The sequence below is a fragment of the Streptomyces sp. NPDC048636 genome, assembly GCF_040650655.1.
GTDB lineage: Bacteria > Actinomycetota > Actinomycetes > Streptomycetales > Streptomycetaceae > Streptomyces.
The window spans coordinates 1-110,985 of record NZ_JBEZHR010000005.1; the positions used below are offsets into that span (position 1 = coordinate 1).

118 protein-coding genes (1 of these 118 only partly in view) are annotated in these 110,985 nt (G+C 70.0%); 43 read left to right on the forward strand and 75 right to left on the reverse strand.

All coding sequences use genetic code 11. The features are described 5' to 3' along the window. The 7 genes from AB0C66_RS15180 to AB0C66_RS15210 all read right to left on the reverse strand — a co-directional run. Positions 1-675 (reverse strand): thiamine pyrophosphate-binding protein (locus AB0C66_RS15180; protein WP_362437406.1); only part of this gene is annotated, 675 nt, incomplete at its 3' end. A 240-nt stretch (positions 676-915) separates the two neighbouring features. Next, complete coding sequence (locus AB0C66_RS15185; protein ID WP_362437408.1) at positions 916-1,143, reverse strand: DUF6480 family protein; 228 nt, start codon at positions 1,141-1,143, stop codon at positions 916-918. A gap of 254 nt (positions 1,144-1,397) precedes the next feature. Further along, positions 1,398-2,183: an enoyl-CoA hydratase/isomerase family protein gene (locus AB0C66_RS15190; RefSeq protein WP_362437410.1), complete on the reverse strand. Its 786-nt coding sequence runs from the start codon at positions 2,181-2,183 to the stop codon at positions 1,398-1,400. Continuing rightward, positions 2,180-3,406 carry a CoA transferase gene (locus AB0C66_RS15195; RefSeq protein WP_362437412.1) on the reverse strand — a complete coding sequence of 409 codons (1,227 nt, stop codon included), beginning with the start codon at positions 3,404-3,406 and terminating at the stop codon, positions 2,180-2,182. Before AB0C66_RS15195 ends, AB0C66_RS15190 begins: the two co-directional genes overlap by 4 nt. A gap of 46 nt (positions 3,407-3,452) precedes the next feature. Then, entirely contained in the window at positions 3,453-4,823 is a 1,371-nt protein-coding gene (locus tag AB0C66_RS15200) for a M20/M25/M40 family metallo-hydrolase (RefSeq protein ID WP_362437414.1), read from the reverse strand. Between the two features lie 85 nt (positions 4,824-4,908). Further along, positions 4,909-6,141, reverse strand: a complete 1,233-nt coding sequence (locus tag AB0C66_RS15205; protein WP_362437416.1) for an MFS transporter — start codon at positions 6,139-6,141, stop codon at positions 4,909-4,911. Between the two features lie 263 nt (positions 6,142-6,404). After that, positions 6,405-6,860: an ATP-binding protein gene (locus AB0C66_RS15210; protein ID WP_362437418.1), complete on the reverse strand. Its 456-nt coding sequence runs from the start codon at positions 6,858-6,860 to the stop codon at positions 6,405-6,407. 242 nt (positions 6,861-7,102) lie between these two features. Between AB0C66_RS15210 and AB0C66_RS15215 the strand changes: the two genes are divergently transcribed. Then, positions 7,103-8,002: a LysR family transcriptional regulator gene (locus tag AB0C66_RS15215; protein WP_362437420.1), complete on the forward strand. Its 900-nt coding sequence runs from the start codon at positions 7,103-7,105 to the stop codon at positions 8,000-8,002. 55 nt (positions 8,003-8,057) lie between these two features. On the opposite strand, the gene AB0C66_RS15220 is transcribed toward AB0C66_RS15215, so the two are convergent. The 13 genes from AB0C66_RS15220 to gvpJ all read right to left on the reverse strand — a co-directional run bounded on the left by AB0C66_RS15220 (position 8,058) and on the right by gvpJ (position 14,916). Continuing rightward, the gene (locus tag AB0C66_RS15220; RefSeq protein WP_362437422.1) at positions 8,058-8,831 is read right to left on the reverse strand and encodes a VOC family protein; all 774 of its coding nucleotides are present in this window, start codon (positions 8,829-8,831) and stop codon (positions 8,058-8,060) included. Between the two features lie 115 nt (positions 8,832-8,946). Beyond that, positions 8,947-9,120 carry a CsbD family protein gene (locus AB0C66_RS15225; protein WP_362437424.1) on the reverse strand — a complete coding sequence of 58 codons (174 nt, stop codon included), beginning with the start codon at positions 9,118-9,120 and terminating at the stop codon, positions 8,947-8,949. Between the two features lie 201 nt (positions 9,121-9,321). Then, complete coding sequence (locus AB0C66_RS15230; RefSeq protein WP_362437426.1) at positions 9,322-10,365, reverse strand: iron-containing redox enzyme family protein; 1,044 nt, start codon at positions 10,363-10,365, stop codon at positions 9,322-9,324. Continuing rightward, the gene (locus AB0C66_RS15235; protein WP_362437428.1) at positions 10,362-10,631 is read right to left on the reverse strand and encodes a CDGSH iron-sulfur domain-containing protein; all 270 of its coding nucleotides are present in this window, start codon (positions 10,629-10,631) and stop codon (positions 10,362-10,364) included. Before AB0C66_RS15235 ends, AB0C66_RS15230 begins: the two co-directional genes overlap by 4 nt. Then, the gene (locus tag AB0C66_RS15240) at positions 10,615-11,298 is read right to left on the reverse strand and encodes a HemK2/MTQ2 family protein methyltransferase (RefSeq protein WP_362437430.1); all 684 of its coding nucleotides are present in this window, start codon (positions 11,296-11,298) and stop codon (positions 10,615-10,617) included. Before AB0C66_RS15240 ends, AB0C66_RS15235 begins: the two co-directional genes overlap by 17 nt. A gap of 16 nt (positions 11,299-11,314) precedes the next feature. Next, on the reverse strand, positions 11,315-11,635 hold the full coding sequence (locus AB0C66_RS15245; RefSeq protein ID WP_362437432.1) for a gas vesicle protein K: 321 nt from the start codon (positions 11,633-11,635) through the stop codon (positions 11,315-11,317). Continuing rightward, positions 11,625-11,813: a gas vesicle protein gene (locus tag AB0C66_RS15250; protein ID WP_362437434.1), complete on the reverse strand. Its 189-nt coding sequence runs from the start codon at positions 11,811-11,813 to the stop codon at positions 11,625-11,627. The genes AB0C66_RS15245 and AB0C66_RS15250 overlap by 11 nt, the downstream gene beginning before the upstream one ends. Beyond that, the gene (locus AB0C66_RS15255) at positions 11,810-12,601 is read right to left on the reverse strand and encodes a GvpL/GvpF family gas vesicle protein (protein WP_362437436.1); all 792 of its coding nucleotides are present in this window, start codon (positions 12,599-12,601) and stop codon (positions 11,810-11,812) included. Before AB0C66_RS15255 ends, AB0C66_RS15250 begins: the two co-directional genes overlap by 4 nt. After that, a complete protein-coding gene (locus tag AB0C66_RS15260) occupies positions 12,598-12,957 on the reverse strand; it encodes a gas vesicle protein (protein WP_362437438.1) in 360 nt (119 codons plus the stop codon). The genes AB0C66_RS15255 and AB0C66_RS15260 overlap by 4 nt, the downstream gene beginning before the upstream one ends. After that, complete coding sequence (gene gvpO / locus AB0C66_RS15265) at positions 12,954-13,391, reverse strand: gas vesicle protein GvpO (protein WP_362437440.1); 438 nt, start codon at positions 13,389-13,391, stop codon at positions 12,954-12,956. Before gvpO ends, AB0C66_RS15260 begins: the two co-directional genes overlap by 4 nt. A gap of 3 nt (positions 13,392-13,394) precedes the next feature. Further along, entirely contained in the window at positions 13,395-13,646 is a 252-nt protein-coding gene (gene ccmI, locus AB0C66_RS15270) for a c-type cytochrome biogenesis protein CcmI (protein ID WP_362437442.1), read from the reverse strand. 2 nt (positions 13,647-13,648) lie between these two features. After that, positions 13,649-14,452: a GvpL/GvpF family gas vesicle protein gene (locus AB0C66_RS15275; RefSeq protein WP_362437444.1), complete on the reverse strand. Its 804-nt coding sequence runs from the start codon at positions 14,450-14,452 to the stop codon at positions 13,649-13,651. After that, positions 14,452-14,916, reverse strand: a complete 465-nt coding sequence (gene gvpJ / locus AB0C66_RS15280) for a gas vesicle protein GvpJ (RefSeq protein WP_362437446.1) — start codon at positions 14,914-14,916, stop codon at positions 14,452-14,454. The genes AB0C66_RS15275 and gvpJ overlap by 1 nt, the downstream gene beginning before the upstream one ends. Positions 14,917-15,196: 280 nt before the next feature. Here gvpJ and AB0C66_RS15285 point away from each other — a divergent pair, with 280 nt between their 5' ends. Next, positions 15,197-16,447, forward strand: coding sequence for a PP2C family protein-serine/threonine phosphatase (locus AB0C66_RS15285; RefSeq protein ID WP_362437448.1), 1,251 nt, complete (start codon positions 15,197-15,199; stop codon positions 16,445-16,447). A gap of 36 nt (positions 16,448-16,483) precedes the next feature. Here the strand turns inward: AB0C66_RS15285 and AB0C66_RS15290 are convergent, their stop codons facing one another. Continuing rightward, positions 16,484-18,064 (reverse strand): FAD-dependent oxidoreductase, encoded by a 1,581-nt coding sequence (locus AB0C66_RS15290; RefSeq protein ID WP_362437450.1) that lies wholly within the window; start codon positions 18,062-18,064, stop codon positions 16,484-16,486. Between the two features lie 107 nt (positions 18,065-18,171). Beyond that, on the reverse strand, positions 18,172-18,885 hold the full coding sequence (locus tag AB0C66_RS15295; RefSeq protein ID WP_362437452.1) for a haloacid dehalogenase type II: 714 nt from the start codon (positions 18,883-18,885) through the stop codon (positions 18,172-18,174). Positions 18,886-18,963: 78 nt separating this feature from the next. Between AB0C66_RS15295 and AB0C66_RS15300 the strand changes: the two genes are divergently transcribed. After that, on the forward strand, positions 18,964-19,563 hold the full coding sequence (locus tag AB0C66_RS15300; RefSeq protein WP_362437454.1) for a CGNR zinc finger domain-containing protein: 600 nt from the start codon (positions 18,964-18,966) through the stop codon (positions 19,561-19,563). Positions 19,564-19,647: 84 nt separating this feature from the next. On the opposite strand, the gene AB0C66_RS15305 is transcribed toward AB0C66_RS15300, so the two are convergent. The 6 genes from AB0C66_RS15305 to AB0C66_RS15330 all read right to left on the reverse strand — a co-directional run bounded on the left by AB0C66_RS15305 (position 19,648) and on the right by AB0C66_RS15330 (position 23,449). Next, a complete protein-coding gene (locus AB0C66_RS15305; protein WP_362437456.1) occupies positions 19,648-20,304 on the reverse strand; it encodes a M15 family metallopeptidase in 657 nt (218 codons plus the stop codon). Continuing rightward, positions 20,301-20,546 (reverse strand): hypothetical protein, encoded by a 246-nt coding sequence (locus tag AB0C66_RS15310; RefSeq protein WP_362437458.1) that lies wholly within the window; start codon positions 20,544-20,546, stop codon positions 20,301-20,303. Before AB0C66_RS15310 ends, AB0C66_RS15305 begins: the two co-directional genes overlap by 4 nt. 27 nt (positions 20,547-20,573) lie before the next feature. Continuing rightward, entirely contained in the window at positions 20,574-20,804 is a 231-nt protein-coding gene (locus tag AB0C66_RS15315) for a hypothetical protein (RefSeq protein WP_362437460.1), read from the reverse strand. A gap of 187 nt (positions 20,805-20,991) precedes the next feature. After that, the gene (locus AB0C66_RS15320; protein WP_362437462.1) at positions 20,992-21,180 is read right to left on the reverse strand and encodes a maleylpyruvate isomerase N-terminal domain-containing protein; all 189 of its coding nucleotides are present in this window, start codon (positions 21,178-21,180) and stop codon (positions 20,992-20,994) included. Positions 21,181-21,336: 156 nt separating this feature from the next. Next, positions 21,337-21,861 carry a hypothetical protein gene (locus AB0C66_RS15325; RefSeq protein ID WP_362437464.1) on the reverse strand — a complete coding sequence of 175 codons (525 nt, stop codon included), beginning with the start codon at positions 21,859-21,861 and terminating at the stop codon, positions 21,337-21,339. A 115-nt stretch (positions 21,862-21,976) separates the two neighbouring features. After that, a complete protein-coding gene (locus tag AB0C66_RS15330; protein WP_362437466.1) occupies positions 21,977-23,449 on the reverse strand; it encodes an MFS transporter in 1,473 nt (490 codons plus the stop codon). Positions 23,450-23,763: 314 nt separating this feature from the next. Here AB0C66_RS15330 and AB0C66_RS15335 point away from each other — a divergent pair, with 314 nt between their 5' ends. Next, positions 23,764-24,624 carry a helix-turn-helix transcriptional regulator gene (locus AB0C66_RS15335; protein ID WP_362437468.1) on the forward strand — a complete coding sequence of 287 codons (861 nt, stop codon included), beginning with the start codon at positions 23,764-23,766 and terminating at the stop codon, positions 24,622-24,624. Positions 24,625-24,697: 73 nt separating this feature from the next. On the opposite strand, the gene AB0C66_RS15340 is transcribed toward AB0C66_RS15335, so the two are convergent. From AB0C66_RS15340 to AB0C66_RS15370, 7 genes are all read right to left on the reverse strand, one after another. After that, positions 24,698-26,128, reverse strand: a complete 1,431-nt coding sequence (locus AB0C66_RS15340; protein ID WP_362437470.1) for an aminobutyraldehyde dehydrogenase — start codon at positions 26,126-26,128, stop codon at positions 24,698-24,700. Next, the gene (locus AB0C66_RS15345) at positions 26,121-27,434 is read right to left on the reverse strand and encodes an NAD(P)/FAD-dependent oxidoreductase (RefSeq protein WP_362437472.1); all 1,314 of its coding nucleotides are present in this window, start codon (positions 27,432-27,434) and stop codon (positions 26,121-26,123) included. Before AB0C66_RS15345 ends, AB0C66_RS15340 begins: the two co-directional genes overlap by 8 nt. 46 nt (positions 27,435-27,480) lie before the next feature. After that, positions 27,481-28,551: an ABC transporter ATP-binding protein gene (locus AB0C66_RS15350; protein ID WP_362437474.1), complete on the reverse strand. Its 1,071-nt coding sequence runs from the start codon at positions 28,549-28,551 to the stop codon at positions 27,481-27,483. A gap of 3 nt (positions 28,552-28,554) precedes the next feature. Continuing rightward, on the reverse strand, positions 28,555-29,445 hold the full coding sequence (locus AB0C66_RS15355; RefSeq protein ID WP_362437476.1) for an ABC transporter permease: 891 nt from the start codon (positions 29,443-29,445) through the stop codon (positions 28,555-28,557). Continuing rightward, entirely contained in the window at positions 29,442-30,338 is an 897-nt protein-coding gene (locus AB0C66_RS15360) for an ABC transporter permease (protein WP_362437478.1), read from the reverse strand. The genes AB0C66_RS15355 and AB0C66_RS15360 overlap by 4 nt, the downstream gene beginning before the upstream one ends. A 1-nt stretch (position 30,339) precedes the next feature. Next, on the reverse strand, positions 30,340-31,437 hold the full coding sequence (locus tag AB0C66_RS15365; RefSeq protein ID WP_362437481.1) for a spermidine/putrescine ABC transporter substrate-binding protein: 1,098 nt from the start codon (positions 31,435-31,437) through the stop codon (positions 30,340-30,342). A gap of 221 nt (positions 31,438-31,658) precedes the next feature. Further along, entirely contained in the window at positions 31,659-32,870 is a 1,212-nt protein-coding gene (locus AB0C66_RS15370; RefSeq protein ID WP_362437483.1) for an aromatic ring-hydroxylating dioxygenase subunit alpha, read from the reverse strand. A gap of 451 nt (positions 32,871-33,321) precedes the next feature. Here AB0C66_RS15370 and AB0C66_RS15375 point away from each other — a divergent pair, with 451 nt between their 5' ends. The 14 genes from AB0C66_RS15375 to AB0C66_RS15440 all read left to right on the forward strand — a co-directional run bounded on the left by AB0C66_RS15375 (position 33,322) and on the right by AB0C66_RS15440 (position 47,006). Then, positions 33,322-33,786 (forward strand): hypothetical protein, encoded by a 465-nt coding sequence (locus AB0C66_RS15375; protein WP_362437485.1) that lies wholly within the window; start codon positions 33,322-33,324, stop codon positions 33,784-33,786. Then, on the forward strand, positions 33,783-35,018 hold the full coding sequence (locus tag AB0C66_RS15380) for an NADH-ubiquinone oxidoreductase-F iron-sulfur binding region domain-containing protein (protein WP_362437487.1): 1,236 nt from the start codon (positions 33,783-33,785) through the stop codon (positions 35,016-35,018). The genes AB0C66_RS15375 and AB0C66_RS15380 overlap by 4 nt, the downstream gene beginning before the upstream one ends. Before the next feature lie 89 nt (positions 35,019-35,107). Further along, positions 35,108-35,299: a ferredoxin gene (locus AB0C66_RS15385; protein ID WP_362437489.1), complete on the forward strand. Its 192-nt coding sequence runs from the start codon at positions 35,108-35,110 to the stop codon at positions 35,297-35,299. Further along, complete coding sequence (locus AB0C66_RS15390) at positions 35,299-37,359, forward strand: acetate--CoA ligase family protein (RefSeq protein WP_362437491.1); 2,061 nt, start codon at positions 35,299-35,301, stop codon at positions 37,357-37,359. Before AB0C66_RS15385 ends, AB0C66_RS15390 begins: the two co-directional genes overlap by 1 nt. 44 nt (positions 37,360-37,403) lie before the next feature. Beyond that, on the forward strand, positions 37,404-38,576 hold the full coding sequence (locus AB0C66_RS15395) for an acyl-CoA dehydrogenase family protein (RefSeq protein ID WP_362437493.1): 1,173 nt from the start codon (positions 37,404-37,406) through the stop codon (positions 38,574-38,576). 72 nt (positions 38,577-38,648) lie between these two features. Then, complete coding sequence (locus AB0C66_RS15400; protein ID WP_362437495.1) at positions 38,649-39,824, forward strand: acyl-CoA dehydrogenase family protein; 1,176 nt, start codon at positions 38,649-38,651, stop codon at positions 39,822-39,824. Positions 39,825-39,982: 158 nt separating this feature from the next. Beyond that, complete coding sequence (locus AB0C66_RS15405; protein WP_362437497.1) at positions 39,983-40,885, forward strand: 3-hydroxybutyryl-CoA dehydrogenase; 903 nt, start codon at positions 39,983-39,985, stop codon at positions 40,883-40,885. Between the two features lie 48 nt (positions 40,886-40,933). Next, a complete protein-coding gene (locus AB0C66_RS15410; protein ID WP_362437499.1) occupies positions 40,934-41,545 on the forward strand; it encodes a TetR/AcrR family transcriptional regulator in 612 nt (203 codons plus the stop codon). A gap of 187 nt (positions 41,546-41,732) precedes the next feature. Further along, positions 41,733-42,785 (forward strand): acyl-CoA desaturase, encoded by a 1,053-nt coding sequence (locus AB0C66_RS15415; RefSeq protein WP_362437501.1) that lies wholly within the window; start codon positions 41,733-41,735, stop codon positions 42,783-42,785. Positions 42,786-42,918: 133 nt separating this feature from the next. Continuing rightward, positions 42,919-43,623: a DUF2470 domain-containing protein gene (locus AB0C66_RS15420; protein ID WP_362437503.1), complete on the forward strand. Its 705-nt coding sequence runs from the start codon at positions 42,919-42,921 to the stop codon at positions 43,621-43,623. A gap of 94 nt (positions 43,624-43,717) precedes the next feature. Beyond that, a complete protein-coding gene (locus tag AB0C66_RS15425; RefSeq protein ID WP_362437505.1) occupies positions 43,718-44,269 on the forward strand; it encodes a helix-turn-helix domain-containing protein in 552 nt (183 codons plus the stop codon). Positions 44,270-44,289: 20 nt separating this feature from the next. Continuing rightward, entirely contained in the window at positions 44,290-45,957 is a 1,668-nt protein-coding gene (locus tag AB0C66_RS15430) for an MFS transporter (protein ID WP_362438772.1), read from the forward strand. 161 nt (positions 45,958-46,118) lie between these two features. Beyond that, positions 46,119-46,286: a hypothetical protein gene (locus AB0C66_RS15435; RefSeq protein WP_362437507.1), complete on the forward strand. Its 168-nt coding sequence runs from the start codon at positions 46,119-46,121 to the stop codon at positions 46,284-46,286. A 9-nt stretch (positions 46,287-46,295) separates the two neighbouring features. Further along, entirely contained in the window at positions 46,296-47,006 is a 711-nt protein-coding gene (locus tag AB0C66_RS15440) for an alpha/beta hydrolase (protein ID WP_362437509.1), read from the forward strand. A 210-nt stretch (positions 47,007-47,216) separates the two neighbouring features. On the opposite strand, the gene AB0C66_RS15445 is transcribed toward AB0C66_RS15440, so the two are convergent. Then, positions 47,217-48,344 (reverse strand): hypothetical protein, encoded by a 1,128-nt coding sequence (locus AB0C66_RS15445; protein WP_362437511.1) that lies wholly within the window; start codon positions 48,342-48,344, stop codon positions 47,217-47,219. 197 nt (positions 48,345-48,541) lie between these two features. After that, complete coding sequence (locus tag AB0C66_RS15450; protein ID WP_362437513.1) at positions 48,542-48,928, reverse strand: PPOX class F420-dependent oxidoreductase; 387 nt, start codon at positions 48,926-48,928, stop codon at positions 48,542-48,544. Positions 48,929-49,111: 183 nt separating this feature from the next. Here AB0C66_RS15450 and AB0C66_RS15455 point away from each other — a divergent pair, with 183 nt between their 5' ends. Then, on the forward strand, positions 49,112-49,594 hold the full coding sequence (locus AB0C66_RS15455; protein ID WP_362437515.1) for an SLATT domain-containing protein: 483 nt from the start codon (positions 49,112-49,114) through the stop codon (positions 49,592-49,594). A gap of 80 nt (positions 49,595-49,674) precedes the next feature. Here AB0C66_RS15455 and AB0C66_RS15460 read toward each other — a convergent pair whose 3' ends face one another. Further along, positions 49,675-50,058, reverse strand: a complete 384-nt coding sequence (locus AB0C66_RS15460; RefSeq protein WP_362437517.1) for a VOC family protein — start codon at positions 50,056-50,058, stop codon at positions 49,675-49,677. Positions 50,059-51,247: 1,189 nt separating this feature from the next. On the opposite strand from AB0C66_RS15460, the gene thiS reads away from it, so the two are divergent. Next, a complete protein-coding gene (thiS, locus tag AB0C66_RS15465) occupies positions 51,248-51,448 on the forward strand; it encodes a sulfur carrier protein ThiS (protein WP_362437519.1) in 201 nt (66 codons plus the stop codon). 1 nt (position 51,449) lies between these two features. Beyond that, positions 51,450-52,241: a thiazole synthase gene (locus AB0C66_RS15470; protein WP_362437521.1), complete on the forward strand. Its 792-nt coding sequence runs from the start codon at positions 51,450-51,452 to the stop codon at positions 52,239-52,241. A gap of 70 nt (positions 52,242-52,311) precedes the next feature. Here the strand turns inward: AB0C66_RS15470 and AB0C66_RS15475 are convergent, their stop codons facing one another. Then, positions 52,312-52,995, reverse strand: coding sequence for an SDR family oxidoreductase (locus AB0C66_RS15475; protein WP_362437523.1), 684 nt, complete (start codon positions 52,993-52,995; stop codon positions 52,312-52,314). Between the two features lie 373 nt (positions 52,996-53,368). Here AB0C66_RS15475 and AB0C66_RS15480 point away from each other — a divergent pair, with 373 nt between their 5' ends. Continuing rightward, positions 53,369-53,605: a helix-turn-helix domain-containing protein gene (locus AB0C66_RS15480; protein ID WP_362437525.1), complete on the forward strand. Its 237-nt coding sequence runs from the start codon at positions 53,369-53,371 to the stop codon at positions 53,603-53,605. A 257-nt stretch (positions 53,606-53,862) separates the two neighbouring features. Here the strand turns inward: AB0C66_RS15480 and AB0C66_RS15485 are convergent, their stop codons facing one another. Next, entirely contained in the window at positions 53,863-54,321 is a 459-nt protein-coding gene (locus AB0C66_RS15485; RefSeq protein WP_362437527.1) for an SRPBCC family protein, read from the reverse strand. A gap of 171 nt (positions 54,322-54,492) precedes the next feature. Here AB0C66_RS15485 and AB0C66_RS15490 point away from each other — a divergent pair, with 171 nt between their 5' ends. The 10 genes from AB0C66_RS15490 to AB0C66_RS15535 all read left to right on the forward strand — a co-directional run bounded on the left by AB0C66_RS15490 (position 54,493) and on the right by AB0C66_RS15535 (position 64,804). Continuing rightward, positions 54,493-55,161: an XRE family transcriptional regulator gene (locus AB0C66_RS15490; protein WP_362437529.1), complete on the forward strand. Its 669-nt coding sequence runs from the start codon at positions 54,493-54,495 to the stop codon at positions 55,159-55,161. A 108-nt stretch (positions 55,162-55,269) separates the two neighbouring features. Beyond that, entirely contained in the window at positions 55,270-56,565 is a 1,296-nt protein-coding gene (locus tag AB0C66_RS15495) for an MFS transporter (protein ID WP_362437531.1), read from the forward strand. A 31-nt stretch (positions 56,566-56,596) separates the two neighbouring features. Then, positions 56,597-57,970: an FAD-dependent oxidoreductase gene (locus AB0C66_RS15500; RefSeq protein ID WP_362437533.1), complete on the forward strand. Its 1,374-nt coding sequence runs from the start codon at positions 56,597-56,599 to the stop codon at positions 57,968-57,970. Continuing rightward, positions 57,967-59,154 carry a CoA transferase gene (locus tag AB0C66_RS15505; protein WP_362437535.1) on the forward strand — a complete coding sequence of 396 codons (1,188 nt, stop codon included), beginning with the start codon at positions 57,967-57,969 and terminating at the stop codon, positions 59,152-59,154. The genes AB0C66_RS15500 and AB0C66_RS15505 overlap by 4 nt, the downstream gene beginning before the upstream one ends. Then, positions 59,151-59,939 (forward strand): enoyl-CoA hydratase-related protein, encoded by a 789-nt coding sequence (locus tag AB0C66_RS15510; RefSeq protein ID WP_362437537.1) that lies wholly within the window; start codon positions 59,151-59,153, stop codon positions 59,937-59,939. The genes AB0C66_RS15505 and AB0C66_RS15510 overlap by 4 nt, the downstream gene beginning before the upstream one ends. A 95-nt stretch (positions 59,940-60,034) precedes the next feature. Further along, positions 60,035-60,940 (forward strand): dihydrodipicolinate synthase family protein, encoded by a 906-nt coding sequence (locus tag AB0C66_RS15515; protein ID WP_362437539.1) that lies wholly within the window; start codon positions 60,035-60,037, stop codon positions 60,938-60,940. Further along, entirely contained in the window at positions 60,940-61,713 is a 774-nt protein-coding gene (locus AB0C66_RS15520) for an SDR family oxidoreductase (protein WP_362437541.1), read from the forward strand. Before AB0C66_RS15515 ends, AB0C66_RS15520 begins: the two co-directional genes overlap by 1 nt. Continuing rightward, entirely contained in the window at positions 61,710-62,756 is a 1,047-nt protein-coding gene (add, locus tag AB0C66_RS15525) for an adenosine deaminase (RefSeq protein WP_362437543.1), read from the forward strand. Before AB0C66_RS15520 ends, add begins: the two co-directional genes overlap by 4 nt. After that, entirely contained in the window at positions 62,753-64,207 is a 1,455-nt protein-coding gene (locus tag AB0C66_RS15530) for an aldehyde dehydrogenase family protein (protein WP_362437545.1), read from the forward strand. Before add ends, AB0C66_RS15530 begins: the two co-directional genes overlap by 4 nt. Positions 64,208-64,255: 48 nt before the next feature. Beyond that, positions 64,256-64,804 carry a GNAT family N-acetyltransferase gene (locus AB0C66_RS15535; protein WP_362437547.1) on the forward strand — a complete coding sequence of 183 codons (549 nt, stop codon included), beginning with the start codon at positions 64,256-64,258 and terminating at the stop codon, positions 64,802-64,804. 67 nt (positions 64,805-64,871) lie between these two features. Here the strand turns inward: AB0C66_RS15535 and AB0C66_RS15540 are convergent, their stop codons facing one another. Then, positions 64,872-66,692, reverse strand: a complete 1,821-nt coding sequence (locus AB0C66_RS15540) for an RICIN domain-containing protein (RefSeq protein WP_362437549.1) — start codon at positions 66,690-66,692, stop codon at positions 64,872-64,874. Between the two features lie 815 nt (positions 66,693-67,507). Here AB0C66_RS15540 and AB0C66_RS15545 point away from each other — a divergent pair. After that, complete coding sequence (locus tag AB0C66_RS15545; RefSeq protein WP_362437551.1) at positions 67,508-68,086, forward strand: helix-turn-helix transcriptional regulator; 579 nt, start codon at positions 67,508-67,510, stop codon at positions 68,084-68,086. Here AB0C66_RS15545 and AB0C66_RS15550 read toward each other — a convergent pair. The 15 genes from AB0C66_RS15550 to AB0C66_RS15620 all read right to left on the reverse strand — a co-directional run bounded on the left by AB0C66_RS15550 (position 68,076) and on the right by AB0C66_RS15620 (position 84,124). Beyond that, complete coding sequence (locus AB0C66_RS15550; RefSeq protein ID WP_362437553.1) at positions 68,076-68,471, reverse strand: PAAR domain-containing protein; 396 nt, start codon at positions 68,469-68,471, stop codon at positions 68,076-68,078. The genes AB0C66_RS15545 and AB0C66_RS15550 overlap by 11 nt on opposite strands. Positions 68,472-68,544: 73 nt before the next feature. Next, complete coding sequence (locus AB0C66_RS15555; protein WP_362437555.1) at positions 68,545-69,930, reverse strand: hypothetical protein; 1,386 nt, start codon at positions 69,928-69,930, stop codon at positions 68,545-68,547. A gap of 129 nt (positions 69,931-70,059) precedes the next feature. Further along, positions 70,060-71,019: a hypothetical protein gene (locus AB0C66_RS15560; RefSeq protein ID WP_362437557.1), complete on the reverse strand. Its 960-nt coding sequence runs from the start codon at positions 71,017-71,019 to the stop codon at positions 70,060-70,062. Between the two features lie 1,079 nt (positions 71,020-72,098). Next, the gene (locus tag AB0C66_RS15565) at positions 72,099-72,638 is read right to left on the reverse strand and encodes a phage tail protein (protein ID WP_362437559.1); all 540 of its coding nucleotides are present in this window, start codon (positions 72,636-72,638) and stop codon (positions 72,099-72,101) included. After that, entirely contained in the window at positions 72,635-74,590 is a 1,956-nt protein-coding gene (locus tag AB0C66_RS15570; protein WP_362437561.1) for a putative baseplate assembly protein, read from the reverse strand. Before AB0C66_RS15570 ends, AB0C66_RS15565 begins: the two co-directional genes overlap by 4 nt. Before the next feature lie 2 nt (positions 74,591-74,592). Beyond that, positions 74,593-75,015 carry a GPW/gp25 family protein gene (locus AB0C66_RS15575; RefSeq protein WP_362437563.1) on the reverse strand — a complete coding sequence of 141 codons (423 nt, stop codon included), beginning with the start codon at positions 75,013-75,015 and terminating at the stop codon, positions 74,593-74,595. 20 nt (positions 75,016-75,035) lie between these two features. Further along, complete coding sequence (locus AB0C66_RS15580) at positions 75,036-76,907, reverse strand: VgrG-related protein (RefSeq protein ID WP_362437565.1); 1,872 nt, start codon at positions 76,905-76,907, stop codon at positions 75,036-75,038. Next, complete coding sequence (locus AB0C66_RS15585) at positions 76,904-77,686, reverse strand: hypothetical protein (RefSeq protein WP_362437567.1); 783 nt, start codon at positions 77,684-77,686, stop codon at positions 76,904-76,906. The genes AB0C66_RS15580 and AB0C66_RS15585 overlap by 4 nt, the downstream gene beginning before the upstream one ends. Further along, a complete protein-coding gene (locus AB0C66_RS15590) occupies positions 77,683-78,258 on the reverse strand; it encodes a phage tail protein (protein WP_362437569.1) in 576 nt (191 codons plus the stop codon). The genes AB0C66_RS15585 and AB0C66_RS15590 overlap by 4 nt, the downstream gene beginning before the upstream one ends. 29 nt (positions 78,259-78,287) lie before the next feature. Further along, entirely contained in the window at positions 78,288-78,836 is a 549-nt protein-coding gene (locus AB0C66_RS15595; RefSeq protein WP_362437571.1) for a phage tail protein, read from the reverse strand. A gap of 45 nt (positions 78,837-78,881) precedes the next feature. After that, positions 78,882-79,187, reverse strand: coding sequence for a hypothetical protein (locus AB0C66_RS15600; protein ID WP_362437573.1), 306 nt, complete (start codon positions 79,185-79,187; stop codon positions 78,882-78,884). A gap of 2,328 nt (positions 79,188-81,515) precedes the next feature. Next, positions 81,516-81,686, reverse strand: coding sequence for a DUF6760 family protein (locus AB0C66_RS15605; RefSeq protein ID WP_362438775.1), 171 nt, complete (start codon positions 81,684-81,686; stop codon positions 81,516-81,518). Continuing rightward, positions 81,683-82,051: a hypothetical protein gene (locus AB0C66_RS15610; protein ID WP_362437575.1), complete on the reverse strand. Its 369-nt coding sequence runs from the start codon at positions 82,049-82,051 to the stop codon at positions 81,683-81,685. The genes AB0C66_RS15605 and AB0C66_RS15610 overlap by 4 nt, the downstream gene beginning before the upstream one ends. 35 nt (positions 82,052-82,086) lie before the next feature. Beyond that, positions 82,087-82,548, reverse strand: a complete 462-nt coding sequence (locus AB0C66_RS15615) for a phage tail protein (RefSeq protein ID WP_362437577.1) — start codon at positions 82,546-82,548, stop codon at positions 82,087-82,089. Positions 82,549-82,564: 16 nt separating this feature from the next. Continuing rightward, positions 82,565-84,124: a phage tail sheath subtilisin-like domain-containing protein gene (locus AB0C66_RS15620; RefSeq protein WP_362437579.1), complete on the reverse strand. Its 1,560-nt coding sequence runs from the start codon at positions 84,122-84,124 to the stop codon at positions 82,565-82,567. Positions 84,125-84,307: 183 nt separating this feature from the next. Between AB0C66_RS15620 and AB0C66_RS15625 the strand changes: the two genes are divergently transcribed. Next, complete coding sequence (locus AB0C66_RS15625) at positions 84,308-84,916, forward strand: Pvc16 family protein (protein ID WP_362438778.1); 609 nt, start codon at positions 84,308-84,310, stop codon at positions 84,914-84,916. Positions 84,917-84,932: 16 nt separating this feature from the next. Here the strand turns inward: AB0C66_RS15625 and AB0C66_RS15630 are convergent, their stop codons facing one another. The 5 genes from AB0C66_RS15630 to AB0C66_RS15650 form a co-directional block, all read right to left on the reverse strand. Further along, positions 84,933-85,562, reverse strand: coding sequence for a response regulator transcription factor (locus AB0C66_RS15630; protein WP_362437581.1), 630 nt, complete (start codon positions 85,560-85,562; stop codon positions 84,933-84,935). A 296-nt stretch (positions 85,563-85,858) separates the two neighbouring features. Then, positions 85,859-86,809 carry a hypothetical protein gene (locus AB0C66_RS15635; protein WP_362437583.1) on the reverse strand — a complete coding sequence of 317 codons (951 nt, stop codon included), beginning with the start codon at positions 86,807-86,809 and terminating at the stop codon, positions 85,859-85,861. Positions 86,810-86,899: 90 nt separating this feature from the next. Further along, positions 86,900-87,913 carry a hypothetical protein gene (locus tag AB0C66_RS15640; RefSeq protein WP_362437585.1) on the reverse strand — a complete coding sequence of 338 codons (1,014 nt, stop codon included), beginning with the start codon at positions 87,911-87,913 and terminating at the stop codon, positions 86,900-86,902. A 42-nt stretch (positions 87,914-87,955) separates the two neighbouring features. Beyond that, positions 87,956-88,465 (reverse strand): hypothetical protein, encoded by a 510-nt coding sequence (locus tag AB0C66_RS15645; protein WP_362437586.1) that lies wholly within the window; start codon positions 88,463-88,465, stop codon positions 87,956-87,958. A gap of 284 nt (positions 88,466-88,749) precedes the next feature. Then, on the reverse strand, positions 88,750-89,046 hold the full coding sequence (locus AB0C66_RS15650) for a hypothetical protein (protein WP_362437588.1): 297 nt from the start codon (positions 89,044-89,046) through the stop codon (positions 88,750-88,752). A gap of 317 nt (positions 89,047-89,363) precedes the next feature. Here AB0C66_RS15650 and AB0C66_RS15655 point away from each other — a divergent pair, with 317 nt between their 5' ends. Continuing rightward, entirely contained in the window at positions 89,364-90,740 is a 1,377-nt protein-coding gene (locus AB0C66_RS15655; protein WP_362437590.1) for a globin domain-containing protein, read from the forward strand. Positions 90,741-90,783: 43 nt separating this feature from the next. Here AB0C66_RS15655 and AB0C66_RS15660 read toward each other — a convergent pair whose 3' ends face one another. Next, entirely contained in the window at positions 90,784-91,653 is an 870-nt protein-coding gene (locus AB0C66_RS15660; RefSeq protein ID WP_362437593.1) for a sterol desaturase family protein, read from the reverse strand. Positions 91,654-91,745: 92 nt separating this feature from the next. Here AB0C66_RS15660 and AB0C66_RS15665 point away from each other — a divergent pair, with 92 nt between their 5' ends. Further along, on the forward strand, positions 91,746-92,375 hold the full coding sequence (locus AB0C66_RS15665; protein WP_362437596.1) for a TetR family transcriptional regulator: 630 nt from the start codon (positions 91,746-91,748) through the stop codon (positions 92,373-92,375). 390 nt (positions 92,376-92,765) lie between these two features. Next, a complete protein-coding gene (locus tag AB0C66_RS15670) occupies positions 92,766-93,578 on the forward strand; it encodes a DeoR/GlpR family DNA-binding transcription regulator (protein WP_362437599.1) in 813 nt (270 codons plus the stop codon). A 16-nt stretch (positions 93,579-93,594) separates the two neighbouring features. Here the strand turns inward: AB0C66_RS15670 and AB0C66_RS15675 are convergent, their stop codons facing one another. Continuing rightward, positions 93,595-93,801 carry a hypothetical protein gene (locus AB0C66_RS15675; RefSeq protein ID WP_362437602.1) on the reverse strand — a complete coding sequence of 69 codons (207 nt, stop codon included), beginning with the start codon at positions 93,799-93,801 and terminating at the stop codon, positions 93,595-93,597. A gap of 169 nt (positions 93,802-93,970) precedes the next feature. Further along, positions 93,971-94,753, reverse strand: coding sequence for an SDR family oxidoreductase (locus AB0C66_RS15680; RefSeq protein WP_362437605.1), 783 nt, complete (start codon positions 94,751-94,753; stop codon positions 93,971-93,973). 106 nt (positions 94,754-94,859) lie between these two features. On the opposite strand from AB0C66_RS15680, the gene AB0C66_RS15685 reads away from it, so the two are divergent. The 3 genes from AB0C66_RS15685 to AB0C66_RS15695 all read left to right on the forward strand — a co-directional run bounded on the left by AB0C66_RS15685 (position 94,860) and on the right by AB0C66_RS15695 (position 97,626). Beyond that, positions 94,860-95,453: a TetR/AcrR family transcriptional regulator gene (locus tag AB0C66_RS15685; protein WP_362437608.1), complete on the forward strand. Its 594-nt coding sequence runs from the start codon at positions 94,860-94,862 to the stop codon at positions 95,451-95,453. 545 nt (positions 95,454-95,998) lie between these two features. After that, on the forward strand, positions 95,999-96,484 hold the full coding sequence (locus AB0C66_RS15690; protein ID WP_362437610.1) for a hypothetical protein: 486 nt from the start codon (positions 95,999-96,001) through the stop codon (positions 96,482-96,484). Positions 96,485-97,026: 542 nt separating this feature from the next. After that, positions 97,027-97,626 carry a hypothetical protein gene (locus AB0C66_RS15695; RefSeq protein ID WP_362437612.1) on the forward strand — a complete coding sequence of 200 codons (600 nt, stop codon included), beginning with the start codon at positions 97,027-97,029 and terminating at the stop codon, positions 97,624-97,626. A gap of 232 nt (positions 97,627-97,858) precedes the next feature. On the opposite strand, the gene AB0C66_RS15700 is transcribed toward AB0C66_RS15695, so the two are convergent. The 6 genes from AB0C66_RS15700 to AB0C66_RS15725 all read right to left on the reverse strand — a co-directional run bounded on the left by AB0C66_RS15700 (position 97,859) and on the right by AB0C66_RS15725 (position 105,088). After that, the gene (locus tag AB0C66_RS15700; RefSeq protein WP_362438781.1) at positions 97,859-99,103 is read right to left on the reverse strand and encodes a VWA-like domain-containing protein; all 1,245 of its coding nucleotides are present in this window, start codon (positions 99,101-99,103) and stop codon (positions 97,859-97,861) included. A 188-nt stretch (positions 99,104-99,291) separates the two neighbouring features. Beyond that, on the reverse strand, positions 99,292-100,593 hold the full coding sequence (locus AB0C66_RS15705; protein ID WP_362438784.1) for a MoxR family ATPase: 1,302 nt from the start codon (positions 100,591-100,593) through the stop codon (positions 99,292-99,294). A gap of 114 nt (positions 100,594-100,707) precedes the next feature. Beyond that, a complete protein-coding gene (locus AB0C66_RS15710) occupies positions 100,708-102,189 on the reverse strand; it encodes a hypothetical protein (protein WP_362437616.1) in 1,482 nt (493 codons plus the stop codon). A gap of 123 nt (positions 102,190-102,312) precedes the next feature. Beyond that, the gene (locus AB0C66_RS15715) at positions 102,313-103,743 is read right to left on the reverse strand and encodes a hypothetical protein (RefSeq protein ID WP_362437618.1); all 1,431 of its coding nucleotides are present in this window, start codon (positions 103,741-103,743) and stop codon (positions 102,313-102,315) included. A 228-nt stretch (positions 103,744-103,971) separates the two neighbouring features. Beyond that, positions 103,972-104,367 carry a nitroreductase/quinone reductase family protein gene (locus AB0C66_RS15720; protein ID WP_362437624.1) on the reverse strand — a complete coding sequence of 132 codons (396 nt, stop codon included), beginning with the start codon at positions 104,365-104,367 and terminating at the stop codon, positions 103,972-103,974. A gap of 271 nt (positions 104,368-104,638) precedes the next feature. After that, positions 104,639-105,088, reverse strand: a complete 450-nt coding sequence (locus AB0C66_RS15725; RefSeq protein WP_362438787.1) for a MarR family winged helix-turn-helix transcriptional regulator — start codon at positions 105,086-105,088, stop codon at positions 104,639-104,641. An 82-nt stretch (positions 105,089-105,170) separates the two neighbouring features. Here AB0C66_RS15725 and AB0C66_RS15730 point away from each other — a divergent pair, with 82 nt between their 5' ends. Further along, positions 105,171-105,911, forward strand: a complete 741-nt coding sequence (locus AB0C66_RS15730) for a hypothetical protein (RefSeq protein ID WP_362437626.1) — start codon at positions 105,171-105,173, stop codon at positions 105,909-105,911. On the opposite strand, the gene AB0C66_RS15735 is transcribed toward AB0C66_RS15730, so the two are convergent. The 4 genes from AB0C66_RS15735 to AB0C66_RS15750 all read right to left on the reverse strand — a co-directional run bounded on the left by AB0C66_RS15735 (position 105,863) and on the right by AB0C66_RS15750 (position 108,935). Beyond that, positions 105,863-106,690, reverse strand: a complete 828-nt coding sequence (locus tag AB0C66_RS15735; protein ID WP_362437629.1) for a hypothetical protein — start codon at positions 106,688-106,690, stop codon at positions 105,863-105,865. The two genes, AB0C66_RS15730 and AB0C66_RS15735, sit on opposite strands and share 49 nt — an antisense overlap. A gap of 1 nt (position 106,691) precedes the next feature. Further along, the gene (locus tag AB0C66_RS15740; protein WP_362437632.1) at positions 106,692-107,276 is read right to left on the reverse strand and encodes a sigma-70 family RNA polymerase sigma factor; all 585 of its coding nucleotides are present in this window, start codon (positions 107,274-107,276) and stop codon (positions 106,692-106,694) included. After that, entirely contained in the window at positions 107,273-107,467 is a 195-nt protein-coding gene (locus AB0C66_RS15745; RefSeq protein WP_362437635.1) for a hypothetical protein, read from the reverse strand. The genes AB0C66_RS15740 and AB0C66_RS15745 overlap by 4 nt, the downstream gene beginning before the upstream one ends. Positions 107,468-107,849: 382 nt before the next feature. Next, a complete protein-coding gene (locus AB0C66_RS15750; protein ID WP_362437637.1) occupies positions 107,850-108,935 on the reverse strand; it encodes a DUF2855 family protein in 1,086 nt (361 codons plus the stop codon). A 56-nt stretch (positions 108,936-108,991) separates the two neighbouring features. Here AB0C66_RS15750 and AB0C66_RS15755 point away from each other — a divergent pair, with 56 nt between their 5' ends. Continuing rightward, positions 108,992-109,669, forward strand: a complete 678-nt coding sequence (locus tag AB0C66_RS15755) for a TetR/AcrR family transcriptional regulator (RefSeq protein ID WP_362437640.1) — start codon at positions 108,992-108,994, stop codon at positions 109,667-109,669. A gap of 67 nt (positions 109,670-109,736) precedes the next feature. Continuing rightward, on the forward strand, positions 109,737-110,084 hold the full coding sequence (locus AB0C66_RS15760; protein ID WP_362437643.1) for a VOC family protein: 348 nt from the start codon (positions 109,737-109,739) through the stop codon (positions 110,082-110,084). 102 nt (positions 110,085-110,186) lie between these two features. On the opposite strand, the gene AB0C66_RS15765 is transcribed toward AB0C66_RS15760, so the two are convergent. Beyond that, positions 110,187-110,985, reverse strand: partial view of an FAD-binding oxidoreductase gene (locus tag AB0C66_RS15765; RefSeq protein ID WP_362437646.1) — the 3' portion only. Its footprint extends 704 nt past the window's final position; only the last 799 of its 1,503 coding nucleotides appear in the window; its start codon lies off the right edge, out of view; it ends in the stop codon at positions 110,187-110,189.

The following is a 110,985-nucleotide window of genomic DNA, read 5'->3' on the forward strand; positions in this document are numbered from 1 at the left end:
CTCGGCCCGTGCCCCGCGGGCGCCCTGGCCGATGAGGACGGCCACCTTCTGCCCGGCGTTGAGCACCTCGGCGGCGCGGTCGAGGTCCGTTGTGCCCGGGACGGACGCGTAGGAGGACATCCCGAGGCTGGAGGGCACCATCTTGAAGGCGTGGGTGGGCGGTGAGTAGTCGAGTTCCTGCACGTCCGCGGGGACGATGACGGCCGTCACGGTGCGCTTGGCGTAGGCCGTCCGGATCGCCCGGTCGATGACATTGGGGAGCTGCTCGGGGACGGTGACCATCTCGCAGAAATCCGCGGCGACGTCCTTGTAGAGGCTCAGCAGGTCGACCTCCTGCTGATAGGAGCCGCCCATGGCGCTGCGGTTGGTCTGGCCGACGATCGCCACCACGGGGACGTGGTCCAGCTTGGCGTCGTACAGGCCGTTGAGCAGGTGGATGGCGCCGGGGCCCGAGGTGGCGGCGCATACGCCGACGCGGCCGGAGAACTTGGCGTAGCCGACGGCCTGGAAGGCGGACATCTCCTCGTGCCGGGACTGGATGAACCGGGGCCGGTTGTCGGCCCGTCCCCAGGCGGCGAGCAGGCCGTTGATGCCGTCGCCCGCATAGCCGAAGACATGCTCCACATCCCACTCGCGCAGTCGCTGGAGGATGTAGTCGGACACTTTGAGTGACACAGGTTCTTCCTCTCGTCCATAGCGCGCGGACGCCAGGGCGCCGCGTACGCCCGTCCCCGCCGCCTGCCCCCCCATCCGGCCGATGGCGGACGGTGCGCCAGGGCACTCGACCGCCGTGCCTACAACGCACTCATCCCGGGGTTCCCGGCCCGGCCGGCCCCAGTCCTGCTCTTTCGGAGGACATGACGGCCGCCCGGGCCCGTCGTGACCGGGCCCGGGGTTGGTACCTGCTCCCGGTGGCTACACCACCACCGCATAGGCGATGCAGAACGCGAGGAAGAAGGCCACCAGGACCAGGATGATGAAGAGGGGACCCTTGCTCCAGCCCTTGGTCGGGTTGTAGGTCTCCCGCGGGCCCGCGTCGGCGGTACTTCCCTCAGCCGGGGGCGTCTCGCCCGGGGGCACGCCCGCACCCGCAGCGAGCCCGGAGTCGCGACGGGGGTCCGAATCGGGGTTTCTATCGCTCATATGCACCATTCTCCCTCTTTATCCGGTGTAAGCGCATGAGCGCGGGATCGCTCGGCCCCGGACTTGTCCCCGTCGCGCCGGACGACGACGCTCTCGGCCGCTGTCAGCGCCCTGGGAATTCCTTGGTCCGCGTAGATCGCCCAGCTGTGCGTGGTGCCGTCACGGTGACCTGGGGGGTCGCGGTGTAGCCGTCGATGCCGCCGTGCGAAGGGAAGGGGCCGGGCTACCGCACGGGCCGCGAGGGGCTCATGAGCTCACCCACGCGTACCGGGAGCTCGTCGCCCCTGCCCGAGGAATGCCGCGACCGCCCGGCTGAAGTGGGACGGCGCCACCGCCGCACGTGGATTGGCGGCAGTGGCCCGCCGCTGTGGCGTCAGCGCGGCGGTCACCGCCAGCTTGGCGGCATGGATCGCCGCGGCCGGCTGCTCGGCGATTCCCGCGACGAGGCGGTCGGTGCGGGCGGTGAGGTCGGCCTCGGGCACATGGTGGTCGGCCAGTCCGAGCGCCACCGCGGTGTGGGCGTCGACGAGCCGGCCGGTGTAGAGCAACTCCCGGGTCGTGGCGGGCCCGGCCACGGCGACCAGCCGTGCGGCGAAAGCGGGGCTGGCGAGGATACCGAGCCGGACGATCGGCATACCGATCCGCGCGGAATCCGCCATCAGCCTCAGGTCGCAGGCGAGGGCGAGTTGGCATCCCGCGCCGGCGGCGACTCCCCGGATTTCTGCGACCACCGGGACAGGACAGTCCTCGATCGCACAGAACGCCTCCTCCATGTGCGCGAAGGACTCTTCGACGTAGCCGGGATCCGCGTCCACCCAGTCGGTCATGTCGGAGCCGGCGCAGAACGTGTCGCCGTGCCCGCGGACGACCAGCACCCGGACCGACCGGCTGGCGCCGAGCTCCCTGACCCGGCGGGCCAGCCGCGCCCAATCCCGGCCGGGGAGGGCGTTGCGTCGGCTGCCGTCACCGATCCGGATCTCGGTGATCGCACCGGACCGGGACGTCGCGATGGTGAGGCCGGAAGCGGGTGCGGAGGTCACTTCGCGGCCTTTCGCGCGCGGAGGGCGGCCAGTTGCCCCGGGGTGACGCCCAGCGCGGTCAGGACGTGAGCGGTGTGCTCCCCGTGGCGGGGCGGCGGTGTGCGTATGCTCGACGGTTGGCCGGACAGCTTGATGGGTGAGGCGATCGTGCGCAGGGGGCCGGCGTCGGCGTGCTCGAGTTCGGCGACCATGCCGCGCGCGACGACCTGGGGATGTTCCAGGGCCTTGTCGACGGTGTTGATCGGCCCGGCCGGTACCTCCGCCTCGGCGAGCAGCCGGGCCCACTCCTCGGCGCCGCGGGCGCTCAGCGCGCGTTCGATGAGCGGGAGCAACTCCTCACGGTGGCGCACCCGGTCGGGGTTGGTCGTGAACCGCGGATCGTCGGCCAGCGCGGTGAGCCCGATCGCGGTGGCGAAGCGGCGCCACAGCCCGTCGTTTCCGGCGGCGACCATCAGATGTCCGTCGGCGGTGGGGAACGCCTGGTACGGGACGATCGTGGGGTGGGCCGAGCCATAGCGCCGCGGCACGTTCCCGGAGGCGAAGTACCCACTGGCGACATAGCTCAGCCAGGCCACCTGGCCGTCCAGCAGCGAGATGTCGATCCACTCGCCCGTACCGGTGTGCTCGCGGTTGCGGAGCGCGGCGAGGACACCGATCGCGGCCCACATACCCGCGGCGAGATCGGCGGGTGACACCCCGAAGCGCACCGGTGGCCCGGCGGCTTCGCCGGTCACGCTCATGACGCCGCTGACCGCCTGTGCGATCGCGTCATAGCCCGGTTCATTCCGGTACGGACCGGTCTGCCCGTACCCGCTGATCGAGGCGTACACGACGGCGGGATTGCCGTCCCGGACGTCCTCGTATCCCAGGCCGAGCCGGGCCGCGGTGCCGGGCCGGAAGTTCTCCACGACCACGTCGGCGGTGGTGGCCAGCTTCCGCACCAGGCGCAGACAGCCGGGGTCCTTGAGGTCGACCGCTATACCGCGCTTGTTGCGGTTGACGCTGTGGAAGTACGCCGCGTCCTCGCCCTGGAAGGGCGGGCCCCAGGCCCGTGTGTCATCGCCGGAGACGGTGTCCTCGACCTTGATCACATCGGCACCCAGGTCGGCGAGCATCATGGTGCAGAACGGCCCGGACAGGATGCGGGACAGATCGAGGACCTTCAGTCCGGTGAGTGCACCCTCGTGGACGAGCCAGGGCTGGGAGTGTGGTGTGGTGCTCATTGCGGTGTCACGCCTCTGTTCCAGTGGGTTTCGCCGGGCCGGACGGTCAGGTGCCCAGTTCGAGCAGGAGCTCCATGCAGATGGCGGTGGCGTCGAGGAAGTAGTCGACGCGGAGGTTCTCGTTGGGCGCGTGGTTGGCCTGGTCGGCGTTGGCCAGCGGCAGCCCGATGCTGGGCAGACCGAGGATCCCGGTGAAGATCCAGTCCGGAAGCGTGCCGCCGTACGCGGGGATCAGCAGCGGATCACGTCCGGTCACCCGGGAGATGGCCCGTGCCACCCTGGGCGTATGGGGATTGTCGATCGAGGTCCGTGACGCCGGTACGCCGCCGACCTTGGTGACCGTCACCTCAGGGGCATGGGTCCGCAGATGTGCGGCCACCCGCTCGAAGACGGCCTGCGGGTCCTGGCCCGGGGTCAGCCGGATGTCCACTCCCGCCTCCGCCGTGTCGGGGATGATGGTCCGGTTCACATCACCGGTGACGATCCCGTTGATCGTCAGCGTGGGCCGGTCGGCCAGCCGCTCGTAGAAGGACAGCCCGTCGAAGGCGGGGTCCATCGCGGTCAGCCCGATCTCGCCGAGCACCTCCCGCAGATCGAGCGGGAGTGCGGCGAAGGCGGCACGGTCGGCGTCGGACAGCGGTTGGCGGCCGTCGTCGAATCCCTCGACGAGGACCCTGCCGCCGGGGTCCTTGAGAGTGGCCAGCGCCTGGACCAGCTGCCACGCCGGATTGGGCGCGACATTCCCGTAGTTGCCGGAGTGCAGGGGACGACTGGCGCCGGTCGCGCCGAGGCGGAGGCGGAGCATGCCGCGCACTCCGTGCGAGACACACCATTCACCGGACTCATGGACCGAACGGTCGCTCCAGACGACGAGATCGCAGTCGAACCGCTCCCGGTGCGTGCTCAGGGTGTGCGCCAGTGTGGGGCTGCCGATCTCCTCCTCGCCGTCGAGCAGCACCGTGACCGAGCAGGGGAGCGCCCCGGCATGCTCGTCGAACAGGCGCAGCGCTTGAAGGTGCGCATAGTGCTGGCCCTTGTTGTCGCCGGTGCCACGCCCCCAGATCCGCCCGTCCCGCACGACCGGGGCGAAGGGTTCGGAATCCCACATCTCACGCGGACCGGTCGGCTGGACGTCGTAGTGGCCGTAGATCAGGATGTGGGGCGCTCCCTCAGGCCCTTCGCGATGGCCGACCACCAGCGGCCGGCCCCCGCCGGCCAGCACCGAGGGGGTCAGTCCGGCCCGCTTGACCTGCTCGACCGCGCAATCGGTCGCGGCGGGAAAGCCTTCGCCGGTCGCGCTCACACCGGGCTGGCTGACGTACTCCATCAGTCCGGCGATGAGTTCGTCCTGGCACTCCTGCACGAGTTCGCGCGGTGTGCCGGGGAGTTGAGCGCGGATCGTGGAAGCGTCGGTCATCGTGTGGCCTCGTTCTTTCGTGGGAGCCATCGGGCGGCGAGCCCGTCAGGTGGTTCATCGGGCGGTTCGGAGTGCGGCCGGCGGGTCAGCGCAGGGAGAGGAAGCGGCGGGCGGCCAGTAGGGAGACGATGCTCAGGGCGCCGATCACCACGATGTAGATGGCGGGCGCGAGGTGACTGCCAGTGGTGGCGATCATCCAGGTGATGATCACGGGGGCGAAGCCACCGAAGGACATCACCCCGATGTTGTAGCTCAGGGACAGGCCGGTACCACGCGTCGCGGTCGGGAACGCCTCGGACATCAGGGCGGGCAGTGCACCGAAGTAGCAGGCCTTCAGGACCCCGAGCGTGAACATCACCACGCCCATGACCAACAGCGAGGGGCGACCTGAGAGCAGCAGGAACAGCGGGTAGATGCTGAGGATCAGCGCGATCCCGGCAATGAGCATGACCTTGATGCGGCCGACCTTGTCCGAGAGATGGCCGATCAGCGGTGTGAGGGTCGTCAGCGCCACTCCGGATACCGCCGCGCCGATGAAACCGGCGGACGACGGCAGATCGAGAACCTCATGTGCGTAGGTCGGCATATAGACGATCACGTAGGTCACCGCGGTGGACATCGCCAGTGCGCCGACCATGAGGAGGATCGCCAGCTTCTGGTTCCGGAGCACCTGGCGGACCGGGGTCGTTGCCGTTTTCCCGTGTTCTGACGCGTCGATGAATTCGGTGGTCTCCGGGACATGGCGGCGGATCAGGTATCCCACCGGGCCGATCAGCAGGCCGATGATGAACGGAATGCGCCAGCCCCAGGAATCCAGCTGCGCACCGGACAGGGTCAGGCTGAGTACGGTGCCGAAAGCCGCGGCCAGCAGGGTGGCCAGACCCTGCGAGGCGAACTGCCAACTCGCCATGAAGCCGCGCCGGTCGGACGCCTGCTCGGCCAGGAACGCGGTCGCGCTGCCGAACTCGCCGCCGGCCGAGAAGCCCTGCATCAGCCGGGCCAGCAGAATCAGCAACGGTGCGGCTATTCCCATGGTTTCGTACGAGGGCATCACAGCGATCAGCAACGTGCCGATCATCATGAGCCGGATCGTGAGCAGCAGCGCTGCCTTCCGCCCGGTGCGATCCGCGTAAGTGCCCAGGACCAGCGCGCCCAAGGGCCGGACCAGATACGAGACCCCGAATGTGCCGAAAGCGAGCATCAGGGAGACCGTGGGGTCACTGGCCGGGAAGAATGCCTTGGAGATCGAGGCCGCAAAGAAGCCGTACGATGTCAGGTCGTACCACTCGAGCGTGTTCCCGGCCGTGGCCGCGAGCACGGCACGCCGGGTGCGGCTCTTGCTCATAGGCTTCTCGGCATGGGTCGGGCCCGTCTCTCTAGCGGTCGTCATGAGTGTTACTCCCTTGGGTCGAGCAGGCGAACTGTCGCGCAGGGTGGAACCGCCGATAAGTGAGTACGAAGCGGAAGAGACGCATTCGTGAACTCGTTGGGCGATGACGCTAGAGGTGCGGGCGCATGCGCACAATCGCAACTTTTAGAACACCTCGTTGCCCGAACGGCAATCCACGCCCGACTCCGGGTTCATCGCCCTCGCTCCGTCCGCAGATCCGCCCAGTGCGTGATCCCGCCGGGGTCGGCCCGAACACCGTGCCGGGCGGCCAGGGCGGCGACGATGCCGTGGCCGCGGCCGTGTTCCACCGGCTGCCGGCCGTCGGCCGGGCGGGGGACGGACGGGGCGGGACCCGCGTCGGTGACCTCGACGCGCAGGGCGCGGGGCCCTTCCGCCCCGTTCCGCGAGAGCTGGAGCACTGCCGGAGGGACGGCATGAGTGACCGCGTTGGTGACCAGTTCGGATATCACCAGGACCGCGTCCTCAATGACGGCATGGGGCAGATTCCAGCCCGTCAGTACGGTGCGCGCGCGTCGCCGCACCAGGGCGACGGACTCCGGAATGTGTGGCAGCGGACAGATGAATTCCGCGTCCCGCCGTGACGTCGCGAACGAGCCGGTGTATTCGCCGGATGCTGTCGCATTCATCGTTTTCCCCTGCCGTGACGTGCCTGCGGGGAAGTTGCACACCGAGCGGCTGAATAAGTCATGGGCCGGACCGCCGTATGAGGAGAGCGCCGTGGAGGGTCGCGCTGTGCGTCGTGCGATCCGCCCGGCCGGGTGAGCCCGCAGGGCATATGGCGAAGGTAGGCACGATTCGCCCGTTCGCGCAATCGCAATTTATAGAACAAGTCGTTGCCCAGAAGGCAATGCCGCCATATGCTGAAAGCATGCTGAACAGCCCGGCTCTTGAGTACTTCCTCGAAGTTGTTCGCACCGGCTCGGTGAACGAGGCGTCCCGGCGGTTGCTGGTCGCGGGTTCGGCCATCAGCCGGCAGATCGGCAAGCTCGAGCAGGAAATCGGCGTGGCGCTCTTCGAGCGCCGACCGCGCGGAATGGTGCCGAGTGAGGCCGGGGCCCTCCTCGCGTCCTATGCCCGCCGGGCCGCATTGGAATCAGATCAGGTGCTCGCGGATATCCGCGGCCGCGGAAGAATGGCGGCCGTCGTCCGTGTGGCCAGCTCGCAGGGCGCCGCCCTGGAATTCCTCCCGCATGCCATGGCTTCCTTCCGTAAGGAGCATTCCGGCGTCACTTTCCAACTGCCCGTGGTGCCCCCCGCACTGGCCACGCAGATGGTCAAGGACGGTTCGGCCGACCTGACGGTCACCTTCAGCCTCGCCCCCGCTCCCGACGTCCGCGTCGTCCACGCCCAGCGAGCGCCGATCCAGGCCCTGGTCCGATCGGATCACCCGCTCGCCGACCGTAGCGCCATCCATCTGCGCGACCTCATCCCCTATCCGGTCGCCCTCACCGAAGAAGGCACGACGAACAGACGCCTCTTCGACCTCTGTTGTTCGATCGAGGGCATCTCCTTCGACCCCTTGCTGGTGAGCTCCAGCTCCGTCGCCCTGTCGACCTTCGTCAGAGAGACGAACGCCGTATCGCTGATCGGCCACATCAGCGTGCATGGGCGCTTGCGCGTGGACGGGCTGAAGGCCATCACCATCCTCAATCCGGAGATGCATCTGCGCACCCTCCAGATCCAGGCCATGGTCGGCCGCCAACTCCCGGAACTGGTGGGGGAGTTCGCCGACCATCTGGTCCGTCAGCTCTCGGAAATCGAGGTGTGACGAAGGCGGTCGGCACGATCGGGGAAAACGCGGATACGGATGCCGTGGGCGCCGGTCACCCCGTGGTCACCCGGAAGGAGCCGCCGATGGGGTCACGCAGGGTCGCCTCGCGTTCCGCGCCGGGGGACGAGGCGGCCGGGGTGACGACGGCGCCGCCCGCCGCGGTGGCGGCGGCCACCGCGGCGTCCACGTCGGCCACCCGGAAGTGCACACGCCAGCGGGGCCGCACCTGAGGGTCGGGCGCCGATTCGACGGCGCCACCGCGGATCACCGCGGCCTTGACGCCCGCCTCGCGCACCACCACCTCCTCGTTCCCGTACTCCACCGTGCAGGTGCCATCCTCCGCGGTCCAGCCGAAGATCTGGCCGTAGAACAGCGCGGCGGCGAAGGTGTCGCGGGTGCGCAACTCCAGCCAGGCGGGTCTCCGGGCCCGGCCCGTCGGCCAGCCGGGGAACACCGCGCCCTCCCAGAAGCCGAAGACCGCTCCGTGCGCGTCGGAGGCGAGGGCGACCCGGCCCGTACCGAAGGGCAGCGGACCGACCCCGACGGTTCCACCGCGCTCATGGATCCGTGCCGCGATGCCATCCGCGCCCTCGGTGACGAAGAAGGGTGTCCAGCGGGCGGCGGCACGGAGTCCGGACGCCGCCTCGCTGACGCTGGCCACCGGGTCCCCGCCGCTCAGGGCGAGCCGGAACCGCTCGTCCGCCTCGCTGGCGCGCCAGGTCCAGCCGAGGACGGCGCTGTAGAAGTCCTGTGTGATCCGCAGGTCAGGGGTGGTGAGACCGACCCAGCGGGGCGAGCACGCCCGGTCATGCCCGCCAGACGTCATCGAACCGGCCTCCTTCCGCACGCGCACCTCGATCGCGCACCTCGACACCGCCCCTCGGGGAGTGCGCCGAGGAGCGCGCGAGATGACGCGCGCCCGCCGCGGGCGGAACGCTCGCTCAGCGCCGGAAAGCGTCCTTGATCTTCTCTCCGACCTGCTTCATACCGCCCTTGGCCTGGTGGCCGTGGCCCTCGGTCTCGAGCCGACGGTTTCCGGTGGTCCGCCCCATCGCCTTCTGGGCCCGACCCTTCAGTTCCTCGGCCTTGTGAGCCATCTTCTTGCCGACGTTCATCGGTGGCCGCCTCCTGTCGTGATCCGTGGCGGTAGCCGGCGCGCTCATGCGAGGCCGCCGTGCGGTACGGCTACGGCGCACACTGTCCATGGAAGTCCCGCCGTACAGGGGTGTCAACGCCGACTGCCCCGCACGGGTGGGCAGGGCCCCTGCGGCGGCATCCGAGAACCGCGCGCGGCGTGGCGGCCGGACGTGTGGAGGTCAGACGGGTGACGCCGTGGTGTGCGGGCCCAGCGGGACCCGCAGCGCGCTCCGGCCGGACCGCCACGCCCCCAGAAGACACGCGCCCAGACGGTCCTCCAGGAAACCGGTGGCCTCGATGCCGAACGCCACGTCCGGTGCCAGCCGCGGCTCCTCCCGCAGCAGGCCGCCGACCACCTCCCGCCGCACGATCTGCTCATGCACGGCGTCGGCCTCGACGTGTTCGTCGTAGTACCGCTCCGCGGCCGGGCCGGCCCGGTTGCGTCGCATCGCCCGGGCCAGCCGCCGGGAGGCGGGCGGGGAGGTGACCTCCACGGTGGCGAAGTGGCCGACCAGCGCGCCGCGCAGGGCCCGGTGCAGCCCCAGCAGCGACATCAGGTTGACCGTGGCGAACGCCTCGGCCGGAGCGCTGTCCACATAGCCGCCGTACGCGGGCTCCAGGCCCAGATCCTCCATGAGGTCCGCGAACAGCCGGGAATGGATGTCCTCCGCGCGCCCGGCCCCGAACTCGTCGAACTCCACGGCCACCATCCCCGCTTTCGCGCGGCCACGCAGCCGCGGGATGACCCAGGCGTGCGGATCGGCCTCCTTGAGGTGGTACAGGGACCGCAGGGCCGCGTACTCGCGCAACTGCCACAGGTGGCCTTCGCGTTGGAGGAAGTGGCTGACACTGGTCCGGCTGTCCGCGGCGGGTTCGGTGAGCAGCGACTCCATGGCCTCGTCCGGACCGCCGCTCACCCGGACATCGGCGCGCAGGGCGTGGAGGAAGGACTCCTCCAGGGCGCGGCGCAGCGACAGCAGCGCGGGATCCCACTCCAGATCGTCGTCCACCGTGCGGAAGCCCTGGTAGTGCAGCTCGTACAGCAGGTACAGGGCGAGCTGGGCGTCCTCGCCGTAGGGATGCGCACCGCGCGCTCGCGCGCAGGTGGGGAGGGCGCCCGTCCCCGTCCGGAGCCATGCCACGAGGTCCGCCGACACAGGGCCGCGCGGTGGTGGCAGTTCCGGGCCCTGGGCCGTCGCGTCCGGACCCTGGAGGGCCGTCATCCGCCCTCCTCCTCTCCGTCGGCGCACGTGTGCTCGTCGGCGCGTGAGCGGGGGTGGCAGCCGTCCCCGGCCCGGTGTGCGCGGGTGCGGTGGCTGGTGTCGCACCAGGGGTAGATACCGCTGCGGTGGCAGGTGCAGATCGCGGCGGCGAAGCGGCGGGAGACGACCGTACCGTTCTCGTCGACCACTTCCACGGGTCCCTCGATCACCAGCGGCCCGTCGGGGTCGATGGTGACGCGGCGGGGGCGTTCAGAGTCGCTGTCCACGGATGACCACCAGCTCTTCCCGGTCGGCACCGTCGTCGAGCTTGCCCTGCTGTCGCAGCCATGGCACGCGGGGGCGGAGCACCCGTCCGAAGGGCACCAGCGCCCGGTCGACGACCTCGGCCCGCAGCCCGACGGAGGCCAGATGCCGCAATGTGGTCCCGGTGCCGCACAGCCCGGAGTGGACCATCAGCAGCACACCGTGGGCGCGGAGCACCGACGGCGCGATATCACACACCCGGTCCACCACGGCCCGGCCGTCGCTCCCCGCGTCCCAGGCCCGGGCCTCGCCGCGCCCCGGCAGCCGCCCGTGCGGATCCGGCACATACGGGGGGTTGGTGACCAGGACGTCGAACGAACGGTCCCGCACCGGGTCGGCCAGATCGCCCCGCCGCACCCGGACCCGCTGCCGGTACAGCAGCGCGTTCACCCGGGTGGCGAGCACGGCCCGCCAGGCGATGTCCACCGCGGTGACCCGGGCCCCGCGCCGCGCCGCCGCCACCGCCAGGACACCGCTTCCACTGCCGACGTCCAGCACCTCCGTACCGCTGCCGACCACCTCCTGGCGCAGCGCCCGCAACAGCAGCCTGGTGTCGTGCTGGGGCACGTACACACCGGGGAGCGTCATCACCCGCTGCGCCGGTGCCGCCTGTGTACCGATCAACATCATCCATCGCCACCCGGTGCTAGTCGCGGGGCAGGAGGGGGCCCAGCGGGCCGAGGTCGAGGTTGAGGTCCTCCTCGGTCAGACCGAAGTGTTCACGCAGTTCGGTCATGTTCTCCTCCAACGCCATCAGGGTCACTCCGAGCTGCTCGATCTGCTCCTCGCTGAGACCGCCCTGGTCGATCCGGCGCAGTGCCTGCCGTTCCATCAGCTGGCGCAGCAGCTCCACGATGGTGAGCACCAGACCGGCCAGGCTCTGGCGCACCGACTCCTCGTCGACCTCGATCCGCCGCGGCACCTCTCCGGAAGCGCCGCGCCGGGCGGGGGCGCGGTCAGAGGTCATCGCCGTCCTCCTGGTTCTCCGCCCGCACCGAGGCAATCAGCGCGCGCAGGGAGATCCGCACCAGATCCACATCGGCGATGGTCAGGGTGATCTCACCGGCGATCACGACACCTCCGGCCAGGACCCGGTCCAGAAGGTCGACCAGCGCCACTTCCCGTCGTTCGACCGCGTGTGTCATGGCGTCACCTCCGGCGGAGCGGTGAACGAGTACGGCGGCCACGGGCCGCTGAGCTCCAGGGTGATATCCGGGTATCGCTCCCGGAGGGCGTCCACGGTGGCGGTGAAACCGTCCGTGGCGGTGTCGGGCACCAGATACGAGTGGTTGAGCACCATCCACCCCTCGTACGCGGCCAGCGCCGTGTCCTGCGGTGGATGCGCCGCCGTCGCCACCGCCCTCCCGGCCAGCGCGGTGTGGATCTCCCCGGCCCGTGCCGCGGCGCGGTCCTGGGCACTCTCCCGCTCCTGCCGCTGGGCCCGGCGGCGCATCAGATAGGCGGTTCCCGGCCGGTCACCGCCGTCGGTGTCCTCGGCCGCGGCGGGCACGAAGGCACGGGGATCGACATAGGCCTTGACGCCCCACTCGGTCCGGCCGGTGACCCGGGCGAGGGTGTCGGCGAGATCGTCCCGGCGCTCCTCGAGCATGGCCCGGACGCGCTCGTCGTCGTGGTAGAGCGTGGCGAACCGCAGCGGGACGACCTGCCCGTGGCGGGCCGACTCGTTGATCACACGGTGGTGTGCGCGCGCCGCCCGCTCCAGCCACCGCAGATCCTCCAGATGGTCGCGCAACGCGTCCTCGTCGAAGTCACCGCGCGGTACGGAGCCGACGACGGCGGCCAGTCCCGAACCCACGACCAGCCGGACCGGTTCACCCGCCACGCCGGTCACGCCGGTGAGCGCCGCCGGAGCACCGCCCTCCGACGGGGCGGTCATCACCGCGTAGAGCCAGGTGGAATCGGGGCCGTTCACCGCTCGTCCTCCCCGTCCGTGTCCTCGCCCGCCTCCAACTCGCCGACGCGCCGCCGGAGTCGCTCGTTCTCCTCGAGGACGTCCCGGGCGCCGGAGGAGAGGGTGGGGTCGTGCTCCCACCAGTCGATGCCCATCTCCTTGGCCCGGTCCACGGAGGCGACCAGCAGCCGGATCTTGATCGTCAGCAGTTCGATGTCCAGCAGATTGATCTGGATGTCTCCGGCGATGACGATGCCCTTGTCCAGCACCCGTTCCAGGATGTCGGCGAGGCTCGACGGCTCGGTGCCGCGCCGGGCCGGTTCGCGCGACGGCTCCGCGCGCCGGGACGGTACGTTCCAGTCCGAGCCCTGGCTCATGTCCGCTCCTCCGACCTGCCCCGGTAGTAGCGGTGGTCGCGGCGGTAGGAGAGCAGCTCACCCTCGTCGTCCACCTCGACGCGGAATTCGGCGAGGATGTCGGTGGAGTCCGGGACGCGGTGGGTCTCCACCACCTCGATGCCGACCACCCAGTGGTCCTCCCGGCGCTCCAGCGAGGTGACTCCCTCCGGGTCGCGTCCCGTGAGGTCCCGTACCTGGCGCGCCGCGCTCCGGGCGGCGTCACGGGCGCTGACGCCACGGCTCCGCTCCCGGCGGGGACGGGCAGGCTTACCCCCGCGATCGCGGTCCGGTTCACGTGCGCGGTCCGGCTTGCCTTCGCGTTTGCGTTCGCGTGCGCGGGTCGGCTCCCGCTCGCGGTCCGGCTCCCGCTCCCGGCCGTCCTCCTCGCGTGCGCGCCGCTGCTCCCGGGGCACGGTTCAGACCTCCATGCCCCCGGTGGGCGGACCGCCGGACATCAAGCGGCGGACCAGCTCGCTCTCCAGCTCCGCCGCCTCCTCCTCGCCGAGTTCACCGCTTTCCCGGGCCCGCGCGACCTCCTCGAGGCGCTGCTGGATGACGGCGGGGTCGTAGAGCTGCCGACGGGCCTCCTCGTGGATCTGTTCGGCGATCCAGGCGACGCCGCGCACGGGGGCGAGGGGCAGGGTGATCAGTCCGCTGAACAGTCCCATGGCTAACCGCCTTCGTCCGTCCCGGGTGCCGGTTCCTGGCCGTCCCCGAGCGCGTCGGCCACGAAGTCGTAGGGGGCGAGCGGCCCGAGCAGCCGCAGCTGCACCCGGTCACGCCAGTGGGCGGCCAGTTCCTCCGCCGCCCGTTCGAAGTCGGCGCGCCGTGCGTCCTCGACCAGGAAGGCGGCGTTGACCAGGCCCTCGGCGGACGACGGCTCCGAGGTGGCCGACGCCAGCGCCAACGGCCCCAGACGCCGGGTCACTTCCAGCGCGTCCACCTCCCGTTTGGCGGCGATGGCGTCCATCATCAGCTGTCCGAGCTGGATCCGTTCGTTGTATCCCGCCTCCTCCGGGAGCCCCTGGAGCTGCTCCCGGAGCCGTCTGGCCTCCGGCTGTTCGGTCAGCACCTCACGCAGCACCGCGTCCTCCACATAGCGGGCCCGAAGGCTGAACTGCGAACGGCCCCGCAGCCGTTCGAGCGCCCGGTCGAAGTCGTCGTGCCCCTCGGCCAGCAGCTCACCGGCGACCGCGTCGGTGTCGCGCACCACGGTGCCGAAGCGGAAGGGGAGCACGGGCGAGCCATCGGCCGCCAGGGCGTCCAGCACCCGGGCGTGCGCCCGCAGATCGTCCGGGGTGCCCAGGGGTTTGCCGGTGGGCACCTCGCTGACCACGGCGGCCTGGCCGCCCCGGCGCACCAGGGTCACCGTGGCCTCCCGGTCGCCGACCGCGGACAGATCCTTGACGACGTCGTCGTCGCGGTCGTCCGCCACGACACCGTAGACATAACAGGCACGTTCGTTACCCGCCATCACCGCTCGCGCTCCCTATGGGCCCTGGAACTCCGCTTGCGCCGGGGCCGTTCCCGCTCCTCGGCGCCTGCCTCGTCCTCGGCCTCGTCGTCTTCGTCGTCCTCCTCGTCGTCGCCCTGGAGCAGGTCGGAGACGGACTCCTTGACGCCTTCCAGGGCGCCCTTGGTCTTCTTCTGGCTGCCGCCTTCGCGCAGGTCGTCCATCAGACCGGGCAGACCGTGGGTCTCGGTGCCGCTGCGGGCGAGGTCGAGACGGTTCGTCGCCTCCGCGAAGCGCAGATAGGTGTCGACACTGGCGACCACGATGCGGGCGTCGATGGTCAACAGCTCGATCCCCACCAGGGACACACGCACATACACATCGATGACCAGGCCCTTGTCCAGGATGAGGTCGACCACGTCGACCAGGCTGCTGCCGGAGCCGGACCGGTCCAGATACTGGCCTTGCTGACTTGCTACGGTCACCACGCTCACCTGTTCCAGGGGCGGGTCCCGCCAGCGGCGTGGATGCCGCCGCGGCGCCTCGTCCTTCTGTCCTCTGGCCTTCTGTGGGTTCCTCTGGCGCTTTCCTCCACGCGAACCTATTTTCGAGTATGTCTCATTTGGGCGTTATGGGTGACTTCATCGACGCAGGGCGCCTCTGGTCTGCGCTCCTCACCCGGGGTCCCGTGTCGTGACGCTCAGTGTGGGATCACGCGGTATTGATAGTGCTGTGCTGAGTGATCGGGATGCCAGGGGGCGACGGATGCTGGCCGGTCTGCTGGCCGAGAGCCATCTGATGCCGCTGGAAATGCTGCCGGCCAGGGCCGGCGAGTACGCGGCGCTGGCCGGTTTCACCCAGGTGGTGATCTATCTGCGCGATCTCCAGGGCAACGTCCTGCGCAGGCTCTCCGGCGCCGGGCTCGCGGTGGCCCCGGCGGCCCCGGACGCCCCCGAGGAGTTGATGATCGACGAGACCGTGGCCGGGCGGGCGTACCAACTGGGAAAGATCATCACCGACGACGTTCCGGAGGATGCGAACCGGCGCTGGGTGCCGCTGGTGGACGGCACCGAGCGGGTCGGGGTCATGCGGCTGACCGTCGACGCCGACGACGCACAGGCCCGGGAGGACATGCAGGCGTTGGCCGCGCTGCTCGCCCTGCTGATCGTCCGTAAGGCGGACACCAGCGACACCTACGCCCGGCTGTCGCGCACCAGGAAGATGGGCATCGCCGCCGAGATGCAGTGGAACCTGATGCCGGAGCGCACGTTCGTGGACGGCAGGGTGGCGATCTCCGGCGTACTGGAACCCGCGTACCAGATCAGCGGGGACGCCTACGACTACGCCACCGACGGGCCGCTGGTCCACATGGCGATCTTCGATGCCATGGGGCACGACACGGCCGCCGGGCTCACCACGGCCCTGGCGATGGGCGCCGGCCGCAACGCCCGCCGACAGGGAGCCGGGCTGGTGGAGATGGGGCGGGCCGTGGACGACGCGCTGCTCGAACAGGCCCCGCAGGGCCGCTATGTCACCGGTGTGCTGTGCCGCCTGGACACCCGCACCGGCGGTCTGTCCTGGATCAACCGCGGCCACCCGCCGCCGATCGTCATCCGCCGCGGCAGCGGCGGCTCGGCCTTCCTGGACTGTTCGCCCGCGCTTCCCATGGGTATCGGCCTGGGGCCGGAGGCCACCGTGTGCCATGAGCGGCTGGACCCCGGTGACCGTCTTGTCCTCTACACCGACGGCATCACCGAGGCGCGCCGCCCCGGCGAACGGGAATTCGGTGTCGAGCGCTTCACCGACCTGCTCATCCACCACCACGCCGCCGGTCTGCCGGTGCCCGAGACGCTGCGCCGGGTGATCCACGCCGTACTGGAGCACCACGGCGGAGAGCTCCAGGACGACGCCACCGTCCTGTTCTGCGAATGGCTCAGCGGCACGCCCACGCCCAGTGGGCAGGCGGCCAGACTGGCGGGTGTCCCGGAGGAGGGAGCGCAGACCCCGCGGAAGTGAACGGACGAGCCGGGGTCCTGGGGGACGGAGCGGGGCTCACCCCGCGCCCTCCCCGGCCTCGCGTGTCCCCGGCTCGTCGTCCTCGACGCGCTTCAGCGGACGCACCGCCGGGCCTTGGAGCACACTGCCGTCAAGGGCGAACCGCGAGCCGTGGCAAGGACATTCCCAGGTCCGTTCGGCGTCGTTGAACCGCACCAGACAGCCCAGGTGGGGGCAGCGGGCCGACAGCGTGTGCGTCCCGCCCCGCTCATCGCGGTGGACGGCCAGCTGACGGCCGCCGAAACGGACGACCGCGCCGCCACCGGGCGGGATGTCCCGTACCGCGTCGGCGCCGTCACCGGACAGCCGGTCGCCGACGAAGTGGCGTGCCACGGTGGACTGGACTCGCATCAGCGCCGGGGCCTCGCGCACCGGATTCAGCCGCCGCGGGTCGTACAGGTCCTCCCACGGCGAGGGCCGCCCGGTGAGCCGCGCGGCCAGCAGCCTGCCGGTGAGCACGCCGCCGGTCATGCCCCACCCGGCGAACCCCGTGGCCACGTAGGCATGGCGGGAGGCGGGGTGCAACGGGCCCACGAAGGGCACATGATCGGTGGTCCAGTTGTCCTGCGCCGCCCACCGGAAGGCCGGTTCGGCACCGGGGAAACGGTCCTGTGTCCAGTCGATCAGCCGCGCGTACCGCCGCTCGACGCCACCGTCACCGGGCGTGAACTTCTCCCCGGTGACGATGAGCAATCGCCGCCCCGGCCGGTACGGCGCGGTGCGCACCGAGCGGGTACCGTCCTCGGGCGTGAGGTACATGCCGCGCGGGGCGCGGTCGGCGGGGAGCACCGCGGCGACGACAAGCTCACGCTTCACTTCCAGCCGGGGGAAGAGCAGGGCCCGGTCGAAGATCGGGTAGGCCGTCGCCACCACCACGTCCCGGGCGCGCAACCGCGCTCCGCGGTCGGTGGTGAGGCGGCACGGATGGCCCTCGCCGAGGCTCACCACCCGGGTGTGCTCGAAGACCAGACCTCCCCGTGCGACCAGGTCCGCCACCAGCGCGAGCAGATACTTCCGGGGGTGGAACTGCGCCTGTCCCGCCAGCTCCACCGCCCCCGCGACCGGGAAGGGCAGATCGGTCGCGGTGGTGAACGAGGCGTCCAGTCCGGCCGCCGAGGTGGCCTCCGCCTCCGCCCGTACCCGCTCCACACCCTCCTCGCCCTCGGCGTAGGTGAGGGCGGGGGACTCCTCCAGCTCGCAGTCGATCTCCAGCTCGGTGGTCACCTGGCGCACCCGGTCCACGGCGTCGGTCTGCGACGTGGCGTAGAGCCGGGCCGCCTCCGCCCCGCGGGCGGCGCGGATGTCCTGGTAGGCCAGCCCCTGGAGAGCGGAGAGCTTGGCCGTGGTGTGGCCGGTGGTCCCGGCGGCCAGTCGGCCCGCCTCCACGAGCGCCACCCGGCGCCCGGCGCGCGCCAGCTCCCAGGCCGTGCAGATACCCGCGACGCCCGCGCCGACCACGGCCACCTCGACATCGGGAGCGGTGCCCTCCCGGCCGGGCTCCAGGGCCGGGAAGGAAGGTCCCGGCACCGAGGACATCCAGTACGACGAGGGCGCGTATCCGGTGGGAAGACTTGTCATCGCCCGCTCCTCTCCGTCCGGCCCGCTGCCCGGCCGCGATTTCGCCCCGGGTGCCCGCGAAACCGGTCGTGACACGCCGGGCGCCGGGCCAGGGCCGCGCCGGTCGGTCAGCCCGCCAGTGCGGCGACCAGCTCATCCAGGTGGGCCGACCGCCAGGTGAAGGTGTCGGTGCGCTGCGGCGGATCCCCGCCCGGCCGCTGTACGTAGGCGGTGCGCATGCCCACCGCCTGAGCTCCGCGAAGGTCCCAGGCGTGGGCGGCGACCATCAGCACACGCTCCGGTGGACAACCCGCCGCGTCGAGCGCGAGCCGGTAGACCTCCGGTGCGGGCTTGTAGGCCCGGGCGTCTTCGGCGGACAGGGCTTGGTGCCAGCGCAGCCCCGCGTACGCGTTGAGCCGGAGCAGCGCCGCGCGGCTGGCGTGGGAGAGCCCCAGCACGGGGAACCGCCGCGCGAGGCGGGCGAGTCCGGCGAGGGAGTCGTCCCAGGGCTTGAGGCGCTGACCGGCGGTGGCCAGTCGCCCGATGGCCGCCGGGTCGGTGAGCCCGGCGCGGTCGGCGACGAGTTGAGCGGCCTCGCGGTCGATGATCTCGGTGTTGGCGTACGTCCGGCCGTCCTCCGCGATGCGTTGCTGCTCGCGCTCGACATGCTCTCGCCACACGGTGAGCAGCCGGTCGACGGACGTGTCGTCGGATGCGCTGTCGGATGCGTTGTCGGAGGCGGGCACCGCGTCGCGAATGGCCGCTCGAAGCCCGCCCGGTTCGTCGACCATCGTTCCGAGGACGTCGAAGACGACAACCTCGATGTCCTTCGCCCCGGCCATCCGGTCTCCTGTCTCGCGTCACCGGTCAAACAGGTGACGATTGTTGCCCGCGTTCACGTCACCGGTCAAGATGGTGATGTGAGCTTCGCATTCGTGAGTGGCAGCCCGGCGCTGGACCTGGTCGGTACCGTGGTGTCCCGTCGGGACAAGCCCGTCGACCTCCTGGCCGCACCCGCCGATCTTGAGCAGTGGGTCCGCGCCTGCGAGGGGCTCCCCGACCAGGTGACCGTCGATGTCGAGGGCTTCGCCTCGGCGCTGCGGCTACGTGAGGCGATCTACCAACTGGCGCTCGATCGCCTACGGGACCGTCGCTTCTCGCCGTCCGGCCTCGCTGTCGTCAACGAGGCCGCCGCCGGGCCGGTGCCCACGGTCGAGCTCAGCGACGCGGGCTTGCGGCTGTCAGGCGATCTCCGCTCCGCGCTGGCCCAGGTCGCACGCGGCGGGATCGCCGTGCTCGCCGACCGCCACGCGTGCGTGAAGGAGTGCGGTCGTTCGGACTGCACTCGCCTCTATCTGGACCGCTCCCGTGGTGCACGTCGCACCTGGTGCGGTATGGAGGAGTGCGGCAATCGCGTCAAGGCCGCCGCCTATCGAGCCCGCAGGCAAGCCGCCCAAGAGGGTCGCGATCTCGGGAAGGGCCGGGTGTCAGTGGCCCGGGAACCGAGCCACCCGGAGTAGGTAACACCTCCATCGCCGGCTCCGTGGCCGGCCGGACGCGCCCTGGTGGGGACGCCTTGCTCGGGCGTCCCCACGGGCCTGCGGTCAGTCGAGCTCTCTGGGCCCGTAGAGGGCGGATTCCGCTCCTGTCATCAGGGCCCAGTAGCGGTCTCCGTAGGACCAGTGCCACCACTCGGTGGGGTAGTTGACCAGGCCGACAGCGGTGAGCGCAGCGCTCAGGACGTTCCGGTGGGAGCGGGCCTCGCTGCTGATGTTGTCCGCTCCTGTGTAACAGGCGCCCGCGCTCTCCTCAGGAGAGGCGTTCATCCGGGTGCCCATGTCGAGTTCCCGGCCGTCGGTGTCCGCGAGCGTCAGGTCGACGGCCGCACCGGCGCTGTGCGGTGCGATCTCGGGCGGGGACACATAGCGACTGGCCGCCGAGCGGATCCGCTCGGCGGACCAGTCCGGGTGTTCGTTCCGCAGTTGGTTTGCGTACTCGTCGAAGTAGTGACGCTGCAAGGACGGCGGGCGATACCCCTCGACGAACAGCAGCCGCATCCCGTGCGGCAGTTGTTCCTGGGCCTTGAGCAGCCGACGCAGTACGTCTTCCCGTAGGTGGGTGAAGGCGCCGGCGGAGCCCTCGCCCTTCCGCTCGTCGATCAGCAGGGGGCTGTCCCGTCGCACGTCCACGAGCCGCTCACCGCACTCCTGAACGGGCACGGCCGCGACCCTCGGGTCGGACATCAGAACGATCTCAGTCATGACGCGATCATCTCGCGGACGCCGGGCCCCTGATGGAACTCGGCGGGGTCGACGGACCAGTCCATGGCCGCCGACTCCTCACCCGGGAGGACGGCGTCGAGGAACATGTTCCAGCGCGAGGAGGAACTCAGGACCACCAGTTCGTCGGCGACATCCACGTCCAGCACGCGGTACCCGGCGAATGGCCCCGGCTTGTCGGTGTCGAGGCCGAGCAGCATCACCGCGGTCCAGGCGCACGGCATCAACCTCTCGGGCGTCCGGCCCCCGGGTCACGCCTGCGCCGGGCTCCAGTCCGGGCGACGGCCGAGGTAACGCAGCAGTGCCGCCACCTCGTCGTCGCCTTCCTCGGCCGGAAGCTCCGGGCCGAAGGCGAACCCCCGCAGCGGCTCCGCGAGTTGCCGCGCAGCGGCGAGCAGCGGGCGGGCCAACTCGGTGGTGAGCGGTGACGGCTGCCCCGTGGCCACGGCCATGTCCCAGGCGTGCACCGCCGCGTCCAACATGCGGTGACGCCCAGTTCGGCCGTCGTCTTCTTCGGCGGAATCGGCACGGGCACCTCCACGGCGTCGCGCTCCACCCCCGCCCACGCGCCCGCGGCGCTCGCGAGGGCGGGCTCGAGTACGTCCTCGGGCGCTCCGTCGAAGGCTGTTGCGGGCTCGAACGGGTTGTACGCCGGCCCCGGCCCGCCGGTCAGAAACGCCGCGTACGCCTGCTGGCCCCGGCCGCGTGCAGCAGCACCTGCGCGACGTTCCACCCCTCGCATGGAGTCGGCCTCGCCCAGTCGGCGGCGGGAATCTCGCGTACGGCATCGCGCAGCGCCCGGTGCGCCGCCTCCAGTACCTGCCAGTCCGTGCGTGCGGCCTCGGCCCCGTTAGTCACGCTGCCCTCCTGATCTGCGGAGAAGTGCGTTGCGCAGATCTCCTTGCGACAACGTGGCACAGCGCGTGGCGCGTTGTCCCACGTTCACGCAATCTCGTCGATCTCATGTTCGACTACGGGGCCGAACCGCTCACCGAGGGATACCGGGGCCTGCGGTCAGCGGTCGCCGTGGAACTTGTTGGCGATATCGATATCGCAGTCACCGTCGCCGCCACCGCTCGCCTCGCCCTTCAAGGAGCCGTACGCCTTCTGGCTCCTGGTCTGTCCGGCGGGGATGACATCGCTGTTGTCCATGGCGAACCCGAGCTCACCGCCGTAGGTGTCGGTGAAGTCGAAGGAGACGTGGTAGGTGGCGTCGTAGGACGCGCTGTTGGTGACCGTGTAGTCGACGATCAGGCCCATCGTCTCGGAGGGAGCGACCGTGCACTTCACGATCTTGATCTCCTGTGTGGCGTCATCGTTCCGGGATCCACCGGTCGGCGTGGCTCCGGGAGTGCTGCCCGTCGAGCCGTTCCCGCCGGTGCTCAGACCGCCCGATGTGATTCCCCCGCCCGATGAGCTGGAGCTCGAGTGGTCGTTGTCGTTGTCGTCACAGCCACCGCCTCCGGAGCGGCGCGCTCCCGTCAGGGCGACCAGGACCACGGCGCACACGGCTATGGCGCGGGCATGGCGGAGCTTCATGTTTCAACCCCCGTTGATATGTCAGAAGATGGACCTGCTCGGCAGGCGCATGTCACCCTATCCGCTCCCACTCCCGTCCGAGGCCACGGACAGCCCGCCCCGCGGGAGGGACCGCTCAGGACCGGCTGTCGCGCGGGAGCAGCGCTCCGGCCACCGCCGAGGTGACACAGAGCAGCACCCCCACCACCACCAGGCCCACCCGCATCCCCGGGAGGGAGAACGCCGCGTCCCCGGAAGTGGCGAGCAGGGAGCCGAAGAACGCGACGACAAGCCCGCCCCCGGTCTGCCGCAGGGCGTTCAGCAGGCCGGACGCGGTGCCCGCACGTTCACCCGGCACGCTGTCCATCAGCAGGGCGGTCAGCGCGGGTATCGCGAGCGCCCCGCCGATGCCGGTCGGCACGAGGAGGAGCAGGGCCAGCCAGAGCGGTGTGTCCGCGGTGAGCGGCAGCAGCGCGAACATCGCCACGGCCAGGATCACTTGTCCCGCGACGATCACCGCCCGCCGCCCGGTGCGTTCCGCCAGTCGCGGGGAGAGAAGGTTCGTGAGGGTGGTGAGCGCGGCCATCGGGACGAACATCAGCCCCGTCGCGAGCCCGGACATGCCCCGCAACTCCTGGCAGTAGAGGCCGAGCAGGAAGACCACACCGTAGAAACCGGCGTTGAGGGCGAAACCCACGGTGAGCGACACGGACACCTCGCGGCGCCGGAGCATCGCCGGTGGCACCATCGGTGCCCGGTGGCGCCGCTCCACCTGCTGGAAGGCCAGAACCCCGGTGGCCGCGGCGGCGAACCCGGCCAGGGCCACGGCGCTGGTCCACCCCTCGTGCCCGCCCTCGATCACGCCGAGGGCGAGTCCGGCGAGCGCCACCACCGCCGCGAGCTGGCCCGGCAGATCCAGCGGCGCGGGCCTGCGCGGCGAACGCGCCACCCGGGTGAGGAGCAGCAGGGTCACCGCACCCACCGGCAGGTTCAGCAGGAACACCGAACGCCACCCGGCGGTCTGGGTGAGGGCACCACCCAGTACGGGACCGGCCGCGATCGCGACCGAGCCGCCGACCGTCCACAGGGCGATGGCCCGGCCGCGGCGCCGGGCGTCGGGGTATGCCTGCCGGATCAGGGCGAGCGAGGCGGGCATCAGGATGGCCGCCGCGCTGCCCTGGAGGACCCGCGCCGCCACCAGGGAGCTGATGTCCGGGGCCAGAGCGCAGCCCAGCGAGGCGAGCGTGAACAGCGACACCCCCCAGCCGTACGCGCGCCGTGCCCCGGCCCGGTCGGCGAGGGCGCCCGCGGACAGCATCAGCGCGGCGAACATCAGGGTGTAGGCGTCCACCACCCACTGGAGGCCCGACATCCCGGCGTGGAGGCGGTCCCGGATGGCGGGCAGGGCGAGGTTCACGGCGGACACATCGACGTTGATGACGGTGAAGCCGAGGAGGGCGGTGATCAGGGCGACCCCGGGGCGGCCGTCGCCGGCGTCGGGCCCGGCACCGCCCGTGACGGCGCCCGCGGCGCGGCGCGGTGTGGGAAGCGCCGGCAGCGGGTCCGCTTCGGGGGACGGCACGCGGTCGTGCCCGGTGGTGACGCTCACAGGTGACTCCTCCAACGAGAGGGGCGGCGAAGACGGCTTTGCCGGAACCGCCCGGCCAGGAACGGACCACGAAGCCACTTCGGGGAAGACTTCAGGGAAGAAACGAAGACGTGGCGCGGCGGGACGGTCCCCGCCCCCGCGTCCGCGGCCCGGTGCCGTGCACCCCCTGGGACCGCGGGGACGGGACCGTTCCGCGACACCGTCCACTCTGCCGCCCGTACCGGCCGCGTGGCAGGCCGCCGTTTGCCGGGGCGCCCCGTTCCTGGCCCTGCCACAGCCCCCCAGCAGTGGCGGGCTCCTGAGACAATGGACGCATGAGCGAAGGCAACGGGGGCACGGAGCTGGGCAGGTATCTCAGGGCGCGGCGCGCCCTGGTGAGTCCCGAGGAGGCGGGGCTGCCGCCCGGCGCGGGCATCCGCCGCACACCCGGCCTCCGCCGCGAGGAGCTGGCCACGCTCGCCGGTGTGAGCGTCGACTACTACACACGTCTGGAGCGTGGGCGCGAGAGCAACCCCTCCGCCGTCGTCATCGGCGCCATCGGCCGGGCGCTGCGCCTGTCCGGCGACGCCCACGAAAGGCTGCACGACCTGGCGGAGCTGGCCTCGGGCCGGTTCACCGAACCCCGGCCGGTGGCCGATGACACGGTGCGCGAGTCCGTCCATCAGATGCTGGAGCGGCTGCGCCCGATGCCCGCGTATGTCGTCGACCCGTACAACTACTGCCTGGCGGCGAACGCGCCGGGGCGGCGCCTGCTGCCGGGCTTGTGGGACTGGCCCCCGGAGCAGCGCAACATCACCCGGTTCTTCTTCCTGCACCCCGTCGGCCGGGCCCTCTACGTCCCCTGGAAGGAGACGGTCGCCCAGTCCGTCGCCCATCTGCGGGCGGTCGGGGGCGCCGACCCCGATGTGCCGCGGCTGGCCCGTATCGTCGGAGAACTGCTCCTGAAATCACCGGAGTTCGCCGAGCTGTGGGACCGGTACGAGGTCCGGGAGCGCGGTGGCGGCGCGAAGACGTTCCAGCACCCCAAGGTGGGCAGGATGACGCTGACGTTCGAGGTGATGACCCTGGCCCGCAGCGGTGGCCAGCGCCTGGTCGTCTATCAGGCCCCGGCGGGATCCGCCGATGAGGAGGCCATGCTCCGCCTGGACCCGGCCGCCCATCCCTCGCCCCGCTGAGGCTGTACCAAACGGGTACCGCCCCGCCGCCGTCCGCACCCCAGGGGGAGGGTCGCGGACGGCGGCGGGTGTCTCACAGCATCAGATGCTTCGGCTGGGTGTAGTCGAGCAGTCCGCCCAGCGAAAGATCGCTGCCGTAGCCGGAGTGACGGACGCCGCCGTGTGGCAGCTCGGAGACAGTGGTGCCATGGGTGTTGACCCAGACGATCCCGGTGCGCAGCGCCCGGCCCGCGCGCATGGCGCGGTCGTGGTCCCGGGTCCACACACTCGCCGCGAGCCCCTGCGGCACCGTGTTGGCCAGCCGCAGCGCCTCCGCCTCGTCGGCGAACGGCTGGACGGTCACCACCGGGCCGAACACCTCGCCCTGCACGATCTCGTCGCTCTGGCGCACCCCCGTCACCACCGTCGCCTCATGGAAGAAGCCGGGGCGGTCCAGGGCGGAACCTCCCGCCACCACCTGGGCGTGGGCCGGGAGCCGGTCCAGCGCGCCACGGACCGTCCGCAGATGCTCCGAGCTGTTGAGCGGACCGAAGTCGGCGCCGGTGTCGTCGGGGCCGCCCGGGCGCAGCCGTGCGGCCGCGCCCGCGAAGGCGTCCACGAAGGCATCGTGGATCCGCTCGTGGACCAGGATCCTGGTGGCCGCGGTGCAGTCCTGTCCGGCGTTGTAGAAGGACAGCGACGACAACTGCCCGACCACCTCGTCGAGATCGGCGTCCTCGTGTATCAGGACCGGCGCGTTGCCGCCGAGTTCCAGATGGAGCCGTTTGAGGTCGGAGGCCGCGGCGGTGGCGATCTCCCGCCCGGCCCGTGCGCTGCCGGTGAGGGCGACCAGCCGTACGTCCGGATGCGAGACGAGGGCCCGCCCGGTGTCCCGGTCGCCGCACACCACGTTCAGCACTCCCGGCGGCAGATGTTCCGCCGCGAGCCGTGCCAGCGCCACTGTGGACCGGGGTGTGGTGTCGGAGGGTTTGAGCACCACGGTGTTGCCCGCGGCCAGCGCCGGGGCGATCTTCCACACCGCCATCATCAGCGGGTAGTTCCACGGTGTGATCTGGGCACACACCCCGACGGGTTCACGGCGCAGCACCGAGGTGCGGTCCGGGGTGTACTCGGCTGCCGCGACACCCGGCAGATTGCGGGCGGCTCCGGCGAAGAAGCGCAGGACGTCGATGGTCGGGGGCAGTTCGTCGTCCCGGAAGGCGGCGTACGGTTTGCCGGTGTCGGCGACCTCCGCCTCCACCAGCGCGTCCGCGTGCAGCTCCATGGCGTCGGCGATCCGCAGCAGTGCGGTCTGCCGCTCCTGCGGGGTGGTGAGCGACCAGCTGTCGAAGGCGTCGCGCGCCGCCTGGCCCGCCGCGAACACATCCGCCGGGCCGGACAGCGGGGCCCTGCCGTCGACGGCGCCGGTGGCCGGGTTCACCAGCCGCATCGTGGCACCGGACGCGGCCGGTTCATCGGCGCCGTCGATGTGGTTCACCACGGAGAAGTCCGTACGCTCAGCCACGGCTCAGCACCTCCCGGGCGGCGGCGCGTCCGGTGCGCACCGCGCCTTCCATATAGCCCGCCACCCACTGGTCGGAGCCGCATACGTAGAACGGCGGCTCGTGGGTGCCGTGCAGCGGCCCCACGGCCATGACCTCACCCGGTGTCCACTGGGTGACATACCCCTGCGTCCAGGGATCGGTGCCCCACAGGCGCAGATGGCAGGCGAGCGGTGAGCGGGCCCGGTCGCCGAACATCCCGGCCATCTCCTCGAGCAGTTCGGGGGTGCGCAGCTGGGGTGGTGTGCCGAGCAGTACGCCGAAGCGCTCGGGCGGGACGAGGGCCGACAGCACACCGTCGTTCTGCGGCCAGGTCGATCCGAGCACCCCCTCGCACTCCGACAGCCCGCTGAGTCCGGCGTCGCGCCAGAACGGATCCGCGTAGACGGCGGTGAATTTCGCGGCCAGCGCGTGGCGTTGGCGGTGCAGCGAGGCGAGTCGGGCCGCGCCGACCCCGGTGATGGCCACCGAACGCAGCGGGCCCACCGGCAGGGCGCTGACCACCGCCCCCGCGGTGAGGATCTCGCCGGTCACCAGGCGTACGTGGCAGCGGCCGGGAGCGATGTCGAGCGCGGCCACCGGCGAGCCGAGGCGGACGCGTCCGCCCAGTTCACGCCCCATGACCTCGGCGAGGGTGGCGGATCCGTCGGCCAGCCGGAGTCCCTCCCAGTCGTCGTAGTCGTAGTGGCCATCGCTCGGTACCGCGGCGTTCTTGCGGAGCGCGGCGAGGAGCGAGGTCCGCTCGCAGGAGCCGTCGGCCAGGGCGAGCTGGCCGATCTCCCAGAGCCGGACGACGGCGGGGGAGGCGTGCTGGGACCGCAGCCAGCCGCCGACCGAGAGCCGGTCGAGCGCGGCCGCCTCCGGGTGGGACCAGGGGTCGTCGGGGTCCACACCCGACGCCAGGGCCACGAACTCCCCGCTGAGCCGCTTGTGTTCGGCCAGGTCGCCGGGGCCGAACCAGTGCGGTGGATCCCCTGCGGAGCGGCCCTCCGGAGTGGTCCGGGTGATCTCGCCCGGCTCGGCGACATAGCTGGGGACCAGTTTCAGGCCCAGCTCATCGGCGAGGGTCAGATACGCGGTGTGGGCGCGGCCCACCACCTCACCGCCCAGCTGGACGGTGCGGCCGTCCGGCAGCCGGGTCTGCTCCACCCGGCCGCCGACCCGGTCCCTGGCCTCCAGGACCAGGACATCGGCGCCACCGGCCGCCAGGTCGCGCGCGGCGGCGAGCCCGGCAAGACCGGCGCCCAGCACGATCACATCGTGGTGCATCTCGTCGGTTCCTTCGTTCGGTGCGCCCGAGGCGCGGGTCGGGCGGTCAGGCGAGGACGAGACAGTGCTCGGGGCGCCATCCGAACTCCACCGTCTCGCCGCCGATCCAGCGGTCCTCCATACGGGCCCGGGCGGTGTTCTGCTCCAGCACCGACAGGGTGACCCCGGGGGCGAGTTCGATCAGATAGGTGGTGGTCGGCCCGGAGTACACGGTTTCGCGGATGACGCCCCGCAGCACCTCCATGCCCGGTTCGAAGTCGGAGAGCCAGATCTTCTCGGGGCGCACGGACATGCTGACGGTGGCGCCGTCGCCGACGTCGTCCCGGTGGCCGACGGGCAGCGCGGGGCCCTGGTCCAGGACGACCGAGCCGTCCCGGTAGGTGCCCGCCATCAGGTTGGAGGTGCCCATGAACGAGGCGACGAAGCGGCTCGCGGGGTGCTCGTACACATCCTCGGGGGTGCCGCACTGCTCGACATGGCCGTCGTTCATCACCGCCACCCGGTCGGACATGGTCAGCGCCTCGTCCTGGTCGTGGGTGACGAAGACGAAGGTGATGCCGACCTCACGCTGGATCTGCTTGAGCTCGACCTGCATCTGGCGGCGCAGCTTCAGGTCGAGCGCGGCCAGTGGCTCGTCCAGCAGCAGCACGGCCGGACGGTTGACCAGCGCGCGGGCGAGCGCCACACGCTGACGCTGACCGCCGGAGAGGGTGCGGGGCTTGCGCCGGGCCTGACCGCTGAGCTGCACCAGCTCCAGCATCTCGCCGACCCGCTGGCGGATCTCCGCCTTGTCCACGCCCTTGCGCTTCAGACCGAAGGCGATGTTGTCGGCGATGCTGAGGTGATCGAAGAGGGCGTAGCTCTGGAAGACGGTGTTGACGTTGCGCTTGTTGGGCGGCAGCGCCGTCACGTCCTCGCCGCCGAGCAGCACCGCTCCGTCGGTGGGGTCGGTGAAGCCGCCGATCATCCGCAGTGAGGTGGTCTTGCCGCAGCCCGAAGGGCCGAGCAGGGAGAAGAACTCACCGCTTTCGATGTCGAGGTTGACGTCACGGACGGCGTAGGAGTCCGCGTACTGCTTGGAGACACCGTCGAGCCGGACGGCGGGAGTCGCGTCCATGGGTCACTTCCCTGAGAGGAGATCGAGGCCACCGCGGCGGCCGAACAGGCGCGGAATGAACAGCGCGAGGGCGATGAGGCCGATGGACCCGGCGAGCATGAGTGTGCCCACGGCGTTGATGGTGGGCTGCACCCCGAAGCGGATCGCGGAGTAGATGCGCACCGACAGCGGCTGCGGATCGACACCGGTGGTGAAGTACGCGAGCACGAAGTCGTCGAAGACCAGCGCGAAGATCAGCACGGAGCAGGCGAGCACGGCGGGCAGCAGGGCCGGGAGCGTCACCAGCCGCACGGCCTGCAAGCGGGTGGCGCCGAGATCCATCGCGGCCTCCTCCACCTCGGGGTTGAGCGCCGCGACCCGGGAGCGGAGGATCACCGTGACATAGGAGATGGAGAAGGTGATCTCCGAGAGCATCACGGTGCCGGTCGACAGGGTCACGCCCAGCCCCTTGAACAGGAGCATGGACGCCACTCCGGTGACGATCTCCGGCGTGATCAGCGGCACCAGCATGATCAGACCGGCCACCGAGCCCAGCCGGGTCCGGCAGCGCACCAGGCCGAGGGCCAGAGCCGTGCCGAGCAGAACCGAACCGGCCATCGCGACCAGCGAGATCTTCAGGCTGGTGCCCAGTGAGGAGATCAGCACCTCGTCGTGGAAGAAGGCCCGGTACCAGCGCAGTCCGAAGCCGTCGAAGACGGTCAGCGACTTCACGGTGTTGAAGGAGAACAGCACCACCACGCCGATGGGCAGATACAGCAGGGCGAAGAACAGCGCCGTGACGCCGAAGGCCAGCCGCGGCTTGCGGTCGGCGCGCCCGCGGCGCTTCCGGGACCGCGGGCGGGGCGGCTCGGTGGTGGTGGCGTCGGTGCCGGTGGGCGTACGCAACAGGGTCATCGGCGGGCCTCCGCTTCGTCCTTGCGGGTGCGCCGCAGATAGCCGAGCATGCCGATCAGCAGCGCGAGCATCAGCATCATCGTGAGCGCCGATCCCAGCGGCCAGTTCTGGCCCTGGAAGAACTTGTCCTGGATGAGGTTGCCGATCATGATCTGGTCCGGGCCGCCCATCAGCTGTGCGCTGACGAAGTCGCCCATGGCGGGCAGGAAGACCAGGACCAGTCCGGCGGCCGCGCCCTGGCGGGTGGCCGGGAGGGTGACGAAGAAGAAGGTGCGCAGCGGCCCGCCGTACAGGTCCCGCCCGGCCTCGATCAGTGAGACGTCCAGCCGCTCCAGGGCGGCGTACAGCGGGATGATCATGAAGACCACAAAGCCGTAGACCAGGCCCGCGACCACACCGACACCGGTGTTGAGGATCTTCGTGCCGGAGTCGGCGAGGCCGATTCCGCGCAGCGCCCTCAGCAGCGGGCCGTCGTCGGAGAGCACCACCGACCAGCCGTACATCCGCACCAGGTAGTTGGCGAAGAACGGCACCACGATCGCGGCGATCATCGCGTTCTTGAAGCGTCCGCCGTGCAGGGCGATGGTGTACGCCACCGGGTAGGCGATCACCAGGCAGATCACGCAGGTCAGTACGGAGTAGCCGAGGGAGCGCAGCAGGACCTGTGAGTAGGCCGGGTCGGCGAGGGCCCGGACGCTGCCGAGGTCGAATCCGAAACGGGGGTTGCCGAGGCTGTCGGTGGTGCCGACGGCCAGCACGGCGACCAGCAGCAGGGAGGCGATCAGGAAGCTGGTCATCCAGAGGGTGCCGGGGACCATGAACCAGGTCCAGATGCGCGTGCTGGAGGCGCGGCGGCTCCGTCGTCGGCCGCCGGAGGATGGGGAGAGTGTCATGTCAGCCCGCCTTCACATGGGTCCAGGCGGTGTCGCGGGCGTCTTCCTGGGCACGGCTGCCGTTACGGAAGAACAGGTCCGCCTTGAGGTCGTCCTCGGTCACCACACACTCCGGGAACGGTTTGACCAGGGCCCGGTAGATCTCCTCGGTACCGTCCACCGGCATGGGGTAGCCGATGTACTCGATGTTCTTCTTCACGTTCTCCGGGCGGAGCATGTAGTCGATGAAGAGCATCGCGGTGCCGGGGTGGCGGGCGTTCCACGGGATGGCGTAGCAGTCGGAGTTGATGGGCGTGCCCTCTTTGGGGGCCTGGAAGCCGAAGACCGAGGGGTCCTTGGCCTGGTTGAGCATGGCGGCCATATCGCCGCTCCACGCCTGGGTCATCACCGCGTTGCCGTTGAGCAGGTTGTTGTAGCTGTCGCTGGAGAAGCCACGCAGCCGCGGGCGGAGGGTCGCCAGGGAGGACACCACCCGGTCCAGTTCGCCGGAGTCGCCGGTGCTGACGTCCAGGCCGAGCCGGAGGGCGCCCATGCCGAGCACCTCGTCCCGGTCGTCCAGCAGGAACACCTTGCCCCTGGCCTTGTCGCTCCACAGGTCCTTCCAGGACCCGGTGAGGCTGCCGATCCGGTCGCGGCGCCAGCCGATACCGGTCTTGTAGGCGGTGAAGGGGATGGTGTGCGCGGATCCGGGGTCGTACCAGGGGTTGGTGAAGTAGGCGCGCTTGCCGAAGACCGCGTGGGCGTTGGTGAGCTGGGAGTGGTCGATCCGGCGCAGCCGTCCGCCCCGGACCAGGCGCTGGGCCCATTTGGCGGTGGGGAAGACGATGTCGTAGCGATTGCCCGCGTTGAGCTTGGCGACCATGCCTTCCATCGAGTCGAAGTTCGACTGGATGACTTTGACGCCGTACTCCTTCTCGAAGCCCTTGAAGACCGAGGGGTCGACGAAGTCGGCCCAGTTGAAGTAGACGAGATCGCCGTCGACACGTGCGCGGACCGGGGCCAGGGCCCGTTCGTCCGGTTTCTTGGCGGGCATGAACCCGCAGCCGCTGAGTGCGGCGCCACCCGCGCCGAGCAGGCCGATGGCGCCTGCGCGCAGCATGGTGCGCCGGGAGGGTGGAGGTACCTCGGGGGACACGGAGCGTCCTCTCCGTCGAGGAAGGGCACAGCTTCAGGGCGGGGACCGGGGGCGCGGCTCACGGAGGCCCTGTCTCCGTAGTGATCCGGTCTTGGCAGGACAGCGGGTGTCTCAGCGGAGCGTCGGTAAGGCTGTCGGGGCGGCCACGGGGAGTGTGGCCTGCGCGGCCTCCGCCGGGCGGCCGGTCACGCGCCGTCCCCGTCGGATCCGGGGTTCCCGGCCGGGCCGCCGTCGCCGTCGAGGTCGGCCCGGACCCGGCCGGCGAACCAGCCGACGGCCGTCTCACGGCGCGAGAGCGGACCCGGTTCGAAGCCCGGTGTCGACATTCCCGCCTGGACGCGCTTCACCAGCTCGGCGTCCTCGTCGTTGGTGACCCAGCCGATGTGGATGTTCAGCCGACGGGCCAGCCGGGTGCGTGCGCTCTCGCCGTGCCGGGTGTAGAAGGCACCAGGGATCGCCGCCCGGTCCTGGGCGGTGGGAAGAGCGGTCCACGCGAGCACGTGGTCAGGGTAAAAGTCGATAAGGGTATTCGGGTAGATCACGGCATAACGCCAGACCCGCCGGTCCTCCTCGGTCAGCCCGGGCATGGGGGAGGCGAACCGCTGGTAGAGCCGTTCGGTCCAGTTCGAGGACGGCTTGTCGCGCAGGGGTGACTCGAAGAGCACATACGACTCCTGGACGTCGACGGTGTACGCCTGGTAGTCGAGCAGCCGCATCAGCGCGGGGTGGGCCACGGGGACGTGGTAACCCTCGAGATAGTTGTCGACGATCACCTTCCAGTTGGCGTTCTGCTGCTCGGCGGTGTCCATATCGTGGATGCGGTACTTCCCGACCGGCGTGAGGTCGGCCCCGGCGTAGTGCCCCACGGCCTTCTCGAGACCGGCACAGCTCTCGGCGAGCGGTACGGCGTCGAGGTCGAGGTTGACGAAGACGAACCCCAGGAACGACTCCACCTTGACCGGGTGCAGCCCGAGCCGGGGCTTGTCCAGACAGGGGATCTGACGGGCCTCGGGGGCGCCGACCAGCGTGCCGTCCAGCTTGTAGGTCCAGCCGTGATAGGGGCAGCGGATCGCCTTGCCCGAGGGCTCGGGCGCGGTGACCAGCCGGGTGCCGCGGTGACGGCAGGCGTTGAGGTGGGCGGCGAGGCCGCCCTCGGTGGTGCGTACGACCAGGACGCTGCGTCCCGCCACGGTGGCGGCCAGCCGGGCACCGGGGCCGGGCAGATCGGATTCATGGCAGACCAGCTGCCAGGACCGGGTGAAGATGCGGTCGGTCTCGGCCGTGGCGATGTCCGGGTCGGTGTAGTACCGCGCCGGGAGAGCTTGCCCGGGGTGCTCCGGGGGCGTGCCCGGCGGCGCCGGTGAAAGGGCGGGGGCCGGGGTGATCGGGGGCTGCATCGGATCCTCCTCCACGCCGCGTGGGCGGCGATGGGTGATCAGGCTGTGCAGGGTCGGCGATCGGCTGTGATTCAGGCCGCGCCGTGAACCTCGCTGACTAATTGGTTAGTCAGACTGAGGGGACCTCGGGTTACTGTCAAGGCTTGTCGGCTGACTAATTAGTTAGTTAGTCTACTCGTGGCGAGGCCGCCTCCCCAGGCTCGTCCCGCCCCCACGTGGCCCGTCCGGGCATCCGCGGATCAACAGGTCCGAGCCCCGGAGCGGTCCCCGTCCCCACAGGTCCGCGCGGACCGCCACCCCCGAGCCGGCCCGCGCCCCGCGGAACTCCGTCCGAGCCGACACCGGCCGCCGGAGCAACCGCCGCCCCGCCCCCGCTTCCCTCTTCATCGCGTCCACACCCCGCCCCCGGACATCACGGGGACGGGACGTCCCCGCCCACCCGGAGGCACGCATGAGCGGTCGTCGAAGCCTGGTCTGGCTCGGCCTCACCCCCGAGCCCGAACGAGAGCTGCCCGCCGCGGTGGCCGCCCTGCGCCCCCGCCCGGCCGACCTCTCCCTCGCGGCCCTGACCACGGCGGAACGCCGCAGGGTCGAGCGGCTGATCCTGCGCGGCACCCAGCGCAGCTGGCTCGGCTATCTCGCGGAGGTCACCGCCCTGGTCGTCGACGCCGCGGAAGAAGACGCGCCCGCCGAAGAAGACGCGTCCGCCGACGGAGACGTGTCCGGCCGCGGAAACCGGTCCATCGACGCCGACCCCCACGCGGCGCTGGTGGCGGGCGAGGTCGTCCTCGACCACCACCGGATGCTCATCGGCCTCCCCGGGGCCGGATACGACCGCGCCGCCCCGCAGCGCCGGGCACTGGAACAGGCGCTGCTCAGACTCAGGAACCGCGCAGACAAGGGAGCCGCCGCATGACCGGCATCCTCTCCCTGACCCCTCAGGGACAGCCCACCGCACTCGCCCCGCAACCACCCGGGGGCGAAGACCTCTCCCGCTACGAGGCCACCGGCGGATACGCCCCCGTCCCCGCCCCCGACCAGCTGCTGGACCGCATCGCCACCGCCGGGCTGCGCGGCCGCGGCGGCGCCGGATTCCCCGCCGCGGTCAAACTCCGCACCGTACGCGACGCCCCCGGCGACACCGTCGTCGTCGCCAACGGCGAAGAGGGCGAACCCGGTTCCGTCAAGGACCGCTGGCTGCTGCGCCACCGGCCGCACCTCGTCCTGGACGGTGTACGGCTCGCGGCGGCCGTCACCGGTGCCCGCCGCGGCTATGTCTACCTGGCCGACCCGGCCGCCGAGGCGGCGGTCCGCCGCGCGCTCACCGAGCGGCCCACCGAGGTCCCCGTCGAGGTGGTGGTCACCGAACACACCTATGTGGCGGGGGAGGAGAGCGCCGTGGTGCGCCGTATCGACGGCGGCCCCGCACTGCCCACCGCCAAACCCCCACGCCCCTTCGAACGCGGCGTCGGCGGCGCCCCCACCCTCGTCGCCAATGTGGAGACGCTGGCCCGCGTCGCCCTGCTCACCTCCCACCCCGACGCCGCCGCCGAGGTGGCCGCCGCGCACCTCGTCACCATCGCCGGACCCGGGAACGAGCCCGCGCTCGTCGAGGCACCCGCGGGCACCCATCTCAAGACCCTCGCCGACCTCTTCGGCCACGGCAGGGCCCCGGCGGTCCTCCTCGGCGGGCTGTTCGGCGGAGTGCACGGCGCGGGCTGGGCCGATCTACGGCTCGACCACGAGGAACTCTCCGCGGCGGGCAGTGCGCTGGGATGCGGCGCCCTGCACTTCCTGGCCCCCGAGGACTGCCCCGTCGCGGCCGCGGCCGACGCCGCCGGATATCTCGCCGCGCAGAGCGCCCGCCAGTGCGGTGTCTGTGTGTCCGGCACCCGGGCGCTGGCCGAGACCCTCGCCGCGGTGAGCCGCGGGGAAACCGGTGAGGAGGACACCGCCAAGCTGCTCCGCTGGTCCACCCAACTGCCCGGCCGCGGTGCCTGCGGCCTCCTCGACGCCGCCGCCCGTATCGCCGCCACCCTCCTCGCCCACTTCCCGGAGCGGGTCGGCGACCACCAGAACACGCCCTGCCCCGCCTGCTCCGCCGCACCGCCCCCCGACGGCAACCGCCTTGTCGTCGCCGTCCCCTGACTTCGCAGCATCCCGCGACACCGGCGTCCCCGCCGTGGCCGTCCCTCCGGTCCCGTACCGCCACCGCTCGTCCCCGAAAGGACCCCGCCATGAAACTTCTGCTGGATTCCACCCGCTGCCAGGCCTACGGCCTGTGCCAGGAACCCGCCTCCGCGCTCATCGAGCTCGACGAGTGGGGCTATGCCCGTCTGATCGGGACCACCGTGCCCGAGGGCTCGGAGCAGGAGGCCGCCGAGGCCGTCGCCGCCTGCCCCAACTCAGCGCTGCGGCTGGTGAAGTGATGGGACGTGACCTGAGCGCACTCTTCGACCCCGTGTCCGTGGCGGTCGTCGGAGCCAGCGACGACCCCGCCAAGTACGGCCACGCCATCGCCTCCCAGGCCATCCGGGCCGACCGCCGGCGCCCGGTGCACCTCGTCAACCGCCGCGGCGGAACGGTCCTGGGCCGCACCGCCGCCCCCAGCGTCCGGGCCATCGGCGAACCCGTCGACCTCGCCGTCGTCTCGGTGCCCGCCGCCGGATTCGAGGCCGCCGTCGACGAGGCCCTGGACTGCGGGGCCCGTGCGATCGTCGCCATCACGGCGGGCTTCGCCGAGACCGGCGCCGCCGGACGCGAACGCCAGCGTGCCGTCGCCGAACGGGTCCGCGCCGCCGGTGCCGTGATGGTCGGCCCCAACTGCCTGGGCATCGCCGACAACACCACCGATCTCTTTCTCGCCTCCGACACCTTCACCCCCGGCGGAATCGCCCTGCTCAGCCAGAGCGGCAACCTCGCCCTCGAACTCCAGCTCCGCTTCGGACCGCACGGCCTCGGCTTCTCCCGGTTCGTCTCGCTCGGCAACCAGGCCGATGTCACCCTCGTCGACCTCCTGGCCGACTGCGCCCGCCACGAAGGCACCCGCGCCATCGCCGTCTACGCCGAGGACTTCGCCGACGGCCGGGCCTTTGCCGAAGCCGCCGCCGTCGCCGGAAAGCCGGTGGTGCTGCTCACCGCCGGACGTGGCGACGCCTCGGCCCGCAGCGCCCAGTCGCACACCGGCGCCCTGACCACCTCGGCCGACGTCGTCACCGCCGCATGCCGGGACGCCGGAGTGGAACTCGTCGCCACCCCGCGCGAACTCACCGTCGTCCTGGCCGCCCTGGCCGGGGAACGACGCGCCAAGGGCCGTGGTGTCGCGGTGCTCACCGACGGCGGCGGCCATGGAGTGATCGCCGCCGATGCCACCGAGGCCGCGGGGCTGACCGTGCCCGAACTCACCCCGGACACCCAGGACGGTCTGCGGGAGGTGCTGTGGGAGCAGTCCGCCCTCGGCAACCCCGTGGACCTGGCCGGGATGGGCGAACAGGACCCCTCCTCGTACACCGGAACCGTCGCGGCCCTGCTCGAGGCGGAGGAGGCCGACGCCGTCCTGATGACCGGCTACTTCGGTGGCTACGCCGACGCGGGCAGCGGACTCGGCGGCGGTGCGGCACTTGCCCGCGGTGAGCAGGAGGCCGCCCACGCCATCGTCGCCCGGCATCAGAGAAGCGCCAAACCCCTCGTCGTGCAGTCGATGTACCCCGGCTCGCCCAGCTGCCGCACCCTCATCGCGGCCGGTATCCCCGTGTTCGGGGCGACGGAGGACGCGGCCCGCGCCCTCGCCGCCCTGGCAGGCCCCGGCGCGACCGCCCCCGCGGCCGGTGTGGCGCCCCTTCCGCAGGCCGCCGCGCCGCTGGAGCGGACCGGATATCTGGAGACCCGCCGGGCACTGGAAGCCGCGGGCATACCCTTCCCGGCCGTACAGGAGATCCGCGACGAGGACGAACTCCGCGCCGCCGCGGCCGAGATCACCGGTCCCTATGTCCTCAAGGCCCTCCATCTGCTCCACAAGTCGGACGCCGGGGGAGTGGCCCTCGGGCTGGCCGGACCGGATGAACTGCTCGCCGCCTACCGCGATATGCACGGCAGGCTGGGCGCCCCCTCCTACTCCGTGGAGGCCATGGCCGACCTCTCCGACGGCATCGAGCTGATCGTCGGCGTCAACCGCGACCCGCGCTTCGGCCCGGTCGCCATGGTGGGATTCGGCGGCATCCTCGCCGAGGCGCTGCGCGACGTCGCCTTCGCCCTGGCGCCGGTCCCCGCACCTCACGCACTCGACCTGCTGCGCCAGCTGCGCACCGCCTCGCTGCTCGACGGTGTCCGGGGCCGCCCCGCCGTGGACATCACCGCGGCCGCCGACGCCATCGAGCGCATCACCGCCTTCGCCGCCGCCCACCCCGAGATCGCCGAACTCGAAGTCAACCCGCTCCTCGTCCGCCCCACCGGAGTGCTCGCCCTGGACTCCCGGGCCGTCCTCGCCTGAACCCACCGCACCCGCAGCCCGAACCCGTACCGAAGAGGTCTTTCATGGATATGCGCTACACCCCCGAACAGGCCGACCTGAAGCGGCGCGCGGCCGACTACGCCCGTCTCCTCATGCGTTACGAGGACGAGTCCGAGCAGGCCGGTGGCCCGCTGCCGCAGGAGACCGTCGCGGAGCTGACCCGCGCCGCCATGGACGCCGGGGTCTACGCCATCAACATGCCCACCGAATGGGGCGGCGCCGGACTCACCCTCCTGGACCAGGTCATCGTGGAGGAGGAGTTCGGCAAGGCCACCAACTGTCTGTGGGACATACCCTGGCGCCCCGCCAACGTCCTCGCCTACGGCGACGAGCGGCAGCGCGAGAAGTACCTGCTCCCCGTGTTGCGCGCCGAGAGGTTCGACGCGTTCGCCGTGACCGAGCCGGGCGCCGGATCCGACCCCTCCTCCGGCGCCTCCACCGCCACCCGTACCGAGGGCGGCTGGCTGGTGAACGGCGAGAAGTGGTTCGTCACCTGCGGAGACATCGCCGACTTCCTGTTGGTGCAGGCCGACGCGGGACCCGACCGGCTGCCCACGCTGTTCTTCGTCGACAAGTCCGCCCCGGGGGTGGAGATGACGCGGGTGCCCCAGTTCATGCACTCCGCCGTCAACGGGCACCCCGAGTTCACCTTCACCGATGTCTTCGTCGCCGACGAGGATGTGCTCGGCGGGGTCGGAAAGGGCTATGAGCTGACCAAGGAGTGGTTCACCGACGAGCGCCTGATGATCGCGGCCCGTACCGTCGGCGCGGCCGAGCGCGCACTGGAGCTGGCCCGTGAATGGGCCATCGGCCGGGAGCAGTTCGGCGGGCCCATCGCGGGCTACCAGCTGATCCAGGGCATGCTGGCCGACTGCGCCGTGGACATCGCCGTCAACCGCGCCTACACCCACCAGGTCGCGTGGGAAGCCGATCAGCCGGGCACCGACCGCAAGACCCTGCACGCCAAGGCGTCCACCGCCAAGCTGGCCGCCAGCGAGGCGGCCGGCCGGGTGATCGACCGCTGTCTCCAGATCTTCGGTGGCCGCGGCTACGACCGCTCCTACGCCGTCGAGCGGATGTACCGCGAACTGCGGGTGGACCGGATCTGGGAGGGCACCTCCGAGATCCAGCGGCTGATCATCGCCAACGAGCTCATCAAGCGCGGCACCCGGGCCCTCGCCCTGCCCACCCACTGACCAACCCCGCCCCCACTGACCGCCCCGCCCCCCGCCACCACCCTCGAAACCCTCGAAGCAGTGAGGACCGCCATGGACTTCCGTCTCACCGAACGTCAGGCCCGGCTCAAGGCCGACGCCCGCGCGCTCACCGACCTCATCGCTGGCTATGAAATCGCCTGCGAGGAGAACAACGGCCTGCCCGACAGCGCCCACGCCACCATCCGCGACGCGGTCCTCGACTCCGGACTCCAGGCGGTCAACATGCCCGCCGAATGGGGCGGCGCCGGACTGACCATCGCCGAACAGGCCACCGTGCAGGAGGAATTGGGGCGGCTCACCGGCGCCCTGTGGGACATGGTGTGGCGGCCGGCCAACGCGCTGCGCTTCTGCACCCCGGAGCAGCGTGAGCGCTTCCTCGTCCCGGTCATCGAGGGGCGGCGGCGCGACTGCTACGCGGTCACCGAGCCCAATGCCGGATCCGACCCGCAGAACCTGGCCACCACGGCCACCAAGAACGACGCCGGGTGGGTGCTCAACGGCGAGAAGTGGTTCGTGACCGTCGGCGACCACGCCGACTTCATGATCGTCCTCGCCGCCGCGGGACCCGAGCGCGCCCCGACGCTCTTCCTCGTCGACAAGGACACCCCCGGGATCGAGATGACCCGGGTGCCCCGCTTCATGCACACCTTCGTCTACGAGCACCCCGAGTTCACCTACACCGACGTCCAGGTGGGCGAGGACGCGGTGCTCGGCGGTATCGGCGAGGGCTATGACATCACCCGCTCGTGGTTCACCGAGGAGCGGCTGATGATCGCCGCCCGGACCATCGGCGCGGCCGAGCGGGCCCTGGAGCTCGCCCGGGACTGGGCCGTGGAGCGCGAGCAGTTCGGCGCCCCCATCGCCAGCTACCAGCTGATCCAGGGGATGCTGGCCGACTCGGCAGTGGACATCGCCGTCAACCGCGCCTACACCCACCAGGTGGCGTGGGAGGTCGACCAGGCGTCCGCGGACGACCGCAAGACCCTGCACGCCAAGGCGTCCATCGCCAAGCTGGCCGCCAGTGAGGCGTCGGGCCGGGTGATCGACCGCTGTCTCCAGATCTTCGGCGGCCGCGGCTACGACCGCTCCTACGCCGTCGAGCGCCTCTACCGCGAACTGCGGGTGGACCGGATCTGGGAGGGCACCTCCGAGATCCAGCGGCTGATCATCGCCAATGAACTGGTGAAGCGCGGTACGGGAGTCCTGGCACTGCCCGGTACGCGCTGATCCCGCGGACTTCCCGCTCCCGGGGGCGAGCACGGGCCGGGCCGCCCCCGGGAGCGTGGAAGCCATCCCGCGGCACCGCGCCGCGGCCACCACACACGGCCCATGAACCCCGGCCCCATGAACCACAGCCCCGTGAACCACGTCAGGAAGGAACCGCGATGGGCGGCATCGAACGCGTTGGAGTAGTGGGCTGCGGCCTCATGGGCGCCGGCATCGCCGAAGTCTGCGCACGCGCCGGGCTGCCGGTGACCGTCGTCGAGCGCGACGTCCACGCCGCTCGGGCGGGACAGGAGCGCATCGCCCGCTCCCTGGAGCGCGCCACCGCCCGCGGCGGACTCACCCCCGACCTCCGCGACGACGCCCTGGCCCGGATCACCGTCGTCGACGACCTGGCCGCACTGCACGACCGGGATCTGGTCGTCGAAGCCGTCGCCGAGGACGAACACATCAAGCTCGACGTGTTCACCCGCCTCGACGCCATCCTCACCTCCGAGGACTGCGTCCTGGCCACCAACACCTCCGCCATCCCCGTCATCCGCCTGGCCACCGCCACCTCGCGCCCCGGCCATGTCATCGGTGTGCACTTCTTCAACCCGGTACCGGTCCTGCCGCTGGTGGAGCTGGTGCCCTCGCTGCTCACCTCCGCCGACACCCTCGCCCGGGCCGAGTCCTTCACCACCGGCACCCTCGGCAAGGAGGTCGTCCGCGCCCCCGACCGCGCCGGGTTCGTCGTCAACGCGCTGCTCGTGCCGTATCTGCTGGCCGCCATCCGCATGGTCGAATCCGGCATCGCCACCGCGCAGGACATCGACCGCGGCATGGTGCTGGGCTGTGCCCACCCGCTGGGTCCGCTCGCCCTGGCCGACCTCATCGGCCTGGACACCACCCAGGCCATCGCCGACTCCCTGTACGCCGAATTCCGGGAACCGCACTACTCGCCGCCACCGCTGCTGGCCCGCATGGTCGACGCGGGTCTGCTCGGCCGGAAGTCGGGGCAGGGTTTCCACAGCTACCCCGAGCGCGCACCCGGTACGGCGGCTCCGCGGCAGGAGGCTCGGTGAGGGATGATGGCCACGGCAGACCGTACGACGAGTGGGGGAGGGCACGACATGGATACCAGGGCGCGCACCGCGGAGGAGACCCGCGAGCGCATCCTGTCCGCGGCGTGCGGGGCCATCGCCGAGGTCGGCTTCGAGAAGATCCGGATGAAGATGGTTGCCGAGCGCGCCGGGGTGTCCACCGCCCTGCTGCACTACCACTTCGACACCCGCGAGAAGCTCTTCACGGAGGCGATGACCCACTCCTTCGCCACCTCGGCGCTCGGCCTCGACGACGATGTGACCACACCCTCCGCCGTCGTCCTGGCCAGGATCGTCCACAGCCTGCTGCCGACGGATCCCGAACTCCGTCAGGACTGGCGTCTGTGGCAGGAGCTGTGGGTGCGGTCGCTGCGCGACGAGAAGACGCGGGTGTTCGCCGTGGACCTGTACGCCGAGCTCCACGCATGGGTGGGCGGGGCGATCGAGCGGGGCGTGGCCTCCGGTGAGTTCCGCCCGGTCGACGTCGGCCGCCTCGGCACCCTGGTGCTCGCGCTGAGTGATGGCTATGGCATCCGGCTGATGCTGGGCGATCCCACGGTCACCGTGAACGATGTGCTGGCCGCCATCTGGCGGCCGGTCGCCGAGGAACTCGGTCTCTCGCCGGAGTTCCCCGAGATCTGACCCCGGCCGCGCCACGGCGTCGCGGGACGGCTGGGCCGCCGGGAGTGGGGGTGTACTCAGCCCCCTGTGCGATTCGGGGGTTGGCCCCCGTGCGGTCGGGGTGGTGCCGCCATGGCACCACCCCGCCTTCGGTCCGTACGTTTATGCAGGCCAGAACGTTACGACCGATACAGGACCGGAGTCCTTCATGTCCCAGGCCACCGTGCCGTCCGAGTCCCGGGTACTCGTCGGCGGCATCGCGCCGCCGGGGAGCGAGTTCGCTCCCCTCCTGCGGGAGGTCAAGGCACAGGGGCTGCTGCGGCGGCGCCGGGGCTGGTACGCGCGGATGATCGGCGTGAACCTCCTCGGCCTGATCGCTGTGGTGGCGGCGCTCGCGCTCGCCGGGAACACCTGGTGGACGCTGCTGCTCGCCCCGCCGCTCGCGGTCCTGTCCGCCCGTACCGCCTTCGTCGGCCATGACGCCGGACACGCGCAGATCGCCCTCGACCGCCGGGCCAACCGGGCCATCGGACTCCTCCACGGCAATCTGCTGCTCGGGATGAGCTACGCCTGGTGGAACGACAAGCACAACCGGCACCACGCCAATCCCAACCACATCGAGAAGGACCCCGACGTCGGCGTCGGCGCCCTCGTCTGGACCGCGGAGCAAGCGGCCGAGCGCCGCGGGTTCGCCCGCTGGGTGACCCGCCACCAGGCCCTGCTGTTCTTCCCGATGCTGCTCCTCGAAGGCATCGCCCTGAAGGTGAGCAGTATCCAGGACCTACGACGGCAGGCGATGCGCGAACGGGCCCTCGAAGGAACCCTGTTGGTGCTGCACGCGATCGGCTACGGCATCCTGCTGCTCACCTGCCTGCCGGTGGGCAAGGCCATGGTGTTCGCCCTGCTCCACCACGCGCTCTTCGGACTCCACCTGGGCATGGCCTTCGCCCCCAACCACAAGGGCATGGAGATGCCCGATCCGACGGGCGAACGCTGGGGCCATCTGCGCCGCCAGGTCCTGACCTCGCGCAACGTACGCGGCGGTGCGGTCACCGACTGGCTGCTCGGTGGGCTGAACTACCAGATCGAGCACCACCTCTTCCCGAACATGCCCAGGCCCCATCTCCGGCTCGCCCAGCCCCTCGTCCGCCAGCACTGCCGCACCCTCGGACTTCCCTACGCCGAAACCGGGTTGCTCGACTCCTACCAGCAGGGGCTGCGCCATATGCACACGGTCGGCGGCGCGGCGCGGCCCGAGTGACCCGCGCCCGCGCCGAGCGCGGAAGCGGCCCGTGCCGAGCGCGACCCGGCGGGCTACCGGATCTTCATCCCGTAAGTTAGGTTAGGCATGCCTAAGTAGCTCGTATGTCCCCTCTCGCGCCTGGAGTGCCCGGATGCGTCTTCTCCCTGCCCGCGCCGCCACACCGACCGCCGCCGAGCGTGTCCGGTCGATCCTTGCCGCCGCGCATTCGATGTCAGTGGTGAGCGACGGGCTGCACACCGAAGTGCGGCGGCTCGACGGTATGGGGGCGATGGGCCACTTCCATCTGCACGCGCCGTTCGAGGGTCCCGGTGACCAAGCCGCGACCCGCGTCCCGGTCCGGCTGGAGCTCACCGATATCGCCCCCACGCCGGTGCGCGACCGGTTGCGCGCCCGGGTCACGGTGACCGGGCTGCTGGCCGCGCCGTACAGCGCGGAGGCCGCCGGGAGCACCTGCATGGAATTCGGTCAGGCGGTGCTCGAAGACGCCCAGGGGTGCGCCTATGTCACCCTCCACGACCTGGAGCAGACCGAACTCGACCCGATCGCCATCAGCGAAGCGGGCATGCTGAACCACCTCGTGGACGACCACAGCGAACTCATTCCCCTGCTGCTGCGCCTCGTCCGCCCCCGGCCGGACCGTGGCATGCTGCGCGCGCTCCCGGTGGCGATGGACCGTTACGGCGTGACCCTGCGCCTGGAGTGCCCGCGTACCCACCGCGACGTCCGGCTGCCGTTCACCACGCCCGTGACCGACATCGACCAGGCCGGTCCCCGGATCCACGCCCTCCTGGCCACCGCACGCCGCCTCTCCCACCCCAATCAGCTGCTGACCTGAACCGCCGGCGGCACCGGGCGGCGGGCACACGCCGTGATGACCCATTGACGTGTCGCATGAGACATTCGTGTCTCACATGGGTTACTCTTGTCTCATGTCCGTTGATCGTGAACACGTGCTGCGCGCCGCTGCCGAGCTGCTCGCCCGTAAGGCCACGGCTTCCATGGACGAGATCGCCAAGTCCGCCGGGATCAGCCGTGCCACCCTGCACCGCCACTTCGCCGGACGGGACGCACTCGTCCAGGCGCTGGGCGTGCTCGGCATACAGCTCGTCGAGGAGCGGCTCGCCGCCGCGCGGATCGACGAGGGAGACCCCGTCGACGCCGTGCGGCGGCTGGTCACCGAGGCGCTGCCGGTGTCGGGCTTCCTCGCCTTTCTCTACGGCGAGAACCAGCTGTACGAGTCCGAAGCCATGGACCAGGGCTGGGCGCGTATCGACGAACAGGTGGGCGCGCTGTTCCGGCGAGGCATGGAGCAGGGGCTGTTCCGGTTCGACCTGACACCGGCGTGGCTGACCGAGGCGCTGTACGCCCTGATCGCCGCCTCGGCCTGGAGTGCCCAGGAGGGCAGGATCGCGCCCAAGGACGCGGGCTACATGGTCTCCGAGCTGTTGCTCGGAGGGATGATTCGGAGTGTGGAGAAGTGAGTGGCAAGACCCCTGAGCGTCTGACCGGTCCGGGCCTTGCCCCGCGGCCCGGCGCGGCCAAGGGGATTCCCGGACGCTGGCTCGCCCTGTCGGTGCTCATCCTCGCGGTGCTGCTGGTGGCCGTCGACGCGACCGTCCTCGGTCTGGCGACCCCCTACCTCAGCGAGGATCTGGAGCCGACCGGCAACCAGCTGCTCTGGATAGGCGACGTGTACTCGTTCGTCATCGCCGGACTGCTGGTGTCCATGGGCAGTCTCGGCGACCGTATCGGCCGCAAGAAGCTGCTCCTCATCGGCGCCACCGCCTTCGGTGGGCTGTCGCTGCTGGCCGCGTACTCCACCTCGCCGGAAATGATGATCGCGACGCGTGCGCTGCTCGGTGTCGCGGGCGCCACGCTGATGCCGTCGACCCTCGCCCTCATCCGCAACCTCTTCTCCGATGCGAAGGAGCGCAGTGTCGCCATCGGCATCTGGGGTGCCGCGGCGTCGGCGGGTGCGGCGGTCGGGCCGGTCATCGGCGGATTCCTGCTGGAGCACTTCTGGTGGGGATCGGTGTTCCTCATCAACCTGCCCGTGATGGCCGTGCTCGTGCTCGTCGGTATCAGGCTGCTGCCGGAGTCGAAGAACCCTGACCCCGGTCCCTGGGACCTGCCCAGCGTCGGCTTCTCCCTCATCGGCATGATCGGCGTCGTCTACTGCGTCAAGGAGCTGGCCACGCACAGCGTCGGTGCGGTGGCGATCGCGGCCGGAGCCGTCGGCGCGCTTGCGTTGCCGGCGTTCGTAAGGCGCCAACTCACGCTCCCGAAACCGCTGTTGGACATGCGGCTGTTCAAGCACCGCGGCTTCTCCGGCGCGGTGCTGGCCGATCTGCTCACCATCCTGGGCCTGTCCGGTCTGGTCTTCTTCCTGTCGCAGTTCCTGCAACTGGTGCAGGGCCGGACACCGCTCCAGGCGGGACTCGCCGAACTGCCCGCGGCCATCGGTGCCGTGGCGGCGGGACTGGTCGCCGGTGCCGCTGCCCGGCGCTACTCCGTGCGCGCGATCGTGGCCGGAGGTCTGGCGGCCATCGGCCTCGCCCTCGGCGTGCTGGTCTTCCTCACCGCGCACACCGGCTTTCCGCTGCTCGGCGCGGTGCTGCTGATCGTCGGTGTCGGCGCGGGCTTCTCGTTCACCGTCACCGCCGATGTGATCCTCTCCAGCGTTCCCAAGGAGCAGGCGGGCGCCGCGTCCGCCGTCTCCGAGACGGCCTACGAGCTGGGCGCGGCACTCGGGATCGCCCTCCTCGGCTCGATGGTCACCGGTGTCTACCGCGGCTTCGAGACTCCCGCGGGCGTACCGGCGGACACGGCGGCCGCCGCCCACGAGTCCCTGGGCGGGGCGGTCGAATCCGCCGCCCACCTGCCGTCGGACCTCGCCTCCGGGCTTCTCGCCTCGGCCCAGGCGTCGTTCGTGGACGGCCTGCGGATCGCCTGTGGCGTGGGCGCGGTGGTGCTGCTCGCGACGGCCGTCGGGGCGTGGTTCCTGCTGCGCGGTCAGACGCTCCAGGACGGTGCGGACGAGAACGTGTCCGAGCCACACGCGACGAGCGACGACGGGGCGGGGACGGACGGTGACACCGACCGTGACCACCGCGATGCCGACCACGGTGAGCGCCGGAACAGCGGCGCAGAACCCGCCGCCCGCCGCTGATCCGATCCACGCGTCCGGTGGACACCTCCTATGCGTCCACTGGACGCAGAGCGTACGGCCGAACACACGGCAAGGGCGGGCCTGTTCCGTATCCTGTCCGCCGACCGCTACCGTCTGCGGTGCCTGCTCGACGGCATCGCCCATACCCCAGGGAGCGTCTGATGCCGCACACCGTGATGCCCACCCATGCAGAGTGGACCGCCGGAGGCACACGCATCCCGGTACGCGGTCGTGCGGGTGACCATAGGCTCTTCGTCCGGCAGGACGGCCCCGCCGACGGCCCACCGGTCACGCTGATCCATGGCTTCCCCACCTCCTCCCACGACTGATCGCCGACCGTGCCCCAACTGGTGGCGCGGGGCCTGCGGGTCACCACCTGCGATCTGCTCGGCTTCGGGCACAGTGACAAACCCCGCGCCCACCGGTACTCGGTGCTGGAACAGGCGGATCTGGTGGAGGATCTCTGGCACCGTCTCGGCATCGGGGCCACCGCGCTGGTCGCCCATGACTACGGCGTCAGCGTGGCCCAGGAACTGCTGGCCCGCGGCCACGGCAGGGTGACCCGTATGGCCTGGCTGAACGGCGGTCTCTACCCGGAGCTCCACCGGCCGATCCGCGTCCAGCGGCTGCTGCACGGGCCACTGGGTCCCCTGCTCGCACACGCCGTCAGCGAGCGAGGATTCCGCTCCTCGATGCACCGCGTCATGGCGAGGCCGGTCACGGACCACGCCCTGCATGAGATGTGGCTCGGCATCTCCCATGACGACGGCCACTTGCTGGCACCACGCCTGCTGCGCTACATCGACGAGCGGCGTGCGTACCGGGACCGCTGGGTCCCGGCCCTGGAGGACTATCCGGGCCCGACGCTGTTCGCCTGGGGTCCGGCCGACCCGATCAGCGGCGCGCATGTGCTCGAACGCGTCAGGGAGCGCATACCGCACGCCACCGTCGCCGAACTCACGGGCCCACCCACCGTGGGCCACTATCCGCAGGTCGAGGCACCCGACGAAGTGGCGGCTCTCCTGGGGGAGTTCCTCGCCACCCGCTGAGTACGTCCACTGGCGTGGAGGGTGGCCAGGCCGATGAACGATTCGATCGCCTCGTTCGAGGAGTCCACCCCGTTCTGAGCTTCAGTTGAGGGGCGGGACTGGGTGCCGGTGACGAGAACGGGACTCAGGACACGATCCGCCGCTGGAGCAGCGCGTCTCCGGGGCTCGGGTGGGGGCGGCTTGCCGGTGGCAGGCCGCCCCCGGCCGATGCTACGACGGTTCGGGAGCCTCCCAGCGAGTTGCCGAGAAGGTCACGGAGACCGGGGCCTTGGCGGTTACGGCGGTCACCTTCAGCAGAGCGACGTACTTGTCGAAGCTGCTGAACATGCAGAACCGGTCCCCGGTCCGCAGCTTGGAGACCGGCACGTCCAGGTCGTTGCCCTCGCCGCGTGCCGCGGCGTCCTGGCAAGCGGTGAGGTCCACGTCGGCGCCGCCCTTCACCCGGGCCGCGTATGCGCTGAACCGGATCTTCGGGTTTCCGGTCAGACAACTCGGGAAGTACTCGATGTCCCCGCCGCCGCCGGACAGTCTGTGCCTGTAGTTGACGTACGGAGTGTCCGGGCCGAGTCCAACGCCGCCGGGGGAGCAGTCGTGGGTCTTGGCCACGTCGTCGGAGACCGTGAAGGGCTGGTTCTCGTAGTTCTTGTCACCGGGCTGCGCCGGCGCACCTTGGGTCTTCGCCGGCCCGGCCCACAGGGTCGCCGACAAAGTGAGCTCCGCGACGGGGGTTCCGCTCACCTTCACCACGCGAAGGAGGATCACGCGGCCCCCCGCGGCGAAGTCCTCGCAGAACCGGTCCCCCACCACCAGGGCTCGGGTGCGGTAACCGTCGATGTCCGTACCGTTGCTGACCGCTGCCCGTGCCGCGTCCTGGCAGCCCGCCTGATCGAGGTCCCCGGCGTCCGCGGCTGCCTTGGCGACGGCCACGTCGTCGAAATCGAGTTGCCCGCTCGCCGAGGCGCAGGGAGGCGACCACGACAGGACGGGCGGCCTGCCCTCATCCGTCTGATCCCCGTCGTCATTCAGGCGCGGGTTCGACTCCTCGGGCCCGAGGACGCGCGGCCCGCTGTCCGCGAACTCCACATAGACGTTCGACGGGCATCCGTTCTTGATCGCCTGGACATTGCTCAGCGAGACTTCCTTGTCTCGGTAGAGCAGCCCGGTCCTGGAACCGCCCGACGTACGGGACGCCGATCCCGTGGACGCACCCGACGCCGAACCGGTCGGGCCTTCGGACTGCCCGCCGCCGTCACCGCAGCTCGAGAGCATCAGGGTCAGTAGCAGCGTGAGACCGCCGCCCCATAACGCCCTCGCCGTACGGCCGTTGTCTCCCCACACGTCAACTCCCCGTTCGCATTCGGAGGGCCACCCACCGTACCGGCTACCGGGAGGGTGCCGACAGGAGGCCGAGAATTCCGGACCTGGTCAGATGGCCTGGATCATCGTGCGCCAGGTACAGACCGAGAGGCTGGAGGCCGCGGAGGAGGAGAATCACGCACTGAGACCCGGCCGTCGCACGGCGGGCCGACAGCGTGTCAGGGTGCCATCGAGACACGGATGCCGACCGTGCCCGCCTTCCCGCGCCGCAACCGGCTGCCGAGGAGGGTGAGCCGCCCCAGGAGGCCGTACTTACGGGCCACGAGCTGGCGGTAGCGCGCGGTGGTGACCGCGTCGCAGACCTCGGCGACGGCGGGCCGCTGCTCACCGGTGGGTCTGCCCCGCACGTCACACGGCCCCACCAGCACGTCACCGCGGTTGCGGATCCGCTTGACCTTCCACGAGTCGACGGTCGTCCACACCCCCAGCGCCGCCCCGTCGGACACCACCCAGACCGGGGTGGCCACGGTCGAACCGTCCTTGCGGTAGCTGGTGAGCAGCAGATACTTACCGGTCCCGAGCCGTTCCAGCCAGGTCTCTTCCATACCGGAAGTCTAGGTGTACCGCCCTGCCGCAGGCCGTCACCCACCCCACTGCCGGTGCCCTGTGCGCCTTGATCACCTTCTGTAGCAGGGGGCTATCGTGGGCGACGCCAGGGAACCGCGTGACGCCAGGGCGGCATCTGCCGGGGGCGATCTGCAAGGTGGCGACAGAGCTTTGGGGGCGGAGTGCAGCCGGACAGTGGACCAGGTGTCGATCCCAGCCGGAGGGAGGCAGCCGCCTTCCTGCTGGACAAGATCCGTCAGGGCAACGGCTACGCCCGCGGCAAGAAGAAGCGGTTCGGCCGAAGTGCCTCCGCCACCAAGGTGGCGACCCTCGCACTGTCCGCCGCGTCCACCGTCATCCTGGGCTTGCAGAATCTCAACGCGTGGGCTGGTCTGGCCTTGGCGTGTGTGGCGCTGGTGACGTTGCTGGGAGCCGTCGAACCGTTCTTTGATTGGCGCTCCCGGTGGGTTCTGATGGAGGAAGCGCAGTATCGGTTCCAGCGGCTTGCCGATGACCTCGAATACCTTATGGCGTCAACGGCCGCCGAAGATCTCACCTTCGATCAGCTTGGCGAGATCTTCGGCCGCTATCAGGCGATCTGGGATGACCTGAGCCGCACCTGGCTGGAGCACCGTCGGGAACCCGCGCCGTCGACCCATGCCTAGAGGCGTGTGCATTGAGGCACCGTTGCTCCCGAGCCGCCGAGCTCGCGTCATACGGAGCCGACCAGGCCCGCGCGTGAGCGTCAGGAGTTCGTGGTCGCTCGGTCGGACTCGCTGCGCAGAACGCAGAATTCGTTGCCTTCGGGATCAGCGAGGATCGCCCAGCCTGAACCGTCGGGGTTCCGGTGATCGGAGACAAAGGTGGCACCGAGGCCCAGCAGCCGGTCCACCTCCTGATCGCGCGAGGTCTGAGGGCGCAGACACAGATGGATGCGGTTCTTGATCGTCTTAGCCTCGGGCACCTGGTTGAAGTACAGCACGGGGCCCTCCGTCAGCTGCACCTGAGTCTCCCGGCTACCCGGTCTGTCCTCCGGATGCAGCGGACGGCCTGTCACACTGCTCCAGAACCGAGCCAGCTCGTAGGCATCCGCACAGTCAATCGCCACGTTCTGCAATACCGAGACCATGTGCGCGAGCCTTCCTGATCTCCACGCCGAACGCCACCGAGTTGCACCAAGCCTTCGCGCATAAAGGTCAGGCTCCTGGCAGCACTTTCGATCCAGGCCGTAGCTCTGCCCACACCTTCTTGCCGCACGGCAGCGGCTCGGTTCCCCAGTCCGTCGCAAGCGTCCCTACGAGGGCTAAGCCGCGTCCGTTCTCGTCCCTGATGTCCGGCTACGCGTGGACCGGGGGCACCTTGGAGAAGTCCACGACGCCGATGTGCACTCGTGCCGGGTCCGGGCCGGACGCCGACGACGCGCGCGCCGAGATCGCCCGCCTGGCGAGCGTGATCGACTGCGAGTACGAGTTCGCCGACGAGGAAGAGGAGGAGTCCGCCTACGAGTTGCCCGACGGCGTCGGCGAACCGTTGCGCGGCCGCCTGACCCTCGATTGGAAGAGGCTCACCGCCGCGCCCGCGCTCCGCGGCACGCCACTCACCTCCGGCTGGCTGGTGTGCCGTGCACGCCGGGCTGAACGATTTGGAGTCCGGCGAGGATATCCACCTCACCGCGTCCGGCCGCCGCTGCGGCAACCCCCTCGACACCTGACGCGGTGTCTCGGAACCGAATCCGGTCGGGGGCCTCGTCCTAGGCGTATGCCGAGTTCGGGTTGTTCTGCCGTCCCGGGCTGGGTCTGGGACGGTAGACAGGCGGAGTTCCAGGATGACGGTGGGATCTTGCCTCTCCTCCCACGATGCCTCCCGCAAATCTTCCTTCCTGATCATGGGCTCCATTGTTTTCGCCAGCGAGCAAAGAGTGAGAGCCGCACCTACGGTCAAACCGGTGCCGTATCCCATCAGGTGTAACTTATCGGGGATTGCGTGACCAAACTCGTTGACCCTGGCGGCAACCGTTCCCGCAGCGCCCGGAATGGGAAGGCGAGGAAACTGACCCCTCTTTGTTCCCAGAGTCAACTGGTTCGATTCACCTGGGCTGACCTCCGATGAGATCCTCCCGAATGTCTGGCTTATATCCGGCTTATCCAGATCCGGGTGAAGGAACTCGTCAACAACTACTTGAAGCAGGGGAGTTGGAACGGTTACGTTGTCTCCTCGACGTCTGCAAGGTCACAAGTCAGCGGCTTGAAGGGTAGGAAATCTGACAGTTCCGGTTCAATGGACTCGAACCGGAACACGAGCCACTAGGAGTATTCGCGATGGAAATCATGGTCAACGGAAACCCGAAGGAAGTCTCGACTTCCGTGGCAGTGGGTGGCGTCGTCGACGAGCACTCACCTTCCCGCCAAGGTGTCGCTGTCGCCGTCAACGAAACCGTTCTCACGAGATCGCTCTGGGACTCCACTCCGCTGACCGAAGGCGATCGGATTGAGATCGTAACCGCGATGCAGGGAGGTTGACATGAGTGCCGACGATCCCCTGATCATCGACGGTGTAGAACTCACCTCACGGCTCATGCTCGGCTCGACCGAGGACTGTGACCTGGACCTCCTGGACAAAGTGCTGTCGGCATCGGGAGCCCAGCTTGTCACCGCGGCGATACGCCGGAAGCCACCGGGCTCTACGAGTTCATCGATCCTCGATGTGTTCGGCCGACACGCCGTTCGTGTCATACCCAACACATCGGGATGCGCGACCGCGCAGGAAGCCGTACTGACGTCCCAGCTCGCGCGGGAGGCCACCGGCGCCAACTGGGTCAAACTCGAAATCACGCAAGACTCACGCTATCTGATGCCAGATCCGCGCGAACTGCTCACTGCGGCCGAAAAGCTCGCTGCCGAAGGGTTCGTCGTCATGCCCTACATGAGCGATGATCCCGGTTTGGCCAGGCGGCTGGAAGAGGTGGGATGCGCCGCATTGATGCCGCTGGGCTCCCCCATCGGCTCCGGTCTCGGCATCGCGAATCCACGTAACATCGAGATGATCGTGGAACAGTCGAGCGTCCCGGTCATCGTTGACGCCGGCATCGGCACCGCCTCCGACGCCGCACAAGCAATGGAACTCGGTTGTGCCTGCGTCGCGACCGCTACCGCCATTGTCGGCGCGGGCAACCCACTGCATATGGCCACGGCGATGCGCAAGGCCATCGAGGCGGGCCGACTTGCCCACCTGGCCGCACGGATCCCCAAACGCCGCGAAGCGGTCGCCTCCTCGCCACTGACCGGCCACGCCGTCCTGCAGCGCCCACAGTGACTATCGAGAGGCTGCCGGGTGGGTCGCGGGCATCGCCACCATGCGTGGTTCAGCGGCGGCAGGCATGGCGTTACGACTGCTGGGCCGATCTGAGCGTGACGTCGGCCAGTTCGGCGTCCCGAGGCAGGTCGATGGCTGTCAGAATGGCCGTCGCAACAGATTCGGGGCTGATCAGGCGAGTGGGTTCGTAGCCACGTCCCTCGTACCGCAGCACCTGCTCCCCCATGGGGGTGGCCGTGCGGCCAGGGTGCACGGAGGTCACGCGTACACCATGGCCGTGCTCCTCAGCCCGCAACGTATCGGCCAGTGCCTTGAGCCCGTACTTGGACGCCGAATACACGGAAAAGTCCACGCGCGTGCTCAGGCCGGCGCTTGAGTTGACGAAGACGACATGCCCTCGTGCGGACCGCAGGGCGGGGAGCAAGAGCCGGGTCAGCTCCGCGGGTGCGATGAGATTGACCGCCAGCGTCGCTTCCCACACGCTGGCGGGCACCTCGTCGACCCGGCCAATGGTCAAGCAGCCCGCGGCATGGACGAGTGAGTCCAGCCGGCTCGGTAGCCCCGCACGCTCAACGGCCGTAGCGAGCTCTGCTGGCTGGGCAAGGTCCGCCACCACGACCCTGGCACCAGGAAATGTCTCGGCCAACTCCGCGGCCCGCTCCGCGTTCCGGGCCGGCAACCACAGATCGTCCCGGCGTGCATGCAGGCGCCTGGCAATGGCCGCACCGATGCCGGATCCGGCACCAGTGACCATATGTATCCTTGCCGACGGTCGCTCCACCTGACCTCCCACGCCTGTTCGTATGCAATCGGAAGCATCTCTGCGTATAGGTCCGTTTCACCTCGTTGACCTGCGATGCTCTCTTTTCTTGATTCCCGCGTGGCCTGGGGTGATGCCGAGAGATCGCACCTGATCAAGGCTTGTCGGCAGTGATATCGCCTTCGAGGGCGGACTCGAGGATCCTCTCCGTCAGCTGCTGCGGCAACCCGCCCTCGCCCGTCAGCTCGGTTTCGCCGGCCTTGGTCCGGTCCACCATCTGGCTGGTCAGCCGGTCGTCCAGAGCGTCCGGGCCCCAGCTGCGGGGTCGTGACGGTTCGTGATCCCTGCGGTAGCACGGGATCGTGAGGTGCGCGTAGAGGGGCGGCTATGCCCCGCCGAGCAGGAGAAGCGGGAACGGCTGAGGCTGGAGGCGGCCGCGCGGTTCGCGCGAGGTGATGAGGCCACGGTGCTCGCGGCCGATCTGCGGGTCACGGAGCGCACGGTGAGGCGGTGGCGCAAGGTCTGGCGCGAAGGCGGACCGGCCGCGCCATCAACCACGGTCCCGTGGCTGTGTCGAACCTCGTGCAGCCCCGCCGGAGGTTGAGCACTTCGCCGACTCTCGCGCCGGAGCGACAGGCGATGACGATGCAACGTGCCCAGCAGACGGGCGAGGTTGGGGGCCTCCTCGCGAATTATGCGGGCGGACCGCCAGGGGGGCCGTCCAGCAGCGCCAGAACGGCTGGGCACAAACCGGTGTTGCCTGCCAGCGACGAGCCTCGCTCCGCACTCCCAGCACGGGCCTTCCGGCGACCCGAAACACAACAGCCGCTGGGTACAGAACGCCCGTCGACCGAGGCGCGATCAGGCGGGGCTGATACGACCCCGCCAGCCGCCCTCCTCCTGGCCCCGGTGTTCGATGAAGTCCTTGAACCGGTGGAGATCGCCCTTGATCCTGCGGTCGAGTACCCCGGTCATGTCCGCGGCCTTCTCCGCCACCCCGGTCGGGTCGAAGACGAGGGCCAGATTGACCTCGGTGTGGTTCGCGTCCAGGGGGCGGAAGGTCACCAGGCCCTGCTGCTGGACGTCGCCCGAGGTGGTGCGCCAGGCGATGCGCTCGTCGGGGAGCTGATCGACGATCTCGGTTTCGAACTCACGGTGCACACCGGCGATGGAGGTCGACCAGTGGTTGTGCCGGTCGTCCACCTGGGTCACCTGATCCACGCCTTCCATGAACCGTGGGAACTCGGTGAACTGCGTCCACTGGTTGTAGGCCGTGTGCAGCGGAACCTCAACCTCGACGGATTCCCGCACGGTGCTCATCAGAGTCTCCTTCCTACGCTGTCACGGCACCGGGTTGCCAGGCGGCGCGCTCGTGAAACGTCCGGTACGGGCCCGAGCCGGCTCCTCGATCTCGCCGTGGCAGCGCAGGTCAACGAGGGTCTTGGCGGCTCATAGTGAAGATCTTCATTCCGAGGTCTTGTCTTCATCTTGGTGAAGCTCTTCAATATGTCGTACCCCGACGAAATTCCTGAGGCGGTTCGGCGCATGAGTGAGGCGAGTGACGCGATGTCCGGCAAGGGCATGAACATCGAGGTGATGGTCGCCACGGTGGGCGCACAGATCAAGGTGCTGCGTAAGCAGTTCGGCCTCACGCTCGACGACCTCAGCCGGCGTTCCGCGGTGTCCACCGGACTCATCAGTCAGGTGGAGCGCGGCAAGGGCAATCCCTCGTTCGCGACCCTGGTGCAGATCGCCCACGGTCTCGAAGTGCCCGTCGGTCGCCTTTTCCATCTGACCGAGCAGCTCAGCCCGGTCGTGCGGCGCGACGAGCGCCGTGCGCTCGATTTCCACAACACCGGCGCGACCGATCCCGACGACGCCCGTTACGAGCTGCTCACTCCCAGTCTCAATGGCGCGCTCGAGGTCATCTGGGTGGAGACCCAGCCGGGCCACAACACGAGCAAGACCCCGTTCCGCCACAGTGGCGAGGAATTCGGGATCGTCTTGTCCGGGGTGAAGGACGTCATTCTCGACGGCGTGCGCCACCGGCTCCACCCCGGTGACTCCATCACGTATTCATGCAGCATTCCGCACTGGTACGAAAACAGCGGCGACGAGCCCTCGACATCGATCTGGGTGATCACTCCTCCCACCTGGTAGCGGACTCGGGTTCTCGGCGCCTCCTCAATGTCCTGTCCGACCGTGGCCAGGGCACGGGTCCCGCACGGGCGATCTCGTCCGTAGCCCTTCCCCTTGCGAGGTGCCCCTATGGCATCGCTCTCCTACCGTTCCCGCACTCAACACAGCGCCCTCTCTCCTCGGCGCGCCTTCTTCGCCCTCGGCGGTGGCAACGCCGTCGAGTGGTACGACTGGATGGTCTACGGCCTTCTCGCCTCCTACCTGGGTCCGCAGTTCTTTCCGTCCGGCAACTCCCTCTCGTCCACCCTGTCCGCACTCGTCGTCTTCGCCGTCGGGTTCGCCGCCAGACCACTGGGCGCGCTCGTCTTCGGCACGCTGGCCGACCGGCTCGGCCGCCGCCGCATCATGCTGGTGTCCATCGGTGGCATGGTGGTCAGCACCGCCGTCATCGCCGTACTCCCCACCCACGCGAGCATCGGTGTGTGGGCCGGGGTGATCCTCGTCGTCTGCCGGGTCCTGCAAGGACTTTCGACCGGTATCGAGGCCCCGCTGAACTCCGCGTACATCGTGGAGATGGCGCCCGAGGGCCAGACCGCGCGGTACGGCGGCATCGTCAGCGTCTATGTGCAGTCCGGCATCATCGCGGCGTCGCTCGTCGCCTTCCTCACGACCACATGCCTCAGCACGGCGGACATGGAGGCGTGGGGCTGGCGTATCCCCTTCGCCGTCGGCGCCGTCATCGGTGCCCTCTTCCTGTGGCTCCGCCGCAACCTGCCCGAAACGCTCCACAGGTCCTCCGCCCCCGAGGCGACCCCGCCCGCCTCCCAGGTGTGGCGGGAGGTCGGTCGCAACAAACTCGCCCTGCTGGCCATCGTCTTCGTCGTGGCGGGCGCGCAGGCGCTCAACTACACCTGGTCGACCGGGCTGCCCAACCTGGCGCGCACGGCGTACGACGAGGATGCCAGCGCGGTGTTCGCCGTCACCACGCTCAGCGGGCTCTGTATCGCTGTGCTCTACCCCCTCGCGGGGCGTCTCGCGGACCGTAAGCGCATCTCCCGCACCTTCCTCGTCAGCAGACTCGCGGCCGTGCCCCTGGTCTTCGCGGTCCTGGCCTACCAGGCCCCCGGGATGGTCCTGTTCACGATCGTCATGCTGATCGGCGCGCCGGTGCTGGCTTTCACCATGGGGCTCTACACCACCGTCTCCGCCACGCTCATGCCGATGAGCTGCCGGGTCACCGGGGTGGGCATCGGCTATGCCGTGGGGGTCGCCGGTTTCGGCGGCACCGCTCCCTACATCCTGCTGTGGCTCCAGGACCGGGGCGTTTCCTGGGTGTTCCCGGTCTACGTGGCCGTTCTCTGCCTGCTGAGCGCCCTGTTCTACACGCTCGCCTTCCGCCGCGGCTCCGTCCGCATCGGAACGTGAAACCGCACCGGAAAGCCGAAAGGAGTCATCTGTGCCCTCCCACATGGAGACCACGGAGACCATCGCCCTCGACGCCGTGGAAGCACCCGTGGTCCAGCGGTCCGACGTGATCGTGGTGGGCGGTGGCCCGGCCGGGGTCAGCGCCGCCGTCTCGGCCGCCCGCAGCGGAGCCGATGTCACACTCCTCGAACGGTACTCGGCCCTGGGCGGCCTCGCCTCGGGCGGCATGGTGCTGGTCCTGGACGACATGGTCAACGGGGACGAGGTCACGGTCACCGGCATCGTCGACGAGTATGTCGAGCGGATGGCCAAGATGGGGCTCGCCACGTATCCGCCGGTGGAGGAACGCTTCTCTTCCCCCGAGACGTGGGCCAAGTGGGGGCGTTGGGGCGCCTTCGACTTCCATTCCCACCTCACCCCGAAACCGATCTGCTACGCCGTCGCCTTCGACCCCGACGGGTGGAAGCGGGTCTCCAACGACCTGGTCCGCGAGAACGGTGTCCACCTCCGTCTGCACAGCTGGTTCTCCCGCCCGGTGGTGCGGGATGGCGCCGTCCGGGGAGTGGTCTGCGAAACCAAGGCCGGTCCGCAGGCGGTCATGGGCGATGTGGTCGTCGACACCACCGGCGATATCGACGTCGCCTCGCGCGCCGGTGCGGCGCACACCCAGGGCAGCTACCTCACCACCCTGGTCTTCCGCCTCGGCGGCGTCGACACCGAGGCGGCACAACGCTACGAGCAGGAGAACCCGCGCGAAGTCCGCGCCATCAACCGCAAGATCAAGCGAATGCTCGGAGGGGCCTGGGAGCTGTGGTGGCTCAAAACCCCGATTCCCGGTGTGGTGTGGTGCAACTGCCCCCATATGACGGGGTTCGACGGCACCGACCCGGCATCCCTCACCGAGGCCGAGTTCGAGGCGCGGTCCCGCATCTCCGCCGTCCTCGACACCATCCGACAGGACCTGCCCGGTTTCACCGGAGCGTATCTGCTCGATGTCGCCGAGCAGATGGGTGTCCGGCAGACGCGGCTGCTCCAGGGCGAGTACGTGATGACGAAGGAGGATGTGACCGGCCGCCGCCACTTCCCGGACTCGGTGGCACGTGGCCGGGATTACTACTACCCCTACCGCTCCCTGCTGCCCCGCGGTGTGGACCAACTGGTCGTCGCGGGCCGCCACTACTCGGCCACCCCCGAGGCCCAGCGGATGTCACGGGAGATCCCCCCGTGCATGGCGATGGGACAGGCGGCGGGCATCGCCGCCGCGACGGCGGCGGAGTGGGGGATCGCCGTCAGGGACGTCGATCCCGCGGTCATCCAGCGGCGGATGCGCGACCAGGGCGCCGACCCGGGCGACATACCGGCCCCGAACGCGACCACCGACCATCCCGTGGAGGCCACCGCATGACCGGCCCGCAGCAGCTCAGCGGCATCACCGTCGTCGACTTCACCCAGGTCTTCATGGGCCCTTCGTGCACCCAGTCGCTCGGCGACTACGGAGCCGACGTCATCAAGATCGAGCGACCCGGCACCGGCGATATGACCCGGACGTCGATACCCGACCCGGACGGCCCGGACAACCCGATCTTCCTCTCCATCAACCGCAACAAGCGCAGCGTCGCCATCGATCTGCGCACTCCTGAGGGCCGCGCGGTAGTCGAGGATCTGGTGCGTGACGCCGATGTGGTGGTCAGCAACTTCCGTGCCGGAGTGATGGAGCGGCTGGGGCTGGGATACCAGGAGGTCCGGGCGCTCAACCCGCGCGCCATCTGGGCCTCGGGCACCGGCTTCGGACCTCAGGGCCCGTACGCCCGCAAGGGCGGACAGGACGCCATCGCCCAGGCGTACAGCGGAGTCATGTGGCGACGGCCCTCCGACGATGTGCCGTTCGCCCTCTACGCGACCACGATCTGTGACTACATCACCGGACAGCACCTCCTCCAGGGCATCCTGCTGGCGCTGCTGCAACGCGAACGCACCGGCGAGGGGCAGCGGGTCGATGTCACGATGTACGACTCCATGCTGCACCTCCAGATGCAGGAGGCCTGCCAGCAGCTGATGCGCGGAGACGAAATCAACTGGGCGGCGATGCCCCTGACGGGCGTGTTCCCCACCACGGACGGAGCGGTGTGTCTGGTCGGCGGCTTCACCCGCGACCCGCTGCGCGCGTTGAGCCACGCCCTGGATCTGGACGAGGACCTCTCCCGGCGCGCCGACCTCGCCACCCTGGAGCAGCAGTTCGCGGCCAAACCGGAGCTCCAGCGGCTGTTCGCCGAGCGGCTGGCGAAGAACACCACCGCGTACTGGGTCGACCGCCTGGATGAACACCACATCCTGTGCGCCCCCGTACACAGCCTCCGTCAGGCGCTCGATGATGAGCAGACCGCGGTGAACAACATGATCGTCGAAATGGACCACCCCACCGTCGGCCGCGTACGCGCCCTCAACGCCCCCATACGGCTCTCCGCGGGACCGGCCACCGTCCGGCTCGCCCCGCCCCGGCTGGGCGAGCACGGCACCGAGGTACTCGCGGAACTCGGTTACAGCGCCGAGGACATCGCGGTGCTCCGGGACAAGGGGGTGCTCGCGTGACCACCGACGGGATCCGCTACGAGCGCGACGGACACATCGCCCGGGTCACCCTCGACCGGCCACACGTGCTGAACGCGGTCGACTCCGCGGCACACGCCCGGCTGAACGAGATCTGGGCCGCGATCGAAACGGACCCGGACGTAAGGGCCGTTGTGCTGACCGGTGCCGGTGAGCGCTCGTTCTGCACGGGCGCCGATATGTCCGAGAGCGCCGTGCACAAGTCCGGCCTGGACTACTGGGCCGCACTCGACCCCAACGGCTTCGGCGGTCTCACCCTGCGCAGCACGCTCGACATTCCGGTGATCGCCCGTGTCAACGGTTACGCGCTCGGCGGCGGTATGGAGCTGGTCCTCGGCTGTGATCTGGTGATCGCCGCCCAGCACGCCTCGTTCGGTCTCACCGAGCCCCGCGTCGGGCGCATCCCTCTCGACGGCGGCGTCGGCCAGCTCGTGCGGCGCCTTCCGCACACACAGGCGATGGGGCTGCTGCTCACGGGGCGGCGCGCGACCGCCGCCGAGATGCACCGCATGGGGCTGGTCAACGAGGTGGCGGCGGACGGTGAGTTGGACACGACGGTCGACCGCTGGATCGCCGACATTCTCGCCTGCGCTCCCACGGCGCTGAAGGCGATCAAGCAGATGGCCGCCACCGGTGCCGCGCTCTCGCCACGCGAGGCACACGCGCTGCGCACCCCGGCACTCGTGGCCGCACTGGACAGCGAGGACGCCACCGAGGGGGTACGCGCCTTCCGGGAGAAGCGAAGCCCCGTCTGGCCGGGGCGCTGACCGACCCGGGCCGGGAACCGCGGCCCTCCGCCGTCCGAGGGCCGCGGCTCCCACCGCCGACCCCGGCACCCACCCCGACGACTCAAGGAACCCCCATGTCACACCATCTGGCCCCCGGAGTCTGGGGCGTTGTGGCCACGCCCTTCCTCGGCTCCTCCCACGACATCGACGAGACCAGCCTGACCCGCCTGGTGCGGCACTACGAGGCCATCGGCGCCACCGGACTGACCGTCCTCGGCGTCTTCGGCGAGGCGTCCCGGCTGTCGGCCGACGAGCGCCGCACCGTCCTCGACGTGGTCGCCGAGAGCGTCGATCTGCCACTCGTCGCCGGTGCCACCGCGCTGGCCACCGCCCCGGTGATCGAAGAGGCCCGGCTGGTGACCGAGACCGTCGGTGACCGCCTCGCCGGACTCATGGTGCAGGTCAACTCACCGGATCCGGCCACGGTGGCGGATCATCTGAACGCGGTGCACGAGGCCACCGGCGCCCCCGTCGTCGTCCAGGACTATCCCGAGACCAGCCGGGTCGTCATCCGCACGGCGGACCTGATCACGGCGGTGCGGGCGGTCCCCTCGGCCGTGGCGCTCAAGGCGGAGGCCCCGCCCACGCCGTCCTCGGTCGCGGCGCTGACCGCCGGGCTCGACATCCCGGTCTTCGGCGGCCTCGGCGGTCTGGGTCTCCTCGATGAGCTGGCCTGCGGAGCCGCGGGCGCCATGACCGGCTTCTCCTGCCCCGAAGGGCTGCTCGCATGCACCCGGGCGTGGCACGAAGGGGGCTACACAGCGGCCCGGGACGCCTATCTGCCCTACCTCCCGCTGGTCAACTTCGAGGCACAGGCGGGCATCGGCCTCGCCGTGCGCAAGGAGGCGATCCGGCGCCGCGGTCTCTTCCTGGAAGCCGGGGTGCGGCCGCCCTCCCGTTCCCTGCCCGAACCGCTCGTACCGCAACTGGACCGGCATCTGTCCGCGACACCCGGCGCGATCCTGGCGGGGGTGCACTGATGGATCTCGGAATCGACGGGAAGACCGCCCTGGTCGCCGCCTCCACCTCCGGACTCGGCCGCGCGGTCGCCGAAGCCCTCGCGGCCGAAGGCGCGCGGGTGGTGGTGGCCGCACGACGGGGCGACCTGGCCAAGGAGATCGCGGCGGCCCTGCCCACGGCGGTCGGTGTCGAAGCGGACCTGAGCGTGGCCGACGGCCCCCGGCTCATGGTCGAGGCCGCGCGCCGGGCCTTCGGGGACCCCGACATCCTGGTCCTCAACGGGCCGGGCCCCAGGCCCGGGAGGGCGGCCGATACGACGGACGACGACCTCTCCGACGCCCTGGCCACCCTGCTGCTGGCCCAGCGGCGACTGACCGCGCTGACCCTGCCCGCCATGCGCGCGCGTGGCTGGGGCAGGATCGTGGCCATCGCCTCCAGCGGTGTCGCCGCGCCTCTGCCGGGCATGGCCCTGTCGAACACCGGACGGGCGGCAACCGCCGCCTACCTCAAGACCCTCGCGGGCGAAGTGGCCGTGGACGGTGTCACGGTCAATCTGCTGCTGCCGGGCCGTATCGCGACGGAGCGGGTCGCCGCACTCGACCGCGCCAGGGCGGACCGGGAACAGCGGGCGCTGGCCGACGTCGAGGCCGCGTCCCGCGCCACCATTCCCGCGGGGCGCTACGGCACCCCCGAGGAGTTCGGCGCGGCGGCCGCGTTCCTGTGCTCGGCGCCCGCCTCGTACATCACCGGCACCGCACTGCGCTGCGACGGCGGTCTGGTGAGCGCGCTGTGAAGGCCACCCCGCGCGACCTCGCGCTGCTGCCCAAGGCCCATCTCCACCTCCACCTGGAGGGCTCGATGCGGCCCGGTACGCTCGCCGACCTCGCGGCCGCGGCCGGGATACCGGGCCCGGACGTCCGCGGCTACCGGACCTTCGCCGAGTTCGTCGCCAGCTACGCCGACGCCGTGGCCCTCGTCCGCACCGAGTCCGATCTGCGCAGGGTCGTACGCGAGGTCGTCGAGGACGCGGCCGCCGACGGCGCGGTGTGGCTCGAGCCCGCCGTCAACCCACTCGCCTACCGCGGCCGTCTGGGACCACCAGGACACGTCCTCGACCTCCTGCTGGACGAGGCGCGTACCACCGCGGACCGGCTCGGCATCGGCTGCGGCCTCATGGTCACCGCCCAGCGCCACCTTCCGCCGCCGACCGCCGTGGAGCTCGCGCAACTGGCGGCGTCCCGGGCCGGAGCGGGCGTGGTGGCGTTCGGACTCGCCGCCGACGAGCAGCGGTACGCCCCCGAGCCCTTCTCCCGAGCGTTCGCCACCGCCCGGGACGCGGGTCTGATCAGCGCCCCGCACGCCGGTGAACTCGTCGGCGAGGCAAGCATCGTGGGAGCCCTGGACGCACTCGGCGCGGACCGGATCGGCCATGGGATACGGGCCGCCGAGTCACCCGGCCTGATGGCCAGACTCGCCGCCGAGTCCACCGTCCTCGACGTCTGCCCCACGTCCAACGTCTCACTGGGCCTGGTGGCCACATTCGCCGACCACCCGCTGCCGCGGCTCCTCGAGGCCGGTGTGCGCTGCACGATAGGTGCCGACGACCCCTTGCTGTTCGGCACCGGGCTGCTCGACGAGTACACCGCCGTCCGTGACGTCCTGGGCCTCGACGACAACTGCCTCGCAGACGTGGCCCGGTGGTCACTGGAGGCGTCCGGGGCCCCGCGGCCGGCGGTCGCCGCCGCGCTCCGGGACATCGGGACATGGCGGAGCGCACCACCTCCCGACGACCCCCCTGACACACCCGATACGAGCGTTTCCGAGGGAGCACCATGACCACCAGCATGCGTACGGACACCCTCCGGGTCGGCAACCTGATCGCGGGCCGACGGCTGCCCGGCGAGGGCTCCGAACGCCGCAATCCCGCGGACCCCACCGACCTGGTCGCCGTTACCCCCTCCTCCGGCGGGGACGAGGTCGCCGCCGCCGTCGGCGCCGCCGCCGACGCCCAGCCCGGCTGGGCGGCGCTCCCCGCTCCCGCACGTGGCGCCGTGCTCATGGACGCGGCGGAAGTCCTGCGCACCCGCCATGAGTCCGTCGCCCGCGATCTGGTCCGGGAGGAGGGGAAGACCCTGGCCGAGGCACGCGGCGAGGTGCGGCGCGCGATCGACGTACTCCGGTACTTCGGCTCCGCCGGCTGGCACTCGGGCGGCCGGTCCCTGCCCAGCTCCCAGCCCGACACCCTTGTCCACACCCGCAGGGAACCACTCGGTGTGGTGGGGGTGATCACCCCGTGGAACTTCCCCATCGCGATTCCCGCCTGGAAGACCGCCCCGGCGTTGATCAGCGGGAACACGGTGGTGCTCAAACCCGCTGAGATCACTCCGGTGTCGGTGTACCACTTGAGCGAGGCCCTGCTGGCGGCCGGACTGCCGCCGGGCGTCCTCAACGTCGTCCACGGCAGCGGGTCCGTCGTCGGTGAGTCGCTGACCGCCGACCCGCGGGTCGCGGCGGTGTCGTTCACCGGCTCCACCTCCGTGGGTCTGCGCATCGAGCGCGCCCTGCACGAGCGGCGCGGACGGGTCCAGGTCGAGATGGGCGGCAAGAACGCCCTGGTCGTCCTGGACGACGCGGATGTGGAGAAGGCCGCGCGTATCGCGTCGGCGGGCGGCTTCGCCCTCACCGGCCAGGCGTGCACCGCCTCGTCCCGCATCATCTGCACCCCGGCCGTGCACGACGCACTCGTCGAGGCCCTCATCGAGGAAGCCCGGCGCTACCGGCCCGGCAACGGCCTGACCGAGGGCACGCTCATGGGGCCGGTGGTCAGCGAGCAGCAGCTCGCGAGCGATCTGGACGCGATCAGGACGGCCCGCTCCGAGGGGGCGACGGTCACCGCCGGTGGCGAAAGCGCCCGGGGGCTGATGCTGGATCCGGCGATCCTGACGAACGTCGGGCGGGACGACGCGGCCGCCCGCGACGAGATCTTCGGCCCCGTCCTGGCCGTCATGCCGGCCGCCGACCTCGACGAGGCGATCGACATGGTGAACGACTCCCGCTACGGTCTCGCCGCCGCGATCTGCACCCGCGACCTCGCCGCGGCACACCACTTCGCCCATCGCGCCCGGGCCGGGGTCATCAAGGTCAACCGGCCGACCACCGGACTCGACCTCAACGTCCCCTTCGGAGGGGTGAAAGACTCCTCCAGCAACACCTACCGTGAACAGGGCGCGACGGCGGTCGACTTCTACACCTGGACGAAGTCGGTGTACATGGGCTGGGACGGCTAGACCCGCTCTTCCGGATCGCGCTCACGCGCGTGCGATAGGTTGCCCGCCATGAGGGGACTTCGATCCGTCACCTGGCCACCTGCCCGGATAACGACCGAACGGCTTGTGCTCCGCGAGTCCGAGGCCCGCGACCGGGCGGCGTTCATCGAGCTGTTCGCCTCGCCGGAGGTGGGCACCTTCATCGGTGGCCCTCGACCGCGTGATGAGCTCGAAGGCGCGGTGCCCGAGGTGCCCGGGCAGCGCCCCGGCCTCTTCGTGGTCGATCTCGACGGCGCGATGATCGGCATGATCACGCTTGATCGGCGCGAGGCGGAGCGTCCGGGCCATCTCCGTCCGGCTGCCGGTGAGGTCGAACTCGGTTACCTGTTCCTGCCGGAGGCGTGGGGACGCGGGTACGCCACCGAGGCGTGCGCGGCGGCCCTCGGCTGGATCGCCGACGCACTTCCCGGCGAGCCGGTGGCGCTCTGTACCCAGAGCGCCAACGAACGCGCGATGCGCCTCGCGGCGAAGCTGGGGTTCACCGAGGTGGAACGGTTCGAGGAGTACGGCGCCGAGCAGTGGTTCGGCATGTGGTCCCCGGCCACGCCATCCGGTTGAGCCGGGCAGTCGGCCGTCAGGTGTCCGGTGCGGGCGCGCCCTGGCTCCTGATCTCACCGGACAGGACCTAGCACTTCGGCAGGTTTCCCAGACCCACGGAACCACGCGCACACCAATGCTGGTTGGGGTAGCCCCGGGACCAGTCGAAGATGACGCCTTCCCCGGAGGAGTCGCCGAGCGGCGTGACGGCCGAGTCCTCCAGATCGATGAAGGGGTGGATGGATCCATCGCCGCCCGTCTGGAAGCGCAGTCTGTCCGAGCGCCCGGCATCGGCTTCGGCGCACTGCCACACGCCGACTCCCGTGTCGGTGTCATTGCGTGAGTCCATGCAGAACGAGGGGTCCGCATAGCTGTGGATCACGTTGCCGGAGCCCATGTACCAGCCCTGTGTGGCGGCATCACTACAGGTCTGGACGGTGACATCGGCCCCCGCCACCATACGGCCGTCACGCACGCCAAGACAGAGACCGTTCCTGCCGTTCACCACGTTCGCGAAGGCGGGCCGCGGCTTGGGCGGGTCCGATGGCTTGCCTCCGCCGGTCGATGACGGGCTGGGCTTCGGGGCCTTCTTCCGCCGGTGGTGCTCGGGGGAGGACGGGGCCGGGGAGGAGGTCGAGGGTGAGGGGGACGCCGTCCCCGAGTGGGACGCGGGCGCGAGCGGGGGAGAAGTGTCCACCGAGGGAGCGGCCCTGGGCGTGGCGTCCTCCTTGGACTTGGCGACGTGGCGCCCCGGGGTCAGGGAGACCACCGCCACCGTGGTCACGGCCACGACAGCGATCGCGACGGCAAGCGTCGCCGTGGCCTTCCCGCGCGTTCCGGAGGTGCGCCGGACGCTCCCCGTCGGCCACCGACCCGTGAGCGCGGTGGTGACGACCGTACCGAGCAACTGGGCGGCACTGCCGCCGGATACGGCGGCGGAGCCGACGGGCCGGGCACCGCGGCCGTCTTCGGATCCGTCGCTCATGGCGCGCCGGGTGTGGTGCGTGGCGAGGTACATGGCTCCGCCCCACGGCAGCAGCCCCTCCACGAGCACCACGGCCGGATGCTGGTCCAGGCCCACCAGTTCACGCAGTACGAGGCGACACCGGGAACAGCCTGTCAGATGGTTCTCCAGGTCCCTGCTCCGGTGCGCGCCGGAGCGGCGTGCCTCCGCCTCCAGCAGACCGCTGAAGCGCCAGCACTCGTCACCCTCCGCCTGGTCGGGACCGCTCCGGGCCAGGTGGGCGTTGGCCACATGGGTGCGCAGATAGACCTCACGGCAGTCCTCCAGGGCCTTCTGACCGAGCGACAGAACACTCTGCGGCTCCAGGCCCAGGAGCCGGGCGGTCCGGGTGGCCGCGTCCTCCTCCACGAGGGAGTGCCACAAGAGGGCCTGGGTGCGTTCCGGCAGTGTGAGGAAGCTGCTCAGCAGGAGCGATCGCCTGTCGAATGACAGGGCGTCGGTTCCGTCGCCCGAGATACCCTCTCCGCTGTCGCCGAGTGAGGCGGTGAGCCCCAGAGCCACATCGCCGTACCGGTCGGTGTCCGTCCAGTCCGCGGCGGTCAAGTACACCAGCAGAAGCAGATGGTGCCGCCATGCCTCCCTGGGGCGTGCCGTGGTGTCGATGGCCTGCTCGGCACGGCTGAAGACGGTGTCGGCAAGCCGGTCGGCGGCCCGCTGATCGCGGCAGCAGAGACGCGCGTAGGCCAGTACGGCGCCCTGGTGGCGACGGCGGAACTCGGCGGTGGCACGCTCGGCGGCGGGGCCACCGGAACCCATCAGGGGCGTGAGCTCGGCGTCGGGGAGGGTGGCGTACGGGATGTCCGCCGGATTCGCCTCCCCTCCCGGTGCAGCTTGCTCGGTTTCCTCTTCGGAAGGCAACCGATCGGCCCCGTCGGGTTGAGACACGCAATCCACTCCTTGTTCCCCGTTCTGCGAACCATCGTGACCACGGGCTGCACCGGGGTGAAAAACCGCCTGACGCCCAGCCGAAGCATTCTGGTTTTCCTTCGCCCCGACTCATGTAATTCCGGCAATAGCCACGACAACGCGAGGCGAGAGAACGGAATGGTCACTACGTAGCGAAGGAGGAGGCAACCTTGCCACGGAGAGCTACCAAGTGTCGACCCTGAACGGCGACTAGGGAATTTCCCTGGTGCGGTGCAGACCCGCAGAAAGGAGGCGCTGGGCAAGAGTTCGGCACCGATGGACCGGAAAAGTACAAGCCTAGTGAAACCTCTGCCCGGAGCGCAGCGTTTCGTCATACTGTGAGTGGCACGAACGCGGTGTGGGCCCACCCCCGTATAACCAAGGGACCCCCGGCGTGCGGGACGCGAAGACATGCGTTGCGCGGTCTTCGCTCGTTCTCTTAAGTGAGGTCGACGAGTTGAGCAACGGATGTGCGACCCGGCAAGTACTTCGGACCTCTGTCGCGATCTATAGTGAATAGTGCGATGAGCATCGTTCGTGAAAGCGACCTGTCCAGACGGTCGTGGCTACAGAAGCTGACGGCGAGTCGAGCCGTTCGAACTCCAAGCGGTTGTGGGCACCATGAGGGAGAGGCTGGCTGGTTCGTTGAACAACCGCTGGGAATGGCCGAGCATTTAGTGTGCTTCGTGGTCAGCGGTGGTTGCACCGGTGTGGCCGGACACGAGGGGTTCAGTCTGAATGCGGGCAGTGTCGTGTGGATCAGGCCGGGGACCCCCTTCACGCTCTCGACCCCGTTGAACAAGCGAACGGTGATGTACTGGTTCCGCTTGACCGCGGACACGGATGCCGATGGCTGTCTGGGCCCCTTCATGCAGGTGCATGATGTGTGGGACCTCAGAGGAGTCTTCGAGCTGCTCGCCACCGAACTCGGCTCCACCCTCCCTCACCAGGACGAGCGGATGACCGGCCTGCTCCTGGTGCTCTTCACTTCGCTGTTCCGCGGAGCCGGACGCGATACCGTCGCCGGCCTGATGAGCGTCCAGGCGCGGCAGGCGGTCGAACAGTATGTGGACGTCAACATCGCGAAGCGCTTCCGCGCCGCCGACCTCGCCCGGGTCGCGGGACTGTCGCCCGACTACTTCACACGGGTCTTCCGGAAGACCTTCGGGATGCCGCCCCGGGAGTGGGTAATCCGCCGACGTGTCCAGCACGCCGCCCGGCTGCTCGATGAGACGGACATGTCCGTGACCAAGGTGGCCGCTCTCTACGGCTACCCCGACTCCTTCCTGTTCAGCAGGCAGTTCAAGGCCGTCATGGGTGTCTCCCCCCAGGCGTACCGCGGCGGAGGAGTCGCGGCCGTCACTAGCCGATGAAGACATTGGAGGCCGCCACCACGGTCGCGGTGTGCTGTGCCGCCGGATCGTTGCACGTCGTCGCGGAGTCGCCGCTCCTGGCGGCGGCCTTCCCACCGAAGAACACCGTCGAACTTCCCCGGGACACCGTTCCCTTGTTGTCCGGTGGCGCCTTGAAGACACCGACCGGAGGGATATGCGGAGGGGTGTTGTACGCGGTGGAGCCCACGGTGGCGGCGGGCTTGTGGCCGATCAGGACCGTCTGACAGCAGCCGTCCGCGAGTGTGCCGGAGAAGGGGAACGGCATGGGCGTTTCCACCGGCCCGCCGGGGGAGGGGACCAGCACGGTATGGGTGTCCACACCCACGATCCGGTCCCCCATGGCCGCGGCGGACACTGTCGCCATGATGTGTGCTCCTTCCGGTGTGCTTCCTCGTGGTGTGCTTCATTTCGTGTGTTGTGCCGTGTGCTTCGTGACGTCACGGCTTCCGGACCCTCGACTGCCCGGAGAGGAGGGCGGCGGGTGTGCATGAGGTGTCCCCGCTGGCCCCCTGTCCACCGGGTGTCCGGCAGCGCACGGCGAGGACCACCTCCTCACCGGCCTTGAACTCCAGGGGTTGTTTGAGATGGCGTTCCTCGTCCCGGTCGGGGTCCAGGCTGAACTGGAACAGTACGGAGTCATCGCGCTGGAGGCGCACAACCCCGGTGTCACCCGCGGTGTTCTCGAAGAAGATGTCGCTGACGTACTTCGTCGTCCCCTCCGGCACCGTGTACCGCGCCTCGGTGTTGAACTCGTCGGACACCGCGGCCCGTGCGTCGATCCGGAAATCGTCGGCCCGGAGCCCGTCCCCGTCCGCTCCATCGGATCCGTCCCCCGGTGGCTCCTCCTTGTCCCCGCCCTTCCCGCCCTCCTTTTCTCCGTCATCCCCCTCCTTGTCCGCACCCGGGGGAGTGTCATCCGGCCCCGGGGAACCGCTGGGGTCGCCGCCTCCGCCACCCGGTGAGTCCGACTCCCCTCCTCCCGTGGCCCCGCCCGTCGTCTTCTTTTCCGCGCCCGGGATCTGGGAGCCACCGCCGGCCGGCGGTTCCTGGGCGGCCGCCTGCTTCCGGGCCTCGCTCTCGACCGTCGGCTGGAGCACGAGGAACCACAGGGCCATGAACGCCATGATGACGGCGGCCACCGCCAGCACGAACGCCGAGACCCCCGGTGAGATCACCGCCGTCTTCACGAACGTGCCGTCCGCCGTCCGCTCCTGGCCGTCCTCACCGGCGACGACGACCACCTGGAAGGGCAGGGTGACGTCCGCGCCGCGCCACAGCAGCTGCCTCGGTCTGATCCGGAGGGGTACGACCACGCCCTTGCCGCGGGCGACCTCCACCTCGTGGTGTTTGAACGCCTTGCGCAGGGCGTCGTCGGGGTCCGAGGCGAAGAGGCGTGCCATGAGCGGTGCGTTGCCGTGGTTCTCCACCACCACGTGGTACCGCCCGGAGAACCGTCCGCGCTTGGAGCTGGGCCGTAGCGTCATGGCGATGTCGGTGAAGGCGCCGACCGCTACGGTGCCCTCCTCCACCACCGATCCCTCGAAGTCCTCACGGGACATGACGCGCAGGGCGTAGCGGGCTTCACCGGCGGCCAGATCCGTGGACTTCGAGGGCTTGAACACGATCTCGGCCGCGACGCACTGATCCGGGAAGACATTGGCCTCCGCGGGCTCTACGGAGACCCAGCCCTTCGCGTCGCCAACGATGTCCAGCTGGAAGTGGTCGACGACCGAGCCGGTGTTGACGATCTGGACTGTCTGCCTGCTCTCCTCACCCGGGATCGCGGTGACGTTGTCTTCCAGTAGCAAAACGATGGCTCCCACGTCCTCAGCCTGTGCCTCTCACGTAGAACGGCGCAGTGGCCACCGGCCAGCCATCCGGGCCCGGTTGTCTGCACGATGGGGAAGCACGGGCGTGCCGAAAGCGGTCCTCGACGGCGGACGGCCACCGGCTCAGGAAAGCAGGGAGAACCACTCGAGCTCCGAGACGGCCACGTCGGCGTTCTTCTTGGACGGGAAGGTGTCGCCCACGGAAACCTTGACCCCCTTGATCCCGGTGGCGCCCTTGAGGGAGAACTTCTGCGGAGTGGCCGTGTCCTCCAGAGTGATCACGGAGGTCTTCCCATTGCTGAACGTCAGGAAGAGGATGCGCGGGCGGCCGTGGTCGGTCAGCGCGTCAGCGGCTCCCGAGGTGACGATCAGCTGGTCCAGAGTGACCAGTCGGTCGAACTCAAGCTTGATCGTGGCCTGTTGGGCGTCCTCGCCCTCCGCCTTGTACGGCGCCAGCCAGTAGGAGTTGCTGTACTGATCCTGGACCTTGTCCGCCCCATGGCCCTTGATCGAGGTCTTGGACGTCGCCTTCTCGGGCCGGACCGGCGAGTACCGGGATTCCAGGAAGCCCTTCGCCTTGTCCCGCACCCCCTGAACCTCGGAGTTCACCGCGTTCCGGTACGGGGGATAGCTCGCGTACACGATGCAGGACAGACAGAACAGCAGACCCCCGATGATCTTGACCTTGTCGAAGGCCGTCCGCCACCGGTCGTTGGGGGCGGCTGCCTCACCCGATGTCTGCCCGGAGCCGGTCCCCAGCGGGACGACGCGAGGGCCACGCCGGAAACGCAACCTGCGCCACCAGGGGATCCTGGCGACCTCCGCCTCGCTGAGGTCCGTGCCACAGCGTGCGCAGAACCTCCGGGTGGGCCTGTTCCCCTGACCGCAGTCGCCACAGATCAGATCTCCGGGGCGCAGCTGGTTGCTGCGCGCCGTACGGCGGTCCCGCTGCGGGCGCCGCTGATGGGGGGCCTGCGGGAGGACCTCGTCCACGTCATCGTCGTCCAGCTCGTCGTCCGCCGGACGCCGAGGCGCCACGGGCGCGATGAGCGCCGCGTCATCCGCCCGGGTGGGCGGAGGCACCGGAAGGGGAATGCTGACGGTCCGCTCCGGGTCGTCGTCCGTCGCCTGGCCGGAGTCTGCCGATGCGTTCCGCTCCCCGTCGCTGTCACCGTCGAGCCGGGGTGGTGGCGTACGGAAGCCGGGCGGGCGTGATGCGCTTCCCGGTGCGGGTGTTCCGCTCAGCGGCGGTGTGCCCAGGCCGGACGGGGGTGTCCCGCCCAGGGGCGGTGTGCCCGGACCCGGTGGGCGTGTTGCTCCCAGTGAGGGTGGTGTACCGAGGTATGCGGAGCGTGTTCCGCTCGGTGGCGATGGGGGTGTGCCCAGCCCTGGCGGGCGTGTTCCGCCGGGTGAGGGTGGCGGTGTGCCGAGGCCGGGCGGGTGTGTCCCGCTCCGCGGGGGAGTGCTCAGGCCCGGGGGCCGTGTTCCGCCCGGCGTGGGTGGCGGCGTACCCGGACCTGGTGGGCGTGTTCCGTCGGCTGGGGGTGGTGCGTTGAGACCTGGCTGGTGTGGTGCTCCCGCTGAGGGTGGGGGTGTGCCGAGGCCCGAGGGACGTGCTGCAACGCCCGGTGGGGGTGTGCCGAGGCCGGGCGGCCGGGATGCGCCACCCGGTGGGGACGGTGGAGTGCCAAGACCCGGCGGCCGTGCACCACCCAGCGGTGGTGTGCCCAGGCCGGGCGGGCGTGTTCCGCCCAGCGGTGGCGGTGGTGTGCCCAGGCCGGGTGGTCGTGGTGCGCCCCCGGGTTGAGGTGGCGGTGTCCCCAGGCCGGGCGGGCGTGTTCCGCCCAGCGGTGGCGGGGGGAGGCCCAGGCCCGGGGGGCGTGCCCCGCCGGGCCTGGCTCCGAGGCCGCCGAAACCCGTCGGCACCTGGACCGGCGCACGCGTGGCCGTCGGTGTCAGCGCCTGGGCCGCCGCCTGCTGGACTCGGAGGAACCACGGAGTCCTCCGCCGCGGCGGCTCCGGCTCCGGCTCCGGCGCGGGCGGATTCTCCTCGCGGCGGACCTCCGGCTCGACACGTTCTCCGGACCATTCCAGAAACGCCCCGCACGAACCGCAGAAGTCATCGGCGTCCTGATTCCGCCCGCGACAGCGACGGCACACGATCACTGGGTCACCACCTCCGTACGATGGGAGACATGAGCGGGCAGGAACTCACGTATGAGTTCCTCCAGCGCGGTCAGGTCGACTTCCCGCCCGGCGGCCACCGTGACGCGGATCAGCGTGACGGGCGACAGCGCCTCGGGGATCGGTGTTTCCGGAGCCGCGGAGGTGAACACGCCGCCGCTGTCGACCAGTTCCACCCTGCCGCCCGTGGCAAGGGCGATCCGCTCACGGACCCCTTCCGCCGTGCCGCGCGTACGGTGGCCCGACACCGCGTGCGCCGTGGCCGCGCGCTGCCGTTCCACCGGCCAGTTCTCATCCAGCTGGGTGCCCATCCGGTCGGCGAGCCAGCGCAGGAAGTCGGGTGGTGTCAACCATGGGTCGAGATACGCGTCGAGGCAGTCGAGTGTGCTGATGACGGGAGCGATGACCTCGTCCCAGCCTGCTGTGAGGCGGAGGGTGAAGTCATCGTCCTGGTAGACGGCGGGCAGCAGTTGGGCCAGGGAATAGGGGCTGCCGAGTCCGGGGACCGCGGCCCTCACCGTCCCTCCTCCACCTTGATGTGGTGGTCGTAGGACACGACAAGGCTGTGGTGGGAGAGGTCGATACGACGGGTCTCCTGGCCACGCTCCCCGGTGACGGGATTGGCGGCGAACAGGCGCACATCGTCCACCAGATCAGCGCCGTCGACACGTTGCAGGAGCGCGAATATCTCACCGACCTGCACCGGTCGGCCGAAGGGCCAGCCGTCGCCGTGGGGCCCTCCGCTCAGCGGGTCCAGGAATCCGTACAGGGCGGCCTCGGCGTCCCTGCGCACCCGCTCGGCCGTGGACCGGCGATGCGCGGTGATTTTGGCGACGACCGTGACACCCCGGTACAGCGGGGGTTCGATCATGACGCGGGTGCCCACCAGACGGACCTCGTCGAGCCGTGCCGCCACCCGGTCAAGGGTGTCCTGAGCGGGTACCAGGTGCTCCAGGCGTATCTGTTCACCGGGCGGGGTCGCGGGTACGACCAGCACTCTGACACTGCCCGGCTGCTCCTCCATCGGCAGGCATCGGGTCCGCGCCAGTTCGGGCGCCGCCTGCCGTGCGATCGTTTCGAAGTCCTCGGCGGTGACCGCGCGGTTGCTGCTGCGCAGCAGCAAGGGGCCACGCGCCACGGCCTCGGCGAGTGTCTCGCCGTCGGCGCCACCCCGCGCGGGGTTCCTGTTCTCGACGCCGCTGATGAAGGGGATCGACGACATCAGGGAACGCACCGCGCCCGCGGACACGTTTCCACGTGCGCCGCCACCGACGGCGAGTCCGCGGATGCGCACCGCGGCCCCGGCCGCCGGGACCGCCCCGAACTGACGCAATGTGCCGTCGGGTTGGCGTACCGCGGGGCCGAGCCGGACCTCGCCCGCCACCGCGTCCAGGACGAAGTGGCGGTCTTCGGGGCCGCTGGACGAGAAGTCGTCCACCTCGGTCCAGAGCGCCCACGAGGCGTCGCCGCCCGGAGCCAGGGTCTCCACCACGGGCTGTCCGTGGGGCGTCAGCACAGGGCCGTGGCGCAGGACGAAGCGCTGGCCCGGAACGCCCTCGGCCTCCTCGAGGCTCTCTCCGTCCACCTCCTCCACGTTGGTGGCGCGGACCGTGGCACCGACCGTCGCCATGGTCAGCCCGTGCACGATGGGACTGGAGCTGTAGCCGGGCAGGTCGTCCCGCGGGTCGAGGACCCGCGCGCGCAGCCATCCGGCCATATGGCCCCCGAGAACCGAGGAGGTGTGGCCGCCCGGGATGTGCACGATGACATGGCCGGACCGGTTGAGACCGCCGGTCTCGTCCAGGGACACCTCACACCCGGACCACGCCGACCCCGTCCACGCCTCCCAGACGAGCGGCGGGGTGTCGGGATCCACGCCGACACCGTCGATCCGACCGCTGAAGTCCAGCCGTACGGCACAGTGCGGCGCCGCACCGTCCAGTCCGAGCAGCATGCTGTCACCGGCCCGCGGGCACTCCCCGAACGCGGGAAACGGTTCGCGCAGCCCGTGTTTCCCATAGTCGTGCTCCAGGTGGCTGTTGTTGCCCGGAAGGGACGTCAGCACCCTGATGAGCCGGGTCGGTACCAGTGTCACTTCGTGATCCGTACGGAAGCTGATGGCCTCCTCGGCCTCGGTGCGCACGGTCGCGACGCGAGTGCCCTCGTGCACCACCAGCGGCGCTTCGGTGACCGGCGTGGTGGACCAGAAGGTGATGGGCGTCCGCGCGGCGACCGGTGGCAGCATCCGCAACCCGATGAGGTCGAGGAATTTGACGTAGAGCCGGTCGGGCACCTGGTTGAGCCGATGCAGCATCTGGTCCGTCATCAGCGCGAAGGCCTCGATGAGCGTGATACCGGGATCGGAGAGGTTGTGGTCCGTCCATTCCGGGCAGCGACGCGTGATGAGGTGCTTCGCCTCGTCGACGAGGTCCTGGAAACGCCGATCGTCGAGGTCGGGGGTGGGCAGCACGGCTACTGCGCTCCTTGCTGTTCTGCCGTACCGGTGTCATCCGGCATGGTGTAGAAGGGAAAGACCATGTTGCGGGGGTCGTTGGACTCCCGGGTGGCGTAGGTGATCACGATGTTGACCAACGTCGGGGTGTCCGGGTCCTGGTGGACCCGGACCTCCGAGACGGTGGCGCGCGGCTCCCAGGTGGCCAGGGAGGCGGAGACCTCCCGGCTGATCTCGTTGAGCGTGTCCGGGTCGGTGCCCGCGAAGACGAAGTCCCGCAGATGTGAACCGAAGTGCGGCCGCATCGGCCGCTCACCCGGATAGGTCGTGAGGATCAGCCGCATGGACTGTTCGACGAGGGCGTGTCCGGAGCGGGTCCGCACGGAGCCCTTGGCACCTACCCCCGGCGGGAAGGCCCACCCCGTGCCGATGAAGTCTTCCATGAACCAGCCTCCTGGGACGCTCAGTTGAGCTCGATCTTCGAGCCCTTGATGGCGACGGTGCCGCCGCTCTCCACCGTGATGGATCGCTGCGCGCGCAGGCTGAGCGAGGAGCCGCCGTCGATGGTGACCTGGCCCCCGGCACCCGCGGTGATGTCCACCGCGCCACCGTCACCGCAGTCGATGTGCAAGCGGCCCGCCCCGTTGCTGTCCGGAGGCCGCGGCCGGCAGGTGAGGGTCACCGTCCCGGCCACCTGGTCGATGGCCAGTCCCAGGCTGGCGTCCTTCGTCCCCAGCGTGATGGCGGAGACGGTCGGTGGCTGACCGGCCGTCGGTGGCATCCGGTCGTGGAAGGCGAGCATGTTCCCCGCCGGGGACACGATGCCCCGCCGCACCACCTCGGCGCTCCGGCCGGTGGTCTCGACGGCGGGTCCACCCAGGCCGTACGCACTGGAGTTGCTGAGGACACCGCCCACCACATACGGCCGACGCGGGTCGCCCAGCTCAAAGCCGAGAAGCACCTGATCCCCCACCTCCGGCAGCATGAGTCCACCCGCGCGTCTGCCTCCCGCCGACTGGACGACCGGTGCCCAGTCGGTTTCGTGGTCCGGGGCCAGCCAGGGGAGGGCGGCCTTCACCCGGCCCTTCCCGATGGGGTCGTTGACATCCGTCACCACCCCGCACACCACCCCGTTCATCTGCGGTGCGGAAGGGGGTCGGGTGGAACCGGTCAACCCCAGAAGCGTGCGGTCCTCACCATTGCCGAGCTGGAGCCGGGTGCGGTAGCCGCCCTCCGAGAGGTCGAAGACATGCCGGGCGGCCACCACCGTCCAGGTACCGGCGAAGGGCTCGGGAGGCCCCGCCACCCGTACCACGGTGCCCGCCCGGAGCCGTGGATCGCCCCAGGCCGTCGCCTGGGCCTCGGCGAAACTTCCGGCCAGTCGGCGGGTGGCGCCCGTCAGGGCCTCGTGGGCCGCGGGCTCGATGGCGGCACCGGCCGCGGGCGCGGCGTGGTTCACGATCCGCCCGGAGGCGCTCGGCGCCGGTCCCAGGGAAGGATCGGCGCCGGTCCGGGGTGTCGACGGTCCTCCCGCGGTGCGGAACGGCGCGAGGGCCGAGGCCATCGACGCGCCCAGCTCGACGGCCGGTCCGTCGGTCGGTGTCCGCAGGGATACCGCTCTGGCCTCCAGCGGATCCCAGACCCGCAGTTCCACCTCGGGCGAGAGGTTGCCCGCGGTCACACGGGGACGGAAGGTCCGCAGGTTCTCCTGGAGCGTCAGGGTCACCGGGGAGCCGGTTGCCGCAGAGCCCGCTGCCGGGGCGGCGGGTCGGAAGGAGAAGCCGTCCTCGTCGACGCCGAACCGGTAGCCGATCTCCCGGCACCGCCAGCTCAGGAAGTCCCAGTCCGTCTGGTTCAGCTGGCCGAGGTGGGTGTGGGTGGTGCGCGACGGTTCTACGTGGCCGATGGCAAGTCCGGCTTCGCGTGCGATCCGGCGGGCGATGTCCGCGTCCGTCATATTGAGGAAGGTCCGCACGCGCGAGCTGCGCTGGAGGCGATGGCTGGGGTCATAGGCGCGGACCACGGTGACGAGGGCGAGGTCGTAGTAGTCGCCCTCGAGCGCGGTGACTTCGCCCGAGCCCACGCGGACGGGCGGGCTGCCGTCCGGGTCCTGCGCCCACACCTCGATGGTGGTGCCGAAGGTGATGCCCGCGCGGGAGAGCAGGTCGCCCTCGTCGTCGCGGAATGTCACCTCGATCATGGTGGGCATGTGGAGACGGCTGTCCACGAGCGTACGCAACACCCGCTGTTGCAGCGCATCGGCGAGTGGACGTGGCGAGGAGCCCCCCACCCGCAGCACCGCATAGGTCCGGACCGTGCTGACCGGGGTTGTCACCAGGCGCCTCCCACCGGTCTGTTGAGCCCCGCGGTCATCTGGCGGATGGGGTCCTCGGCCGCGGTGCCACGGGGGCCATCGGGCCTGGTGGCCGTCTGGGGAGAGGAGCCTCCGGAGCGGTCGCCGAGTGCGGACCCGGTGCCGGTGCCGTTACCGGCGCCGGGTGTGGATCCGTTGTTCGCCACGGCGCGCCCGGACGGCCGCTGCTGCGGGCTTTCGACGCGGCCCGGCGGGGCCGTGGTGACCGGCGGTGGGGTGGCGGGGAGATGGGGGCTCTTGCCGAGGATATGCATGGTGAGATTGCGGACCTCGGCACGGACGGGAACGCCGTCGGAGGTGAAGCGGGTGTACGTGCAGTCGAAACGCATCAGCTGTACCGCGTAGTTGAACCCCGAGGTGGAGTTGCCCCATTCGAAGACGAGGCGTTCATGCTCACCCGCACCGACGGTCCCGCCCGCAGCGGTGGACGTGTCCTTCGACACCGGCTGCACCCACTGGAGGAGCTTCTCCACCACCTGGTCGCAACCCCGGCCGGTGAACGTGAGGGGGGAGAGGATGAGCCGTGAGGATCCCATCGAGTACACGCTCTGTAGCGCCCCGCTGAACCCCTGCTTCTTCTCACCGCCGATGGGATCGGAGATTCCCTCGGCGTTGTGCGAGATGCTGATTTCCGTGGGGGTGTACTGGAAGTCGATCCTGTTGGACGGGTCCGCCGCGCTGGACAGCTTCGCGGGGCTGATCGCGCGCTGGAGCGAGCCCGGCGGGGAAGGGGGGCTCACCACTGCTCCAGGAATCCGGCGTGCTCGAAGGAGAGCCGCTCCATCGCGACGGCGTTGCTCTGCGCGCTGAGCTCCGGCCCGGACCACTCCTTGGGAAACGCCTTGCGCAGCAGCCATGTGTGCACGGGCGTCCCCCGATAGTCCCGGAGGGTGATGGTGATGTCCTGCCCGGGGTACTCATGGGTGTCCCCGTACTCGTATCCGGTCCAACGCGATGCCACCTCGGTGAGCCAGCGGTGCACCGCGTCCGACTGGTCCGGGGCCATGGCCCGCTCAAGGGTGACGGTGGAGAACGTGACACGGTCCGGCAGAAGATGGCCGTGGAAGTACTGTCCTCCCTCGGTCACTTCCTTCGAGAGGAACTGAACCTGAAGGCCACGGCAGCTCGACCACCCTCCGAGGTCCAGTTCATCCACCCGTACCTCGAAGCGCATGGCGAGCCCGAGGCGTGGATACTCCCCAGGTCTGCTGCGGGGCTGTCGCCCGGCCAGCGCCGGTCCCGCGAATTTGTGCGCGTTGGCCCATGCCTGGTCGGGGTGGGTCCACAGGGCGGAGGGCAGCTTCGGTTGCATGGTGAGTTCCTTAGGTTCAAGAAATGGATCTACCGGCCACGCGCCCCGGAGGATCCCGCATGGCCGCGCCCCGCCGATGCGGATGCCGGTGCTGACGCCGTGGGGTTGTGGGGAGCGAAATCGTCGTTGAGGAATCCGGTGTGGACGAGCTCCAGACTCTCCAGCGCGACCCGTCCGTCCGCACCGCTGAACTCGTTGATGCCCCACGCGACCGGGAAGAACTCCTTGAGCTCCCAGGTCACGGTGGGCACCCCCGCCCAGTTGACGAGTGCGATGGCGCCGGTCAGCGGCTCGTTCCGTACCGATGTCTCGGTAAGCCACTCCTGGACGATCTGCGAGTCACCGCAGGCGGCACGCGACAGCTTCACCCTCTGGTATTGCGGCACCCCCGGGTAGACCAGCGGGTGGTTCCAGTTGTCACCACTGCGGTACTCACACGTCGGCCAGGTCACATTGAGGCCGGAGGCGCTGGCCCAGTCCCCGAGTTCGTATTCGCAGCGGTCGATGGCCACGGTGAAGCTGTGAGACATGCTCACCGAACCGAAGAACGAGTCGGTGAAGTTCATGGCGTCGCGCATGAGATCCCTCCGGCTACCCGAACGCCGGGTAACGCATCGATCGGACTAGGTGCGTGGCGTCAGCAGGCCGTGACGCTCGCGTTCGACGACCAGCTCACGCCGGACGTGGGTGATGACGCGCTCGTACAGCCGGTCGGCCAGGGCGTCGAGGTGGGTCGGGTTGTCCAGGTCGACAAGGCGCCGCCGCGACAGCACGGACAACGCCTCGATCATCCGGCTCCACTCGGCGGCCTCCGGTGAGGAGTCGGAGGGCGGCGGGCCGCCACCGGGTGGGGTGGATGGTCTCGACGGCATGCCGAAGGCGCCGGGGAACATGGTGCTGGGTGTGCCGGGTGAGCTGCCCCTGTCCATGGTGGGGGACGGAACGGGGGAGCCTCCTTGACTCGGCGCCTCATACCCGTCATGCGCCCCGTACGCGTCATGTGCCTCGTGCGACGAGACGGCCATGGGCGCCGCGCCATACGTTCTCCGTCGGAGGTGTGTCAGCGCGATCCGTTCCTCGCGAAACGGCAACGTCCCCCCTACGGCCTCCTGTTGTGCCACATGTGTCATCTCGTACGCGGGCGTCGCACGGGATGCCGCTGCGGGCTCGGTGGACTCAGTGGACACGGTGTGCTGAGGTACGGCGTGCAGGTGCCGTGTGGCGTGGTGGCGTCTCTCGGCATGTGAGATGGCTCCGGGGGCTGAATGCACCAGGTGCAGCTCAGCGGGCCGGGCGCCGGAGAAGTCGCTCACTGCTGCGGGCATGGGATCGGCGGGAACGTTCCACGGCGGTGGCGCGGCGGGCGGGAGCACCGCCGCGCCACCCGGTGGCAAGGGCACTGGCCCTCGCCGATGGACGAGGGGCGGGGCCAGGAGCGTGGGCGGTGTGCCGTCGGTTGGTATGCCGTTCTGAGGAGGCAGGGGCGTGCGCGCGGTGAGAGCGGGGCGTGCCTCTGAGCTGTCCGGTGATGACATGGCGGCGAGGTGTTCCGTGGTGCTTTCTGTCGCGGTACTCCGGGGCGGCGTGGCGCCCTCCGGTGGTGGGGCCATCGGCTGGTCAGCGCGTTCGGCGTCCTCTGGTGTCCGGGACTCCGCCGTCGGGCCGGTGGCCGGGTGCGGATCACCCGGATCACCCGGCGCTGCCGCTTCCGGCCGCGCCTCTTCGTCAGGAGTCAGAGGAGACGCGAATGTCCTCTGTGTTCCCTGCTCCACACGCCGTGAGGCGCCATGGCTGTCGGCCTTCGCCGCCGTCTTGGTCGGTTCTGCCTGGGGCACGGGTGCTGCTGACGGACCGTCATTCCGCTCTACTGGCACCTCATCCGTGCCGATGACAGCAGACGCGGGTTCAGCGGATGTATCACCCTCCGCTTCAGTGTCCGCGGAGACACGGTCGCCACCTTGGCGTGGCGCGGTGCGCTGCGGTGTCGGTCGGCCGCCGGATTTTGTGTCCTCCGCGACACCCTCGTCACGCCGTCTCCGCTGACGCGCCCCCTGCGCATGCCGCAGACTCCAAGCCGCCTCCCAGCTCGGTGGCGCGTCATCCGGTGGCACAGCGGGGGAGACGGTGCCCCCCTCGTGCGCCGTGCTCCCCGTGCTCCCCGTGCTCCCCGTGCTCCCCGTGCTCTCCGTGCTCTCCGTGCTCTCCGTCCTCGCCGCCTCGGCGGGTGGCCGCGGGGGCTGCCCGGCGGTGAGGTTCCGCTTACGCGATTCGGCCAGGGAGGCACGCGAGCCCGTTCTGACACGGAGTTCGGGCATGGCCGTGGGCTCCGCCCGGTCGGGCGGCACGGGACGATCCGAGGGACCGGGATCGTTGCCCTGGTTCATACGGGCTTGCACGTACGTGGGGGTGTCGTCGTCCGTCCGGACCATCCAGGCCGGGCGGAAGGCATCCAGCATGATGTCGAACTCGGACCGGGTGGGCGGTGGCGACACCGGGCGGGGCTCGCCGACGAACTCCCCGGTCGCTTCGGTGAGCGGGTGCGGGGAGGGGGCGTCGGCGGGAGCCATGGCCGAGGGAACCACACGGCGCACGGGGGCGGCCGGGAGATGACCTTCCGACGCCACGGGGAATGCGGTGGTGTCCCCGGACGCGCTGCGCACTTGCTCTACCGGCGTGATGGCCTCATGCCCCGAGCCAGCAGCACGGAGAGGGCGCGGCGCGTGGGCGCCGTACGCGCTGCCGCCATCGACGGAGGCGAGGGGCGCGGTGCTCCTGGAACCGGTGGTGGCCACGGGCGTACGGGCTCGGCCCAGCACCCTGGGAGTCAGCGTCCCGACGCCCACCGCCCCCGGGCCGGCCAACCCGCCCATGCCCGCAAGCTCATCCACCACCATCTCATCCACCACAACTTCATCCACGACAGAAGACCTGGCCGAAGGGGCCGCCGTGGCCGGGGCGGCTGCCACCAGCCCGTCCACCCGCCCCCGCGGCGCGTCACCACGGTGCGGAGCCCGTGTGCGGTGGACCAGAGGATTGCCCGTGGCGGCGACGGCCGTCCGGGACGCGCCGACCGTCCACGGGGTGGCGGGGACCGTGGAACGCAACACCGGGAGCCGGCGCCACGCTCCCCGCTCTCCCCGGATCGCCATGGTGGTCGCCGCGCCCTCGGCCCGGCGCCACCTGGTGAACCAGGACCACATGGACTTCCACGACCACCACACGATGGCCTCCTTCCCGAACCCGCCCGACAGAGGGTGTCAGTCACCCGACGCGTCGTTCGCGGCGATTTTCTGGTTGATCCGGCCGATCTCCTCGATCACCCGGCGGCGAGCCGGGTGCTCCAGGTCGAGAACGGAATCGGCGGACCAGTGCAGGTAGTAGGCGACGTAGACGACCTCCTCCCAGAGACGGTCGGCCGCATACGTCAGGATTCCCCCGGCGACTCTCCGGCGACGTCCACCAGGAAGTCATGGGCGCACGAGGGGCAACTGACCTGTGCCTCCGTGCGGCCCTCCTGGTTGATCCTGCGGTACAGGTCCTGGAGGAACGCCAGATCCGAGGCGAAGAGGTTCTCGATCGTGTCCGTGGTGACGTTCGGGACCTCGCCGATGCGTGTGACGGTCCGGGCGAGCAGCTGGACCGTGAGATAGGCGGGGTTCTGCTGCACCTTGGGGTCCATCTGCGGTGCGATCTCGTCCCGTGCCGTGGCGAGTCGCATCAGCCCCTCGCGGTGGACCTGCCCCTGGCTGTCCACATAGCCACGGGGGAGGACGAAGGGGTACTCCGTGCGCATGGTCCGGCCGTCCGTTTCCTGTGTGTTCCGCACGCCTAGCCGATCGGCATCTGCTGGATGCGTTCACACGTGAACGTGACCGACTCCAGGACGACTTCCGACGAACCCGCCTTGAGGTTGGTCACCTCGATCTTGCTGGGCCATGCGCCGTGCAGCCGGTAGAACATCCGGGGCGTCGACTCGCCCGCGCCCATGAGCTTGAGGTCGGCGCCCATCCGGGCCGCTGGCCGTCCCATGCGCACCGCCTCGTGCATGGCCCAGATGGTCGCGCTGCCGTCGACACCGCGCTTGAGGGTCACGGTGGGCGGCTTGGTCTTGCCGAACTGCTTGGTGTGCACGATGGCACCCGTCATGGCGTTCGTGGCGATGTACTCGGCGGGCTCCACCTCGGTGGTGATGCCGCCGAGTTCGGAGAAGTAGGCCGGGGCGGCGCCGTCGAAGGTGACGACGAAGGACGCCGCGGAGATGGCCTGGGGAGCGCTCTGGTCAAGTGACATAGGGAGGGTCCGTGTTCTACTCGTTGAGGGACGAGCCCTGTGCGAACTGGGAGAGTCTGAAGACGACGAACTCGGCGGGTTTCACCGGGGCGATTCCGATGTCGACGGTCAGCACTCCCGCGTCCCGGTTCTCGGGCGGGTTGTTGTCCGCGTTGCACCGTACGAAGAACGCCTCCTCCGGGGTGCGTCCGAAAAGCGCCCCGGAGCGCCAGACCCTGGTGAGGAACATGGAGGCGGTGCGCTCCACGCCGTTCCAGAGATGTTCGTTGTTGGGTTCGAAGACCACCCAGTTGGTGCCGTCCAGGATGGACTTCTCGACATAGTTGAAGAGGCGGCGCACATTCAGATAGCGCCACTCGGCATCGCTCGAGAGCGTGCGCGCACCCCAGACCCGTACGCCCTGTCCGGGGAAGATACGCAGACAGTTCACACCCAACGGATTGAGGATCGCCTGCTCACCCTTGGTGGCCGCGACCTCCACGGAGAGGGCGCCGCGGATCACTTCGTTGGCGGGTGCCTTGTGCACCCCACGTGTCGCGTCGTTGCGGGACCACACCCCGGCCATATGGCCGCTCGGGGGAAGGAAGTCCGGCTTCTTGTCGACCGGGTTCATCACCTTGATCCACGGCCAGTAGAGCGCGGCGTACTTGGAGTCGAAACCGGAGAAGTCCTGACGCCACTCGCGCGTCTGCTGCGCGTTGAGGCCGGGCAGCGGATCCAGGATGGCCACCCGGTCGCCCATGAGTTCACAGTGCGCGATCAGGGCCAGCTGCACGGCCTTGACGCCCTCGGCGTCGATGGCTCCGCTGCGGTAGGCGGCCATCAGATCGGGGACCGCGACCATGGTGATGTCGTCGATGGCCTCCAGACCGGAGAGGCCGGAGCGCTCGGCCGCGTCACCGATGAACTCGGTGGCGTCCACCTGCCCGGTCGTCACAGGAACCGGAGTCCGCGCCGGAGTCAGCGCTACCTTGGCGCCGGTCGCGGGACGTGTGAGGGCCGCGCCCTTGATCTCCTCCAGCGTGATCAGCTCGGACTTCCGCAGGGCGGTGGTCACATGGGAAGGTCCACGCTTGACGGTGACGTTGTCGTAGACCTCCGCGACCTGGCCGTCCTTGCTGACGACGAGCTTGAAGGTCTCGTCGGCGCCCTCGCTGGCGTCCTGGACCTCCACGGTCACCGTCGACGCGCCGTCCCCCGCACCCGCCTTGGCCAGGGCGAAGGCGAGGGCGGGCCGGTCGCCGGCCGGAGCGGGGAGTTCGCCGCGCACCCGCGCCTGCTCGAGGGCCGGTGTCTCATGAACGGTGGCCGCCCCGTCGCCGAGACTCACGATGTACGCATTGCCGCCGCCGTTCTGAAAGTAGCCGTAGACGGCCTGGGGCAGGTACGCGTCGGGGAGGAATTCACCGAACACACTGTTGTACTGGTCCCAGCTGGTGATCAGAACGGCCTCATGCGCAGGGCCTTTCGCGGTGAATCCGACGAAGGCGGCCGTAGCAGTGCCGACACCCTGAATGGGTTTGATTCCAGAAGACGTCTCCTCGACGTAAACGCCCGGAGTCAGATAGTTGGGCAACGCGCTCCTCGCTTTCTTGTATGGCGCGGATCGAGGATTACACGCGCGGTGGTGTGACGGCAGTCATCAACAGATGCCCTATGAGGCACTTCTGAGCTCCCTTGCGGGAAGGTGGCCACCGCTCGTTCGTCCGACCGCCCGCCCCTCGTTCCGGAACGCACCGGCGGGCAGGCTGAGGTGATGATGGATTCGGTCACACATTCCTTGGCGGCATGGCTGGAGCTGCGTCTTCCGGACAGCTGCCTGCACTTCGGTGCCCCTCGCGGGGAGAGCGGGGAGCACGATGCGGAAGTGTGCCTCAGCGCCCTTCTCTACGACGTCCGGGAGGAGCCACACCGGGAGAGCGGTGAGATGTACGTCAGGAACGCCGAGGCGATGGCCGTGGGAAGGGTGGCGCCCACCCGGCTGTTCCGGTACTCCTACCGGCTGACGGCCCACGCCCCGAGCTGGCAGGTGGCGCAGCGGCTCCTGGGCGAGGTGATGTGTGCGGCGGTGGACTCCCCGGCCATCCCGGGAACCCCGCCACGGAATCCGCCCGCCGGACGTCCCCCGCTCGCCATGCCGCTGATCGTCGCCCCGCCCGACGCCGTCGACTTCCCCTGGTGCGCACACGAGGAGCCCGCGGCGTCCTCGCCACCGCTCCACCTCGCTCTGCTGGCCCCGCTGCGCCCGAGGATCGACATCGACGTCGAGGCCCCGCCGCAGGCGGTGGACATCGGTCTGGGAACGCTGGACGGACAGCCCCCACGCCGCCGTGCGCGTTCCCTGCCCCGCCCCCGTATCAGCGAATAGCCCGCCTGACGTCGCGTCAGATCAGTCCCTCGCGGATGGCATAGGCCACCGCATGCGACCGGTTGCGCAGATGGAAGCGGTTGGTCACATCGTGCAGCACGTTCTTGACCGTCCGCTCGGAGTAGGAGAGCTGCTTCGCGATCTCCCGGGTGTCCATGCCGCACGCCACGAGTTTGAGCACCTCGCCCTCGCGGTCGGTCAGACCGTTGAACCGCAGGCCCCTCGGGGTCAGGACCTGACGCTGCACCGTGGACACCTGCTTGAGCAGTCGGCCCAGCAGATCGGGCGGTACGACTCCGGCGCCGTGGTGCACCGAACTGATGACCTGCACCAATCGGTCGGCTGTCGCCTCCCGTCTTCGGACCAGCCCGGCGACCCCCGCCTCCACCGCCACCATGAGCCCGGCGTCATCCAGCTCCGACACCACCACCACGGCCTGCTGGACGCCCTTCCCCCGTACGGAACGCAGCAGCCGGAGCGCTTCGTCATCCATCTCATGGGACACGATCAGCGCGACGGTCTCCCGGGAGAGGGTGTGCTCGTCGACGATCCACACCTCGGCTCGTGAGGTGAGCGCGGCCACGATCCCGGCCTCGGAGATGGGATCGGCGGTCTTGACGTGGACCAGGATTCTGTCAGTGGGCATGATGGTTCACCTTGTGCGTCTTCTGGGCGGCGTGCGCGACCACACAGCGCGGTTTCCGTGATCGTTGCTCGCTCAGCCTCCCTCCCGGAACGACGGCGGACCATGGCTCCGGGCGGCGACTTCATGCACTGAATCGGTGTTACCAGAGGTATATCCCTTTAGGTCTGACCAAGCATGACCAAGCCTGACCAACCGAGGAAAATGCTCATAAGTGGCGTCCTGGCAGGTGTCGATCGTGGTTTTCGCGGTGGCGCCGGGGACCGTCGTGGACGAGGTGTCAGCTCATGTCCGGCGGCTCATGTTCGGCCGCTCGCCGTCGCGCCGGGGCTCAGTGATGAGGACGGGGACGGCGTGGGGCTGGGTGACGTTGAGTCCGAGGGGCTGGGAGACTCCGAGGGATCCGTCGATCGGCTGGGTGCGGGGGAGGGGCTGGTGGCCGGTGTGGTCGACGGGCTCGGTGACGGGCTGTCGGTCGGGCCGGGTCCGAGGCGCGGTTTCTCCACACCCGCGTAGCCGGCGATCCACCACAGGACCGTTGTCGCGTACTCCGCCGAGTTGTTGTAGCTGAGGATCGCCGAGCGCAGCTGGTCCGGCTCGGCCAGATCACGTCCGTTCGCGCAGAGGTAGCGGCCCGCCGTGACCGCCGCGTCGTGCATATTGTCCGGGCCGGAGGTGCCGTCGTTGTTGCCGTCGGTGCCCCACACGGTCCAGGTCGAGGGGATGAACTGCATGGGACCGACCGCGCGGTCCCATTGGGTGTCCCCGTCGTACCGCCCGTCGTCCGTATCGCGGATCGGCGCGAATCCGGAGCCGTTGAGCGCCGGGCCCACGATGGGGGAGACGGTGTCCCCCGTGGCGGTGAGCGCACCCCCTCGGGCGTGGTTGGACTCGACCTTGCCGATGCCCGCGAGGACCGGCCAGGTCAGATGGCAGTCCGGCTGCGACTGGGCGAGGCGAGTCTGGGCGCGCAGGTAGGCCCGGTAGACCAGGGTGGGCAGGGTCAGCTCCGACGACGGTGGCTTCGTCTGCTCACCCGCGTTGGCGTCCGGCGCACCCGGGGAGTTGTCCTTGCCGGTCGGTGGCGTCACGAACGGCCGGGGGACCGCCTGCGACCCCTGCTCCACGGCGGTGTCCTGGGCCGCGCTCTGCTGCCGGCCCTTCTGCGCGGCGAACCCCACGGTGACCAGTGTGGTCGCCACGGCGACAGCCGCGAGCCCCTTCGTCGCGCCGTGCAGCGATGACGCCATGTGCTGTGAACTCCCTGCGTGTGGCCCGTGAACGTGGCGACTGCCGCGGGACGGCGGGCCGTGGCGCCGCCGTCCTCCCCCTCACCCGGCTCAGCGGGCGAACTGCTGGAACCGGTCGAAGAACTTTCCCTCGCCACCCGCGATGACCGGCGCGCCCGAGTTCTGGTCCACCGCGATGTTCAGCGTTCCGTGCCAGTTCCAGCTGTGTGCCAGGATGTGTTCACTCCACTTGAAGTGCACGGAGATGAAGGAGTTGTCCTTCTCGCGGAAGGTGGGGGAGATCGCCATACTCCCCTCTGCCTTCACGCCCTGGGACTGCCTCATCTTCATCGTGCCCACCTGCTCGATCAGGTCCACACGAAAGTTGGTGGGGAAGACCAGGGAGTCCGCCTCCTGGCCGTAGGCGCGACTCCGCAGCCGCTCCACCTCCTTCAGGAGGTACGCCCGGCGCGTCAACGCGTCGTTGGCCTCCTGGGACTCCTGGGCGAACTCGCTCGCCCGGTACTCCAGCTCCGCGATGCGCTCCTCGTGGTCGCGCCGCTCCTGCGGGCCGAGGTCGGCGGCCCGGAGGCCGAGATCCCGCCTGAGTTCCTCCGCCTCGGCCCGGGACCTCGCCGCCTCGGCCAGGTTGGACTCGATGGCCTTGCGGCAGTATTCGGGATTGATACCGCGGGCCTCGGAGCGCATCTTGTCCACCTCCGCGAGTACCTGGAGGTCCTGTTTGCGGACCGACACCCTGGCGGGGGTGTAGCTGAACACGTAGGGCACGATGCTGCTGACGCTCCTGCCCTCGTTCAGGGCTTTCTCGGCATCCGCGCCGCGCTGGGTGTGCCGGTGGGTGAGGGAGAGTCTGCGTGCCACCGGGTAGATGATCGAGTGGGTGTACCACACGCCGTAGAGATGCTGTGGCGTCAGATACTCGAGGTGGGCGTCCTTGTACGCCGGAGGGATCGCGTCGATCGGCGCCCCACTGGTCATACTGAAGTCGGATCTCGCTCCGATGTCCTTCAGGATCGTGTAGATGGTGGAGGCTGCCGTCGCGGCGTTGGCCGGGATACCGGCGGTCTGCCATGCCGTGGTGATGCCGACCGGGGGGACGGTCACTGTCTGCTTCCCTTTCAGTCGAGTGGCTCGTCGCGAGCCGGGTCAGGCGTTCGCGGTCTCAGGGGGGAGCGTGTCGAGGTCCATGTGGACCTCCACGCCGTGTTCCTCCAGGAGTTCGATGTGGTCCTGGGTGAGGTCGTCCGCGTCCTCCGGGTGGCTCGCGAAGACATGCAGCGCGTCGAGGAGTGCGAAGGGGTCGGCGGATCCGTCCTCGTGCTGATCGGGGGGAAGCTGTTCGGCGCCAAGCTGCTCCTCCCGCTGCTCGGCGCCTGCCCCGGCGGCCGCCGACGCCGCCTCATACTGGTTCATCTGCTCGGTGAACCAGTAGATGAACTGCTCGAGGACGTAGGTGCGGTACTCCTCCGGAGCGATGTCCTCGGGCAGGTAATAGAGTTCGGTGTGGTCCCGGGTGAACTCCTCGAAGTAGTACTCGTAGGGGCCAAGTTCGGGGGTGGTCACCAGGTGCTGGATGAAATCGCCCCACCCCGTGGTCGGCAGATTCGTCTCCCACTCCTGGTGCATCACGGCGTGCAGCATCGGTATGTCCGTCATCGGCTTCTCCGCGTGTCGAGGCATGAGGTCGTGACTCGGCTCGTCATCCTTGGGCGCTTCGCCCACCGGCGGGAAGAAGCGACCGGCGGGCCGATCGGGCGCCTCCGGGGTCCGATCGGCTGCCCTTGTGGACAACGCCGCCGCGGAACACGGGAGCCGCGCCGGTGATCCGCCCTGGGCGCGGTGGCAACGACGGCGCCCACTCCCGGCATGTACTCCGGGAGTGGGCGCGCTCACCCGTGTGGTGAGTGAGCGGGGCTCGTAACGGGCCCCGCGGCGACGGGTCAGAGGTGCTTCCACCGGGCGTTCGAAAGCCACTCGCCCACCGCCTGGAACGTCACCGCCTGTACGTGCTCCGCGGCGTGCTGGGCCACATTCTGGGCCAGGTTCTGGGCGATGGCCTCGACGACGTTGTTCTCCTCAAGGGTGCCCAGGTTCCCGTCGAAGCCGAGGTTCTCCGGTGAGTAGGCGCGGAGCGTGTCAGCCGTCGCCTGGTACCCAAGGCTCTCCAGATTGTGGGCGACGTATTCGACGGCCTCTTGGGGGTCGTAGGTCTGCTGGTCGTCAACGGGGGTGGACATCGGATTCTCCATTGATCTCGGTGGCTCGCCACACGGCAAGTCCTCGTGGAAAAACCTAGATCGGATCCGCCACATGCTGAGGAGGCTGAAGGGTGGGCGACAAGCCTCACATTCTTTCCCTTGTGGGCAGACGAGCGAGGACCATCTGCCGGTTGACGAGCCGTGCCCGGCAGCCCACCCCCTCCGGATGCGTGGAGAGCGGGATGAATATGATGGAGTCCTTCTGAAATAAGGGCTGTTGAGAGCCGTGGCATGCGCTCCGCTTCGCGATCCGCTCCGGAACGCACGGGTCGGATCTCGCGATGGAGAGAGGTGAGATGAGCGGAGCTCATGAGGAGTTCGGCCGGATGGCCCGGAAGTTGGGGCTGGGACGGCGGACCGGACGCATCCCCGCCACCCAACCGCCACCGGCGGCTGTCACGTGCGGCGTTCCGGAGGGCGGGCCGTACCCCTCGTCCGCCGGGGCCGGACGGAGACCGGATCGACCCGTGGCCTCCCGCGCGCTGTCCGAACGGACCCGAGGCGCCCTCGCCGAAAGCCTCCCCGAGGTCGGCGCGGCCATCGGTGAGATCACGCGTGGCTTCTACGCGTCTCTGTTCCGCGAACACCCCGAGTTGCTGAACCGCATGTTCAACCGCGGCAACCAGGCAACGGGCGAGCAGCAGGACGCCATCGCCTCGGCGCTCATCGGCTTCGCCTCGCTCCTCGCCTACCGCCCCTACATCCGCCCCGAGGACGTGCTGAACCGCATCGCGCACAAACACGCCTCAGTGGGGGTCGTCCCCGGCCAGTACAAGGTGGTCGAGCGCCATCTCCTGGGCGCCATGTCCGAGGTGCTCGGGTCCGGGATGTCCTCGCGCGTCGAGGCGGCCTGGAGGGAGGTGTACTGGATCATGGCGGACACGCTGATGGCCCGCGAGGAGCAGCTGTACGTCTCCGCCCGCGCCGAACCGGTCCCTGCCTGGCGGCACTGGCGGGTGGTGCGGCGGACCGAGGAAGCACACCATGTGCGCTCCTTCTGGCTGCAACCGGCCGATGGCGCACCGCCACCGCCCTTCCTGCCCGGGCAGTACGTCACCGTGGCCGTGGAACTGCCCGACGGAGCACTGCAACTGCGCCAGTACAGCCTGACCTCCGCCCCCGGGGACAGTCTGTGGCGGATCACCGTACGGCGTGTCCAGGGCACGAGCCGGCCGCCGGGCGAGGTCTCCAGCTTTCTGCATGAGCGGATCGGTCTCGGCGACATCCTGGCCGTCTCGCCGCCCTACGGCGAGGTGGTGCTCGACGACTCCACCTCACCGTTGCTCTTCGCGTCGTACGGCATCGGGCTCACCCCCTTCGTGAGCATGCTGCGCCACCTCGTGGACACCGGCTCCCCGAGGCTGGTCACCGTGGTGCACAACGACCGGTGCGTAGGGGACCATCCGCTCCGTTTCGAGGTCGAGGACTGTGTGCGCACGCTGGGCGGGCGTCTCCTGGTCGGTTACGAGGACCGGAGCGGGTGCCCCTCAGGGAGTTACCCCGGCCCGGTGGACCTCGCCTCCCTCACCTTGCCGCACACCACGCGTGCCTATCTGTGCGGCCCGGTCCCCTTCCTGCGTGCGGCCAGGCTGTCGGTCATCCGTGCCGGAGTGACCCCGTCCTCCTTGCGCTACGAAGTGTTCGGCCCCGACATGTGGCAGGCCCCCAGCTGACGCCGTCCCCGCACACCGTGGCAGGCCCCGCGGAAACCGGGCACTACGGTTCGCCGTCCATGGCCGCGGGGGTCTTGCTCGGGCTCGGCGGCTGCCATCCGGGGCGGTCGAGGAGGTGCCGGGCGCGCTGCCGCCACGACGGGGCCGCGGCCAGGTCCTGGCCGATCGACGCGTACTCGTGGAAGGCGATCCGGAAGGGGTTGTGGGTGTCGATGTTCTTGGTCAGGCCGTAGACGGGGCGCTCCACCTCGTCCGCGTAGGTGCCGAAGAGCCGGTCCCAGAGCATATGGATGCCACCGAAGTTGCGGTCGAGATAGCCACCCTGCGAGGCGTGGTGGACCCGGTGGTGCGAGGGTGTGTTGAAGATGTATTCGAAGGCCGGGTGGAGCTTGCCGATCCGGTCGGTGTGCAGCCAGAACTGGCTGAGCATATTGATGCTGCCGCACAGGAACACCGCCCACGGGGGAACGCCGACGAGGATCAGCGGCACATAGAACACCTGTGAGGTGACGCCCGTCCACGGCTGCCGGATCGAGGTCGTGTAGTTGTACTGCCGGCTGGAGTGGTGCACGACGTGGGAGGCCCACAGGACGCGGACGACGTGATGTTGGCGGTGCATCCAGTAGTAGCAGAAGTCCTGGGCGAGAAGGATCAGCCCGAAGGTCGCCCAAGTGACCGGGATCCGCAGCGGAGTCAGCTCGTAGAGGCCGACGAAGGCGACGAACGCCAGCCCCTTCCAGAAGATGTCGACGATCGCCACACCGGCGCCGATGGCCACGTTCGCCGCGGTGTCCCGCAGGGTGTAGCCACTGGCGTTCTCGTCGGGGTGCAGCCGGTAGTAGACGACCTCGATGAGGATGAGCAGCGCGTAGAGCGGGACGGACAGCGTCAAGAGGTTGGGTGGGGCTTCCACGGAGAGTTCCTCCCGGCTGGTTTTCGGAGCGCTTCGCTCCGACTAAGCGAGTATCGGAGCGGAGTGCTCCGAAACTCAATAGGCTGGGCGCCATGAGCTCAGAAGCCAGACGAGGGCGATACGTAGAGGCCCGGCGCAACGACGTCCTGCTGCTCAGTGCGGCCCGTGAAGTCTTCGCCGAACAGGGCGCCGGTGCGCCCGTCTCCGAGATCGCCAAGCGTGCCGGCATCGGCATGGGGTCGCTCTACCGCCGATACGGCAGCAAAGTGGAACTGCTCCAGCACCTGTGCACGGTCGCGATGGAGCAGACGATCGCCGACCTGGACAAGGCACTTGCCTGCCCCGGCTCCGCCTGGAACGCGCTGGGCGACTTCATCCGCGCGGCGGTCGAGGCACGAGCCGGAGCCTTCAGCGCGTTCGCGGGCGTACTGCCGATCACCCCGGAGATCGAAGCGGTCAATGAACGTGGCCGAGAGCGGCTGGAAACCCTGCTGGCCCGGGGCCACGCGGACGGCAGTGTCCGCCGTGACCTCGGCTGGCTGGATGTGACCCTCCTGATAGTCCACTTCAGCAAACATCCGCGCACCACGGACGACGACCGCAACACCTGCTGGCGGTTGCTCGCGATGAGCCTCGAGGGGCTGCGCGCACGCGACGATCAGGCGGCGCTCCCGGGCAAGGCGCCCGACCCCGTCCGATACCTCGCGCCGTGGAAAGTGTGAATCGCGGTGACCCCCGGCTGCCGTGCCACCGTGCGGTGAGGGCGGCCCGTGGTGCCGGTGCCACCGGCTGCTTCCGCCGCATGGGCGCCGAGGAAGCGCATGAGGGAACTAGTGATTTCCACTGATCCGCTCGTCGGCCCCGGCCTTGCAGAGTGGACGCGGTCGGCAGGACGCGGGCGCGATAACCCCTCTGTGCCGATGACCTGTTGAGGCACTCGGAAAGGAAGCTCGCTGTCCCCCTGGTGTGATGTGTGCGGACTGGGCGACGCGTCGGCGATGTCGTCTGCCGCCCGCCACGACGGCTCGGCCACGCCCTCGTACCTGACCCCGCGATCGGGCGCCCCGCGCGCCCGCCACGGTTGCCCGGCCGGGCCATAGCGGGAGCGGCTCGTGAGTGAGAACAGGCGCAACGAACGCATGTCCGTCATCATGACGCTGCTCACCCGGTACGGGGAGGTCGAGGTCCACACCCTGCCGGCGCTGCTCAATGTCTCCGGGCCGACGGTACGCCGCGATCTGGCGCTCATGGAGGAAAAGGGCCTGCTGCTCCGTTCCTACGGGAAGATCGCCGCGGCCCGGCAGAGCGCCGAGATGCCCGTGAGCTTCCGGCACGCCCGGAACACCGAGGCCAAGCAGCGCATCGGAGCCCTCGCCTCGTCCCTCATTCCGCACCGCCCGTTGACACTGGCGCTGAGCGGCGGCAGCACCGTGCGTTTTGTCGCCCAGCACCTGGCGGGACGCGCCGGTCTGACGGTGGTGACCAACGGCCTCGACACGGTGGACTCGCTGTTGACCCGCCAACTGGTGCAGGTGGTGGTGACCGGCGGGCAGGCGAGACCCAGCTCGCGGGAGCTCGTCGGCCGTGGCGCCGAACGGACGCTGCGCTCCTATCGGTTCGACTACGTCGTCATCGGTGTCGATGGCATCAGCCCCGAGAAGGGGCTCACCCGCCACAGTGACCGGGGCGCCGAGGTCGACCGGGTGATGCTGGAGCAGGCGGACCACGCGATCGTGGTGGCCGACAGCTCCAAGATCGGCAGGGTGCATCGTGCGAAGATCGCCGACACCGTGGCAGTCGACAACATCGTGACCGACTCCCACGCCAACGCGGGCGTGGTGGCGAGGTTGAGGGACAGTGGTGTGACGACCACCCTGGTCGTGGTTCCGCCGCTCAAACCGGGAGCCCTGCCGCGAGCCAGATGAGACCGCCGCCCTGTGGTCAGGGCACGCGAATGACGGGGTCGAAGGGGCGCTTGTTGAAGCCGGTTCGCAGATTCCGGCAACCCGGCGCCGTGCACATGAAGAACTCCTCGACGGCTTTCCGGCCCGTGCGGTTCTTGAGCCAGACCTTCTCCTCGGCGGAAAGGCGTCGGTGCTGTTCGTCGGATTCGCAGGTGTGGCAGTACAACTTATGGTCCGCGGACACGAAACCTCCCTAAATGGACAGAACTGCTCATCCTGAATATAGGGGATGTATGCATCCCCCTCTGCGAAGGAGGGCGTGGCTGGGCAGTTCGCGCGGCCCCGTGGGGGCGACCGCTCCGATTCGTCGAGCGTCGTGTGGCACTCGCGGGCGGGCCGTGCCGTCCCCGGCCTCAGGCTTTGAGCGCGCGCCCCGTGACGGCCAGAACGACCCGACGTGGCGCGAACCGGCCCGCCATCGCCGACAGGCGGTTGCTCAGACCGGCCACGGTGCTCGGCGGCGTGGTGCGGCGCTCCAGGGCGCGGCGGGCCGCCGTCACCACCCCGGCGGGTGTCGCGACGCGCCCGACGGAGGCGTCCTGGGTGCCGACGACATCGAAGAACTCGGTGCTGACCGGGCCCGGCGAAACCGCCAGCACACGCAGCGAGGACCGGCGGTTCTCGTAGGCCAGCGACTCGGTCAGGCTCAGCACGAACGCCTTGGTGGCGCCGTAGACCGCCATGGCCGGGGTGGGCTGGTAGGCGGCGGTGCTGGCCACGGTCACCAGGGCGCCCCGGCCATCGGCCACCAGGTCCGGGAGGAAGGCGCGGGTGATGTCGGCGACCGCGCCGATATTGACCTGGATCATGCGGGTGATCTCGTCCGGGTCCTGCTCCAGGAAGGGGCCATGACTTCCGAAACCGGCATTGTTGATCAGTGTCTGCACGGTGATGCCGCGCGCCTCGAGCTCCGCTCGCAGGTCCGCTCCGGCTCCTGGCCGGGAGAGGTCGGCGGCGATCGGGGTGGCGGTGATGCCGTGGCTCTGCTCCAACGTCTTGGCCAGCGCTTCCAGCCGGTCGAGGCGGCGGGCGACGAGCACCACATCGGAACCGCGCTCGGCCCACTGACGGGCGAACTCTTCCCCCAGACCGGCACTGGCACCGGTGATCAGGGCCGTTGTTCCCCGATAGGACATGGTGGGCATGGTGGGGTACTCCGCTTCTCGGCCGGGGTGTGCGACATAATCAATGTAGGCATCCGCCAGCATTGTAGTCAACTGACAACATCGAGGAGAGATCACCGTGGCCGAGGGCTCTTACCATCACGGCAACCTGAGGGCCGCCCTGCTGGAACGGGCCGAGGCCGTGCTCACCGAGTCCGGGCCCGCCGGGCTCTCCCTCCGTGGCCTGGCCCGCGACCTCGGGGTGAGTCACGCCGCCCCGGCCCGCCACTTCCGCGACCGCCAGGCCCTCCTCGACGCACTCGCGGTCAGTGGCTTCACCGAGTTCAACCGACGCCTGCGGGAGGCGGCGGAAGGGTCCGGCGGCGTGGAGCTGCGGCTCGAGGAACTCGGCAGGGCGTACCTCGGTTTCGCGGTCGAGCGCACCGCGCTGCTGCACCTGATGTTCGCCGCGAAGCATGAGGAGCAGTCCAGCGAGGAGCTGCGCCAACTCGGGCATCAGGCCCTGGAGGCGGCGTCCCGACTGGTCGCGGAGGCACAGCGAACGGGTGTCGTACGCCCCGGTGATCCGGTCCGGCTGGCCCAGGTCGCGTTCTCCACCGTGCATGGACTGGCCCTCCTCGCCGTCGGCGGTCTGCTCGACGACACCCCGCTCACCGAGGCCACCGCTCTGGCCCTTCAGGTCCTGCTGGACGGTCTGCGGCCCCCGGGCTGAGAGGGCGGCTCACAGGGTGCGGGTCTGACAGACGCGCGGGGTCACGTCATCGGGCAAGTGGAACTGTGCACCGGATATGAGCATTTCCGGTTGACGGGGCAGGGGCCTACGGGCCAGGTGGTGCCCGGGTTCGGCCGGAACGCGATGGCGGCGCCGGTGTCGAGCTGTATTCGGCGCGGTGATGGATCCACCGCAGCGGATGGACGAGGGGGTAAAAGCCCACTACAGGAGCGGATTTCGGCCCGGTGGCCCGCAGCTGTGGCACTCCTGGCCGGTGCGCGGAACGGGGCCGGTCGCTTCGCCGGGGCAGTCATCCCCGCCACGGCGCAGACAAGGACACATGAGCATAAAGAGAGTTGAACCATACTCCTCGGTTCGAGTTGCCCGGGCGACTCTCATAAGCAAAAGAAATCAGGAACCGGAACTGCGCCGCAGGATCGGTCCCATAGTGTGCCCTCGCGATCCAGGCCGGAAGGGTCCGGCATCACATCCGCTGTTCGGCCGCCCCGATCATTGCCCACCATTCGCACTCGTGGAGGAACCCCATGCATATTTCGGCTCGCTTGTCCCGTTGCTGGCCCGCCATTGCCGCCACCGCCGTTGTCGCCGTCCTCGCGGCCGGGTGTGGCTCGAGCGATGTGAGCGGAGCCCCGGAGAAGCGACCCTCGCAGAGTCGGAGCGCGACAAAGGAACAGGAACGGGAAAAGAAGCCGGAGCCGTCCGCCGGATCGTCCGGTGGAGCGACCTCGGGCAACGGCGACCCCGGGTCCGGTGGCGGGACGCCCACCGGTGAGGCCCGGGAGCGGAAGCTCCCGGCGGAACTGGACACGGACTCCACGGTCAAGGCGCTGCGGTCGTCGTGGGAGCAGTGCCAGAAGCGGAGCGGTTACACGCAGCCGACCGCCGACAGCAAGGGCAATGTGGTCATCAAGGACACCCCTGAGCTGCGGGCCGCCGAGCGCGCGTGCAAGGGCGAGCGCAAGGCCCTGGACAAGAAGATCGCTGAGATCATGGAGCAGGGCAAGAAGTGACGACCCTTCCCCCACCCGCCGGGACGGCACCGACGTCCCCGCGCGGTGGGGGTCGCCGTTCCCTGCCGCCACAGCCGTAACTCCGTGGCGGCAGGGTGAACGGGCGCCCCCTCGCGGGCCAACCCCTGGGTAACCCCGGGGTCGACCCCAGGCCATCCCTGGGTCGTCACACGGCGCTGAACTGCGGTATTTCGAAGAATGCGCCTTCATCGAGGCGCGTATGTTTCTTATTCAATTCTTCAGGGACCTGCATCGTTGAACGCTTATCTAACCGCGGCAGACATTCTCTAACGGGTCGTCAGATGTGGACAATGCTTTCGCACTTTGCATGTTTATGGTAGAAACTCTTCTCACGCGGAGGGACTTCTTCCGCGATCTCCGTCTTCATCTGAGGCGGTGCGCCGCCTTCCTTCCTGGTTCGTTGGCGTGGTGTGTGGGCGTGCCGTCAGATGACAACAGAAAGGTGCGTTCATATGGCCCTGCGCCACAGACGACGGAACGCAAGCCGGATCACGGCGATATCCCTGTTGGCATGTGGACTCGTGGCAGCGGGTACCGTGTCGGCGTCCGCGGCCGAAGAGCCGACGCGTGAACAGCTCTTGGCGGACTGCGAGTCCGGGGAGGGAAAGTGCACCTTCAACTCCCCCCAGATCGGTGAGCCGTACCTCGCCAATTTCCAGCAGGTCTCGGACACGCTGTACAACTGTAGTACTTCGGACAGCACGAAGAAGCTGAGCTGGACCCAGAAGGTCGGTTCCACCGACTCCGTCGGAGTCTCCATCACCGCCGGTGGAAACATCATGGGGATCGTCGACATCAGTGTGACGGCGACCTATGGTCACACCTGGACCAGGGAAACGACGGAATCGGACGAGCAGAATGTGACGGCAAAGCCCGGGGAAGTCGCGTGGATTTCCCGTGCCCAGCTGATGCGGGATGTCTCCGGTGAGTGGCAGACGCATTACGACAGCCCCAAGTGGGATCACTACTTCTGGTTCGTCCCGGACACCATTTCGAGCCCGGCGGAAAACGGAACGGGCGGGAAGAACAGTGCCGTTGTGGTCCGGAGCCGTCCGATGACCACGGCAGAAAAGGACTCCTGCGAATCCGCCGGGAAAAAGGTGTTCGCCAAGCAAGGGTGACCCATCGGGGATATGACTGATGATGCCGGCGACCGGAAGATCCCGGCCGGTCCGGCACCGGCGGTCAGCGGGCGTATCGGGTATGACCGGCCCGGAGCCTGATGGCCGCCCTCGGGGGAGAGGGCGGGGGAAACGCCCCTCGTGATACGGACATCGTGCGGTACGTGCCGAGCCTGACCCCGCTCAGCACGGACCGCATTCCACCGGCGCCGGGGGATGCCACCACGCGTTCTCAGCCGATGGTGACAACGCGCGCCCAGGACGGCGGGGTGTCCGGGACATAGTCGGGGTTCTCCTCGTCCACGGCACGGGCCGGACGCGGAAAGAGACCGACGACGGTACGGCAGGGCGGCTGTGCGGACGGCCACGGCGTCTGCCCGTCCGTCAGAGCGACGATCACATCCGGACGTGGCCGGGAGCGCAGCGCCGTGGCGAAGCCGGAGCGCAGATCCGTACCTCCGCCGCCGACGAGTTCGATGTTCTCGGCGCGGCAGAGCGGGACGGCGACCTCGGCCGCCGCATCGCAGGAGATCACCGAGACCAGATCGCGCCGCCCGCCCACCGCCCGCGCGATCGCCGCCACCTCCAGCAGCGCGCTGCCCAGCTCGGCGTCGCTCACCGAACCGGAGGTGTCGATCACGACGCGGACCCGGGGCGGCGTACGGCGCAGGCTCGGCAGCAGCACCCCGGGGACACTGGCCGAGCGCCGGGACGGACGCCGGTAGCTGTGGTCCTCGCCCACCCCCGGCGCACCCGCCGCCGAGCGGATCGCCGCACCCAGCAACTGCCGCCACGGCTGCGGCGGATGGAACGCCTCGTCCGCCCATCGGCGCCACCCCTCGGGTGCGTCGCCCGGCCGTCCCTTGATTCCCTCCGCGACCCGGAACCGGACCGCGTCCCGCTGCTGCCTGCTCAGCCCGTGTGCCCCGGCGGGCCCCAGATCCCACGGCCGGTCCTGCCCGTCGGCACCACTGCCGCAGTCCAGCCAGGCCAGGTCGGGGGTGAGCCCGGACATCGACGCCGTCCGCAGATACTCCTCCATCAGCAGCCCGTCGGGCAGCCGCAACAGCGACGGCAGTACCGCCCCGTCGGGCACGGGCAGTCCGTCCCCGTAGATGTCGTCGTTGATCTCGAAGTCGGCGGCGAGGTTCCGCCGCAGCCTCCCCCAGCCGTCGGCCGGAGGGACCCCCGTCCCGCTTCGCTCGCCCGGCCCGTGCTCCCCGTGCTCCCGCGCATACCGCTCGCCCCGACCGTGATGGTCCCGGAGCAGATGGGAGACCTCGTGCACCCAGACGCCCGCCAGCTCCTCCACCGGGGTGCGCGCCACGAAGCCGGGGGAGACGTAGCAGCGCCAGTGCGCGTCCACGGCCATCGTGGGCACCGACCGGTCCTCCACCACGTGCAGCGCGAAGAGCGCGTCGGCCAGGTAGGGGCGGACCTTCACCGCGTGCAGCCGGGCCGTCAGCAACTTCTCCATGTCCAGCGGGAGTCCGGGCCGAAAGACCTCTCCGCCGGAGCCGCCGGAGCCGCCGGAGCCGCCGGAGCCGACCGGCCCACCGTCGTCGACCGGCGGCCTCGGCTCGTCGGGCCGCACCGGACGCGGTGGCGCGGGGCGGGACATCGGGCGCGGCATCGCACGCGGCCCACGGCGCTTCGTGGCCCCCGTCATCGGCACGCCCCCGTCGTACGCTCGGCGTCGGCCGCCGCGGCCCGCCCCACCGACCGGTCCGCCCGCCGGGCGAGCCCGACCACCCCGGCAAGCCGCTCCACCGCCTCCGGCACCTCCCAGTCGTCGCGCCGCAGCGCGGCGAGCGCCGTCGCCGGGGCGACCAACAGGTCCGGGGTCCCGGTCTCCAGCGCCCGGACCAGCACCGCCCAGCCCGCCTCCCACCGCTCCCGCGCCGGCCGCGCCCCGACGGCGGCCACCACCGCCTCCAGCGCCGCCTGCCGCAGATCGCCCCGCACCGGCAGCTCGGCGGAGGCCGGATCGGCGAGCAGCGACTCCGGGTCCGGCAGGTCCATCCGGTCCAGGTGGGCGAGGAGTTCGAGCCCCGGCCCGTCTCCCACCGCGCCCCGCACCAGCAACGCCAGTACCTCCCGGGAGACGGCGGCCGCCGTGCCGAAGGCGAGCAGGGTCAGCGCGGCCTCCCAGCTCCGGGGCGAGGGCCAGGCACCGCCACGCCGTGTCTCGGAGCTCGGCAGCCGGTGGATCAGCGTCGGCCGGGCCGCCAGAAAGCCGCAGACCGCGCGCCGGGCGAAGGCCACCGCCTCCGGCAGCCGCTCGGGCACCAGCCGGGGCAGCTCCGCACGGGGCCAGACCCCGCCCAGCCCGCGCACCACCACCTCCCGGTCGTGCACCCAGTACAGATGCACGAACCGGTTGGCCAGGGGCGGGCTCAGCTCCCAGCCGTCCGCCGCCGAGGCGCGTGGATTGGCGGCGGCCACGATCCGCACCCCCGGCGGCAGTCGCAGCGCACCGACCCGCCGCTCCAGGACGACCCGGAGCAGTGCGGCCTGGACGGCCGGGGTGGCGGTGGAGAGCTCATCGAGGAAGAGCAGCCCCCGCCCGGCGCGTACGAGCTCAACGGCCCACTGTGGTGGGGCCATCGGCACACCCCGCACCGCCGGGTCGTCGCCCACGATGGGCAGCCCGGAGAAGTCGGACGGCTCGTGAACGCTGGCGATCACGGTCGTCAGCGGCAGGTCGAGGGAGGTGGCGAGCTGCGTCAGCGCCGCTGTCTTGCCGATGCCGGGCTCACCCCAGAGCAACACGGGCAGGTCGGCCGCGACGGCCAGGGTGAGCGCTTCGAGCTGCTCGTCGGGGCGCGGTTCGGTGGTCGTCGTCCGCAGGCGGGCCAGGAGGTCGTCGGCGACGGCGAGGTGGGTGCCGGTTCCGGATACATCGGCGGTTCCGGATGGGTCGGCAGGGGTGGGCGCGGGCAGGAGGGCGCTGGAGATCATGGGCATCACCTGGGGTGGGATAGGGGAACGGGAGGGCCGTCCCGGATGTCGTCAGGGCGTGCGGCGCCGAATGCGCCGGGTGGGAAAGGGACTTCGGAGGGAAGTAGCAGGTATGGCAGGTCAGTAGGTCAGTCCGGTGCGGGGCCGGGCCCGGCTGCTCCGCTTGCGGCGCAGGACGGAAGGCGTACGGCGGTTGAGCCGGGGACGGTGGCCCGCCTGCGTACGCACCGTGCCCGAGGCTTTCGCGTCCCCGACCGCACCGGCAGCGGGGTGCACGGCGACCAGCCCCGCGCGGAACAGCCCGTCGTCGATACGGCGGGACACGGCCGACTCCAGTTCCTCCCGGAGCGGTCCGTCGCGCAGGACCGCGCCGGGACCGAGCAGCCCCTCGACCACGGTCAGCGCCCCGGCGACATCACCGTGGCCGAGCCGTTCCCGGACGGCGGGCAGCGCCTCCGGGTCGCGGTGCACCGCGTCGATCGCCCGCAGGCAGGGCAGCGCGGGTCCGCCGAGCGCCACCAGCAGCTCTTCCCGGCGCAGTTGGGCCGGTTCGTGATCGATCGCCGTCAGTACCCCGTCCCGTAGCGCGATCCGGTGCACCTCGCCCCGGCACTCCACCCGGTGCGGATCCCCGGGCTCGGTGGCGGGGTCGGCCACCGGTGGCGAGCCGGACGCGGCCACCGGGACGGACGCCGTCAGCGCTACGCCGACGAGCGGATGCAACCGCTCGGCCGCGACCAGCCCGGCGCGCAGCAGCTCCAGATCCGGCAGGACCCGGGCCGCCGCCTCCGGCAGCACCGGCAGTGCCGCCACTTCCCGCGGTGGCGGCGTCTCCCGCAGTGGCCGGAACGTCGGGGCATGGCTGTCGTCGGGGGCGACGAGTTCGAATGCGGCGTGGCTCCGCGTACCGAGCCGTACGGTGAAGGCTCCGCGAGGGCGCCCCTCGGCACGCAACAGCGACTCCGCCTCGGTGGCCCAACTCGCCACCGCCCATGGGGAATCAGGGGCAGCGGACAGACCCGACAGGGGCAGGTCGGGTGGCGCCATGGACGGTGTCCCGCCCGCGCCACATCGCGACGCCAGTTCGCCGCTCCGCCCGGAGTCCCAGAGATGCCGGTGCAGGTCGAGCCGGAAACGCCGGTCGGGATGCGGGTGTGGATGGTGCTCGGAGGCATGGTTCCCGGGCCCCTCCCACAGGGTCAGGGACATCCGCTGTCCGGCGTCCGCCCAGGCGGGCGGCGTCCGCACGACCAGTCGCGGTGGCGTGGCGCCGGAACTCCGGTATCGGGCGAGCGAGATGGTGAGGCCGGGCCGGAGCCGTCCGTCGGGGGCGATCCGGGGCATGTGCCAGCGGAGCAGATCCGGCGCCAGCCGACGCAGATCCGCACGGAGGTGGGTGACGAGCTCGGTGCCGTGGCGGTCGCGCACGGCGCGCAGATTGAGATCCACATCGATCCGGGCGGCGGCGCAGGCCCCGGCCCAGTCACCGACGGCACGCCGTGCGGTCGCGGTCTCGATCATGGACGGTGGCACGGCGTACTCGCGTACGCGCTGCCACATCAACAGGCGGGTCGGAATCTCGTTCGCGAAGTGATGTGCCATCAGCACTCACCCTGCGCGAACGATTCCCCCAATCCGTACGAGGAGAAGTTCTTCATCCCGGGCATCATAACCACGCCCACGATGATCTGTCAGGGTCCCCTCGACCGGCGCGGCTCCGGGCCTTTACGGGACGGGCGGGATGCTGCCCTGAGTGATCGGCCACTCACGGGTGAAGAGCGGGAACAACAGGCGCTTGGTCGGGCGGATCCCGATGACCGTGAACGGCAGCCGGGTGAAGAGGGAGCTCTCCAGTGTCACCCCGCCGTACAGCTTCCACTTTCCGTTCCGCCGGTCACCGGATCCGGGTACCACCTCTGGATGGCTGGCCTTCACCCGCAGATACGGGCCGAACAACGCGTCGATGCCCACGGTGTCGTAGAGGCCGATGCTCGCCTCGGGGCCGAGTGTGGTCCTCAGGTCGCCCTTGCCCGAGACCTTGGCGGTGCCGCCGGGAAGTGGCTTTCCGGTGGCGTGTGTGTCGGCCCGCCAACCCGAGGCCGCGGTGTACCGCGTGCCCATTGTCATGGAACCCCCGGCGGTCTGTTCGAGATCGACCTGCAAGGAACCGTCGGCCCGAATCTCCAGGATGAGCCTGAGCTTGAGGGATATGACCACAGGAACCGGACCGGCCATGACCACCGGATAGGCGGCCAGCGTGGCGATCGGGATGCGGGGCGCGATACGCGGGGTCACCACCGGGCCCTTGATGTGCCAGCCCGCCTTGTACGGACCGGTCACCTTCACCGAGGCGGTCGCGCCCGCGCCTTCGGTGGACGCCCGGCCGTCATAGGAAAAGGTCACTTTGGGGGCCATCTCCAGGAACCCGCCCACCTCGGTCTCGCGCTCCAGCCACGGCTTGCCCCCGGGCATGGGCAGCTCGGTGTCGAAGCCGACGCGCAGTGGCCGGGAACCCTTCCCGGTGGATGTGGCGGGGGAGTCCTCCGTGGCGCGGCCGACCAGGCGGCGTGCCACGTCGAGCCCCTTGACCAGGGGATCGACCGTCCAGGCCGACGCCGGTACGGCGACCGTGCCACCGGCCTTCACCTTGCCCAGGGCCTCCGCGAGGCTCGCCGGAGCGGTGTCGACCTCGGTCTTCCCGTTGCTTCCGGACCGCGTTTTCGTGACCCGGAACAGGGCGCCCTTCGGGGCTGCCTTGGTCGGCGGGCTGGCGACCACATCGCCCTTGCGCACCCGGGGCGTGCCGGGACCGTCGTGGCTCACGACCGCTCGACCTGAGGTGGCGTCGTAGGAGGTGAGTGTCACTTCCTTACCGGTGGGACGGCTGGATCCGCGGCCGTCCGAGGGGCGACTGACCATGGCGGATCCGCCCTTGCCCGGGGTGACCGGGAGCGTCGTGGTCTTCTTGTCGCCGCCAGGAGCAGGAGAAGTGTTCCGGTCGGATTCCTTGTGCGCGTCCCCCGATGTCCCGCCGGTCGGCCGGTGGGTGGCCGAGGCGCCGTCGGGCGGCTCCGGCGATGTGCTTCCACATCCCGTGACGAGCAGTGCGCATGCGCAGACCATCGAACACAGGCCGGGGCCGAATACCCGCTTCATGCGAAACCTCTTCGGTGGAACGGGCATACGGCCCAGGAGACGGATCGCAGGCATGCTACGGCGATGTGTGGTGTTCAAGTCGCCGATCTCGAAGGCCGGTTGCTGCCCCGACGGGCATCCGGGCCCCGGAGCAGGTGTTTCCCGGGGGACGCGAGGGCGGGTGTGACCGACGTCGCCCGGTTGGTGAGGCCGTACCCAGGGACTGTGCCTAGTGGCTGCTGGTACGCGTCAGGCGTCGAGGTCCACTCGTACGGTCAGCAGTGCGTTGCCGACGGCGCGGACCACGGCGCTGTTGAGCCGAGGCAGGGTACGCAGCCGCGCGCGGGCGTCGTCCTGCGGCAACAACTGTGCGGTCCCGCTGTACCAGCGGCCCTTGATCCGCACCCGCACCCGCGGGTCGGCCTGGATGTTGCGCACGTACTGCGATTTCTCGCCGAACTCGGACACCAGCCAGAACGTTCGCCCCTCGTGCCGACCGCCCACGGGTGTCCGCCGGGGCAGCCCGGAGACGCGGCCGGTCGTCTCCAGGAGGGTCTGGAGCGGCATCAGGCGGGAGAGGGGGTTGACCACCCTCCGCTGGAGGGCCGTGACAGCCCGGAACTTGGTGTCGTCATCGCGCGGCATGCGCGGCCTCCCCGTTGGTCGGCGGTCCGGTCGGATGCGCCAGGTGGTCCTGCCGGTGCCTGCGCGCACCGGGCGGTTCTCACGGCCCGGACCGGTGCCACACCTGCCGGTGCGGGTCCGACCTGCCTCTGAGACCGGCCTCAGCCTACGACGCGTGTGCGCGTCGTGGGCCGTGGGCCGAAGCTCTGCTCCGTTCGACGGCGTGGCACATCAGCGAGTGGGGACGGCGCGCCGCGAGTGAGCGGGCGTGGCGTGGCCGCGCATCGGTGGACTACCGCTTGCCGCGAGTCCCCTCTCGGCCGTCGGTCTCGTCCAGCAGCCGACGCAGCGATGCCCGGGTGGCCCGGATCTCCTCTTCGGGCAGTGTCGCGAAGAGCGCGTGATGCAGCGCCGCGGCCCGCTCGGTGACCCTCGTGAGGGCCTCCTCGCCGCGGGGCGTGAGGGTCAGCAGCGGCGAGCTGCGGTGATCCGGATTGGGCACGTAGGCGGCGAGCCTGAGCGCCGTCAGATCATTCGCGACCCGCTGTACGTTCTGCCGGCTGACACCGAGGCGGCGTGCGGCTCGCGCCACGGTGACCGGCTGCTCCGAGACCACGCTCAGCACCTGCCAGCGGGCCTGTGTGAGCCCCTCGGCCCGGGCGGTGGTCTCTCCCAGGCGGCGCAGAGTTCCGGCGGCCTCGAACACATCGGCCACCAGCCGGGCCACATCGTCGGGCACCATCACACTCCCATCATTTGACAATATCTTGTCTGTATGTAAATCTATTGTCATTCCATGAAGGTGTCAATCACAAGGAGAGGTCATGCACAGGACCGACCTGTACCGGAACGTTCACATGGGGCAGCGAGCCAGGCTCTTCGCCCTCGCCGTCGACCTCGGCAACGCCGACATCACGCGGTCCGGCGTCGCGGCCCACCTGGCGGCCCGCTGCCTGGCCATGACGCATGAACTCCGTGCACACGCCGATCATGAGGACACGTTCATTCATCAGCTGCTGCGGGAGCGGGCGCCGGAGGCGGCCGACGCCCTGGACGCGGAGCATGTCCGCCTCGACGTGGCCTTCGCCGCACTGGATGAACAGGCGCGCGAGCTGCCCACGGCGGACGCCGAAGCCCTCCCGGAGTCCCAGCACGCCCTGTACCTGGCGTGGAACGAGGCCATCAGCGCGTACCTGGCGCATCTGCACGTCGAGGAGACCGTCGCGATGCCCGCTCTGTGGCGGCACGCCGACGATCAGGAACTCGACGCCGTGTTCACCGCGTTCCACGCCTCACTGACCCCGGAAGAGACTCTTGACGATCTCCGCAAGATGCTCCCCGCGGTGCCGCCCGCGGTGCGCACGGCCATCGTGCGGGATGTTCTGAACGCCGGCCCCGAAGAGCAGGCAGGCAGCACCCTCGCCGCCATCTGCACCACACTCAGCCCCGACCAGCACGCCCGACTCTACGAAGAGCTCGACGTGCCCGAGGCATGGGCCGTCAGGGCGGCCATGGGTCAAGGGGACGCAGCCGCGCAGTCCTCCAGCCGGGCGGCGAGTTCGTAGGAGGCCTGGGGGATGGTGCCGTAGTCGTCGTCGGACTTGGCCTCCAGCCGCTGGACGGCCACGGCGAGGGAACGGCACAGCGGTGGGGCGGCGAGAGCGGGGGAGTCGACGACGCTGGTGCTGGCGGCGACCCCGGAGTGCAAGATGGCCATGGTCCGCCGGATCATGGACTGCGGGGTGTACCAGGTGCCGCGGTGTCCTTGGCGGGGCGGCCGCCGCAGGAGGCACACCAGGTTGTCGTCGCCACTGGACTGGTTCTCCAGGTCCTCCAGGAATGCCGCCTCGTGTGCCCAGTGTTCGGCGTCCCGGAGTTCACCACGCTGTGTGTGCATCAGGTGCAGGCACAGCGCCGCGGTGGGACTCCCGGCACCGGCCGAGAACTGCCACCAGAACTGGGCTCCTTCCCGGTCGGCCAGGTGCAGCAGACAGGCGAAGATCAGTGCGCTGGCGGGTTCGACGCGGCATGAGCGGGCCAGCAGGGCGATGTGGTGCGCGGCCCGGGTGTCGCGGATCACCAGCGTGGACAGCTTGCGCAGATCGTGGGCGGCCTGTTGGTGCTGCGCGGTGCACACCCGGGCGCGGTGACGGGAAGCGTCCTCGAGAAGCTCGGACTTGACCCGCTGCGCCGAGGATTCCAGCAGCAGGGCGCTGCGCCACCAGGTGTCCGACACTTCGCGTTCGATGCGCAGCCGAGAGGCCGCGGTGTCCTCGTCGTCGTACTCGTGTTGCAGGATCTCGGCGTCGGCCAGGAGTTTGTCGACGCTGTGCGGCGGTGTCATGTCACTCCTCATCGTCGCAGTCCGCATCGAGGTCTATGCCCAGCTCCTTGGCGACCTTCCGGCGGGCGAGGTGGCGGTGGGAACGCACCGTGGTCTCGGTGACTCCCATGATGCGGGCGGTGGTGTCGGTGGAGAAGCCGAGGACGTGGCGGAGCACCAGGACGTCGAACTGCCTCTCGGGCAGCCGGGCTATCGCCGGATACAGACCCAGCGCGCTTTCGATGACCTCGAACTCGTGGCGGCTCGATTCCAGTACCGCGCGCATCACCAGTTGCAGGATGGCCGTCTCGGGCATCGCCGGCTGACGTCCCTGGAGGGTGAGCTCGCCTGCCACGGTTTCCTTGAGCAGGGCCCAGGCGGAGGCCGCGGGGTTGACCTCCTTCATCAGGTGCGCCCAGTTCATCGCCAGGTGCATCAGCACGCGGTGGACCAGTTCACCGGCCGCGTGCGCGTCGCCCAGATGCAGATGGGCGTAGCGGCGGTAGGCGCGGTAGTACTGGTCGTGGAAAGCCCAGAAGGCTGTGGGCAGTTGGGGCAGCGGGACCATCAGGGCGGGGTAAGACTGCGAAGGTTGGTCGTCACTCACTCCCGGCCACCCTCCTCGCCAACCGAGCAGGCAGGGGGAGTGGGAGTGCCGTCATGGCGCTCCATCAAGACCGCGGCTCCTACGCGCACCCCAGCGCCGAGCAGCCGCCGGGCCAGTGCCAGGGCGTCAGGGATGAACACGCGCAGCGCGATGGCCAAGGCCAGCGCGCTGTTGGCGGCATCGTGAGTCACGTGTGGAAGGCCCTTCTTGTTTGCAAAGCGGCAGCACCTGGTCCCCCCTGAGGGCGCTGGAGAGCGTCATTGCCCTCGATCACCAGCTAATCGGCCGGAGGCGTCGAACGTTGAAGCACGCCTCAAATTTCTCTCTGCAAACGCAACTGGGCAGTCACTTTTGTTCGAATCGATGTCGTGTCGCGGGGTGCGGTGGGAGTCGGGGTGACGCCGCGTCAGTGCACCGCTGTGCCGCTCCCACCTGCCCTTCCGTGCGTCGACCTGCCGCACGGTTCCCGGAGTGCGCACCGATGGTTAATCGCACTCCGTACCTGCCCACGGTCCACTATGTGTCCTAGATCACATGTGCGACCGGGGGCGGGTACGCAGAACTGTCGGCCCCTCAGAGAGCCAGTACATGACCGGTGCGCGGGGCGGCCCGCCCCGACTGGACCTCGTGCCAGACCCGTTCCAGGTCCTGAGGGCCACTGCTGTGGACGACATCCACCCATCCCTCGACCACGGGAGCGAAGCGCTGCCAGGCATCGGCGAAGCGGCAGTCCAGCCCCTCGCGCCCCCAGTCGCCGATTCGCTTGCGCATCTGGTCGGGTGCGAAGAACATGCCCGGCCCCGTTTCGGCGAGCGTGCCGGCGGGCCCGGGCTGCTGGCTGGTGACCCCGACGACCACCTCGTGTGCCAAGGCGTCGCCGAGGTGGCCGCGCAGCGCTGCGCTCAGCGGCTCGTCGCCCGCGAAGTCGGCGTACAGGGTGGGCGTGGCGGGGGAGAGCCGGGAGGCGTCCTCGTACGCCAGCACCCGGTCGTAGCAGCCCAGGCTCTCGGTGAAGGCGGCATTGCGCCGCGAGGTCAGGCCCACTACCTCGCGCCCCTTCCCCTGGAGCAGGAAGGCGGCACCGTAAGCGGTCTTGCTCGACGCGGATGACAGGACGGCGGTATGGGCGCCCAGCCAGTCGTTGTCGACGATCCAGTCGGCCAGCATGAAGGACGTCCAGAACAGCGGGCGGTAGAGGATCTGGAGGTCTTCGCGGTGCGCCTCGTAGGCGAGGTCGCCCGTGGTGAGGGCGTAGGCGCTGTACGGCGGGGGCAGCGTGGTGCGGTGGGGGCTGGCGTCCCGGAAGCCACGCTCGTCCACCCGCCCGGGGCGCGCCAGCAGATGGCTGCCGGACGGCAGATAGCCGTAGTGGCGGCTGCCGGTCCCGACGCCGTCCACCCGGGACGCGACGACCTCGGCGAACCCCCAGAGCGGAACGATGCCCCAGCCCGCCGGGGCCGGGAAGAACTCCCAGTAACGGAACGAGTCGCCGAGCGCGGCGTAGGTGACGTTGTTGGCGGTGAGGCCGACCCGGTCGACGCGCAGCAGCACCTCGCCCTCCCCGACCTCCGGGATCGGTGCGTCGACCAGCTTGGTCGTCGACAGGTCATCGCGGGAGACGAGGAGATTCCAGCCGCCGGGCGTGGCATTGGTGTCCATGGTGGGGAACGTACTTGAATCCGAATTCGGATTCAATGGCGGGTAGCATATGGTCCATGGCTGCCCCGCACCCCGCATCCCCCGAGCCCGCATCCCCCGAGCCCGCATCCCCCGAGCCCGCGTCCCCTGAGCCCTCGGCCCCCCGCCGCACCCGGCGCGGCACCCGCACCAAGGACGCTCTGGTCGCCGCGGCCCGGCTGATCTTCGAACGGGATGGCTACCTGGACGCGCGGATCATCGACATCGCGGCCGAGGCCGGCGTCGCCACCGGCAGCTTCTATACGCATTTCGCCTCCAAGGAGGAGATCTTCACCGCTGTCCTGACCGAGTTGCAGGACGAGATGCTGCACGCGGGAATCGGCGACGGAACGCGTAAGGACCCGGGCCGGGGAGTGGCCGACGCGAACCGCGCCTATCTGGAGGCCTACCGCCGAAACGCCGCACTGATGGCGGCGATGGAGCAGGCCGCCGCCGTGGACCGGCGCTTCCTCCAGCTGCGGCTGCAACGCTCGCAGGCGTTCATCGACCGCAGCGCGGTAGCCATCACCCGCCTCCAGAAGGCGGGGATCGCCGATCCGGCGCTCGACCCGGACATCACCGCCCGCGCCCTCAACGCGATGGTGAGCCGCATGGCGTACGTGACCTTCGCCGCGGACCAGCCCGTACCCTTCGAGACTCTGGTGCGGACCCTCACCAGGCTCTGGATGAACGCACTGCGCATGCCGCACGAGTGAACGGCGGGCGTGATGTAGTACGCCTGGAGAGTTGTGGAGACACGTCCGTCCCTACGTGGAGGCATCAATGTCCGTTCGCCGTGTCATGCCTGTCGTCCGGTCGGAGGCTGTGGGGGAGAGCCGCGAGTTCTATGGCCTCCTGGGGCTCGAGGAGGTCATGAACCACGGCTGGATCGTGACACTCGCCTCCCCTGCCACACCGGCGGCGCAGGTCAGTGTCATGACCCGTGACAAAACCGCCCCGGTCACCCCCGATATGAGCGTCGAAGTGGATGACGTGGACGCCGTCCATGCGGCCGTGCGGGAGAGCGGTGCGGAGATCGTTCACCCCTTGCAGGACGAGGAGTGGGGCGTGCGGCGGTTCTTCGTGCGTGACCCCAACGGCCGGGTGGTCAATGTGCTGAGCCACCGCTGACACCGGCGCGCGGCACCGGGGAGTCGTGCCGGTGGCACCCGCGACGGCCATGGGACGCGCCGCGGGTGGCCCGGTCCCCGCGGGCCCGGATGGTGTCCGCCGTCAGCCGTCGACACTCTGGGCGAAGTGGAAGAAGTTCCCCGGGTCGTAGGTGCGCTTCACCTGTGCGAGCCGCGGGTAGTTGGCGCCGTAGTACGCCCGCCGCCAGTCGCGCAGAGCGGGGTCGATGAAGTTCTGGTACGCTTGGCCGTTGCCGTACGCGTCCAGGGCGTGGCTCAGCTCCCGGAGCCAGCGGAGGTTCGCCGCGACGAGCGCGGCGTGGTCCTGCTCGGCCCAGGTCGTCTCGGTGGCCAGCAGGAAGCGGGCGGTTCGGTGGATGAACGCGGTGTCCCGCGGCCCGACGTCGGCGATGGCGCCGCACCACGCGAACAGGGCGATGCCCGCGCCGTCCGGGTTGGAGCTGCCGGGCCAGTCGTCGATCGCCTCCATGAAGGTCCGTACCCCGCGCTCGGGCAGCGGGCGGTCCAGATAGCTGGAGGTCACGGCGTACCGGTCGTTGGGCACGCTGTGGTAGAAGAAGTCCTTGGCCTGCCAGAACGTCTGGTTCTCGATCAGCACCCGCTTCGGTCGCGCGGCGCGCAGGACGGGTGCGAGCAGGTCCCGCAGATCGTCCGCCGTACCGAAGAACTGTCCGAGCGCCGACACCTTCCGCCCCGCCCTGATCCCGGGACGCGTCCGGCCCGCGCTGCCCCCGCCGATGCGGCAGGAGAACGCGTTCGGTGCCTTTTCCACCAGGGCCTGGACGGCGGCGAACGCCGCGGGAGTGTCCTGCCAGTCCCAGTCGAGCTGGTAGATCGCCACCGTGTCCACGGGCGTGGTGCGGAAGGTGAACTCGGTGTTG

What these genes read in the sequence shown, in the direction of transcription:
- AB0C66_RS15185 (WP_362437408.1), bottom strand. Translation starts at nt 1,143, where the DNA reads ATGAGCGATAGAAACCCCGATTCGGACCCCCGTCGCGACTCCGGGCTC.
- AB0C66_RS15195 (WP_362437412.1), bottom strand. Translation starts at nt 3,406, where the DNA reads ATGAGCACCACACCACACTCCCAGCCCTGGCTCGTCCACGAGGGTGCA.
- AB0C66_RS15200 (WP_362437414.1), bottom strand. Translation starts at nt 4,823, where the DNA reads ATGACCGACGCTTCCACGATCCGCGCTCAACTCCCCGGCACACCGCGC.
- AB0C66_RS15210 (WP_362437418.1), bottom strand. Translation starts at nt 6,860, where the DNA reads ATGAATGCGACAGCATCCGGCGAATACACCGGCTCGTTCGCGACGTCA.
- AB0C66_RS15215 (WP_362437420.1), top strand. Translation starts at nt 7,103, where the DNA reads ATGCTGAACAGCCCGGCTCTTGAGTACTTCCTCGAAGTTGTTCGCACC.
- AB0C66_RS15220 (WP_362437422.1), bottom strand. Translation starts at nt 8,831, where the DNA reads ATGACGTCTGGCGGGCATGACCGGGCGTGCTCGCCCCGCTGGGTCGGT.
- AB0C66_RS15225 (WP_362437424.1), bottom strand. Translation starts at nt 9,120, where the DNA reads ATGAACGTCGGCAAGAAGATGGCTCACAAGGCCGAGGAACTGAAGGGT.
- AB0C66_RS15230 (WP_362437426.1), bottom strand. Translation starts at nt 10,365, where the DNA reads ATGACGGCCCTCCAGGGTCCGGACGCGACGGCCCAGGGCCCGGAACTG.
- AB0C66_RS15240 (WP_362437430.1), bottom strand. Translation starts at nt 11,298, where the DNA reads ATGATGTTGATCGGTACACAGGCGGCACCGGCGCAGCGGGTGATGACG.
- AB0C66_RS15245 (WP_362437432.1), bottom strand. Translation starts at nt 11,635, where the DNA reads ATGACCTCTGACCGCGCCCCCGCCCGGCGCGGCGCTTCCGGAGAGGTG.
- AB0C66_RS15250 (WP_362437434.1), bottom strand. Translation starts at nt 11,813, where the DNA reads ATGACACACGCGGTCGAACGACGGGAAGTGGCGCTGGTCGACCTTCTG.
- AB0C66_RS15260 (WP_362437438.1), bottom strand. Translation starts at nt 12,957, where the DNA reads ATGAGCCAGGGCTCGGACTGGAACGTACCGTCCCGGCGCGCGGAGCCG.
- ccmI (WP_362437442.1), bottom strand. Translation starts at nt 13,646, where the DNA reads ATGGGACTGTTCAGCGGACTGATCACCCTGCCCCTCGCCCCCGTGCGC.
- AB0C66_RS15275 (WP_362437444.1), bottom strand. Translation starts at nt 14,452, where the DNA reads ATGGCGGGTAACGAACGTGCCTGTTATGTCTACGGTGTCGTGGCGGAC.
- AB0C66_RS15285 (WP_362437448.1), top strand. Translation starts at nt 15,197, where the DNA reads ATGCTGGCCGGTCTGCTGGCCGAGAGCCATCTGATGCCGCTGGAAATG.
- AB0C66_RS15290 (WP_362437450.1), bottom strand. Translation starts at nt 18,064, where the DNA reads ATGACAAGTCTTCCCACCGGATACGCGCCCTCGTCGTACTGGATGTCC.
- AB0C66_RS15295 (WP_362437452.1), bottom strand. Translation starts at nt 18,885, where the DNA reads ATGGCCGGGGCGAAGGACATCGAGGTTGTCGTCTTCGACGTCCTCGGA.
- AB0C66_RS15305 (WP_362437456.1), bottom strand. Translation starts at nt 20,304, where the DNA reads ATGACTGAGATCGTTCTGATGTCCGACCCGAGGGTCGCGGCCGTGCCC.
- AB0C66_RS15310 (WP_362437458.1), bottom strand. Translation starts at nt 20,546, where the DNA reads ATGCCGTGCGCCTGGACCGCGGTGATGCTGCTCGGCCTCGACACCGAC.
- AB0C66_RS15315 (WP_362437460.1), bottom strand. Translation starts at nt 20,804, where the DNA reads ATGTTGGACGCGGCGGTGCACGCCTGGGACATGGCCGTGGCCACGGGG.
- AB0C66_RS15325 (WP_362437464.1), bottom strand. Translation starts at nt 21,861, where the DNA reads ATGAAGCTCCGCCATGCCCGCGCCATAGCCGTGTGCGCCGTGGTCCTG.
- AB0C66_RS15335 (WP_362437468.1), top strand. Translation starts at nt 23,764, where the DNA reads ATGAGCGAAGGCAACGGGGGCACGGAGCTGGGCAGGTATCTCAGGGCG.
- AB0C66_RS15345 (WP_362437472.1), bottom strand. Translation starts at nt 27,434, where the DNA reads ATGCACCACGATGTGATCGTGCTGGGCGCCGGTCTTGCCGGGCTCGCC.
- AB0C66_RS15350 (WP_362437474.1), bottom strand. Translation starts at nt 28,551, where the DNA reads ATGGACGCGACTCCCGCCGTCCGGCTCGACGGTGTCTCCAAGCAGTAC.
- AB0C66_RS15355 (WP_362437476.1), bottom strand. Translation starts at nt 29,445, where the DNA reads ATGACCCTGTTGCGTACGCCCACCGGCACCGACGCCACCACCACCGAG.
- AB0C66_RS15360 (WP_362437478.1), bottom strand. Translation starts at nt 30,338, where the DNA reads ATGACACTCTCCCCATCCTCCGGCGGCCGACGACGGAGCCGCCGCGCC.
- AB0C66_RS15365 (WP_362437481.1), bottom strand. Translation starts at nt 31,437, where the DNA reads ATGCTGCGCGCAGGCGCCATCGGCCTGCTCGGCGCGGGTGGCGCCGCA.
- AB0C66_RS15370 (WP_362437483.1), bottom strand. Translation starts at nt 32,870, where the DNA reads ATGCAGCCCCCGATCACCCCGGCCCCCGCCCTTTCACCGGCGCCGCCG.
- AB0C66_RS15375 (WP_362437485.1), top strand. Translation starts at nt 33,322, where the DNA reads ATGAGCGGTCGTCGAAGCCTGGTCTGGCTCGGCCTCACCCCCGAGCCC.
- AB0C66_RS15380 (WP_362437487.1), top strand. Translation starts at nt 33,783, where the DNA reads ATGACCGGCATCCTCTCCCTGACCCCTCAGGGACAGCCCACCGCACTC.
- AB0C66_RS15385 (WP_362437489.1), top strand. Translation starts at nt 35,108, where the DNA reads ATGAAACTTCTGCTGGATTCCACCCGCTGCCAGGCCTACGGCCTGTGC.
- AB0C66_RS15390 (WP_362437491.1), top strand. Translation starts at nt 35,299, where the DNA reads ATGGGACGTGACCTGAGCGCACTCTTCGACCCCGTGTCCGTGGCGGTC.
- AB0C66_RS15395 (WP_362437493.1), top strand. Translation starts at nt 37,404, where the DNA reads ATGGATATGCGCTACACCCCCGAACAGGCCGACCTGAAGCGGCGCGCG.
- AB0C66_RS15400 (WP_362437495.1), top strand. Translation starts at nt 38,649, where the DNA reads ATGGACTTCCGTCTCACCGAACGTCAGGCCCGGCTCAAGGCCGACGCC.
- AB0C66_RS15405 (WP_362437497.1), top strand. Translation starts at nt 39,983, where the DNA reads ATGGGCGGCATCGAACGCGTTGGAGTAGTGGGCTGCGGCCTCATGGGC.
- AB0C66_RS15410 (WP_362437499.1), top strand. Translation starts at nt 40,934, where the DNA reads ATGGATACCAGGGCGCGCACCGCGGAGGAGACCCGCGAGCGCATCCTG.
- AB0C66_RS15415 (WP_362437501.1), top strand. Translation starts at nt 41,733, where the DNA reads ATGTCCCAGGCCACCGTGCCGTCCGAGTCCCGGGTACTCGTCGGCGGC.
- AB0C66_RS15420 (WP_362437503.1), top strand. Translation starts at nt 42,919, where the DNA reads ATGCGTCTTCTCCCTGCCCGCGCCGCCACACCGACCGCCGCCGAGCGT.
- AB0C66_RS15425 (WP_362437505.1), top strand. Translation starts at nt 43,718, where the DNA reads ATGTCCGTTGATCGTGAACACGTGCTGCGCGCCGCTGCCGAGCTGCTC.
- AB0C66_RS15435 (WP_362437507.1), top strand. Translation starts at nt 46,119, where the DNA reads ATGCCGCACACCGTGATGCCCACCCATGCAGAGTGGACCGCCGGAGGC.
- AB0C66_RS15450 (WP_362437513.1), bottom strand. Translation starts at nt 48,928, where the DNA reads ATGGAAGAGACCTGGCTGGAACGGCTCGGGACCGGTAAGTATCTGCTG.
- AB0C66_RS15460 (WP_362437517.1), bottom strand. Translation starts at nt 50,058, where the DNA reads ATGGTCTCGGTATTGCAGAACGTGGCGATTGACTGTGCGGATGCCTAC.
- thiS (WP_362437519.1), top strand. Translation starts at nt 51,248, where the DNA reads ATGGAAATCATGGTCAACGGAAACCCGAAGGAAGTCTCGACTTCCGTG.
- AB0C66_RS15470 (WP_362437521.1), top strand. Translation starts at nt 51,450, where the DNA reads ATGAGTGCCGACGATCCCCTGATCATCGACGGTGTAGAACTCACCTCA.
- AB0C66_RS15475 (WP_362437523.1), bottom strand. Translation starts at nt 52,995, where the DNA reads ATGGTCACTGGTGCCGGATCCGGCATCGGTGCGGCCATTGCCAGGCGC.
- AB0C66_RS15485 (WP_362437527.1), bottom strand. Translation starts at nt 54,321, where the DNA reads ATGAGCACCGTGCGGGAATCCGTCGAGGTTGAGGTTCCGCTGCACACG.
- AB0C66_RS15495 (WP_362437531.1), top strand. Translation starts at nt 55,270, where the DNA reads ATGGCATCGCTCTCCTACCGTTCCCGCACTCAACACAGCGCCCTCTCT.
- AB0C66_RS15505 (WP_362437535.1), top strand. Translation starts at nt 57,967, where the DNA reads ATGACCGGCCCGCAGCAGCTCAGCGGCATCACCGTCGTCGACTTCACC.
- AB0C66_RS15515 (WP_362437539.1), top strand. Translation starts at nt 60,035, where the DNA reads ATGTCACACCATCTGGCCCCCGGAGTCTGGGGCGTTGTGGCCACGCCC.
- AB0C66_RS15520 (WP_362437541.1), top strand. Translation starts at nt 60,940, where the DNA reads ATGGATCTCGGAATCGACGGGAAGACCGCCCTGGTCGCCGCCTCCACC.
- AB0C66_RS15530 (WP_362437545.1), top strand. Translation starts at nt 62,753, where the DNA reads ATGACCACCAGCATGCGTACGGACACCCTCCGGGTCGGCAACCTGATC.
- AB0C66_RS15535 (WP_362437547.1), top strand. Translation starts at nt 64,256, where the DNA reads ATGAGGGGACTTCGATCCGTCACCTGGCCACCTGCCCGGATAACGACC.
- AB0C66_RS15550 (WP_362437553.1), bottom strand. Translation starts at nt 68,471, where the DNA reads ATGGCGACAGTGTCCGCCGCGGCCATGGGGGACCGGATCGTGGGTGTG.
- AB0C66_RS15575 (WP_362437563.1), bottom strand. Translation starts at nt 75,015, where the DNA reads ATGGAAGACTTCATCGGCACGGGGTGGGCCTTCCCGCCGGGGGTAGGT.
- AB0C66_RS15590 (WP_362437569.1), bottom strand. Translation starts at nt 78,258, where the DNA reads ATGCAACCGAAGCTGCCCTCCGCCCTGTGGACCCACCCCGACCAGGCA.
- AB0C66_RS15595 (WP_362437571.1), bottom strand. Translation starts at nt 78,836, where the DNA reads ATGCGCGACGCCATGAACTTCACCGACTCGTTCTTCGGTTCGGTGAGC.
- AB0C66_RS15600 (WP_362437573.1), bottom strand. Translation starts at nt 79,187, where the DNA reads ATGGACAGGGGCAGCTCACCCGGCACACCCAGCACCATGTTCCCCGGC.
- AB0C66_RS15610 (WP_362437575.1), bottom strand. Translation starts at nt 82,051, where the DNA reads ATGCGCACGGAGTACCCCTTCGTCCTCCCCCGTGGCTATGTGGACAGC.
- AB0C66_RS15615 (WP_362437577.1), bottom strand. Translation starts at nt 82,548, where the DNA reads ATGTCACTTGACCAGAGCGCTCCCCAGGCCATCTCCGCGGCGTCCTTC.
- AB0C66_RS15625 (WP_362438778.1), top strand. Translation starts at nt 84,308, where the DNA reads ATGGATTCGGTCACACATTCCTTGGCGGCATGGCTGGAGCTGCGTCTT.
- AB0C66_RS15630 (WP_362437581.1), bottom strand. Translation starts at nt 85,562, where the DNA reads ATGCCCACTGACAGAATCCTGGTCCACGTCAAGACCGCCGATCCCATC.
- AB0C66_RS15635 (WP_362437583.1), bottom strand. Translation starts at nt 86,809, where the DNA reads ATGGCGTCATCGCTGCACGGCGCGACGAAGGGGCTCGCGGCTGTCGCC.
- AB0C66_RS15645 (WP_362437586.1), bottom strand. Translation starts at nt 88,465, where the DNA reads ATGACGGACATACCGATGCTGCACGCCGTGATGCACCAGGAGTGGGAG.
- AB0C66_RS15650 (WP_362437588.1), bottom strand. Translation starts at nt 89,046, where the DNA reads ATGTCCACCCCCGTTGACGACCAGCAGACCTACGACCCCCAAGAGGCC.
- AB0C66_RS15655 (WP_362437590.1), top strand. Translation starts at nt 89,364, where the DNA reads ATGAGCGGAGCTCATGAGGAGTTCGGCCGGATGGCCCGGAAGTTGGGG.
- AB0C66_RS15665 (WP_362437596.1), top strand. Translation starts at nt 91,746, where the DNA reads ATGAGCTCAGAAGCCAGACGAGGGCGATACGTAGAGGCCCGGCGCAAC.
- AB0C66_RS15680 (WP_362437605.1), bottom strand. Translation starts at nt 94,753, where the DNA reads ATGTCCTATCGGGGAACAACGGCCCTGATCACCGGTGCCAGTGCCGGT.
- AB0C66_RS15690 (WP_362437610.1), top strand. Translation starts at nt 95,999, where the DNA reads ATGCATATTTCGGCTCGCTTGTCCCGTTGCTGGCCCGCCATTGCCGCC.
- AB0C66_RS15700 (WP_362438781.1), bottom strand. Translation starts at nt 99,103, where the DNA reads ATGGAGAAGTTGCTGACGGCCCGGCTGCACGCGGTGAAGGTCCGCCCC.
- AB0C66_RS15705 (WP_362438784.1), bottom strand. Translation starts at nt 100,593, where the DNA reads ATGCCCATGATCTCCAGCGCCCTCCTGCCCGCGCCCACCCCTGCCGAC.
- AB0C66_RS15710 (WP_362437616.1), bottom strand. Translation starts at nt 102,189, where the DNA reads ATGGCACATCACTTCGCGAACGAGATTCCGACCCGCCTGTTGATGTGG.
- AB0C66_RS15715 (WP_362437618.1), bottom strand. Translation starts at nt 103,743, where the DNA reads ATGAAGCGGGTATTCGGCCCCGGCCTGTGTTCGATGGTCTGCGCATGC.
- AB0C66_RS15720 (WP_362437624.1), bottom strand. Translation starts at nt 104,367, where the DNA reads ATGCCGCGCGATGACGACACCAAGTTCCGGGCTGTCACGGCCCTCCAG.
- AB0C66_RS15725 (WP_362438787.1), bottom strand. Translation starts at nt 105,088, where the DNA reads ATGGTGCCCGACGATGTGGCCCGGCTGGTGGCCGATGTGTTCGAGGCC.
- AB0C66_RS15730 (WP_362437626.1), top strand. Translation starts at nt 105,171, where the DNA reads ATGCACAGGACCGACCTGTACCGGAACGTTCACATGGGGCAGCGAGCC.
- AB0C66_RS15735 (WP_362437629.1), bottom strand. Translation starts at nt 106,690, where the DNA reads ATGACACCGCCGCACAGCGTCGACAAACTCCTGGCCGACGCCGAGATC.
- AB0C66_RS15750 (WP_362437637.1), bottom strand. Translation starts at nt 108,935, where the DNA reads ATGGACACCAATGCCACGCCCGGCGGCTGGAATCTCCTCGTCTCCCGC.
- AB0C66_RS15755 (WP_362437640.1), top strand. Translation starts at nt 108,992, where the DNA reads ATGGCTGCCCCGCACCCCGCATCCCCCGAGCCCGCATCCCCCGAGCCC.
- AB0C66_RS15760 (WP_362437643.1), top strand. Translation starts at nt 109,737, where the DNA reads ATGTCCGTTCGCCGTGTCATGCCTGTCGTCCGGTCGGAGGCTGTGGGG.